We start from the raw sequence: 115,343 nt of genomic DNA, 5'->3' as shown, positions 1-115,343 counted from the left end.
GTCAGTGGCTGGCCGATCACGCGCCGCTCAAGGCCGAGCACGTGATGAGCCTGATCAACCAGGCGCGTGGCGGCCGCGACAACGATCCGCAATTCTTCACCCGTCATCGCGGCGTGGGACCGTACGCGCAGTTGATCGCGCAGCGTTATCAGGTCGCCTGCAAGCGCCTGGGTTTCGAGATCACCAACTCCATGCGCATGCAGCTAGACACCACCCAGTTCCGCGTGCCGCTGCGCCCGCTGTACGACGACGGCCCGCAGGCGAGCCTGTTCTGAGGCGCGCCGTCTTCAGGGCGGAGTGCAGTTGCCTCCCAGCGGCAGGCAAGTACCCTGGCTGGCCAGGAAGTTGGCAATCTGGCGCTGCATCTCCTGCGTCACCGCCGGGAAGTTGGTCGGGTCCAGCACCGAGCCGTGTTCGCCGATGGCGAAGCGCACCGCCAGTTTCAATGCGGTGCCGATTAGCGGCGCGTCGGGCATGGCCAGCGGCGGCGTGATCGGGTCGAGCACCTGCAGCCCGAGCTGCCCGATCAGCGGCGTGCTGCCCGACAGCGGGCCGGCGGTCACCGCACGATCCTGCGTCTCATTGCCCGCGGAACGGACCACCGTATTGGGCACCACCAGATCACCAATGACTTCGATGAAGTGCAACGGCCGGTTCGCCGACGCCGCGGCGGCGTAGTTGATCGGATCGGCATCGTCGATCAGGTGCTGGGAAAAACGCAGGAAGGACTCGTAGTCGTCGGTGCCCTCCTCGATGCCGGCCAGTGTGGAGAGCTGTTCGGCGATGACCGGACCGAAGCTGCGCGAACCGTCCAGCAGCCGCGCGATGCCGCCGCCCGAGGCGACGATGGAAGAGGCGCCGAACTGTTCGGTCACGCCCAGCGCGGTGGTGCCGACGATGCCGCCCAGCGAATGGCCGACGAAATGGATGCGATCTGCATCGATGTCCGCGGCGCTGTCGCCGTCGAGATCCAGGCGCGTCACCAGGCGCGACAGATGCAGCACATCGGCCACGCCCTGGCGCAGGTTGTCGCGCGCGGTCGCCAGGCTGGTGAGCTCGGTGAAGTAGGCGCCGGAATCCTCGGCCAGACCGTCGCCATCCAGATCGATGTCGAAGGTGCGCTCGGTGGCACCGCTCAGGGCATTGGCACCGCGGATCGCCTGTTGGCCCAGGCACAGCGCATCGGTCGGCTCGCAAGCCTGTGCCACGATGCCGTGCAGGGGCAGATCGATGGCGACCACCACAAACCCGGCCGCCGCCAGCGTCGGCGCCACCGGCAGCGCATCGGTGCGATTGCGGGTGATGCCGTGCTGGAAGATCACCACCGGCCAGCCCGAGGCTGGTCGCGTCTGCCCGCTGGCCGCGTTGGGCACGGTCACCAGCAGCGGCACGCGTTGCACCGAACGCTCCACCGGCACCGGGAAACAGGCGGTGGTCGACGTACTGGGCTGCGCGGTCTGGCCGTCTGGCAAGGTGCTGCCCAATGCGAACGCCGCGCAGGGCACCTGCCCGAGGAATTGCACCAGGGGCTGGCCTTCGGTGTCGGTGCGGGTATCGGGCTGGGTGGCATCGGCGGCGAAGAAGGTCTGCCTGATGATCGCGTCGCCCGCATCGCTCGGCGCCTGCAGGTAGTACGGCAATTCCACCGCGCCGGCGAAGATGTCGGCCACGGGCGGCGCGCCGATGGCCGAGGTGTCCTGGCCGGACGGCGCGGCCAGGATCGTCAGCGGCTGCGGGTGATCGATGGCGGCGCGCACATCGGCGCCGGCATCGATGCGCCCCAGCGTGGCGGCAATGTTCTGCGTGGTGAAGGTCCACGCCAGCACGATCTGCGCCTCGCTCAGGCTGGGCACGGCGCCGAGTACGGCCTCTACCGCCGGGCGCACCTGCTGGCTGCGCACCTGTTCCAGCGTCGCCTGCTGCGCCGGCTCCAGCGCCATGGCCGTCGCATCGTCCTGCTCGCTCACCGGCGTTGCACTGCGCACGACGCGGAACTGCTCGGAAGGCTCGGCCGCGCGGCCCTCCAGATCGCGCAGTTGATCGGTGATCACGACCAGATAGCGCGTCGAAGGCTTGAGCGGTTTCAACGGCTTGATCTGCACGCGCATGCGGCCATCGCCCGATGCCGCCAGCGACGGCGGATAGTCGGCGTAGGCAATGTCCTGGCCCGCCACCAGCGGCGCGCCGGTGCTGCTGTCGATCACCAGAATGCCCTGCGCGGCGGTCTCAAGGTCCACGGTACCGCCGAGGTCGGTGAACAGTGGCGCGGTGGTCGAAAAGCCGTCGGTGAGATTGGCCGCCGCCACCAGCGGATTGGCGTCGCCCGGGTTGGGAATGTTGAGAGTCGGGTCGTCGAAACCGGCGAACAGCAGATCGTTCGGATACGGCAGGGTGGGCGTGCCTTCGACCGGGGCCGGCTCGAACAGGGCGACCACGGGCGGGCTGTCGTTGCGCGAACCGCTGCCGCCGCAGGCGCCCAGAAACAGGCTCAGAAAGGTGCTCAGCAGCAGGACCCACATCGGCGGGGTACGCATCGGCCTTCTCCTCGTTGTTATCGTGCCGGGCGGATCGGGTCCGTCCCTGGGTGTCGCGGTCAGGCATCAGGATGTCGTTGCCGGACCACCCTCCAAGGTCCACACGCCTGACCGTCTGCCTGGGTTCCGCGCCTGAGTCCGGATATTACGCTTCGATGACACCGTCACTAGCCGTCATGGCAAGCGCTCATGGGCGTGGGCTGGCTGCCGTCTCGAACCGGATCGGCAACGCGCTCATGGAACGGAACTGGAAATTGGGCCGCCGCGGCGTCGGGCCGGTGACCTCGAACGACTGCCAGCGCCGCGCGACGCGTTCGAACGTCACCTCGCCTTCCAGCCGCGCTAGGTTGTTGCCCAGGCAGAAGTGACGCGCGCCGCCAAAGGCCAGATGACGGTTGTCCGGCCGCTCGATGTCGATGCGGTCGGGATCGCTAAAACGGCGCTCGTCGTGATTGGCCGACAACAGCGACATCCACACCGGCTCGCCGGCCGGAATGCGCACGCCGTGGAGCTCCACATCGTGGGTGAAGTGGCGAAAGGTCACCCCCACCGGCGATTCCCAGCGGATGAACTCCTGCACCGCCGCCGGCGCCAGACCGGCCGGATCACTGCGCAGGCGCGCGAACTGTTCGGGTTGCTCGGCCAAGGTGTAGAGGCCCGCGGACAGCATGCCCATGGTGGTGTCGAAGCCGCCGGTGAGCAGCGACAACACGGTCGCCACCAGCTCGTCCGGGCTCAGGCGCTGGCCGACTTCCTCGGCCTGGATCAGCGCGGTGAACAGATCGTCCGCCGGCCGTGCGCGACGATAGGCAATCAGCTCTCCGATGTAGTCGATGTAGTGCTGGCAGGCGCGATGACACGCCGCGATGCCTTCGGCATCGTTGGCGGCCGGGATGAAGATGCGGAAGAAGTCCGGCGTCCACTCCAGCAGGCGCATGCGATCGGCCGGCGGGATGCCGAGAAAGCCGCAGATCACCCGCAGCGGCACGACAAACGCCAGTTCGGTCACCGCCTCGAGTTCGCCGCGCGACTCCACCGCGTCCAGCGCCTCGTCCACCACGGTGGTAATGCGCTCGCGCAGCCCGCTGACGCCCTTCTTCGTCAACGCCACTTCCGCCAGGCGACGGATGCGCGTATGCACCGGTGGATCATTGAGCACCATCAGGCCGCGATAGATACGCTCGGCCGGGCCACCGGCCAGCGGCGCACCGGGGTCCAGACCCGGCGGTTTCATCTGCGCCTCGGCGTCGCGCAACAGCCGCTTGATGTCGTCGAATCGCGTCAGCAGCCAGGTGCCGCCGGCGATGGGCGTGTGTTGCACCGGTGCGTGATCGCGCAGCCGGCGCCAGGTCCCGAGCAGGTCGTCGAGCTGCACGGGATCGTTGGGATCGAACACCGGCACCTTCATGTCGGCACTCACAACGCGGTGCGCAGAAAGGCCTGCACCTGGTCCACCGTGTTCAGCGGCCGCGGGTTGGTGCGCGTCCACAGATCGTGCATCACCGCTTCGGCCAGGCGCGGCAGGTCGGATTCCTGCACGCCCACGTCGCGCAGGCTGCGGGGCATGCCCAGATCGCGGATGAAGGTATCCGCCAGTTCGCTGGCGGGCGTTGCCGCCGCACCGAGCGCGGCGCTGATGCGCTGCTGGCGCTCGGCGTTGACCGCGGCGTTGAAGGCCAGCGCGTACGGCGCCATCACGCAGGAGGTGTGGCCATGCGGCACATCGAAGCTGCCGCCCAGGGCGTGGCCGGTGGCATGACTGATGCCCATCGGCACGCCGGCGATCACCGGAATCATCGACTGCCAGGCGCCGATCTGGCACTGCAGGCGCGCGTCCAGATCCTGCGGACTGGCCTTGACCCTGCGCAGGCCGTCGGACAGCAGGCGCAGTGCACTCTCGGCCAGGCCATCGCAGAAGGCATTGGACAGGTGCGAGCCCAGGGTCTCGCAGGCGTGGTCGAAGGCGCGCACGCCGGTGGACAGCCACAGCCATTCCGGCGTGTGCACGCTCAGCGCCGGGTCCAGGATCACGCTCACCGGCGCCATCGCGCGATGCCGATAGCCCTGCTTGATCCGTACGCGCTCGTCGGTGGCGCCGGACAGCGGATTGAACTCGCCGCCGGACAGGGTCGTCGGCACGCATACCACGCGCAGCTCGGGGCCTTCGAAGTCCGGCCAGTTCAAACCGCCCTGCGCGTCGACGTAGAAGTGAAACGGCTCGAAATCCTCGTGCGTCTGCCAGCCGTGACGAAGGGCCAGCGCCACCACCTTGGCGGCGTCGGTGACCGAACCGCCGCCGATGGAAACGATCAGGTCGGCTTGTGCGGCGCGAGCCTGTGCAGCCGCCGCCAGCACGCTGGCGCGCGGCACGTGCGGCTGCACGCCGGAAAACACGTCGGCGCAGCGCGCGCCCAGCGTCTGGCGAATCCGCTCGATCTCGTCGGTATTGCGCAGCAGGCTGTCGCTGACGATCAGGAACGCGCGCTGTGCACCGAGCCGCTCGACCTCGGCATGCAGCGCCTCGGCCGCGGGCTGGCCCATCAGCACCCGCTCGGTGGCGGTCTGCTCGAAGCTGGCCGGGGTCATGTCAGAGGCCCTCGGCGACAAAGCCGTCGGCGCGACGCACCACCCGGGCCATGTGGGTGCCGGCGAAATGCGCCGGAATCATGATCGCCTGCTCGTGGGCCACGCGTTCCAGCACCGCGAGGCGGGTGGCGCGCGCCTGCTCGGGGTCTTCACAGAAAATGCTGTTCCAGTGCGGGCAGTACACCTGCAGCGGGTGATGCACCACGTCGCCGACGAACACCGCGCGCTCACCGCGACTCTCGACCGTGATGGTCTGGCAACCCGGCGTGTGTCCGGGTGCCGGCGTCAGGCTCAGCCCATCGAACAAGGAGGTGGGGCCGCTCACCAGCCGCGCCAGGCCGCGATCCAGGATGGGCTTGACGCTGTCCTCGAAGAAACCGGTGTTGACCTGCTCGCCGATCTTGTCGGGAAAACGATGGCGATTGTCCGGATTCCAGTATTGCGCGTCGGGATCGGTAAACACGTATTGCGCATTGGGGAAGGTCGGCACCCACGCATCGCCCGCGAGTTGCGTGTTCCAGCCGACGTGATCCACATGCAGATGCGTGCAGATCACCAGGTCGATGGTCTCCGGCGGGAAGCCGGCCTGCGCCATGCGCTGCAGGAACGGCGTGCTCAGGTGCGCGAACAGCGGGATGCCGGGACGGTCCTTGTCGTTGCCGGCGCCAGTATCGATCAGGATGCGCTTGCCGCCATGCTCAATGACGAAGCTCTGCAGACAGGCACGCAGGGTGTCGGTGTTGAGGTCCAGATAAGCATCGGGAACCTGCTTGCGGGCCGCGGCGTACGAGGCTTCGTCGAAGCCCGCGAACAGGCTCTGCGGCGTCATGAAGTCGCCCGACCATTCCTCGATGCGGTGAATGCGGGCGTCGCCCAGCAGCAGCGGTACGCTCATGGCTCTCCTCCTTGGTTCGGCATTTCGACGATACGCCGGTCGCGGCGTGCTAGCGCGACGTGTGACCCTGCGGCACGCACGCCGACCACTCGTTCTGACTCGATTCTACTCACCAGTAGGATGAAGTACCATCCAGTTGCATCGCAAGCCGCACGCGCCGGAGACGCAGATGACCCACGCCATCGAACTGGCCGCCTATCCCGAGGCCGCGCAGGCCCGCGACCCGCGCATTCCGCCGCGCGACCAGGTGGTGACGCGCGACCTGATCGAACGCTGGCACCGCGAGCAGCCCGACAAGGTGTTCGCCGTGTTCGGTGACGACGGCGAAACCTGGACCTACGCCCAGTTGCGCGAATTCACCCTGCAGACCGCGCTGGGCCTGCGGCAACTCGGCGTGCGCCAGGGCGACCATGTGCTGGTGTGGCTGCCCAACAGCCGCGAAGCACTGCGCGTGTTCTTCGCGGTGAACTACCTGGGCGCCGTGTTCGCCTGCATCAACACCGCCTACAAGGGCGCACTGCTGGCGCACGTGATCGACAACGCCGATGCGCGCGTGGCGGTGATCCATGGCGATCTGCTGGCGCGCCTGCACGAGGTACCCACCGGGAGACTCGACACCGTGGTGGTGGTGGGGCCCAAGACTTCGGCGCCGGCGCCGCTGAAGACCCTGCGTTACGAAGAGGCGCTGCTGCCGAACGACGGAACGCTCGCCGCGCCGCCGCGACCGACGCAGCCCTGGGATCCGTTCGCGCTGATCTACACCTCCGGCACCACCGGTCCGTCGAAGGGCGTGTACTGCTCCTACCTGCACCTGTATTCCAATGCCGGTCCGGAAACCTGGCCGTTCGTGACCCGCGACGACCGTTATTTGATCAACATGCCGATGTTCCACATCGGCGGCATGGGTGGTACGTACGTGATGTTCGCGCGCGGCGCCTCGATCAGCTTTGTCGAGCGCTTCGACACCGCCGGCTTCTGGAAACTCGTGCGTGACACGCAAACCACGGTGGCCTTCCTGCTCGGGGTGATGGCAACGTTCCCCCCCGCGTCAGAATAGTTGCCGCCTTGATAGGACCATCCCTGGGGGCGTCAATGAAGGTAGAACGTGGCTCGATACGGACAAGGATTCAAGGACCGCGCGGTAGCGCGGCTGTTGCCGCCTGAAAGCGCGGCGGTGGAAGACGTGGCGTTAGCAGTGGGAGTGGGTGCCCAGACCTTGCAGCGTTGGCGAGAGCAGACGCAGTCCGGGCCGGTGAAGGCTCGGACGTGGACCGCGGGATCGCGTCTGGAGGCGGTGATTGCAACAGCACCGATGGCCGAAGCGGATCGGAGTGTGTGGTGCCGGGAACAGGGTGTATTTCCGACGGAGTTGGAGAAGTGGCGGGCCAGCGCAACGGCCGCACTGGCGGAACCCGAAGAAGCCCGTGCCAGTCCGCAGGCGACGCGACAGGACCGCAAGCGCATCAAGGAGCTGGAGCGCGACCTGCTGCGCAAGGACCGGGCGCTGGCGGAGACGGCGGCTCTGCTGGTCCTTTCAAAAAAACTCGCGGCGATCTTCAACAAGGCAGAGGACGAATGATCGACCTCGAAGATCGCCAACGCCTGGCCCACAACATTCAAATCGCCCAGGGTGCCGGTGCCCGGCTGCACGCCGCGTGCGACACCGCGGGCATCGACACCCGCACCCTGCAGCGCTGGAGAGCGTGCGGGGGGCTCGTGGACGGCGATGGAAGGCCCCAGGCCGTCCGACCCACACCGGCGCATGCCCTGAGCCTGGCCGAGCGTGCCGAGCTCTTGCGCGTGGCTAATGAGCCGCGCTTTGAGGCCGTGCCGCCAGCGCGCATCGTGCCGATGCTGGCCGACGAAGGCGTGTACCTAGCCAGCGAGTCCAGCTTCGCGCGTGTGCTGCGAGCACATGGCCAAGCCACTCACCGTGGACGCGCCCGCGAGCCGCACACGGTACGCCCACCGACCACCCACATCGCCACTGCACCGCGCCAGGTGTGGTGCTGGGACATGACCTATCTGCCGGCCACGGTGCTGGGACGCTGGTATCACCTCTACCTGATTCTCGACCTCTACAGCCGCAAGATCGTCGGCTGGGAGGTCCATGACCGCGACCATGCCGATCACGCAGCGCATCTGGTGCGGCGCACCGCCCTGGCAGAGGGCATTGCGGCCCTGGTGAACAAGCCCGTGCTGCACGGCGACAACGGCGCCACGCTCAAGGCCACCACGGTGCTGGCGATGCTGCACTGGCTCGGAGTGAAGCCCTCCTACTCGCGGCCGCGGGTGAGCGACGACAACGCCTACGCGGAATCGCTCTTCCGCACCGCCAAGTACCGGCCCGAGTTTCCGGCCAGAGGATTCGAAGACCTGGCGGCAGCGCGCGCCTGGGCAGCCGGCTTCGTGCGCTGGTACAACATCGATCATCGCCACAGCGGCATCCGCTACGTCAGCCCGGCACAGCGCCACGACGGCAGCGATGGTCCGATCCTGGCGGCGCGCCACGCGCTCTACGCCCAAGCCCGCGAACGAAACCCTGCACGATGGTCAGGCGCAACGCGAAACTGGTCGCCGGTACTCGCCGTCACCCTCAACCCCGAACGCGACTGCGTCATCAACACCCACGTCGCCGAAACCTTTAAGCAACTCGCTGCATGAATGAGGCGGCAACTACCTTGACGCGCGCCGGTTCCTGGACAAGCAACCGCCGCGCGAAGAGGACGCCGACAACCCCCTGCGTCGGGTGCTGATGGTGCCGCTGGCCGGTGACGTAAAGGCGTTTTCGCAGCGCTTCGGCGTGGACGTCTACACCATCTTCAACATGACGGAAGTCTCCTCGCCGATCGTCTCCGGACCCAATCCGGCCGTGCGTGGCACCTGCGGCAAGGTTCGGCCCGGCGTGGAGGTGCGCCTGGTCGATGCGCACGACTGCGAGGTCGGCCTCGGCGAGGTTGGCGAGATGCTGGTGCGCACCGACCGCCCCTGGGCGATGAACAGCGGCTACTACAAGAATCCGCGGGCCACCGCGCAGGCCTGGCGCAACGGCTGGTTCCACACCGGCGACGCCTTCCGCCAGGACGCCGACGGCTACTTCTATTTCGTTGACCGCATGAAGGACGCCATCCGCCGTCGCGGCGAGAACATCTCCTCGTTCGAGGTCGAGGCCGACGTGGTCCAGCATCCCGCAGTGCGCGAGGTGGCCGCCATCGGCGTGCCCAGCGACCTCGGCGAAGAAGACGTGATGGTGGTGGTGGCGCCGGTGGACGGTGCGCAGATCGACCCGGCCGAACTGATCGAATTCCTGCGACCGCGTATGGCGCACTTCATGGTGCCGCGCTACCTGCGAGTGGTGAACGAGTTGCCCAAGACCCCGACCGCCAAGGTGCAGAAGCATCGGCTGCGCGAGCAGGGCATCACCGCCGATACCTGGGATCGCGAGCAGGCCGGCATCCGCGTGCGCAGTGATCGCTTTGGCGGGGATCCATCATGAGTTGGGGAACGACGATTCAACGCAAAGGCGCAAAAGGAAAAGTGAGGACGCAGAGTAAGTCTGAATTACGCGACACCGACGGACGAGCCAGCCTGCGGACTCTCGATTCTTTGCGTTCTCCTGGCGTTTGTTCTTTGCGCCTTTGCGTTGAAATCGGCGAGCCAAGATGAGCGACCTCCATCCAATCGAGTCTCGGGCCGCGCTGGCGCAGGCCTCCGTTCCGACCCTGCTCGCCTGCCTGGCGCAGATCACCGGCGAGCGCCGCTGGATTGAGCCGCCGTTCTGTCCGCAGCGCGACGTGGCGCTGTTCGCCGATCCCGGTGGCGGCTTGCCGGTGGAAGTTCAGCAGCAGGTTCGCGAGGCGATGGCGCAGGTGCTGGACCAGCTCGGTGCCGGCACGCGCGAGCCGGTCCCGGCGCCGGACCATTCCACCTTGCTGGCGATCATGAGCGCCATGCTCGGCGAGCGCGTGCCGCCCGAATACGCGCCGATCATTGCCGAAGAGATGAACCTCGCCGATCGCAACGTGTGCTGGAGCACGCCGACGCCACCGCCCGCGACCCGCACGCGCCGCGTGCTGGTGATCGGTGCCGGCCTGTCCGGGCTGTGCGCCGCGGTGCACCTGGATCGGCTCGGCATCGGCTTCGACATCGTCGAGAAGAACCCCGAGGTCGGCGGGACCTGGTGGGACAACGACTACCCCGACGCCGGCGTCGACACGCCCAATCATTTCTACTCGTTCTCGTTCGAGCCCAATCCCGGCTGGAGCGGCAACTACTCCAAGCGCGGCGAGGTGCTGGACTATCTGCGACGCATGGCCGAGCGCAGGGACCTGCGCCGGCACATCCGTTTTCGCACCGAAGCGCTGAGCCTGCGCTGGTACCCGGACCGACAGCAGTGGTGCGCGGTCCTGCGCAGTGGCGACGGCGCGCAGACCGAGCACTGGGCGGACTGGGTGATTACCGCCGTCGGCCAACTCAACCGTCCCAAGCTGGCGCCGTTTCCCGGGATGGAGACCTTCGGCAAACCGTGGTGGCACTCCGCGCAATGGCCCGCGGGCACCGATCTGTCCGGACAACACGTGGCGGTGATCGGCACCGGTGCCAGCGCCATGCAGTTCCTGCCACCGCTGGCCGAACAGGCGGCCAGGGTCACCGTGTTTCAGCGCTCGCCGCAGTGGGCACGCTTCGACCCGGACTACCACGCGCGCGTGACGCCGGAAGCGCAGTGGCTGCTGCGCGAGGTGCCCTACTACTACGCCTGGTATCGCTGCGGGCTGCTGTGGCGTTTCGGCGACGGCCTGCTGCCCACCTTGCGGCGCGACCCCGACTGGCCGCATCCGGAGCGCGCCATGAACCGGCGCAACGACAAGCATCGGCAGTTGCTCACCGATCACCTGCTGCGCGAACTCGAAGGCCGCGACGATCTGATCGCCAAGTGCCTGCCGGACTATCCGCCCTACGGCAAGCGCATCCTGATCGACAACCACTGGTACCGCAGCCTGCGCCGCGACAACGTGGAACTGCTCACCGAGGCGGTCGATCACGTCGAGCCCGGCACCGTGGTCACCGCGAGTGGTCAGCGCGTGGAAGCCGACACCATCGTGCTTGCCACCGGCTTCGAGGCCGGCAGGATGCTGGCGCCGATGGACATCCGTGGCCGCTCCGGCGTGCCCATCCGCGAGCGCTGGGGCGACGACGATCCGCGCGCCTTCCTCGGCACCACGGTGGCGGACTACCCCAACCTGTTCCTGCTCTCCGGCCCCAACACCGGCCTGGCCCATGGCGGCAGCTTGATGTTCATGAGCGAATGCCAGATGCGCTACATCAGCCTTTGCCTGACGCACATGATCGAGCAGCAGATCGGCGCCATCGAAGTGCGCAGCGAGGTGCAGGACCGCTATTGCGCCCGCGTGGACGCCGAACATGCCGAGCTGGTGTGGACCCACCCCGGCATGCGCAACTGGTATCGCAACGACCAGGGTCGCGTGTTCTCGCCGATCCCGTTCCGGCTGGTGGATTTCTGGTCGATGACGCACGAGCCGGATTTCGACGACTACGTGTGCACGCCGTCGCGCACGGCCGCGCCGTCGGCGGCCTGAGGTTCGCGGCGGGCATGGGCCCGTGATGAATGGCGCCACTCCTTGGGGCGGCCCGCGGCCGCCGAGTCCGGTGCGCGAATCACCGTCCGATGGCGGGCACGGCCCGCCCTACGCCAACTGCGCCAGCAGGGACTCTAGGGCGCGGATCAACGCCGGCAGGACATCCTCGATGATGCTCCAGATCGTGTCGTCGTCGATGCCGAGGTAGGCGTGCGTCAGACGATTGCGCGTCGCGATCATCTGGCGCCACGGAATGTCAGGGTGCGCCGTGCGCACAGTCTCCGGCACCCGGCGCGCAGCCTCGCCAATCAATTCGAGATTGCGCAGCGTCGCGTCGTAGCTGCGCCGGTCTGCGAGCAAGGCGGGAAGATCGAAACCGTCGGTGTATTCGCGCGCAGTTCGGGCGAAGCGCAGCATGTCTTCCACATAGAAGCGCCATTCGCGCTCCCGACGTTCAGACATGCAGCGCCTCGCGCTCGACGCAAGGCCGCAGTTCCGCCCGCAGCGCCTTGTCCGTGACCAGATCCACCGGGCGACCGAACAGATCCTCCAGGTAGAACTGCACACCGAAATACCGCTGCGATGTGGCCGGACCGTCGAAGCGCACCAGCACGTCCATGTCGCTATCGCTGGAGGCGGTATCGCGCGCCAGAGATCCGAACAGCGCCAAGCCCGTCACGCCGAACCGCGCGGCGAGGATAGGTTTGTGCTGCCTGAGTTCGTCGATGATCTTCGTTCGCGTCATGGGAGATGCCCGACTTCGTGCCTACGTGCCGATTCTAGCGATGTCGGCGGGCATGCCCCGTCCCTCCTTCACGTACACGGGCGGCCCGTGGCCGCTGCAACCGTCAAGCCCAATCCACGGCTGGCTCCGCGTGGTAACCATCGGGTGGATGCAGGCCCGCGCCGGGTAGCGGTAAATCGTGGAATACCCGCGATCAGCCAGCGGCCGCCCCGCGCCAGGCAAAGGATGAGGGCCGGGTAGCCCGGTTTGCCGCAGGCAAGGGGGGCGCGCAGGCTCGTCATGCCCGTACCGGCTCCGGATCGGCCTGCCGCGTGCCGCATTCCCGTTGCACGTTCTGCCGCAGCAGCTCGACCAGCCGCAAGGTGCCCGGCCCGGCGGCATCGCGATCGGCATAGATCAGGTGCAGGCCGGCGATGCGCTGTTCACCACCCTGCAGCGGCAGCGCCTTGAGCACACCGCTGGCGAGCTCCGCGCGAATCTTGTCTTCCGGCAGCCAGGCAAAACCGTAGCCTTCGCGCACGGCGGTGATGGAGGTGGCCATGTGGCTCACGGTCCAGCGCTGACGGGCCTCCAGGCTCAGCGGCGTGCGCTGGCGCTGGCTGCCGGAATCCCGCACCACGATGTGGCGATGGGTGCGCAGGTCGGTCTGCGTCAGCTCGCGCTGCAGGTCATGCAGCGGATGTCCCGGCACCGCCACCAGTTGCATGCGCATCTGCACCAGCGGCTCGCCGAGAAAACCCGGCGGCACCTGCGGCGCCACCGCGATATCGGCCTCGCCCTTGAGCAGGGTCTCGGCGGTGCCGCCCAGCACTGACTCGATCAGCTCGATGCGCGTGTGCGGACTTTCCTGACCGAACTGCGCCAGGGTGGACAGCAGCACGTCGGTGGGAAAGATGACCTCCACGGCCAGCCGGATCTCCGCCTCCCAGCCGGCGGACAGCCGCGCCGCGGCGCGCTCCAGGCTTTCGGCCTCTTCCAGCAGCGCCCGCGCGCGGCGGTACAGGAACGCGCCGGTGGGGGTGAGCTGCGCCTTGCGCCCCTGCACCTCGAAGGCCTTCACGCCCAGCAGCGCCTCGATCTTCTGCACCGCGTAGGTGACCGCGGACTGGCTCTTGTGCAAGGCCTGCGCGGCCTGCGCGTAGCCGCCAGCGTCCACCACCGCCATCAGCGCGCGCCACTGTTCGATGCCGATGCGGGGCTGGCTCATCCATTCATTTATTCGATATGTACAGACGGATTATTGTTCTTTTTTATCTCTTCATCCAATCATCTAATACGCACACCTTCACACCGCCCGGAGATGTGCCATGACCACTCTGCTGCAGATCAACACCAGCCTGTTCACCGACCACGGCCAGTCCAGCCAGCTTGCCGAGCGCTTCGTGCGCACCTGGCGCGAACGCCACCCCGACACCGCGCTGATCCACCGCGACGTCGCCGGCGAGCCGGTACCGCATCTGGACGCCGCGCGCTTCTCCGCCTTCACCACCCCGGTCGAACAACGCAGCCCGGAACAGCAGGCGGTGATCGACTACTCCGACACGCTGATCGACGAGCTTCAACGCGCCGAGGTCATCGTGCTGGGTCTGCCGATGTACAACTTCGGCATTCCGTCTCAGTTAAAAGCCTATTTCGATCACATCGCCCGCGCTGGGATCACTTTCCGCTACACCGCCCAAGGTTCCGAGGGCCTGCTGAAAAACAAGAAGGCCTACGTGTTCGCTGCCCGCGGCGGTCACTACCTGGGCACGCCGCTGGACACGCAGACGAGCTACGTGCGCGACTTCCTGCGCTTCATCGGCATCCAGGACGTGGAATTCGTGTACGCCGAGGGCCTGGCCATCAGCCCCGACAGCAAGACCCGGGCGCTCGAACAGGCCAACGACACCATCGCGCGGCTCGCCGCGTGAGCAACCATCGCAACCCACCAGGAATGCATCCATGAACACGCTCCAGACCCTCGCCGCCCCCGCCGGCCGCGTGCTGCTCGCCACCCTGTTCCTGCTCGCCGGTCTGCAGAAGATCGGCGGCTACGACGGCACGCTTGCCTACATGGCGTCCCAGGGCGTCCCCGGCTTCACCCTGCCGCTGGTGATCGCGCTGGAAGTGCTGGGCGCGCTGGCCATCATCGTCGGCTGGCAGACGCGGCTGGTCGCCCTGCTGCTGGCCGGCTTCAGCATCGCCTCCGGCCTGCTGTTCCACTTCAAGCCGGACGACGCGATGCAGATGACCATGCTGCTCAAGAACCTCGCGATCGCCGGCGGGTTCCTGCTGCTGGTCGCCCACGGCGCCGGTGCCTGGAGCGTCGATGGCCGGCGTCGCGGCTAGAAATTGCTCCTCGCAACCCCATCTCTGAGCCCTTCAAAGGAGACTCCCATGAACACCCGTCCTCGCACCCTCGCCCGCCTGATCCGCTCGGTGGAAACCTCCGACGGCGCCGGCGTCAAGCTGCGCCGCAGCATCGGCAGCCAGCGCGGTCAGTACCTGGACCCGTTCCTGATGCTCGACGAGTTCGGCACCGAGAATCCGGACGACTACATCGCCGGCTTTCCGCCGCACCCGCACCGCGGGTTCGAGACCGTCACCTACATGCTCGACGGCCGCATGCAGCACAAAGATCACCTCGGCAACGTCGGTGATCTCGGTCCCGGCGGCGTGCAGTGGATGACCGCCGGCCGCGGTGTCGTCCATTCCGAAATGCCGCTGCAGGAATCCGGTCGCATGCGCGGCTTCCAGCTGTGGCTGAACCTGCCGGCAAAGGAAAAGATGAAGCCGGCCTGGTATCGCGACATCGGTGCCGCCGAGATCCCCAGCGTCGAGCTGCCGGCCAACAGCGGCGGCGGAACGGTGAAGGTGATCGCCGGCACCGTGACGCTGGGCGAGCAGTGCGTCAGCGGCCCGATCAACACGGCCGACCGACCGCTGTCCACCGACCCGCTGTACCTGGACCTGCACCTGCCTGCAGGCGCGCGCTTCGAACACGCCCTTCCCGCCGGCCACACCGCGTTCGCCTATGCCTACGAAGGCGAAGCGAAAATCGGTGAAGGCGATGCCGCCCGTGCGCTACCGCATCAGGCCGCCGGCGTGCTCAGCGACGATGGCGACCACGTGGTGTTCGCCGCCGGCAACGAAGGCGCGCGCCTGATCCTGGTTGCCGGCAAGCCGCTGCGCGAACCCATCGTGCAGTACGGCCCCTTCGTGATGAACACCCGCGAGGAGATCGAACAGGCGATCCAGGATTATCAGAGCGGGGAGTTGGTGAAGGCCGCGTAAATTTGTCCTCCAACGAGCGTAGTGCCGACCTGCTGATCGGCGTGGCGCTCGGCTCATCTGTCCGAGCCCTGCGACCCGCAAGCGCCGGATACCGCCGTGCGCAGGCCGCCGATTTGGCGACCAATGCGAGCCCCCCGCGACCGGGCGATTCCCCTCCGCCCCTGCCAGACTGATGGGCCCTCTACGCGCGGACCCAGATCACGTACCACCCGGTGATCAACCATTGCACACAGTCCCTGAAGAATCTTGAGGCCTGCCTCGACAAGGCCGAGCAACACGCCGCCGCCCGGAAATTCGACATCGGCGTGCTGTTGATCGCCCGACTGGCACCAGACATGCAGCCGTTGATCTACCAGGTGCAGAGCACCTGCGATTACGTCAAGGGCGCCGCCGCCTGTCTGTCCGGCCAGACCCCGCCCGTGCACGAGGACAACGAACAGACCCTGGACAATCTGAACGTGCGCATCCGCAAGAACGTTGCGTTCGCCGACAGCGTGCCGCAAGCCCGGCACGCCGGTGCCAGCGAGCGCCGAGTGCCTTTCTCGTGGGCACCAGGAAAAGTCATCGTCGGCGTCGACAACCTGTTGCAGATGACGGTGCCCAACACCTACTTCCACCTCTCCATTGCCTACGCGATTCTCCGCCAAAACGGCGTCGACGTCGGCAGGATGGATTTTCGGGGGCGGGTGAATTTTGTTGCGGCGTGAGTGGAGCGGGAACGGAGCCGTGGTCTCGCCGACCATGAGGCTACAGCCCAGAACGGATAGTGAGCAGCAACATCAAGGATGCAACGAGAGCTTCTAAAACATTGAGATTGATCGTTCGGCGTGAGCTACCCGCGCACCTAAGATGATCGTGTCCGAGATCAGCTCGAGTCGCGCCAAGATGCGAGGTTGGCGTCAAGGACCGAATTCAAAGGGACGTAGGATGCGACCATCAGGTGAATTTGAGGCCGGGGATGCATAAGTTCGATTTCGATGCCGAATTGAGGGGTGCCGATGGGGCGGCGCTGCCCGTATATTGCGATGTGCAGCTGCCATACGTGGGAGGACAAAAGGCGCAGATCCGCTTGGCAGTGCCCGCCCGGCACATAAGTAAGAAGCCACCAAGCAACCCATGTACGTTATCGGGAAAAAGTGGCGCCTTCACCATCAACATGCAAGGAGTAAATTGGCGCCGATTTCCATGTTCGGCGAAAAGCAAGTTCGGCTTGGAGGCCATAGAGCTGCTTCATATCGAAAGGCTTACGGTTCTGTGTCCCCCGATAAATGCAAGAAGGGATATCCGCTTCCATCTGGCACCCATTTCCTACCTGCGATCTGAAGCAAGCTTCGTTCACTTTGGCGACAGGGCGGGTTCAAATGAGCTGTTCGTTTTAGATCTACCGGGTCTGGGCTCGACAAGCTTCGTGGCGGAATGGGTTACAAATTACCACCGCGACGCAGAGATTCCGGGCGCCACAGTGATTGCTGGTTTTAGCGCGGTAGCAAACTTGCCGCCGGGTAGCCCAGTCGACTCCGCCCAGGTGGTTGCGCAGTTCAAGACTTCGGCGCGCGTCAAGGTAGTTGCCGCCTCATTCATGCAGCGAGTTGCTTAAAGGTTTCGGCGACGTGGGTGTTGATGACGCAGTCGCGTTCGGGGTTGAGGGTGACGGCGAGTACCGGCGACCAGTTTCGCGTTGCGCCTGACCATCGTGCAGGGTTTCGTTCGCGGGCTTGGGCGTAGAGCGCGTGGCGCGCCGCCAGGATCGGACCATCGCTGCCGTCGTGGCGCTGTGCCGGGCTGACGTAGCGGATGCCGCTGTGGCGATGATCGATGTTGTACCAGCGCACGAAGCCGGCTGCCCAGGCGCGCGCTGCCGCCAGGTCTTCGAATCCTCTGGCCGGAAACTCGGGCCGGTACTTGGCGGTGCGGAAGAGCGATTCCGCGTAGGCGTTGTCGTCGCTCACCCGCGGCCGCGAGTAGGAGGGCTTCACTCCGAGCCAGTGCAGCATCGCCAGCACCGTGGTGGCCTTGAGCGTGGCGCCGTTGTCGCCGTGCAGCACGGGCTTGTTCACCAGGGCCGCAATGCCCTCTGCCAGGGCGGTGCGCCGCACCAGATGCGCTGCGTGATCGGCATGGTCGCGGTCATGGACCTCCCAGCCGACGATCTTGCGGCTGTAGAGGTCGAGAATCAGGTAGAGGTGATACCAGCGTCCCAGCACCGTGGCCGGCAGATAGGTCATGTCCCAGCACCACACCTGGCGCGGTGCAGTGGCGATGTGGGTGGTCGGTGGGCGTACCGTGTGCGGCTCGCGGGCGCGTCCACGGTGAGTGGCTTGGCCATGTGCTCGCAGCACACGCGCGAAGCTGGACTCGCTGGCTAGGTACACGCCTTCGTCGGCCAGCATCGGCACGATGCGCGCTGGCGGCACGGCCTCAAAGCGCGGCTCATTAGCCACGCGCAAGAGCTCGGCACGCTCGGCCAGGCTCAGGGCATGCGCCGGTGTGGGTCGGACGGCCTGGGGCCTTCCATCGCCGTCCACGAGCCCCCCGCACGCTCTCCAGCGCTGCAGGGTGCGGGTGTCGATGCCCGCGGTGTCGCACGCGGCGTGCAGCCGGGCACCGGCACCCTGGGCGATTTGAATGTTGTGGGCCAGGCGTTGGCGATCTTCGAGGTCGATCATTCGTCCTCTGCCTTGTTGAAGATCGCCGCGAGTTTTTTTGAAAGGACCAGCAGAGCCGCCGTCTCCGCCAGCGCCCGGTCCTTGCGCAGCAGGTCGCGCTCCAGCTCCTTGATGCGCTTGCGGTCCTGTCGCGTCGCCTGCGGACTGGCACGGGCTTCTTCGGGTTCCGCCAGTGCGGCCGTTGCGCTGGCCCGCCACTTCTCCAACTCCGTCGGAAATACACCCTGTTCCCGGCACCACACACTCCGATCCGCTTCGGCCATCGGTGCTGTTGCAATCACCGCCTCCAGACGCGATCCCGCGGTCCACGTCCGAGCCTTCACCGGCCCGGACTGCGTCTGCTCTCGCCAACGCTGCAAGGTCTGGGCACCCACTCCCACTGCTAACGCCACGTCTTCCACCGCCGCGCTTTCAGGCGGCAACAGCCGCGCTACCGCGCGGTCCTTGAATCCTTGTCCGTATCGAGCCACGTTCTACCTTCATTGACGCCCCCAGGGATGGTCCTATCAAGGCGGCAACTATTCTGACGCGGGGGGACTTCGCTCGAGGCCTTGTCGGTTCTGTTTCGGCAAGCCGTGTCATTGCACGGCTGGACGCTCACTGATGGTGAAACTGTGTCTACGTGGATCGCTCCCCTTGAGCCGAAGGTGACGCCGTGTGCGCGCGATGACCGCGGTGACTTTGTCGCGCGGCCTCACGAATTCGTCGAATGCGCCACGAGCCTGGTGGATGCATATAGAAAAGCCGACAGTAAGACCCGATCTTTGGTGCGCCATCTTTCGGTGGCAGTCAATCCTCATAGCAAGTCGAGGGCTGCGGATCGCTTCCTGTTCATGTACTCCGCACTGGAAAGAGCGGTTGAGGTCGCATGGAAGCAGAACCAGACGCCACAGAACCCACATTTCACGACTAAAGCGCTGACTGGACATCTTGAACAGTTACGGAAAGCCGTTGCCGACCAAGGAGGCGAGAACGCTTTGGAGATCTCGGCGCGGCTAAAGGGCCTCATCGACGTCGCGAATCGACCCGGCATTCGAGACAAGCTCCAAGCCTTCGTTCGCGCGTACCCGATGATGGCTAGCTACTGCAGGGATCTATGGCCGATTCTCGGATCGGATAGGAGGCGCGGGCTGAGAGAAATCCGCAATGCGCTTGCTCATGGGAGCCGCACTTCCGTCTCGTCGGATGTTCTGGCAGTAGCCGAGTGGCACCTCGCGATACTGCTGGAGCGGGTGATCTTCATGCTTCTTGGTCTGACATTGCCGGATGGCATATCTCCAGGGTCGATTCTATTGCGAACGGCCGCAATGGGATGGTACGAGCCAGACCAGTGGGGCCCCTTGCAGTCCAAATTGGGACCGTCGATCTGATTCCGATTGATGACTGACTATGAACGGTGCGTCGCGAGTGCCCGCTTGCGGCAATTCCGAGCCATCCCCCATCACCTAGTGGTAGCTGGACGCATCGCCCCTTTGCGCTGCCACCCCCACCGCCTGCAAAACCAGCTCTCCCATCCCCTGCGCCAGTTCATCCACCGACAGCCGGCCTGATTGCCGATACCAGGTGTAGGCCCAGTTGAGCATGCCGCCGATGGCCAGCGAGCACAGGCGCACGTCGGTGATGTGGAATTCGCCGCTGGTCACGCCCTGTTCCAGCAGGCGGGCGAGCAGATCGTCGAATTCGCGGTGCATTTTTTCCAGCGGGGCTCGGATGCGCGCGTCGAAGTTCTTCTGCTCGCGGAAAAAGATAGCGGTGTAGCGCTGCGCCTGGATGATGGTGCGTACGATCTCGCAAACGGCTGTATGCAGGCGCGGGGCGACCGGGCCGGGTGCGGCCAGCGCGGCACGCAGCACGTCGTTGCCGCGGGTGATGCCGCGCCGGCTGATCTCGAACAGCAGTTCGGCCTTGTCCTGGAAGTGGTAGTAGATGAAGGGCTTGGTCACGCCCAGGCGCTGTGCCACGGCGTCGAGCGAGGTGCGCTGGTAGCCCTGCTCGTAGAACAACTCGGTGGCCACTTCCAGGATCTGTTCGCGCTTGAAGGCCTTGACCTGTTCGCGCATCGAATTGGGGGCGTCGGCAGCGGTCTTGGTGCTGCCGCGATTGCCGGGCGGCGGCGACAGCTTCTTGGGTGACGGCGTCGTAGAGGATGACCCGGGTTTCACCCGGGCTACGGGGGGTGGCGACTTCTTCGGCGACGATGCGGCAGACGATGACCCGGGTTGCACCCGGGCTACCGCGGCTGGCGCCTTCTTCGGCGGCGGCGCGGCGGATACAGCAGGGGAGCGGCGCCGGGAGGCGGCGCCGGAACGTGAAGCAGGCATGCGGATTCCGGATTCGGGTGCTGGACGCACCCCGGATCAAATTCTACCCGAGGGTAGGAATGCAGACTGTCGGATGTTGTGGGCCGGGGGCATCCCGGGTTGCACCCGGGCCACGACTGCTTACGAGAGTCTCAGGCGCTGCGGTTTGCGCCGACGATGCGCTCGCTGCCGCTGGCGTCCTGCAGCAGGATGTTGCGGTACTCGCACTTGCCCTCGCCGCGCTGGAACACGGTGTTGGCGATCAGCCACACGGCGACGACGCGCTTGGGCAGGTCGTCGCCGATGGCTTTGCGGTAGTCGTCCTGCAGGTTGCGGCGTTCGTCCAGCCATTGGCCGAGTTGCTCGGTGCCGCTGCGCACCACCCAGTGGGTCTCGCGCTCGTTCCACCACGCCAGCGGGCATTGGAAAATGGTGTCCACCGGTAGCGAGGCACTCCACATCCAGGTCAGGTCCAGGCCGTTGTCGAACTCCACCGCCAACGACAGGTAATCGTGGGTGGGCTCGATGTGTTCGGGCAGCGTCGAGGGCAGTTGTTCCACGCACCAGGACCAGGACACGAAGCTGTCGCGGGTGAGCGGACGGTCCACCGGAAACTGCAGGATGCCGACGTCCGAGCGCGTGTGGCAGCACAGCGCGGACGCATCATCGGCTTGCGGGGTGAAGATTTCGCCCTGCCCCAGGCGCCACAGGTAATGCCAGCCCGGCGGCGGTGCGACCGGCGTTTGCAGACGCTGCAGGGCCGGCTCGAACAGTTCGGGTTCCAGTTTCGCGGCGACCTGCAGCGCGGCCACGGCATCGCCACGCCACTGGATGACCGCGACCGTGAAGGCACCGCTCAGCGGCTTGCGCGGATACGCAGGCTCGAATGCGCCCAGACGATCCGCGAACTCGCCCGGCGGCTTGGCGGTGAGATGCAGCGCGCCACCCTTGCCCGAATAAAAGGTGCTGGCGTTGCCGACGATCTTGGCCAGTTCGGAATCGCCCACGCGATACCAGAGACCCATCTTGGCCTCGAAGCCGACGTCCAGCGGCCGCGAGGCGTAGACCATGCCGTCGGCGATCAGGCTCACGGCCTGACCGGCGGGCAGGCTCAGACCGGTATCCAGCCAGGGTTCGGCGCCGGGCTGCACGGTGATCCAGTCGCAACGCAGGACCGCTTCGTCGCCCAGGGCTTGCACCGCCAGTTCGACTCGTCCGCGAAAGTCGGGCACCGGCACGTGACCGCCTCCGCGCATGCGGTGGGCCAGGCGCGAGCCCATGAAACGCAAGGTGGTGGGAATCTGCGAAGGCGCATTACGGATGGGCATGGGGATGGTCTGGAGCAACGGTAGGCGGATTGATGGCGGGTGCAGCTGAGACGCGCAGGACCGCGCACGAACCTGGAGGTACAACGAACCGATGACCTGCGGCCCCGGCCGCATCACGCGGCTGCGCCGGCCAGTCGACTGCGCGGCATGGATCGCTGGCGGTACGCGCCGCGATCCCCAGCGTTCGTCCGGCGACGTGTCAGACCACGGTTCAGGCGACGGCGTTCGCCGGCGCGATCTCGAAGGCCTCCAGATCCGGCTTGCGCGTGCGTGCCTGGTAGGCGCCCATGTTGTGCGGCCACTGGGTGACGATGCGCCCCGAGGCGGCGCGATAGTAGCGGGTGGCGGGGGTGCGCCAGACTTCCACTGCGTCCAGATCGCGCTGGAGTTCTTCGTTGTAGCGGTCCATCGCCTCGCGGCGCACGTCGATCCACTCGATGTCGTGCTCGCGCATCCAGGCGATCTTGTTGGCGATGTAGGCGGCCTGCTGTTCGAGCATGTAGATGATCGAACCGTTGTTGGTGTTGGGGCCGTAGAGCATGAACAGATTGGGAAAGCCGCTGGTGGTCATGCCCAGGTAAGCCTGCGCGCCCTCGCGCCAGGCATCGGCCAGCCGCAAACCGTCGCGCCCGCAAACCTCGATCACCGACAGGAACTTGTTGGCGGCATAGCCGGTGGCCAGCACCAGCACGTCGATGGGCCGTTCCATGCCATCGTCAGTGCGGATGCCCGCGGCAGTGATCCGCTCGATGCCCGCAGTCACCAACTCCACGTTGGGGCGGTTGAAGGTCGGGTAGTAATCGTCCGAGAACAAGGGCCGCTGCGAACACACCGGCACGTTCGGCAGCATCTTTGCGCGCAGCACGGGGTCCACCACGTTGTCGAGATTGGCGCGCGCCTTGTCAGCCACCATCTGCATCAGATCGGCATTGTCGAACGGCAGAAACAGCTCGAAGAAGTCGTGCAGTTCCTGGCGCAGCTTGAGGCCGGCCTGAGGGTCCTGGCGGAAGCGTTCGAGTTCGCCGGTGGAGAACATGCGGTCCTCCTTGGGGAAGACCCAGTTCGCGGTGCGCTGATAGACCAGCAGACGCGCCGCCTGCTTGGCCAGTTCCGGAATCATCTGTACGGCGCTGGCCGCGGTGCCGATCACCGCCACGCGCTTGCCGCGCAGGTCCACGTGATCCGGCCAGCGCGCGCTGTGCAGGGTCTGGCCGCCGAAGTCATCCAGCCCTTCGATGTCGGGCCGCTGGATCTCGTTGAACATGCCGATGGCACTGACGAAGACCCCGGCGTGCAGGCGCTGGCCGTCGGCCAGATCCAGACACCACTGGCGAGCAGCGTCGTCCCATCGCGCGCCGACCACTTCGACGTCGTAGCGGATGTGCGGGCCGATGCCGTACTTGTCCACGCAGTGCGCAAGGTATTCGCGAATCTCCTCCTGGCCGGCGTGGGTGCGGGTCCAGTCCGACTTCTGCTCGAAGCTGAAGCAGTACAGGTGCGAGGGGATGTCGCAGGACAGGCCCGGATAGCGGTAGTTGTGCCAGGTGCCGCCGGGCCCGCTGGCGCGTTCCAGGATCACGAAGTCCTCGATGCCGAGTTCGCGCAGACGGATGGCGGTGGCGATGCCGCTGACGCCGGCACCGACGATGACGATGGGAGCCGATTCGGGGTGCTGTTTCATGGTGCGTCTCTTTCGGGAGCTTCGACACCAAGGGTGCCACGCTTGGCGCGCTCGCCATACACGGGTCAATCCGTATATGACGGTGCCCGGGTCTGCGGGCGATCACGCGGGAGGCCAACAACGGCTGCCACCGATCGCCCTGTTGAGGCTTACGCAAATGATTGATGCCTTGCTCACCTCTCCCTTCGGGGGAGGTCGGCGCGGAGCGCCGGGTGAGGGCGCGAGGCGAAGCCGAGCTTCGCTGCGCGCCAGGCGCCGCCAGCCGCGCTCCGCGCGGCCCCCCACCCCTGCCCCTCTCCCAGAGGGAGAGGGGGCGCCTCGCCATTTATTTATGGAATTCTCGACAGGTTGCTGCGAAATTCCGTCGATTCCGGACCGGTCCAAAGCAACCAAACCCTCGAGTCCTCGGCACTGCGTTCAGCCCCCGGTTCAAGCTCTAGCGACCGCCGACAGTGCGCAGCACGTCGGCATAGCCCGGTGGCGCCTCCACCAGTTCGCGCTGGCGCAGCAGGCGGTGCAACTGCGGCAGGTGCTGCCAGGGCACCGACGCCAGCAGGTGATGCTCGCGATGAAAGTTGACGTGAAACGGCGCCACCGTCATTCGTGCCAGCCAGCCCGCGCGAGTGCTGCGGGTGTTGCGCAGGGCGTCGGCGACCGGCTCGGTGCAGGCATGCTCGGCCATCGAGCGGATACGGATGTAGAGGCTGAAGGTGGTCAGCCAGGCCAGCGCCCAGGCGCTGTACATCCAGGCCTGGCCGAACGCGGCCAGCAGCGCGACCAGCGCGAGCTGGGCCAGCGCCATCGGCCCCAGATTGCGCAGACCGGTGCACCCGTAATCGTTCCAGCGGCGATCACCGCGCGGGATGCGCTCCACCTCGGCGGCCACGGTGTACTTGAACACGCCGGTGTCCATCAGCAGCTGCGCACCCATGCGGCGCAGGCCGGTCTGGCCGCTGAGGTCGCGCCAGAATTTCTTGATCAGAGATCGGCGCGTGGTGGGAAACGGCCGCACCAGGCTCAGATCCGGGTCGGCGGGCAGACCGGTGTGCGCGTGATGGCGCATGTGGTGTTCGCGATAGCGCGCCACATCGTTCCAGATGAATCGCGCCGCAAACCAGTCCGCCACGGTGTCGTTGAGGGCGCGCGTGGCGAACAGGGTGCGATGCGCGGCCTCGTGCGCCAGGATCGCCAGCGCCAGCTGACGCCCGCCCAGCAGGATCACCGCCAGCACGAAGGTCAGCGGATTCGGCCACAGCGCGAGCACGGCAAAGATCGCCGCGATGCCGATCCACACCGACAACAGCGCCCAGCCGCCGATCAGGTCTGAACGCTGCGTGCAGGACTGGATTTCTTCGCGCGTCAGCGTTCGGGTCAATCGCAGAGTTTCGGTCATGGCGGAGTTCTCAGGCGTTCAGCGTGTCAGCCATGCGCGCGGCCCCTGCCCAGGGCCCCGGCGCGCCGGTGGTGGTTTCGTACAAGCGTCGCCAGAGCTGGTGGCCGACGCGATCGAAGCGGCGCACGGTGTCGACGCAGGCGCGGCGTGCCTGCGCGTCGACCAGCGGGTCGGGCAACCAGGGGTCGTAGACGATCTGGCGGATCGCCTGTCCACCCACCAGAAAGACTTCGCGCGCCGCGGTTTGCGGATCGAGACGGTCGCACTGGCGCAGCCAGGTTTCGAGTTGTTTCTGCAGCCGCTGGTACTGGCGGTTCAACGCGCGGCCGTCCCACAACCGGCGTACGCGCGCGTCCCGCGCAGGTTCCAGGCCACTGACCAGAAACACGCTGGCCTCGCGTTCCAGGCCCAGCCGGTACAGGCGTTTGCGCACCGCATCGAGATCGCGCTCGATGTTGTCCGGGCGCAGGTAGAGACCGCGCTCGAATTCGCGAAAGCCGAGCATGCCCAGCGCCCGATCGCGATTGCGCATGGCCTTGCGATCGCTGCGACCCAGAGCGCCGCAGTGCACCGCGATCCAGCTGCCGCTCCAAGGACGCACGCGCTGCTCGGCGGTGCGCCAGGTGGCGACGTCGTCGGCCAGTTCGTGCGCGCGTGCGCTCAGCGCATAGCTGCCGCGCTCGGCGGCCTCGATCAGGCCGTCGGCGGACAGGCGGGCCAGCGCGACCCGCGCGTTGTTGGCGCTGATACCGAACAATGCGCAGGCGGTCACGGCATCGCGTGCGGACAGCGCTTCGCCATCCGCCGCCTGCAACAGGTCCAGGATCAGGTGGCGCGCCTTGGGCTTCACGTGCCCGTCGCCAGTTGCGCGTCGAGCTGTACATGAAAGCGGGCGAGCGCGAATTCGTAACGGCCGAAGCGCAGCTCGCGGTTGGCGCCGGATTCCAGGCCGGCGTGGATCGCTTCCATCTGCGCGTAGTCTTCGGCCAGGGTGTCGCGGTAGAGCTGCACATTGCGATCCCAGTGGCTGCGCGCGCGATCGTTGCCCGGCGCGGCGGGGATCAGCGCAATGTCGAACACCTGCGTGCGGCCGAGCGCGGTGGGCTCGATACGCGTGACCTGGGCGTGGTCGGGCTGCACCAGCACCATCGTCGAGGGAAACAGGTAGTACAGGATGTTGCCGACCGCGCGCGGTTCAGGCTGCGCAGGCGCCGGCTGTTCGCGCAGCGCTTCCTTGACGATGAACATGCGCCGGTGCAGTCCGTCCTCGTCGACGATCTGCAGGTTGTCGACGAACAGCGGCGCGATGGTTTCGCGGTGCGCGATCTTGAAGTGATAGGCCTCGGACGAGCCTTCCACGATCAGTTTCCAGTCGCAGCGCAGCTCGATGTCGCGCTGGCCGTAGGCGACGTGATCGTGCAGACCAAAGCTCTCCAACTCTTCTGCGTAGGCGCCGAGCATCGCGCGCACGTCCGCGTCGGCAACGGCCGGGTCCGGAATCACCCAGACCAGACCGGCACGCTCTGCGACGGCAAGACGGCGCAGGCCGGATTGATCGGGGTCCAGGTCCGGAAAGCCTTCGGCCCGGGGCAGCGCACGCAGACGGCCGTCCGCCGCATAGGTCCAGGCGTGATACGGACAGGCGAAACGTTCGCGCCCGCACCCCTGCCCCGCCGCCACCACGCGCGCGCCACGATGCCGACACACATTGAGGAACGCGTGCAGCACGCCGTCGCCATCGCGCGCGACCAGCAACGGCGCACCGAGCACATCGCCCGACCACCAGCTGCCGGCGTCGCGCAACACGCTGGCCGCGACCACCGCCTGCGGATGACGACGCATCAGGGCACGCTCGCGCTGCAGGCGTGCGTCATCGAGGTAGCGCGTGACGGGCGAGGTCGCCATCGCCTCGCCCATCTCCGGCTGGCCGCTGGCGAGCACCGCGCGGGCTCGCGCCAGCAGCGCAGCGGTGGTCGCGGAGTTCACGCAGCCAGGCTCGCGAATCGATTCAGGTGAAAGTCGCGATCGCCGTAACGCGTGCCGAACGCGGTGAGCTGGCGGAAGTAGTGACCGATGTCGAGCTCCTCGGTGACACCGATGCCGCCGTGCAGCTGCACCGCCTGCTGGCCGACGAACTTCGACGCCTTGCCGACGTAGGCCTTGGCGGCGGACACGCAGCGCGCGCGCTCGGCTGCGTCCGCGCTGTCGGCCTTGGCCGCCGCCAGCAGCACCATGGAGCGCGACTGTTCGACCTCGATGAACATGTCGACCAGGCGGTGCTGCAGCACCTGGAAGGTGCCGATGGGCACGCCAAACTGCTTGCGCGTCTTCAGATAGGCGCTGGTGCGTTCGAGCAGGGCCTTCATGCCGCCGAGGGCCTGGGCGCAGGCTGCCGCGGCGGCCTTGTCGAGGCCGGCTTCCAGCGCGGCCAGCGTGCCGATGCGGGCGTCTGCACCGACCTGCACCACGTCCAGGCTCAGGTCTGCCGCCGAACCGCCACCGAGCACGTCATAGCCTTGCAGCGACAACCCCTTGGCCTCGCGCGGCACCAGGAACAGCTCGATGCCCTGCGCGCTGCGGGCGGAGACGATCAGCTGCGTCGCGTTCGGTGCGTTGAACGCACAGTGCTTGGCGCCGCTGAGCGTGTAGCCGGTCGCCGATTTCGTCGCCGTGGTGTCGCAGTGCGCCGGATTGAAGCGGCCGCCACGCTCGGCATAGGCGACGGCAAGCTGCGCATCGCCGGTGGCCAGCGCGTTCAGCGTCGCCTCCTGCTTCGCGGCATCGCCGGCGGCGAGGATCGCGGCGGGCAGGATCGCGCCGCTGATATAGGGCTCGATCACCAGCCCGGCGCCGAGCGCCTCGGCCACCAGCGCAACGTCGACGGTCGATCCGCCCAGGCCGCCGGCGGCCTCAGGCACCGCCAGCGCGATCCAGCCGAACTCGGCGATCTGCTTCCAGATCGCCGGATCACACTGGCCGGGCGCCGCGAGTGATTTCCTGTACTGGTCGAAGCCATAGCCCTTGGCCGCGAACTTGACCGCGCTGTCCTGCAGAAGCTCCTGCTCGGAGCTGAATGAAAGATCCATGGTGTTCGTTCCTCAGAGTCCGATCAGAACCTTGGCCAGCACGTTCTTCTGGATTTCATTGCTGCCGCCGTAGATGGTGCAGGCGCGCAGGAAGTTGTAGCGTGTGTTGGCTGCGCGATAGACCGGGTCGCCGTCGATCTCGCTCTGCCAGGGCATGGCGTCGTGTCCACCAAGTTCCAGCTGCACCTCGGTGATCGCTTGCTGCAACTCGGTGCCCTTGATCTTCAGGCCGGAGGACTCCGGCCCCGGCGCGTGGCCGCGCGACATGCTGTCCAGGGTGCGCAGGTTGGTGTACTCCAGCGCCATCAGATCCACTTCGAGCTCGGTGATGCGGCGTCGCGCGTGCGGATCGTCCTTGAGCGCCACGTCGCGCGCGACCGATTCCTTGAGCCAGGACAGCTGGCGCTTGCTGTCGCCCACCGCGGCGATGCCGGTGCGCTCGTGGCCGAGCAGGTACTTGGCGATGGTCCAGCCCTGTCCCTCGGCGCCGACGAGATTTTCGACCGGCACCTCGACGTCGGTGAAGAAGACTTCATTCAGATGGTGGTGGCCGTCGATGGTCAGGATCGGCCGCACTTCGATGCCCGGCGTCTTCATGTCGATCAGCAGAAAGGAGATGCCCTGCTGCTTGGCGCCGTCGGTGCTGGTGCGCACCAGGCAGAAGATCCATTCGGCCCAATGGCCCTGTGTGGTCCAGATTTTCTGGCCGTTGACCACGTACTTGTCGCCCTGGCGCAGGGCCTGGGTCTTGAGGCTGGCAAGGTCAGATCCCGAACCCGGTTCGGAATAGCCCTGGCACCACACTTGCTCGGCCTGCGCGATCTTCGGCAGATAGCGCTGCTGCTGCTCCTTTGTTCCGAACTGCATCAGCACCGGACCGAGCATCATCACGCCGAAGGGCATGATCGAGGGCGCACCGGCCAGCGCGCGCTCGGTGTCGAAGATCTCGCGCTGCGTTGCGCTCCAGCCGGTGCCGCCGAATTCCTTCGGCCAGCTCCAGGCCAGCCAGCCCTTCGAGGCCAGCTTCTTTTCCCAGGCAAACTGGGTTTCCTTGCCAATGCGCATGCCGGTGGCCTTGCCACTGGCGTCGCGCGGCGCATTGGCCTGCATCCAGGCGCGCACCTCGGCGCGGAAAGCCTGGTCCTCGGGTGAGTAATCGAAGTTCACGGGTCACTCCCGGATCGGGTTGGGGGGAGAAATATATGCGGCTCCGGACATTACGCGGAACAGCGTTCAATGTCATGGGGTGTAATATCGTTGAACCAGACTCGGACGGGTGAACCGCATGACCCAGATTGATGAACCTCGCGTGCGGATCGAGCGCAAGGCACCGCTGCTGATCGTGAGCATCAATCGTCCGGCCGTGCGCAATTGCGTGGATCGGCCGACCGCGCAGGCGCTTGCCGACGCCTTCCGTGCGTTCGATGAAGACGCCGAATTGCGCGTTGCGATTCTCACCGGCGAGGGCGGGCACTTCTGCGCGGGTGCCGATCTCAAGGCCGTTTCAAGCGGTGACGCCGCGCGCGTCAATCGCATGGATCCCGAGGGCGACGGACCGATGGGGCCCACCCGCCTGCAACTCTCCAAGCCGGTGATCGCAGCGGTGCACGGCTACTGCGTGGCCGGCGGCATCGAGCTGGCCGCGTGGTGCGATCTGCGCGTGGCTGATGAAACCGCCGTGTTCGGCGTGTTCTGCCGCCGCTTCGGTGTGCCGCTGATCGACGGCGGCACCGTGCGCCTGCCGCGCCTGATCGGCATGAGCCGCGCGCTGGACTTGATTCTCACCGGCCGACCGGTCGACGCGCGCGAGGCCTACGGCATGGGTCTGGCCAATCGCCTCGCGCCGCGCGGCCAGGCGTTGGCGGTGGCAGAAAAGCTGGCGCTGGAGATCGCGGCCTTCCCGCAGACCTGCATGCGCGGTGATCGGCGCAGCGCCTACGAGCAGTGGGGCTTTGATGAACCCGCGGCGATCGCAAACGAGTTCGAGCACGGCATGAAGACCCTGCAATCCGGCGAAACCGTGGCGGGTGCGACGCGGTTCAAGGACGGCGCGGGCCGTCACGGCACGTTCTGAAGGAGAGCCGAATGGATACGCTCAAGACGCTGACCTTCGAGATCACCGGCCGCATCGCGCGCATTACGCTGAATCGTCCGACCCGCGGCAACGGCATCACCATGGACCTGCCGCGCGAACTGGCCGCCTGCGTCGAACGCGCCAACCTCGATCCGGGCGTGCACGTGATCGCGCTGGCCGGCAATGGCAGCGGTTTCTGCGGCGGCTATGACCTGGTGGACAGCGCGCAGGACATGCAGGCGCAGGGTTTCGGCGACGCCGGCAGCGCCGGCACGCCGCTGGACCCGGCGGTGATTGCGGCCAACCACGACCCGTCCTCGGTGTGGGACCCGGTGACCGACTACGCGATGATGAGTCGCAACGTGAAGGGCTTCATGAGCCTGTTTCACAGCGAAAAGCCCGTGGTGTGCAAGGTGCACGGCTTCTGCGTCGCCGGCGGTACCGACATGGCGCTGTGCTCGGACCTGCTGGTGATCGCGGACGACGCCAAGATCGGCTATCCGCCCGCGCGGGTCTGGGGCTCGCCGACGACCTCGATCTGGTTTCACCGCATCGGGTTGGAAAAATCCAAGCGCCTGCTGTTCACCGGCGATTGCCTGTCGGGCAAGGAAGCCAGGGAGTGGGGCCTGGCCATCGAGTCGGCGCCGCCGGATCAGCTCGACGCTCGTTTCGAAAACCTGCTGGACCGCATCGCCCGCATGCCCATCAACCAGCTGGTGATGATGAAGCTGCTGCTCAACCAGAGCGTGATGAACCAGGGCCTGCAATCGACGCAGCTGATCGGTACCGTGTTCGACGGCATCACCCGCCACACCCGGGAGGGCTACGCCTTCCAGCAGCGCGCGGCGGAGGCCGGCTTCAAGCAGGCGGTGCGCGAGCGCGACGAACCGTTCGGCGATTTCGGGATGTCCACGTTCAAGGGATAGAGCATTCTCGTTGTAGGCGCGGACATTGCGCCTTCATCGACACCCCGCCCAAGCCGCGAGCTGCGGTCCGCCACACACGAGCGCCGACGGGTGGCCTATGGCGCCGGAATCAGGCGAAAGATCAGCGCGCTGTCGGTGTTCGACGCAGCGATGAGCAGCTGGAGGGTGTCGCGCCCGCCGACCACCCGCTCCAGTCGCGTCATCAGCCCGACAAAGGTTTCTGGCGGTTGCTGCTGTTCGCCCGGCTCGGGCGGACAGGCGCGGGTGAACTGCACGCGGTAGATGTTGAATTCGGAGTCGATCAGGCTCGCGCGACCGCTGGTGTAGAGACACTCATTGCGGTCGAAGCCGGTGAACATCCCGGTCTCGTCGAAGCTGAACAGGGTGAGGTTGTCGCCGAAGGCATCCGGTTCGGCCCAGTCGCCATCCAGCCGCTCCAGCCGCGAGCCCAGGCGCGTCTGCGAACTCCAGGTCAGGTTTACTGCCCCCGCCTCACCGTCCTCGCGCAGATAGATCGAGGTCAGATCGGACAGCGGCGCGAAGGTGCCGACCAGATCGGCGATCCGCGTGGTGTCGGGCTCTTCCTCGGGGTCCAGCGGCGGCGGCACACCGCTGAGCAGATGAAAGCGGATCGGCGCGGTAATGCCGCGACCGGCGGTCTCATAGAGCCCGGCGGCGAGATAGCGGTTGTCGTCGGCGATCAAAAATATGCGACCGGTGCTGTCGAGCAGCGCCGTGGTGGGGACTTCGTCCGGCGTGGTCTGGAAGGTGGTGCGGCCGGTGTAGACACCGACCGGGCTCAGCTCGGGTTCTTCCAGGTCCGGCACGCCGATGTCATCGATGTTGGAGTTGCAGCCGGCGACCCACACCGGCAGCAGCAGGCAACAGGCCACGCGGGCAAGGTAGCGCGCAGGTTGGGGGGGCGTAGGCAGGAGCATGGCGGTTCTCAGGGCCGCGGCCAGATTGGCGGCGGTTCCGGCGGGAAAGGACGGGTGGTGTCGTCGGCTTCGGCGGCGGCAGGGACGTCGCCGGCTTCCAGGCGCCGCGACAGCCACTGGTTCAGCTGCTGCTGGTTGTCGCCGATGATGTGATGTTCCGGCGCCAGCTTGGCCGCGCGCGACAGCAACTCCGCGGCAGCCAGCGGATCGCCTTCGGCCATGCGGATCACCGCCAGGTTGTTGAGCGACACCGGATCGAATGGATTGGCGCCCAGGCGCTGTTCCAGTGAGCGCAACAGCAACTGCGGATGCGCGGGCTCAGCCTGGTTTGCCGCCGGCTGCGCCGGCAACGTCGTCGGTAGCGCCAGCACCGCCAGACAGCATGCAGTGCACCAGACCAAGCTCCGTGATCGTTTCATGCTCGGCAGGCCTCAATACTGGTAGAAGGGCTTGACCGGGTCGGGCTCGAAGGCCCGGCGCGGCTGATCGGTGAAGTAGTAGCGCAGGTAAGCCAGCGCCTGGACTTCGCGAAAATCACGCGCGTTGTCCACTGACATCAGGCCGCCCACGGTGATGCGCGGCGCCACCCGGTATTCGGTGAGGGCGTTGAAGCTGTAGGCCACACCGGTGTTGCGCTGCGACGCATAGCCGGTAACCAGCTGCACTTCCGGTTCGCCCGGCTCCGGATCGGCCAGCGATTCGGCCAGCAACTCGAGTTGTTCCTGCAAGCCGTCGAAACCGGGGTAGAAGGCAGCGCCGTCCTCGCGGAAGGTCTGAATGCCGAACGCCGCGCCCACGTTCCAGCTCAGGCGGTTGCTCACCCCTTCCCAGCGGATCGGCACCGTGATGGCGGTGAAGGTCTGCGGACTGAAATAACCGCCGTGACCGAAGGTGAAATAGCGCCGGTTGTCCTCGAAGCCGAACACCGTCAGGTTCACGCCGTAATTGATCAGCTGGTTGGCCGAGACCTGATAGCGCCGGAACAAGCCGGTACCGGCCAGGCCCTGGTAGTTGGATTCCACGTTGCGACCGTCGTAGCTGTAATAGCCGCCGTAACCGTAGACGCCAAAAGTGCCGGCGTCGTAGGCCACATCCACGCGACCGCCGCTGCGCGAGATGCCGCCCCAGGTGCGGCCCAGCAGCGGGTCCTCGGCACCGGCGTACGACAACAGGCTTTCGGTGACCGCGCGGCTGGACAGGCTCACCCCCAGCCGCAGGTTGCCGGGACTGACACCCCAGGACAGACCGCCGACCAGACGATCCTCCTCGAAGCCCAGCGGGGTGACACCGATGTCGGCCTCGAACCGGCCCAGCCGATAGCCGACCCCGACCGCGACGCCGCCGGCATCGTCGGTCAGCGCATCTTCGCCGCCGCCGATCAGCGCATTGCTGCCCACGCGCAGGCGACGGTCTCCACTGGCGACGCCGGCGTCCAGGTAGACCGAGGTCAGCGTCACCGACAACTGGCCGTAGTCGGTGTCGCGCGACGACCAGGTGACCGGTGTTTCGATATTGAACAGGCGCGACAGGCCGGACTCGCCGTCACGCGAACGCATGGCGATCTGGCCGCCGACCCAGCCGCTGGTCACCGACTCCAGCCGTTCGATGCGGCTGCGCGGATCGGTTGGCGCCTGCGCAACCCGCGCGCCGCCGTCCGCGGCCGGCGCCGGCGCCGACAGACCAGGGTCGGGTTGCAGCCACACCGGCTCGGAAAGCGGCGGCGCACGCCAGACACTGGCATTGCGCTCGGCGCCCAAAGCCGGGCTCAGCCGCATGCCGCCGACCGCCGCCCCGGTGGCTGGGGTGGACGCGGTTTGCGGTGGCGGCAGCAGGCTCACGCCGGCCGCGCGCGGGGTCAGCGGTCCGAGCGCATCGGGCGAAGTCATGGCCAGGGCTTCGGCCACCGGTGCCGGCAGGCTGCGGTCGGGCTGGCGCTCGTCGATCCATGCCAGTTGCGGGGGTTCGTCTGTGACCGTTTCGGTCTGCTCGATGCCCTCGGCGCGGCGGTAGGCCTGCAGCGCCGCGCCGCGCCGGCCTTCCTGCTCGGCCAGACGACCGGCGACGCGCCACCAGCGCGCCTCCTCGGGATCGGATTGCACACCGGCATCGACTTCCTGGCGCGCTTCGGCCAGGCGGTTGCCGGCGAGCAAGGCGTCGATCAGCCCGAAACGCGCGTCCTGGTTCTGCGCATCCCGATCCAGAACGCCGCGATAAATGCTCACTGCCGCGTCGGTGTCGCCGGAGTCGGTGAGCAGGCGCGCCAGGCCCATCTGCACCCGCGGGTCTTCCGGATAGCGCGCCAGGGCGTCGCGCAACTGCACGTAGGCGGCGCCGGTATCGCCCTTGACGCGCTCGCGATCCGCCAGCTTGACGCGGTAACCCACCACCAGTTGATCCAGTGCAGCCTGATCGTTGGCGTCGAGCACGCCGCGCTCGGCCAGATCGCGGGCGACCACTTCGAACTCGGCATCCTGCCCGGCGGCCAGCAGCAGCGCGGCGTACTGGATGCGCGCGGCCGGCTGCTCCTGGGTACCTTCTGCCGCCATCGCACGGCGCATCGACGACACCGCCCGCGCCGGGTCCTGCAGGTCGGCCCAACCACCGGCCATCGCGGCCAGCAGTTCGGGGTCGCCGGTGGCGGCGGCCTGGGTGTCGGTGACGATGCGGTAGGCCTCGCCGGGCTGATCGCGACGCATGGCCAAGCGTGCACGCGCGAGCTGGTACTGCACCCAGGCGCGCCGCTGCAAGGCGATGGCGTCGGGGCTGCGCTCCGCTTCGGTGAATGACTGCAGGCGATTGAGCACTGCCGCCCAGTCCTTGCGCTCGGCGTCCAGATAGGCCTGCGCCAAGCGCACTTCCGCCCGGTCGCCGTGGGTCGCGGCGAGCCCGTCGAGCAGGGTTGCGGCTTCCTCCGACTTGCCCTGCGCGCGGTAGACCTCGGCCAGATCCAGCCGCACCCAGGGATTCTCCGGGTGTTGCAGCAAGGCCTCGTCGAGGATGCGCTCGGCGTCGCCGAGCCGGCCGTCGTTGCGCGCAACCACCGCTTGGCGTCGCAACTGTTCGGCGCGGATGCGATTGATCTGCGGCTGCAGTTCCGGTGGCAGGTGCGGGGCGATGGAGATCGCGTCGTCGTAGCGTTCGGCGCGTTCGAGGATGGTCAGCAGGGCCGCCAGCGCATTGGGATTCTGGCGATCGTTCTGCAGCACGCGCCGCACGATGGGTTCGGCCTGTGCGTCCTGGCCCTGCCGCAGCAGCACGTCGACATAGGCCATGCGTACGTCATCCGGCACCTCGGGCGGCGGCGCGGCGAAGGCGGCGGCATATTCGGACTGGGCAGCGGCGTAGTCGCCAGCCTGCCGCGCCGTTTCCGCCACTTCGGCCCGCGACCAGAAGGTTGCGGCGGTGCGCGCCTCGCGCCAGCGGCCGGCGGTCCCCGGCGACTGCTTGGCGGCCTGTTCCAGCAGTTGCCGCGCTTCGTTGTAGCGCTGCTGGCGCAGGCGCACCACGCCCAGGCCGCCAAGCGCGTCGGCGTTGCGCGGGTTGCTCTTGAGCAGCGCGGCGAACCCGCTTTCGGCACCCGCGAGATCACCGGCGTCGACGCGCCCGAACAACTCGCGGATGCGCGCGCCATAGGCTTCGTCGGCCTGGGCGTCGCGACTGGAACGCAGCACTTCGAGCTTCTCGATCACCGCGCCGTCGCGGCCGACGGTTTCGATGTAGCGCTGGTAGCTCGGCGCATCGGACGGACGTGCTTCCAGCCAGATCAGCGCCTGGCGCCAAGCCTGGCGCGCCGAGGTACCGACCACCGGATCGCTCTGCAAGGCGGCCAGCCGCTCGATGCCCTCGCGGCGCGTGGTGGCGCGATAGGTCAGGTGCTTGGCCAAGGCCAGGCCGACCTCGGCATCGTCGGGTCGCGCCCGGTGCAGCCGGCGCATGCCGGCCAGCGCTGCGGTCCAGCCCTGCTCGGTGGCGCCCAGGGTCTGCAGGTATTCCAGCGCGTAAGGCCCCTCGGCCGGTTCGCCGCCCAGGGCCTGGCGATAGGCCTCCACCGCGGTGTCGTAGTCCTCGCGGGCGGTCGCCTCGCGGGCACGCTTGAGCGCGGCCGGATCGGGTGCGGTGGCGGATGCGGCGGCGCGGTCGCCGGCCATGTAGGCCTCGGCACCGGCCAGCGCACGCGAACCGGGCGCGGCCTTGCGCAGGCGTTCCAGATAGGCACGTGCGCCCCGGTGTCCTCGGTGCGCGCCGACAGTTCCACCAGTCGCGCCAGCGCTTCGGCGTTACCGGGGTCGGCGACCAGCACGCGCTCCCAGGCGGCCTTGGCGCGCTCGTCCTGGTTGCGCCCATCCCAGAATCGGCCCTGTTCGACAAGCGCCTTGAGCGCCTCGGGATCGGCCTGGGTCAGCGCGTGGGCCGGGCCGGCCGCAGCCAGCAGCAAAGAAACGGTGAGCAGCAGGTCGCGCCGCGGGCTCATGGCAACTCCAGGCGGCCATCCGGGCCGAAACGAAAGCGGCGCTGGTCGTAACCTTCGCCGAACAGAGACAGCACCTGATCGTAGTAACGCGCAGGAACCCCCAGCAGATCGCCGACCCGGGCCTGCGCCAGGCGCTGTCGCGCGGCTTGCGCGAGGTCGGGTGCGTCGATCGCCGCAAAAAACGGAACCAGCGCCGCATCGAAGCCGGGCGGCGCGATGCCCACCGGTGCGCGACCATCCGGATACCAGCGTTCTGGCGGCCGGCCGATGGCACGCACCAGTTCGGCATACGGCGCCAGCGCCCGGCGCAGTTGCTGCGCTTCCGGCAGTTCGTCCGGTCCGAAGCCGGCCCACAGGTAGACGCGAATGGCGTCGTAACTGCCGGCCCCGCCCGATTCGGTGTCCAGCCGCGGGCCGACCTCGGTGAGCAGGAACCAGTCCGGCACGCGGCCGCCCGGACTCAGGTCCGGCAGCAGGCGCAGGTAGCTGTCCAGCAACGCCTGCCAGGGACCGTCGGGTTGGACACTGGCCAGATACTTGAGCTGAAACGGCGGCCAGTAGCTGGGATTCAAGCGCAGCCCGGCGGCCGACACGAAGCCCTGTGGTCCCGGCAGCAGCACGGTCTCGGGTCCGGCGCGCTGCACTTCCTGTTCGGCGATCCGGTCGAGCAGCGCCACCGCGGTGTCGTGCAGGTCGCTGCGGCGCCACAGCCGGGCGGCTTCGAGCAGCGTGTAGGCCAGCCACAGGTTGGCATCCGCGGCCGGATTCGGATCGAGCACGCCCCAGCGCGCGTGCTCGTCCAGCCCCCACAGCCAGGCCGGCAGATGCTGGGACAGATCACCCTGCGCCAGGTTGTTCTCGGTCCAGGTCAGGATGCGTTCGAAGCGGTCCCGGTCCTGCGCCACCAACGCAAAAAACAGGGCATAGGCCTGGCCCTCCGAGATGCTGCGCGCCTCCGTGGTCCAGTCGACCACGCGACCGTCGTTCTGCACGTATGCAGAAGCGAACTGCTCCCAGGCCGGCCAGTTGGAGGCCCAGGCCGTGCTCGGTAGGGTCATCGCCAGGCCGATCAACGACAGCCAGCGCCACAGGCGGGGCCGACGCCGACCCGGTCGCGGCGCCCGCACGCGAGTCGCCGCGGCCCGGCCCGAGACGGCAAGGTGGCGGGCCGGCACCGGGATCACGACGGGCGCGCGGGCTTCAGCCGGGCCGCGGCGCGACGGCGCAGCAGGTAGTACAGGAGCAGCACCGCCAGGATCGCGAACAGGATCGCAACCGGCGCCATCAGGTAGGGCCGCTGGCCCAGCCATTCGCGCAAGGCGATGTAGAGGCTCAGGCGACCGATACCCCACTGGTCGCCCAGCAGATATCCGCTGACCCCGTCGGCGCGGATCAGCGATACGTCGCCTTCGACGAACTGCCGACGCTCCGGATCGATCAGCACCCGCGCGACCTCGGCCAAGGCGATGTCGCTGCCGGCGGTCAGCCACACCGCAGAGCGGTCGCTCCAGGGCGACCGCGCGCCCAGGATCAGGCCCAGTTCGCTGCCACCGCCGGCCAGGTCGCGCTGCGCGACCCAGGCACGGAAGCCGGCGCCGGTGGACATCGGCCGCAGTTGCGCGCCGTCGGTGGACACGATCAGCGGCAGGTCCTCGGCCCAGATCACCGGCAGGTCCAGCTCGCTTTCGCGGCCGACCAGGATCAGATCGCGATCCGCGTAGGTCTCGGCGGCGCCGATGCCGTCTACCGCGACCCGCAGGCCGGGCGCGCCGGTGGTCTGGCCCAGGTGCCCCGCCAGGGTCAGCGCCGCGCTCAAGGCATCTTCGTCGGGCTGTTCCGGCAGCAGCAGCGCGGTCTGGCCAAGATCGGAGGTCAGCGAGAACGGCAGGCCGCCATCGCGGAAGCGTCCCAGATCGGGCCAGCGTGCATAGCGCCCGTGGCGGGTGAAGCTGATGGTGGAATCGGGGTCGATGGAACCGCCGATGGACTGCGGCAGAAAATGTTCGCAGGGCTCGTTGCTGCGGCGCAGAAACTGGTACTGCAGGGTCAGACGGTTGCGCGAGGCCAGCCGATGCGCCGGCACTTCGATGTAGGTCTGATCGGAAACCTGCTCGTCCTCGGCACCCAGCGCCTGACCGGCGCGCGGCAACAGCACCGAACCGATGAACGCCTCGTTGGTCAGCGTGGTCATCGACGAGTCCGGCGCCACGCCGGGGCTGTAGCGATAGCGCACGTCCACCTTGGCGCCGTCTTCCTCGAAGAAATAAACGTCCGGCGGCAGACGGAAGTCGAAATTCATCGGCCCCGGATTCATGCCGCGCACGCTGGTCTCGCCAATGCTCAGCTCGCCCAGGCGCGCCTTGAGGTCGGGATTGACCCAGCGCGGCGCCGTGCCGCGCGCCGGCGGCGGCGGCAGTTCCACACTGCGGACCTCGGCGACCGCGCCGTCGAGGTTGAACGCACCCAGTGCCAGCGCCTGCGCCGCCTGCAACAGACCGGCCGCGTCGGGCGCTTCCAGCAGCAGCAGTCGCGAGCCGGGATCGGCTGGATGCACCACCACCCGAATGCGCGGACGATCCGGCATCGGACCCAGGTTGTCATCGGCGAAGTCGCGGCCGCTGCGCAGCACCAGGCCGTGGCCGATCGGCAGGCTGCCGATGCGCACCGGGAACTCGGCGCCGCGGTAGTCGGCCTGCGCGCCGAACCAACTCGCCGCCACCGCGGCTGCGCTCATGGTGTCGCGATCCGGCTGTCCGGCGAAGCTCACCGGCAAGGTCAGGCGCCGCGGATCGTTGGGGTCGAAGAACGGCCGCGGCAGCATCGCCAGATCCGCCGGCAGCGGCAGCGCGGCGAGCGTCAGCTCCAGTTGGGACTGGTCGCTGATGATGCTCCACAGGCTGGTGTGGGTGGGGTCTTCGCACTCCAGCGTGTAGTGCATGGGCACGTCGAAGCGGATGCGGTTGAACTCCTGAAACAGGCTGGGATTGATGTCGATGATGCGTTCTGCGCCGGGCGCGTCGTCGCGGCGCAGCTCGAAGGTCGACACCACCTCGTCGTTGATCAGGGTGGTGACATGGCTGAGCGTCTCGATCAGCGAGGGCGAGTGCGCGTAACGCAGGCGCAGTTGCGCCTTGGTCACCACCTGGTCGCGACGCAGACCCAGGCCGACGCTGGACTGGCCCAGGATGGTGCTCATGCGCATGGGGTACTGCACGCCCAGCTCTTCAAAACTCAGCACGCGGCGGGTTTCGCCGGCGACGCGGTCGGTGGTCAGCACCGGCGGCAGCGCGCGCACCGGTAGTTGCAGTTGCGGTGCGTCGATGACAGCGGCGCTTGCAGGGTTTGCGTCCTGCGCCGCTGCCGGCTGCGGCGCCAACACGCTGCTCGCCGCAAACGCGCCGGCCGCCAGCGCCAGCGCAAAACTGGCGGTGCGCTCACGCGCGCCGCTACCCCGCTTGAGTAACAGTTGCTTCACGACCCACTCCCAGAATTTTCTCGAACCGGATAGCGAGATCCGGAAGATATTGGCCAGCGAATTCAGCGGCCGATCCCGCACGTTCTGATCGCGCCAGTCCACCCAGGCATCGGCACGCCCGAACAACGACTGCGTGAGGCTGGATTCCTCGTCCAATGTCAGCGCAGCGAATTCCATGGCCACCAGGTCTGCAGTGGTGCGGCGGATGCTGGCCGGCAGCCACATGGGACGGCCGGGAGACTCCAGCGCCACTTCCACCGCCTGGCCGGGCTCGAACCATTCGCCGGGGATGGCGCGGATGGCGATGCCTGCGGTGGACAGGTCGATCGTCATCGTCGGCATCACCTTGGCATCCCCGGCGCGGCGGAGCTGGACCTTGAGTTCATCCTGCACGCGCACCGCGGAACGCACCTGGCGCTTTTCGCCGGCCACGCTGAGCGCCGCACCCAGGATGATCAGGTTGTAGGTGGCCCAGCCGAGATTGAGCAGCACGGTGCCGACCTTGGGGTCGTCGGCAAAGATCAGCCGCAACACACCGGCGATCACGCCGGCCATGTTGAGCAGGTACAACAGGTAATAGGGCTTGGCGATGTCGCCGTCGAAATAGTCGCGGTCGACCATGCCGCCCTTGGCCGTAACGTTGAACTTGCCCAGCTTGGGATTGATCAGCGCCAAGGTGGTGGGAAGGATGATGAAGGTGGCCAGCACCGTTTCGTACACCTCCGCCCACCAGGAGTGCCGGAATGCACCCTGCAGGCGCGAGTTGGCCATCACCGCCAGCACCAGATGCGGGAAGGCATAGGCCAGGATCATCAGCGCTTCGGCACGGATGATCTCGGCGCCGAACAACAGGAAGGCCAGCGGGCTGGTCAGAAAGATCAGACGCGGAATTCCGTAGAAGAAATGCATCATCGCGTTGCTGTAGCACAGCCGCTGCCCGAGCTTGAGCCCGTGCGCAATCAACGGATTGTCCAGCCTGAAGATCTGCGCCATGCCACGCGCCCAGCGGATGCGCTGGCCGATGTGCGCGGATAGCGATTCGGTGGCCAGGCCCGCCGCCTGCGGGATGCCGATGTAGGCCGACTGCCAGCCGCGCTGATGCAGCCGCAGCGCGGTGTGGGCGTCCTCGGTCACCGTTTCCACCGCGATACCGCCCACCTCTTCGAGCGCCGTGCGCCGGATCACCGCGCAGGAACCGCAGAAGAACGAGGCGTCCCACAGGTCGTTGCCGGCCTGCACCAGGCCGTAGAACAGCTCGCCTTCGTTGGGCACCTTGCGAAAAGTGTTGAGGTTGCGCTCGAACGGATCGGGCGAGAAGAAATGATGCGGTGTCTGCACCAGCGCAATGCGCGGGTTGGCGACGAGCGTGCCCATCGTCATCTGCAGGAAGGAGCGCGTGGGGATGTGGTCGCAATCGAAGATGGCGATGTATTCGCCATCGGTCTGCTGCATCGCGTGATTGATGTTGCCGGCCTTGGCGTGCCGGTTGTCTGGCCGCGTCATGTAAAACGCGCCGGCCTCCCTGGCGAACGCCTCGAACTCCGGGCGTCGGCCGTCGTCGAGCAAGTACACGCGCAACTTGTCCTGCGGCCAGTCGATCTCCATCGCCGCCAGCACGGTGGGGCGCACCACGCCGAGCGCCTCGTTGTAGGTCGGAATGAACAGGTCCACCGTCGGCCAGTCTGCGGCATCGTCAGGCAGCCGCACCGGGCGCCGGCTCAGCGGCCACAGCACCTGGAAATAGCCCAGCAGCAGAATGACGAAGGCGTAGGTTTCCGCCACCAGCAGACCGCTGGCGAGCACCAGATCGAACAGGTTGTGACCCTCGCCGATGGGCAGGGTCTCGGTGAAGCGCCAGTACAGATAGCGGGTCGAGAACGCCAGTGAAAGCGCCATCAGGAACAGCGAGATGCGCCGCGACTTGTGGCGGAGCACCAGCAGCGCCACCAGCATTGCAAACGTGCCGGCGACGAACTGCCACATCAGGTTCATCGGCGTCACCGCGAAGCCGAACAGGGCCACGCCGAGCAGGCTGAACGGCAGGATCAACGCTGCCGCAGCCAGCTTGTCCCAGGCGCCGTCGCGCCCGGAGTCGGATGCTGGAGTCATCGATCAGTCCCGGCTGCGGATCAGGCTGACACGAGGTCCCGGCGCGCGGCTGAGCCGCTCGAATACGTCCCGCAGGGTGCTGGGATCGGGCTTGCGCGGCGCACTGCCCGGCTTGGGTCGGGTCGGCAGCGCCAGTTTCAGCGAGGTCTTGCGATCGGCGCGGCTGGGCGCTTGCCGCAACAGGCGCCCGAACACCTCGCCAACGTGCGGGTCGACCTTGCCCGCTGGCGCGGCCGGCGGCAGACGGGTGACCGGCGTCGCCGTCATCGTCTTGGTCGGCACGATCACGGGTACTGCCGCTGCCGGCGGCACCGGCGTGGGGACTTCGGGCGCCGACGGTGTGGTGGCGACGGAGTCGAAGTCCGGCACACCGGTGTCGTGCTGCGGTCCGCGGTCGAAACTGCGGAACTCGAACGCGTCGACCTTGAGCTGCTGTAGCAGCCGGGAAACGTCGTTGTGTGACTTCTTCTGTCTCGAATCGCTCATGGTCGCTTTTCCCGTAGCGCGAAACCCCGGAACAGGCCGCCCCGGCGCGCTGCCGTGTCTCAGAAATGATTCTCGTGCATCAGCCGGAAGCGCAGCTCGCGACTCCGACTGTCGGTGTTTCCGACCTGCCTCAACTGCAAACGCTCTTCGGCACCGAGCTGGCGCACCCAGGTGCTGTACAGACCCTCGAACAGCGCCGGCGCCCAGGCGGCGCTGTCTTCGCCGAACCAGCTTTCCAGCGGCGCGTCGCCGTGCACGAAATCCACCGAATCCTCGTGCTGGTCGATACGCAACCAGCCCCAGTCGTGACGCGCCAGCAAGCTCCTGGCCGCGCGCTCCAGATCGCCGATGCGGTCCACGCCCTGCAGCGGGTTCTCCTCTGCAATGCGACTGCCGGCCAAGTAGAACAACGACCGCAATTGTTCGGCGCCGACGTGTTTGACCAGTTCCGCCGTCACTGCTGCGAACATCGGCAGCGCGCCGGCCTGGCGCGGGCGATGTCGGGCCAGAAAAGCTTCGGCTTCGAGGGGTGCATCCATGCAGACGGTTCTCAAACAGGGCGAGCGGATTCGGGCGTGCCCGGACCGCCGGTGGATAGAGGTCGCCACAGGCAACCCCCAGGGGTACCGGGACGTTGCTGCCGAAGCCTAACCGATTGGTCAGGTACGACCGGCTGGTCCGGCGGCAGCGATTTTCGTGCCAAACTTCTGCATCGCTGCGATGCGCTTCGATATGGACCACGCCCCGCCCTCGTTCCGATCAACCGAACGGTAACGCGCAGGGCCCCGCAAGTCCGCACCGATTCCTCACCAAACCCTCACGAAATTCTGACGGGACGCCCGACGAGGCCAAGCGTTGGTGAATTCGGCGACCGTAGCAAGGCTTGATCGCCGCACCCATGCTCGCAGTGACTTGGTACTTGTCGAACGTGCACGCCAGCACCCATCAAGCCTGCACGAGGAAGCCGGATCTTGCTCGGTTGCCCCCATTCCTCATTCGGCCAAAGGAACCACCCGCACCGGCTCCCTGTCCGGCGGCGGAAGCACCGGCACGTGAGGCCGCAGCGCACGCGGGAAGCGCCATTCCACGATGCCGCTGACCACGGTGTAGGCGTTGTCGCTGGAGGCCTGGTAGTAGTCGGCCCCGACGCCCAGCGACCAGTCCGGGGTCAGGGCGTAATGGATGCCGCCGCCCAGCGCCCAGGTGAAGGAGTCCTCGTCCAGCTTGGCCCGCTGGTCGCGGCTGTCCAGGGTATCGCGTGTCTGGGTGATGCCGGCGCCGACGTGCGGGCTGACAAACCAGCGATCGTTGAGGGCGTGGTGATAGCGCAGGCGAACCAGGTAGGTGTCGCCGTATCCCGTCAGAAAGGGCTCGGCCACATCCAGCGCCGCCTGCAGATCGTCGCCGCCCACCGAGCCGCTGAACTCGACCTGTTCGTCGGCGCCGGTGGTGTAGGACAGCTCCAGACCCAGATAGCTGTTGAGCGCATACCCGACCCAGAAGCCGTAGCCCACCGACTCGCTGTCGTCGCCGATGGGTTCCAGGTTGAAGCCGGCGTCCTGCAGGGCCCGGTTCAGCCCCCCCTCGTCGAAGTCGGTGAACAGACCGCCGACCATGGCCCCGCCATAGAGGCCCCCCGCGTCAGAATAGTTGCCGCCTTGATAGGACCATCCCTGGGGGCGTCAATGAAGGTAGAACGTGGCTCGATACGGACAAGGATTCAAGGACCGCGCGGTAGCGCGGCTGTTGCCGCCTGAAAGCGCGGCGGTGGAAGACGTGGCGTTAGCAGTGGGAGTGGGTGCCCAGACCTTGCAGCGTTGGCGAGAGCAGACGCAGTCCGGGCCGGTGAAGGCTCGGACGTGGACCGCGGGATCGCGTCTGGAGGCGGTGATTGCAACAGCACCGATGGCCGAAGCGGATCGGAGTGTGTGGTGCCGGGAACAGGGTGTATTTCCGACGGAGTTGGAGAAGTGGCGGGCCAGCGCAACGGCCGCACTGGCGGAACCCGAAGAAGCCCGTGCCAGTCCGCAGGCGACGCGACAGGACCGCAAGCGCATCAAGGAGCTGGAGCGCGACCTGCTGCGCAAGGACCGGGCGCTGGCGGAGACGGCGGCTCTGCTGGTCCTTTCAAAAAAACTCGCGGCGATCTTCAACAAGGCAGAGGACGAATGATCGACCTCGAAGATCGCCAACGCCTGGCCCACAACATTCAAATCGCCCAGGGTGCCGGTGCCCGGCTGCACGCCGCGTGCGACACCGCGGGCATCGACACCCGCACCCTGCAGCGCTGGAGAGCGTGCGGGGGGCTCGTGGACGGCGATGGAAGGCCCCAGGCCGTCCGACCCACACCGGCGCATGCCCTGAGCCTGGCCGAGCGTGCCGAGCTCTTGCGCGTGGCTAATGAGCCGCGCTTTGAGGCCGTGCCGCCAGCGCGCATCGTGCCGATGCTGGCCGACGAAGGCGTGTACCTAGCCAGCGAGTCCAGCTTCGCGCGTGTGCTGCGAGCACATGGCCAAGCCACTCACCGTGGACGCGCCCGCGAGCCGCACACGGTACGCCCACCGACCACCCACATCGCCACTGCACCGCGCCAGGTGTGGTGCTGGGACATGACCTATCTGCCGGCCACGGTGCTGGGACGCTGGTATCACCTCTACCTGATTCTCGACCTCTACAGCCGCAAGATCGTCGGCTGGGAGGTCCATGACCGCGACCATGCCGATCACGCAGCGCATCTGGTGCGGCGCACCGCCCTGGCAGAGGGCATTGCGGCCCTGGTGAACAAGCCCGTGCTGCACGGCGACAACGGCGCCACGCTCAAGGCCACCACGGTGCTGGCGATGCTGCACTGGCTCGGAGTGAAGCCCTCCTACTCGCGGCCGCGGGTGAGCGACGACAACGCCTACGCGGAATCGCTCTTCCGCACCGCCAAGTACCGGCCCGAGTTTCCGGCCAGAGGATTCGAAGACCTGGCGGCAGCGCGCGCCTGGGCAGCCGGCTTCGTGCGCTGGTACAACATCGATCATCGCCACAGCGGCATCCGCTACGTCAGCCCGGCACAGCGCCACGACGGCAGCGATGGTCCGATCCTGGCGGCGCGCCACGCGCTCTACGCCCAAGCCCGCGAACGAAACCCTGCACGATGGTCAGGCGCAACGCGAAACTGGTCGCCGGTACTCGCCGTCACCCTCAACCCCGAACGCGACTGCGTCATCAACACCCACGTCGCCGAAACCTTTAAGCAACTCGCTGCATGAATGAGGCGGCAACTACCTTGACGCGCGCCGGAGGCGCGAGGTCCAGTCCTGGCTCCCGGCGGCCTGCGCGCCGAACGCGCCGAACAGTGCGATCAACCCGGCCAGCGGCGCCAGCACGCGACGCCGCCGCAGCAGGGCAATGCCGCCGAGCAGCACCAGCATCCAGGGGCCGGCCGCACCGCCGCCGGTGCCGCGCAGGACGGTCGTGCCCGGCGGTTCGAGATAGTCTTCGACGCCGTTTTCGTCGTCGTCCGGGCAGGCGATGCCCAGCGGGCATTCCATCGCATCGGTCAGGCCGTCGCCATCGGAGTCGGTGTCGACATAGTTGGCCACGCCATCACCGTCGGTATCGCGGCAGGGCTGATCCGGGCACTCGTTGGCATCGGAGATGCCGTCGCCGTCGGAATCCAGATCGCGATGGTTCTCGCGTGGGCCGCCGTCGGTGTTCACGCAGGGTGAACCGGTCGGACATTCGACGAGCGTCGGGATGCCGTCGTTGTCGTCATCCGGATCCTGGAAGTCAGGCATGCCGTCGAGGTCGCTGTCACGACAGGTGATCGGGATGCCCAGCAGGTTGATCTCGCATTCGGCGCCGTTGGGCAGGCCGTCCATGTCGTCGTCGGCGGCCGTATCCACACCCATCACCACCGAAGTCGAGGCCGAATACTGCGACGAGCGTCCTTCGGCGTCGGTGATCTGCGCACGCACCGCGCCGGCCGTGGCGTCGGAGGTGAACTCGAACACGGTCTCGGTGGAATGCGTGCCGGGGATGCGGCCGAGATAGGTCTCTGCCTGGTTGGTGGCGGTGTAGTAGACGTCGATGGACACCGGCAGGGTGGGTTCGGTATTGCCCGGCCGCAGTTCTGTCACCGGGGCGACCGCCACGCGGACGGTGGTGCCGGTGAAGACGGCGCCGGTCGCACGCCAGGTCTGAATTCTGTCGTTGGTGCCGGCATTGCGGTTGACGACAAAAAACGAATCGTCGTTCTCTGGCGCAAGATTATCGACGTCCGCGCCGCGCGTGCCCTCGCCGAAGGTGTTGCCGCTGGTCAGCGTATTGCCGTCGAATTCGAGAAAGATCGGGCCGAACAGGCTGCCGATGATGTTGACCACGGCGTTGTCCTGGATCGACCAGCCGGTCGGCAGATCCACGCCCGGGTTGGCGCGCATCCAGATCGCGAACTTGTTGGTCGGCTCCTCCTGCGAGAACGTATTGCCGCGAATAACGTTGTTGCTGCCAGAGGCAATGGGCTCCACCCGTACGCCGGCGACGTTGCCCGCGCCACGGCTGTTGAGGAACTGGTTGTTCTCGATCAGCGCATCCTGGTGCGGCGAGTTGAGGATCACGATGTCGTCCGAAACCGAGGTGAAGGTGTTGCCGCTCACCGTCATGCCGGTCTGCAAGGTGCGGCCATCGTCGCGGATGAACTGGCGGGTGCCGTCGATCGTCGAGCCACTTACCGACAGCCCGTTGGTCACCGCCGTGGGAAAGATGCCGATACCAAACGTGTCGGCCGCGATGAAGCGGGATTCGGTGATCACCAGATCGCTGACCACCGAGTTTTCGCGGATGCCGATCGTGTAGTCGAGGCCCTGGTTGGCCTGACTCCTGAACTCGGAATTGGTGATGGTCAGCCCGTTGACGATGGTTTTTTCGTCGTCGGTGCCGAACTCCACCCAGACATCACCGAAACCCTGCCCGCCCTGGGTCTCGAATCCCGTCAGGGCGATGTTGGAGTAGGTGCCACGTTCGTCGAAGTAGATGCCGAAAAGCACTGAGCTGCGGCAGTAGAAGTCCTCGACCGTGACGTCGCTGGCACCGTCGACCAACGCGATGCAGCTTTCCATGATGATGGTGCCGGGGTCGGACGACAGGCCATTGCGAAGCGTCACCCGCGAACCGCCGATGACGATGGCGGTGCCGGCCGCCATGATGCCGCCGGCACTGGCAACGCCGGCGCCGGCGATATCCCGTTTCTCTGCGTCGTCGAAGTTCTCGACGACCACGTCGTCGGATTCGATGAACAGCATCGCGTACTCGGAATCGTTGTTCTGCAGCAGTTCGATGCGCTCGTCGAAGTCCAGGGCCAACGGCCGGCTGGCATTGACGTGCAGGAACGCACCAAAGCCGATGTAGTTGTTGATCGCGGTGTTGCCCAGGGTTTCATCGAACATCCGCGGCGTGCCGCCGCTGTGGACGATGTCGCCGCTCAGCCCTTCGGCGAACTCGATGCGGATGTCGTCACCTTCCGATGCAGGCAAGGCATTGGCCTCCTCCAGCGCCGCACGCAGGGAGCATTCCCCGGCCGCCGTCAGGCAAACGCCGTCGCCGACATTGGCGTCGGCGGTGCCCTCAGCCAGGGTATCGACGATGTACGTCGTCGTGGCCGCATGCGCCGATCCCAGGCCAGCCGCGAGCAGCAGCGCACCGCCCAGTGTTCGTCGAAGCGCGGCAAATGTCGTATCCAGATGGTTCCACACAGCTTGGCTTCCTTTGCGAGATGAGTCAGGGATCATGGTTTTCGGTACAGCAAGTGTTGAGTCGGGTCAGCCGTCGGCGCGACCTGGCGGTAACGCCGACGGCTGCGATGCGGCTTCAGATCACCGGAACCTGGACGGATTGTTCGATCAACAAGTCACCCATCCGGTCGGTGGCCGAGTTGTCCCAGACGTCGTAGGTCACCCCTCCGATGACCTGCGTGGTTTCGGTGTCGGTCCAGCCGGAATCGACGAGACCCACTGCCGATGTCCCGCTGCCGCGGACTGCCAGCAAGCCATCGGACCCCAGCGAATCCGGCTGGCTGAGCACATCGCCCAGACGCAGGTTCAGCGTGCCGCTGCTACCCAGATCGAATTGCTCGAAGCCCTGCACGCGCAGACCCATCTCGATCAGGTCGATCGTCAGGCCAGGCGCATCCAGCTGCAGGATGTCGTAGCCCAGGCCGCCGTCAACGCGGGTGAATTTGGTGCCGATGAGACCAATGATGTCGTCGCCGGCCCCGCCCATCGCGACATCGTGCTGCACGCCGGGCCCGGTGCTGCCGGTATCGTCGACACCGATCTCGAAGATCTCGTCGTCACCCCACCCGCCGGTGATCAGATCGACTCCGCTGGTGCCGTCAATCTCGTCGGCGTCTGCGGTGAATGCTTCGGTGAGGCCATCCGAAGAGCCTTCGTAGATGTGGAACGTTCCGGCACTGGTACGGCCGGTGCCGGTCGCAGGCGTTGCCCCGCTCACGTCGTTGTAGTTGGCCGAGGCAGGCCCAATGGGGACGGGTTCGCTGCCCAGCGTTGATTCATTGGCCTGCCAACGTCCGAAGGCGAAGTCAGAAATGCCGTCGCCGTTCCAGTCACCCGTCTCAACACCGGTGCCCGTGTAGTCCTCATTGTTGAGGCCGTTGAAGCGCATCGCGGTGCCGTTGGCAATCATGAGATCGATATTGATCCCGTTGTTGTTCACGACCTGAGTCTGGGTTTGCCCGGCTGCCGCGAAGAAATCACCGCCGGGCCGACCAAACACGACGAACACGGAGCCACGATCAGTGCCGCCAGCGGGATCGAGTGCCGGCCCGCCGATCAGGAAGTCGTCAACACCATCACCATTGATGTCACCGCCCGAGCTGATACTGAAGCCGAACTGCCCGTTGGAGTTGGTATCGTTGATGTAGCTGCGAATGATGAAGCCGCCCGTGCCGTTGGCTAGCGAGCCCAGATTGAGGTCCGTCCAGTCGTTGCCCTCCTCGCGGCCGAACAGCACGTAGACCCGGCCCGGCGCGTTGAGCACGTATTGCCCCGGCCGGCCCCAGTACGGCGACCCAACCGCAAAGTCGGCGATGCCGTCGCCGTTGATGTCGCCGATGCCGCGGATGGAGGAGTGGTGAGCGAAGATGCTGTCGCCCTGCTGGCCATTCAGGCTGCCTTCGCGGCTGGTGCCACCGAGGACTTCACGGTTTTCGGTACCGGTCAGAACCACGCCCTGTTCCGGTGTCAGCGTGCGGACATCGAAGTTTTCCGGCAATACGGATTCGCTGCCGAACATGAGATAGACGGCGCCCTGCTGGAAGATGCCGCCGGTCTCGGCCTGGTCCAGACCCGCATTGACGATGTAGTCGTTGTAGCCATCGCCGTTGACATCGCCCACCACCGCGGAGGTGTGGCCCATGTCGACCTCGTTACGGCTGTTGGTGACCTGGACGTGGTCCGGCACCGGGTCGCCATTGGTCGTGCCCAGCGCATTGCCGCCGTAGACCAGCCCACCCTGGCTCGGCCGCAGCGCCCGCATGTTGTCCCACACGGTGGAATCGCCCGCGCCCTCGCGGCCATAGAGCACGTAATACGTACCGTCAGCGCCGTTGCCGCCGTCGATGTCGCCGACGATCAGGTCGGAGTAGCCGTCGTTGTTGAGATCGCCACCGGATACCGAAGAGGCAAAGTAGGCCGAGTTGCCGCTGCGGATGACGAAGCCCAGATCGCCACGGGTTTCGTTGCTGTCCAGCGTAAACAGGTCCAGTGCGCCAACGTCGTTACCCTCGCGACCGAAGATGACGTAGACCCGATCGTTCCAGTGCGAACCCATGGCGAAGTCGTCGAGTCCGTCGCCATTGAGGTCGCCGATGCCGCGCAAGGTCTGGCCGGTGATGATGGCGTCGCCACTGGTGCCCTGGTTGTTGCTGAGGGTGAAGTGGATGCCCTCTTCGGCGCCCATGTTGTAGATGGTCTCGGGCCCCGGAACCCCAGTTGCGTCGCCGTACAGCAGATATACGTCAGACTGCCTGGCGGACTGGCGCCCAGCCTGGACCGCCGTTCCGGACACCAGAAAATCCTCGATACCATCGCCATTGAAATCACCGGCCGAGGTCACTTCCCAGCCGACACCGTTGTAGTTCTCGATGGTGTTGATGCGCAGGGCGGCCATCGGGTCGGTGGTTTCCCGGCCATCGAGCGTGCCGACCCCGGACTGCTCGCCCTCGGCATTGATCAGCACCCCGCGCAGGTTGTAGCTGCCGTTGGGCAGCAGCGGCAGTTCCACGTTGATGCCGTCGAAACGCGCGTTGCCGGCGCCGACGCTGGTGATCTGCAGAAGCAGGTCTTCTGCGAACACCGTCTCACCCATGTCGAGCACGCCGTCGTTGTTGATGTCATCGAACAGCGTGGCGGTGACCTCGCCTGCCTGCGCAGCCATCACATCGGTGTCCGACAGACCGGAGATTTCGCCCCGGATGCGCGGCGAGGTGTCGTTGGTGATGTTGTCGGAGCTGCTGCCGCTGGCGCTGCTGTCGTCGATCAGGTCGAGCTCGAAGGTGTCGAAGGTCGGCGCCAGGGGCGCCAGGGTGTATTCCTGCGTATCGGTCACGGTGCCGGCGTTGCCGGCCGCGTCCGTTGCTGTCAGCGAGGCGTCGACGATCAGGTCTGCGTCGGCTACCAGATCGCTGCCCGCCACACTCACTGACCAGCCGCCATTGGCATCCACCATCGCGGTGTAGGTGTCGTTGTCGTTGACGGTGACCGTGACTTCGTCGCCTTCGCTGAACTCGCCGCTGGCCGTGCCGGTGATGACGACATCGCCTGCCGCTTCGTCGGCCGACAGCTGGTTGTCTGCCGTGACGGCGTTGATGATCAGGGTGGTGTTGTCGGCGTTCGGGGCTGCGACGTCGATCTCGTAGGTGCGGGTACGGGTGGTGTTGACGGCGTTGTCGTTGACGTCCAGTGCGGTGAGCGTGGCGTCGAACGTGCCATTGGCCGCCAGCAGGTCGGCGCCGGCCACATCGGCCACCGACCAGCTGCCGTCGGCCTCGTTGACGTCGGCGGTATAGGTGTTGCCGTTGATCGTGAAGCTGACTTCAGCTCCTGCCTGCAGGGCTTCATCGAAGATCACGTTGCCGCTGATGGGCACGTCCATGCCGGCTTCGGCGGCATTGAGGATGTTATCCATCGTGACGGGGTCGATGACCAGGCGGGCCACGCCTTCGGTATCGACGGTGTAGGCCTGGTCGTCGGTGACAATGCCGGTGTTGCCAGCATCGTCAGTGGCGGTGAGTGTGGCTTCGATGAGCGCCTGCGATTCTCCGCCCAGCATCGCCGGCGGCGGGGCGTGATCGGCCAGGTCGGCGCCACTGACGTCCACCGTCCAGGCGCCGGCGGCATCCACCAGGGCCTCGTAGGTCGTGCCGTTGAGGGCAAAGCTCACCACGTCGCCTTCGCTGAACTCGCCGGTGACCGAGCCACTGACCGCGACCATGCCGGCGTAGTCGTCTTCGTTGACGGTGCCGCCCGTGCCCTGGCCGGGGACCGGGGCCACCGTCAGGGTGGTGGAACCAGCGTCCGGGCCCTGAGTGTCGACCGTCAGGTCCTGCGTGACGCTGATGATGCCGCTGTTGCCGGCGTCGTCCGAGGCGGCCACGGAGAAAGTGATCGGCAGGACGCCCTCACCGGCCGCGGCCAGGTCGGCACCCAGCACGTCGACCGACCAGTTGCCGTCGGCGTCGACTTCCGCCGTGTAGGTCTCGCCGTTGACCATGAAGCTGACGACGTCACCCGGGTTGAACTCGCCGTCGACGCTGCCGCTGACCACAGCCGTACCCGCCGCCTCGACGGCATTGAGCACGTCGTCTTCCGCGATTGGGTCCACCATCAACGTGGTGGTGGTGCCGTCCGGCGCCTCGACATCGACGAGATAGGTGCGGCTTTCGGTGATGACGCCCACATTGCCCGGCCCGTTGCTGGCCAGCAGGGTGGCATCGAGGGCGAGATCGTCTTCGGCGGCCAGATCGGCGCCGGCCACATTGACCGACCAGCTGCCGTTGGCCGCAACCGTGGTGCGGTACTCGATGTCGTTGAGGGTGAAGCTGACCTCGTCGCCGGCCGTGAACAGGCCGGTCACGCTGCCACTGATCGGAATCGCACCGTTGCCGGCTTCGTTGGCATTGATGACATCGTCAGCCGTGATGCTGTCGATGATCAGGTCGGTGGTGTTGGCGTTGGGCGTCGGCGGCGGAGGCGGCGGCGGCGGCGGAGGCGGGGGCGGAGGCGGGGGCGGCGGGGGTGGCGGCGCGACTTCGACGGTGTAGTTGCGGCTGGCGTCGATGGTGCCGACGTTGCCGGCATCGTCACTGGCGGCGACGGTCGCGGTGAGCGACTGCGCACCATCGCCAGCCGCGGCCAGATCGTCGCCGGAGACGTTGACCGACCACGCGCCATTGCCATTGACGTTGGTGGTGTAGGTGTTGCCGTTGACGGTGACCGTCACCGTGTCGCCCAGCGAGAATTCGCCGTTGACGGTGCCGCTGACCGCGACGTTGCCCGCCGCCTCGTCACCATCGACCGTATTGTCGGCGGTGACCGGATTGATGCTCAGCGTGGTGGTGGCGTCGTCCGGCGAGCTGACATCCACGCCATAGCCGCGACTGGCGCTGATGGCGCCGACATTGCCGGGACCGTTGCTGGCCATCAGCGTGGCGTCGATGGAGCGATCCGCCTCGCCGACAAGATCGGCGCCGGCCACGTTGATCGACCACGCGCCGTTGGCGCCAACCGTGGTGCTGTACTCGGTGCCGTTGAGCGTGAAGCTCACCTCGTCACCGGGCGTGAACAGGCCGTTGACGATGCCGTTGACCGGCACCGTGCCGCCGGCTTCGGCGGCGTTGATCACGCCGTCGCCGGAGAGGATGCCGACGATCAGCGAGGTGGTGGACGCATTGGGCGTTTGCGGCTGCAGCTGGTCCGGGTCGGTATCGACGAGGTAGTCCTGGCTGGCCTGGATGGAGCCGGTGTTGCCAGCGTCGTCGGTGGCCGTGATCGATGCGGTGATCGTGCGCGGGCCGTCGCCGGCGGCCGCCAGATCATCACCGTCGATGTCCATCGACCAGGTGCCGTCGGCACCGACCTGTGCGGTGTAGGTCTGGCCACCGACGCTGACGGTGACCACGTCGCCGGGCGTGAACTCGCCTTCGACCTGGCCGCTGACCACGACCGTGCCCGCCGCCTCGTCCGCGTCGAGGGTGCCGTCGGCGGCGATGGGGTTGACGGTCAGCGTGGTCCTGTCGGCGTCGGGGCCGTCAAGGTCCACGGCGTAGCTGCGGCTGGCACTGATGCTGCCGGTTGCGCCGGAGGCGTTGCTGGCCAGCAGGGTGGCATCGATGGCGCGGTCGGCCTCGCCGACCAGGTCGGCGCCGGCGACGTTGACCGACCAGGTGCCATCGGCTGCCACCGTCGTGTCGTAGTCGGTGCCGCCGACAGTGAAGCTGATCACGTCACCGGCGGTGAACAGGCCGCTGACACTGCCGCTGACTGGAACGCTGGCGCCGGCTTCGGCAGCGTTGAGGATGTCGTCGGCGGTGATGGCGCCGAGGGTCAGTGTGGTGGTCGCCGCGGACGGCACCACTTCGTAATCGGGAAAATCGACCACGATGCTGCCGACGTTCTGGGCGCCGTCGCTGGCCAGCAGGTTGACCTCGATCGGGTCGCCGGCGGCCGCGGCGAGGTCGGCGCCGTCGACGTCGACCGACCAGCTGCCATCGGCGTCGACGGTCGCGTTGTAGGTCTGCCCGTTGAGGGTGAAGCTCACCTGATCGCCCGCGGTGAACTCGCCGCTGACGGTGCCGCTGATGGTTTCGACGCCGTCCACGTCGATCGGACCCTCGATCGGATTGACGACCAGTTGCGTGGAGTCGGCGTCCGGCGCATCGACATCGATGTCGTAGGGCAGGCTGGCATCAAAGCTTTCCGGCGTGCCGCTGCCGTCGTCCTGCGTGAGTTGTGCATCGACCGTCTGGTCGGGGTCGGCGAGCAGGTCGGCGCCGGAAATGTCCACCTCCCAGGTGCCGTCGGCCTGCAGCTCCGTGGTGTACTGATTGCCGTTGGCGGTGACCGTCACCGGTGCGCCGGCCACGAAATCGCCAGTCGCCGAGCCCGCCACGCGTACCGTGCCGGCACCCTCGGCGCCATTGACGGTGTTGTCGCCGCCGATGCTGTCAATTCGCAGCGCAGCCCTGGGCGCTGCCGGTCCGCCGCCACCGCTGCTGTCATCGTCCGCCAGCGCGACGACGCCGACCGCCGCGGCGACACCCGCGGCGCCGAGCAACCAGCCACCGAGGCCGGACTCGCCATAGATCAGCAGCGGATCGATGGTCTCGATCTGGGTGAACACATTGGTGAACCCGGGCGCTTCGGCCTTCCACAAACCTTCGGGACCACCGTCGAGCACCAGTTCACTGACCACGTCGTTATCGGTGACATAAAAGCCTTCGATGACGATGGTTTCGCCGGAGACGGTCTGGATCACCAGCGTCTCGCCCTGCTGCTGCATCGACGCGATCTGAGAGCGCGTCAACTGCAGTTCCACCACCGACGGCTCGGACAGCTTGATGTTGCTGGCGGCCTGGGTGGTCTTCTGGTGAGACACCTTGTCGGTAATAACAGCGTTGGTGGTCATCTCTAATTCCTTGTTTCAGAGGGTCGGTGCGACTCGACTCAGGGGGACTTTGGTTTCACGCATACAACGTGTCGCTACACACGGGACACACAGTCGGTCAGCGTTCACGCAGGGCTTCGCCTGCCTTGTTGAACGGCTTCATCAGGTAACTCAGAACGGTTTTCTCGCCGGTGCGAATGTCGACGGTCGCGATCATTCCGGGAACGATGGGATGCTTCTGTCCGGTCTTCGAAACCAGCTGATCGCTTTCGGTCAACAGGTAGACGCGGTAGTAGAAGATGTCGCGATCAACGTCGTCCTGGATCGTGTCCGGCGAGATCACCGTGACCTCGCCGCGCAGGCCGCCGTAGATCGAATAGTCGTAGGCGGTGATCTTGACCACCGCCTCCTGGCCGGGATGGATGAAGGCGATGTCGCGCGGCGAGATGCGCGCCTCGATCAGCAGCCGGTCGTCGAGCGGGATCAGTTCCATCAGCTCGCCGCCAGGCGCCACCACGCCGCCGACGGTGTTGACCGCGATGGACTTGACGATGCCGCGCATCGGCGCGGTGAAGGTCAGGCGCGTGAGCACGTCGGTGCGTCCGCGCTGGACCGAACGCTCGGCATCGACCGCGGCGTCGGCCTTGGCCAGCTCTTCACGCGCCGTCACCAGATAATCGTTCTGGACCTCGTTCTGCTTGCCGAGCAGATCGTTGAGCTGCCGCTTGAGCCGAAGTGCCTCGACGGCGCTCGCCGCACCCTGCGCGACCAGTGGCTCGGTCAAGGCCAGTTCTTCGCGGACCAGAGCTTCTGCCTGGCGCAGGTCGGTCAGTGCGGTGGCAATGCCGTTGCGGCGCGACTGGTACAAGGCCGTGGTGGACCTCACCAGTGCCGGATCGGCCTTGACCTCGTCAGGAAACACCAGGGGCGTGCCGTTGACTTCGGCGGTCAGGCGCGCCACCGAGGCCAGCGCCGCACGGATCTTGGCCGCGCTCTCACCCACCGCCGATTCGGTGCGGGTGGGATCGAGCTGCGCCAGCACCTGGCCGGCTTCGACGATGTCGCCCTCGCGCACGTGCATCCTTACCAGGATGCCGCCTTCCAGCGACTGGATCTCCTGGTCCTGCGAACTGGGGATCACCTTGCCGTCGCCGACCGACACCTCGTCGAGACGCGCCACACTGGCCCAGATCGCCAGCGCGACCATCAGCGCCGCCATTAGCCAGACGGTGCGCGAACTTGCCGGCAGCGGCTCACGCGAAAGCGCCAGCGACGGCAGGCGCCGCAACGTCGTGCGATCGTCTGCCGCGCCCGCACTCGTGGCCGGTGCGTTCATCCGCGCAGCGCTCCGAGCACCTTGGCCTTGTCGCCGTCCATGGCCACGCGCCCTCCGTCCAGAACGACAATGCGATCCACCAGCGCCAGCAGCGCGGGACGATGCGTGGCGACGATCAGCGTGCGGCCGCGCATCCACGGCTGCAGCGCAGTGATGGCGTTGCGCTCGCTGAGTTCGTCGTAGCTGGCGGTGGGCTCGTCCAGCAGCACCACGGGCGTGTCGCGAAGCAGGGTGCGCGCCAGCAGCAGGGCCTGGCGCTGGCCGCCGGACAGTCCACGCCCGCCTTCCAGGATCGTGGTGTCCAGCCCGCGGGGGCTCGAAGCAAGGAAGGATTCGGCGCCAGCCATGCGCAGCGCGGCGATGGCCGCGTCGTCGGCAACCTGCGGCGCGCCGAGCAGAAGATTTTCGCGAACGCTGCCATGGAACAGTTGCGCGGTCTGGGTCAGCACGCCGAGGTCGCGACGGATGTTGGCAGGGTCGATCTGTGCTAGCGGAACACCGCCGAGCGCGACGCTGCCCTCCTGCGGGCTGAGCAGGCCGCAGAGCACATGAATCAGCGTGGACTTGCCGGAACCCATCTTGCCCAGTACCGCCACGCGCTCCCCGGCCTGGATGTGGAGGCGGTCGATCGCCAGCGTCGGGGCTGGCTGATCAGGTGCAAATTTGAAACGCATCCCGCGCAGCTCGAACTCGCCACGCCATACCGGCCGGTGCGTCAACTGCTGCTCGGGCGGCAGGTCCAGCGGGCGCGACATCAGATTATCCAGGCTCTCCCGTGCTACCTTGGCCTGCTGCCAGCGGGCGAAGATGCCGGACAACTGCGCCAGCGGCGCCATCATCCGCGAGGCCAGGATCGAGGCGCCGACCAGCACGCCGGTGGTGATGTCGCCGCGCATGACCTGCACGCTGCCGATCAGCAGCACCGCGGCGTAAACCAGCCCTTGCATCTCCTGCGTCCAGGCAGTGAGCACGTGGGTCAGGAAGCGCTGTTTGATGCTGATCGTGGCGGCGACGTCGTTGACGTTGTTCCACTGCCCCTGGAAGCGCGGCTCGGCGCGCATCAGCTTGATGTCGTCGATGCCCTGCACCGCCTCCACCAGCACCGCGTTGCGCAAGGCCGACTCGCGCAGACCCTGGCGCGACAACCTGGCCAGCGGCTTCTGCATCAACAGACCGGGCAGCATGATGATCGGGATTGCAGCCAGCGCGATGTTGCCGGCGATGCTCCACAGCACGAACAGGAACAGGACGAAGAACGGCAGATCGGCCAAGGCGATGATGGTGGTAGAGGCCAGCAGTTCGCGGATCTGCTCCATTTCGCGCAGCTGCGCGATGAAGGCGCCGGTCGAAGCCGGGCGCGCCTCCGAGCGGATCCGCAGCGCGCGGCCGAAGATCTCGTCCGACAGCGTCAGGTCCGCCTTCTTGCCGACGCGATCGGAGATGTGCAGACGCAACACCCGGAACCCGAACTCGAATGCGAGTGCGATCAGCACGCCGATAAACAGCACCCATAGCGTCGGTATCGACTGCGCCGGGATCACGCGGTCGTAGACCTGCATGGAAAACACCACCGCAGCCAGCGCCAGCACATTGGCCATCAGCGAGGCCAGCATCACGTCGCCGTAGCGCCGCCAGTCCTGCAGCACGATGCTCCAGAACCAGTTGGCGCGGTAGGGTTTGATGTAATCGTCGACCCGCGTGTCGGCGGCGTCGGTGATTGGCCGCAGCAAGGCGATACGCCGCGCCTGTGCTGCCAGCTCGTGTCCCTCCAGTGTGGACTCGATGCCGAGCTCGTCGCAGTCGATCACCCGGTATCGCCCTTCGGCCAACAGCGCTACGACCACGATCACGCTCTGGTCATCGAGCTGCACGACCACCGGCAACTTGCGCGGCTGCAGCAGATGCGGCTGGTAGGCGCTGAATCGCAACAGCAGCCCGGCACTGCGCGCCATCTGGTGCAGCATGGCTTCGGAGTCCTGGCTATCAGCCATCCACTGCTGCGCGCCGCGCACCGATTCGGCGGAGATTTGCAGCCGGTAATGGCTGGCCACCGCCATTATCGCTTCGGCCCAACGGGCGCTCTGCAACAGGGGCGCCCTCATTGAACGCTCCGGGGTTCAGCCGGGTCAGCGCCAAACTTGTAAAAGGTCTGTGTCTGCGCGGTAGCGGCGACCAGGCCGATCAGCCGAGTCCAGTATTCGTGGCGGGCCACCTCCCACTCGGAGCGAGCTTGATACAGCTCCTGCTCGGCGCTGAGCAAATCCAGAATGGACAAGGTTCCCAGCTTGTACTGCTCTCGGTACAGGCCACGCACCTGCTCGATGCTCTGCTGGCGCTGTTCGAGTATCGCCAGTCGCTCTACGTCACCGGTGATCAGCGCTCTGAGGCCTCTCACCGCGTCGTTGCTGGTCAGTGCGGCGGCGTCGACCCGCGAGGTCGCTGCCTGCTGGGCCAGCGTGGCCGCGCGCACACGCTGGTTGACCACGTTGCCCTGCGCGGTCCACGACAGGTTGACCATCCACCGTGGCTCGTCGTCGGCTTCCAGGAAATCGGCGCTCTGGCGTCCGCTGATGTCCTTGTCCAGCGAGGCGTCCATCGATACCGTGGGCCAGCGCTGAGCCCGCGCTTGCCGCAATTCGGCGGCTGCGATCGACAGCTCGGCGCGCGCGATCCTGATCTCGGCGGCATCCTCGCCGTCGGCGGTCGTCTCGATCGCGCGGGCGGCGACGTCCGGATCGGGCAGCCCTGCGATCCTGCGAGGTGAGGCGTCGCCCAGCAGGCTCTGCAAGGTCAGCCGCGCCTCGTTCAACTGTGCCTTGATCTGCCAGCGGTTGGCGCGTGCGGCATCGACCCGGGATCGGGCCTGCATCGCGTCGACCTCCCGACTCAGTCCGGCCTGCGCGCGCTTGTCCGCCAGGTCAAGAACCTGCTCGACGGCGTCGACCTGTTCGGCCGAGAGGCGCTCGAGTTCCTGGTACTGGTGGGTGCGCACGACCGCTTCGGCCGCCTGCAATGCAATTTCGTCCGTGATCCGCTGCAGTTCGGCCTCCTGCAGTTGCACTTCGGCGTCCGCCACCTCTGCCGTCGTGGAGGTCTTGCCGAAGTCGTAGAGCACCTGCGAAACCCCCAGTGTTCCGGTTTCTCCGGATCGTCGCCCCGAGTCGGCGCCATGGCCGACTCCGGCGTTCAGCCTCGGGTAATAGGCCGAGCGCGCGATGTCGGTGGACACCCTGGCGCTCTGGACACTTTCGCGAGCCGCCAGGATCGACGGGTGACGATGGACGGCTAGACGTACGGCCTCGATCATGTCGAGTCCTTCGACGGATCGAGCCGCTATCGCCGGCACAACTGACAGCACTTCGCCATCCGAACGGTCGGCAACCGGATCTACAACCGGGCCTGCCTCGAAACCCGCCCGTGCCGACAGGGTTCCGACCAAACAGGATGCGATGCCAACGAACGTGATCGACACGACTACGGCCCGGCACATGGATTCAATAGCGTATCGATGAATGGATGCCGCGCCGGTCGGGGCGCAGCGCCTGATGAATCCTCATGCCGCGCTACATCGCGGGGTTTGCGGCAGAAGGCGAGCACTTCACGCTTTGGGGCAGTTCGAACGCCATCTTCTGGCGTGCCGACCCCTGCTTGATTCGACTGGAACGATGCGCATATCGCTTTAACAAAAGCTTATGGAATAAACCTGCGACACCAAATGTTCGTTGTGACGCGATCCATGTTTAATCTGACAACGGGCCCTGTTCCGTTTGCGGACCGGGAGGAGCTGCCCGGCGCGATATCCGGCCGGCTCACACCAGGATGCGGCAGCCCGTCTGAAGAAAAACACCGTCGGGCATTTGTCCGCCTACGTTTGTGGACAAGCGAAGGCGGCGGTGGCTAGCCATCAGCTCGCGACGAGGCGGCGGGATGCGACTCCAGTTCCCTTCTGAATGTGGAAGGACTCCTGCCCGTCCACCGGTTGAAAGCGTGCGTGAATGCCGAGAGGTCGGAATACCCCAGCCGGTGTGCGATCTCCGACAGCGATATCGTCGGGTCCTTGAACAGGGCGGTGGCGTACTCGACACGGCACGACCGCACGATCGCCTGATAGCTGGTGCTCTGCCTGGCCAGGACCAAGCGCAACTGCCTGGGCGTCAGGCGCATCAGCGCAGCCACGTCATCGAACGCCGGCGGCGCACCAATGGTGGACATGACCCACTCGCGCACACGCAACTCGGCGCGCATGCCGTTGCTTCGCAATTCCTCGCGCGCGGCGTACACCGACAGAATGTTGTCGTAGGTGTGAGGGTCGGCGTGCGGGTTCTCGAAGTCTAGGACGGCCCGCTCGAGCACGATGACGTTGCTCTGATGGTCGGTTTCCGGGGTGATGAAGAAATGCTTGCGATACCCCGATTCGTAGGCCTTCGAGGCGGGTGTCAGTTCCAGCCGCTTGATGTTGTGGCTACGGCCGGTGATGCGCTGAATCTTGACGTAGGCCATGCACACGCAGAACGCAGTCAGCAGGGCTTCGCCCTGGCTACTGATCGGGCGACGAAAGCCCACGGTCAGCCTTCCCTCGCTGGCGGTTTCCATAAACGAGAAATCGATCAACGGAACCTCGTGCCGATAGAACCGGCCCACCGCACGCAGCGCATCCGCAACCGTCGGCGCCACCTGGATACCCAGCGACATCTCGCCAAATGCGGTCGGACGGATCCTCCAGCGCCCGAGCTGGAAAGCGAGGTCCACCGCATGGGGCAACCTGCCAAGAAACCCGAACAGTTCGCTGGCCACCTCGTGCTGCTCGCTGAGCGACGAGCCGATGGCAAGGTCCATGATCTGCCCGGCACGGTTCATCACGCCGTCGTTGCCGCAGATCGCTTCCGACATCGTGCTCTTGAGCTGTTGCCAGAAGGTCGGCTGAATTCTCATGGCCGGCTCGATCGATTGATCGATGTTTCCCAACGGCTTGGGATGTACTCGAACCGTACTCGGCCGGGGTCCCAGCCGCGTTCACCAGCGACGATCTGGGATCGCGTGAAACTGGGGCGCGATGCCCATTTCAGGCCGTGACTCGATAGACCTGCGGAAGGCTCCGTCAACGTCTCGCGCTCCCAAATTGGCAAGACCGCCCAGCCCGGCACGGTCCTCTCGGGAGCAGCCTTACCCACCGCCCGCCAGGCACTTGTCCCGGTGGTCCGTTTGACGCTCCAGATCGATACGCAATCACCTGCACTTACCGCACTGGCTACCAGTTCCCGGAAAACAAGTGGATAGCAGGAGCATTGCGCTCAGCCAGCTGGATGACGATCCCATTACTTATTGGTTGAACTTGCTGGATTTCTCCCGAGATGGTGAACCACTGCAGGGCATCCCTGGAATGTTGGCTCTGAGCGATTGCTTGTTGGTTCTGACCGTTTCCACGCAATCCGAGCAAACGGCTGACGATCCGAACACGCCGCGCGTGTCGGTCGCTTTTTTGGACAACTAGCCGTCAACTCTGAGCATTCCAGCAGGGCAACCGGCGCCCTAGCCTACCAATGAATCTGCCGCGTAATTCGTAGTATCGGCATCCATCGGGCAACGCCAAAAAACAAACAAATTCGGGCCTGACAGTCGTCCGGCGATTCCGGCACGCAGCGGTCCCTGGAACCTATCGTCCGCACTACAGGCGCAGATCACCATGCGACATTTCGGGTTGTGTGTACTCGTCCTCGCCCTATCGCCGCTCGGCGCTTTCGCGCAGGCACCCTCGGGGGAGGCGCCGACGCGTTCCGCTGCGCCCGATCCGGTTGAGCAGCGCGTCCAGCAAAGCATGGACGAGTTTCGCAAGGCGCCGCCGGGGCATCTGCGCGAGGAACCCTGGTCGATGTCCGTCGCCGAGCTGGAGTTGGAGCTGCAACCCCTGCGGACAGATGCGCTCAAGGCGCGCGTCGACGCATGGCTCGAATTGATCAACGTGCAGATTGCGGAGCGCAATCACGCACAGGTCGGTATCGAGCGGGCGCTGAAGGCCGGCGCCACTGCAGACGCCGGGGTCGATCAAGCCCTGGTGGCCGCGTTCACCGCGCGCCGGGAACTGGCCAAGGAGCGTATTCAACTGCTGGTCGAGCGCCTGAATGTGGGGCTCGATCTGGTTGAGCGCCGCGGCGATAGTGTCGTAGCGGAGCGTGCCTACCTGAGTGCCATTCGCAGTCCGCGGGCCTCGGAGCAGAAAGCCGCGGAAGAAGACGCAAAGCGCCAGGCCGAGGCGGCGCTCACCGAGGAAGAGCGCCTTCACGCCGCAAAAGCGGAGGCCATCGCCAAGGCGGTCGAGGGCGTTCAGCGCGATCTGCCCGTCCACGAGCGCCCGGATCCGTGGACGGTCCCGGTACGCGAGTTGGAGCTGGAACTGCAGCCGTTGCAGACCGCAGAGATCAAGGAGCGAGCCGACATCTGGGCCGGACTGCTTGAGCAGAAGGTGCGGGAGCGCAACCGTCTGCTGCTGGCGGCCGACAGGCCCGACAATGCGGAGATTTCTGCAGACCTCACCGCGAAGGCCACCGATGCCGAGGCCGTCATTCAGGCGATCGTGGAGCGGATGGAGGTGTTGCTGCGCATGATGGAAAAGCGCGGGGATGATCCCAGCGGCTACCGTCAATACATCACCGACGTGACCGGCATCAAGCTCAACCTGACCGACTTCGATGTCCTCGGCAAGCAGGCCTGGGCGTGGACCATCAGCGAGGCCGGCGGCATCCGCTGGGCGACGCGCATTCTCGGATTCCTGGCGACGTTGCTGGTCTTCTGGTACGCCAGCAAACTGATCGGCAGGGGCGTGGGCGCGGCGATGACTCGCCTCAACAAGGACGTGTCCCCCATGCTCAGGGATGTATTCGCCGGCGTGGTGCGAAACATCGTCATGATCGTTGGTGTGGTGGTGTCGCTCGGCGTGCTCGGCGTCAACATCACACCACTGGTCGCGGCCTTGGGCGCCGCCGGTCTGGTCATCGGCCTGGCGCTGCAAGGCACCTTGAGCAATTTCGCCTCCGGCCTGTTGATCCTGATGAACAAGCCCTTCGATGTGGGCGATGTCGTCAGTGCCGGCGGCGTCACCGGCAAGGTGGACGGGCTCAGCCTGGTCAGCACGCGCATCATGACCTTCGACAACCAGGCCATGTACGTGCCGAACAATCAGGTGTGGAACGGCGTGATCACCAACCTCACGGGGCAGACGACCCGCCGCGTCGATCTTGTTTTTGGCATCGCCTACAAGGACGACATCGGGACTGCAGAAGCGATCATCTCCGACATTGTCAGCAAGCATCCCAAGGCGCTCAAAGATCCAGCTCCGGTGATCAAGGTGCACGAACTGGGCGAAAGCAGCGTCAATTTCATTGTCCGCCCCTGGGCGGCTACGGGCGACTACTGGGATGTGTACTGGGATATCACGCGACAGGTGAAGGAGCGCTTCGACGCGGAAGGTGTCGGCATCCCGTTCCCGCAGCGGGACCTGCATGTCCCCGGACAAATCGAGGTAGTGCTGGCCGAGCGTCGAGCCGCAGAAACGCCAATACCCAAAGCCGCGGTCCGCACTGCGCCGGTGACCACCGGCAGCGCCCGCGGTGAGCCGGGTCCGGCCGACCAGAACGATGACGAAGCGGAGCCCGCATAGCCCCGCGAATCAAAATTCGACGTGCAGGCAATACCGATTTTCTCGAACTGTAGGAGAAATCGGCGCTGCGGCGGACCTGCGGGAGGTTTGATCCCTGAATGATGTGCTGAAATGCGAAGTGAGCGGCAGCTCCCCAAGGAGTGTTGCCGGGTAGCGATGACCGCATGCGAGGCGCCCTGCTTTCGCACTTGCTGAACCTTGGTCTGGCGGCCAGGCTCGAGCGTTTTCGTTCTGATGCAGCCATCTTTGCGCGTTTTTTGTCTCCTCACAGATCGCGAACGCGCTGGCAATCCGCAGTCCCTGCACACCCGCAGCCTGAGTGCTGCGAAGAGACCTCTCCAACTTCGGTCCGACCCGCGCTTTCTCCCGGCGCAAGACACTGCCCCGTGCATCGATCCGGAATCTCTCGCCGATCCGGCGCGAGGGATGCACTTCAGTGACCCCCCAAAGGAGGTCATCTATCGGCGCAATCGCATCCGAACGGGGAACATAAATCTTGCGTTGATTTGTGTAGTTTTTCGGTCGTCTTGACACGCTGCAGGTATCGACGGATTGGCATTCTCGGGCGAAAGGGAGTTTCCGGCAGCAAGCCCCGGGAGGCGCCGATTTCACATGACCGTCGACCTGCAGATGTCCTCACTGGGATTGATCGACTCCGAAGTTACAGCAGGCCGGCAGGTATGCAGATTCAACCATCGTTCTGGATCAAGCTGAGACGGCTATGGGCTCCGCATCTTGGAAGTGCGGATCCGTTGCGATTTCATATCGACAGCATGATCAACCGGATCATGGAGTCCGGACGCGACGAACAGCATCGGAAAATTGCAAACCTGTTCACGACGCTCGGGCGCTTGCCAAATGCCGTGGAACTGGGCTTTCAGATCGGTGCACGCGTGCCGGTGACGGCCTATGGCGTGCTGTCTCTGGGTGCGCTGACCGCACCGACGGTCGGTGCCGCCCTGCGCTTCATTGCAGACGTTCATCATCTGGCGGTGCCGCTGGTCGATTGCGCCTACGCGGAGAGCGCTTCGGAAGGACGTCTGACCATCGGTTTTCGCTGCCCCATCGACTGCGCGGGTGAAGCGCTGATCGTCGCCGTATGCACCGCCGCCATCGACGCAGAGATCGCTCGCCGCAGCGGTCGCTCCGGCAACATTGCCCGTCTGGAGCTGACGCCCAGTTCGAAGGGGGCCGAAACCAGCTACCGCAAATGCCTGTCTCTGACGCCGAACACGGACGGCAAGTCCAATACGCTGGTGTTCGCGCGGGCCGTACTCGACCTGCCGAACATGCATGCCGACATCGATACCTTCAACAGCATCGTGCGCGCCTGCGCGGCGCGGGCGGATTTCCAGGTTTGCGGATCAATGCTGAAAGACCGGGTGCGGGAAGCCATCATGTCGGGCATAGCAGCACCTCCGTCACAGGAGCGCTTGGCCAAAGCCCTGAACCTGACGCCAAGGCAGTTGCGGATTCGCCTGGAAAGAGAGCGCACGAGCTATCAGGAGATCATCAGGAGTTGCCGCATCGAGTACGCAAGCGCCCTGCTCCAGAACCCCTCGCTGTCGCTGTCCCAGCTCGCCGATCGCCTTGGCTACTCGGATCTGTCCGCCTTCTCTCATGCCTTCTATCGATGGACCGGCAAGAGTCCGTCCGCGTTCAGGAGCGAAAGATTTGCCCGGCGTGCGCCATCCTGGGACGGGAAATCATCTACCGCCTCGGTGCAGCAACCCGGCCTGTGATCATGATCGGCACCGCGTTGGGCCGAGGCGAACGCGCTGCACCTGACCGCACTTGCGCCGACTGAGCGCCATGGCAGTCAGGTCTCGAGTAAGCCGTCCTGCCGGGCGACCTCGTTGAGTTCGAGTTTGGTCGATGCGGGACGGCCGGCGGCGGCATACTTCACCTTGACCCGGTTCAGGTATTTCTTCGCAGTGTCGGCCTTGATGCCCAGCGCCTCGGCGACTCCCCCCAGGGTCAGGCCGGAGGCGTACAACACCAGCACCCTCTCCTCCTGCTCGCTGAGCGCCGGACGGTGCTCGTCACCGACGATGACGCTCGCCAGCTCCGGCGTCATCCAGCTGCCCTGTCCCAATGCAGTCCAGACGGCCGCCACGATATCGGCCTCGGAGTCGCGCTTGCCGACCACACCGACCACGCCGGCGCGAATCACCCGACGGATCAGTGTCGGCGACGCCAGTGCGGAGATGACCAGGACGCGGATGCCTGCAGCGATCACCGTCTCGATCTGCTCCGGGGTGGCACTGGGGCCACGTTCGACCATGAGATCGAGCAGCAAGAGATGCGGGCGATCCCCCGGTGGCGCGCCGTCGACCCAGGCCAGGAACTCGGGCAGGGTCTCGCCGGACCAGACCGCGCGCAGGCCCGGCTGGGCCGCCACCAATTCTTCGGTGCGCTTGCGCTGAAGCAGATGGTCCTCGACCACCGCAACATTCCACCGGTGGGTCTGCGGGGCCTCGCCCAGCGTTGTTATCGCATCGCTCATGTGATTCCTCCGGTCACGACGAGTTCGACCAGATCCTGATTGCCGAGGGTCTGCAGCCTGAACTGACCCGCATGGCGTCCGTCTCCGCTCAGCGCCGAGGCCAGATGCGGCGTCGGCGCAACCAGTGTCATCGTCAGACCTCTGACCGTGGCGAACAATGCCGTCGTTAGCCGCGTCCCCGGCGCGACCGACTCGACCACCGCCAGTAGCGTGCCGCCCAGGTCGCGTGCGTGATCGGCCGTTGCATCCACCGCGCCCGCGCGCACGGTCAGGCCCACGCCGCGAAGACGCGAGGTGTTGAGTGCGCGTGCGAACCAGGTGCCCATCTGAATCAGCTCCGGGTTGAGCAGCGACAGCTGGCGCAGGAAGGCCTCTTCCTCTGCACAGCGCTGGCGGATCGCCGGGTCGTGCGGCTCGGCGCGCCCGTCGCCGATGGCGCGCAGCAACCGCACCGATTGTTCCAGTCCCGCTTCGCGCCAGCGGCGCCGGGTCTCGGTGGCGGCCTCCACGGCCGCCATCTCGAGACCCAACCGGAAGGCCTGTTGCTGCTCCGCGTGCGCCCGGGCGGCGACTGCGGCCAGACTGCGGACGAAGCTGAGAACGCCCACGATCAGGCCGACGCCGACCAGCCCGGCCACGAGGATGACAGCGGCCGCCTCCCGCGAGGCTGGCGCCACGCCGACGGCGGTCAGCACCACGGCCAGCAGATAGGCAGCAAACCCCAGGATCGTCACCGGCCGCGGCAGCGACACGATCGTCAGCACCAGCAGCGGCCCGGTGGGGGCAATGGCCTGCCACAGCGTGGGATCGACCCGGCCGAAGCCGACCGACCAGGCCGACAGCACGAACGCCACCGGCCCGGCCGCCAGCAAGGCCGCCACGGTCGCCATCGACAGGCGTGCTCGTTCCCGCTCGCGCCAGGCCAGCCCGCAGGCCAGCGCCACCACCGCCACCATCAGCCAATCCGGCGTGACCGCACCGGGGTGGTTCACGGCCGACAGCACCACCCCGACCCCCACCAGACCCGCCGACAGCGCGTAGACCGCTCGCCACCGCAGCTGGCGGACCAGGTCCTCGACCGTCTCCGCACCCGGGCCGACCGGCTCGTCTGCGCGCGGCGGCTCGGCGCCATCGTTCGGGACATTACCCGGAGCAGCGTCCGCCGCATCGCCAAGCGCGTAGCCGAGCGTCACCGTCGTGCCCCGGCCCGGCGCGCTGTCGATGGCCGCGCGGATACCGGCCTGCCGTGCGCGTGCCAGGATCGAGCGCTCCACCCCGCCATCGCGACGCAGGCCGTCGCGGATGCCGACCCCCTGATCGCTGACCGTGACGCGCACACCGTCGCTCGTGCGGGTGATGCACACCACCACCTCCGGCGCACCCGAGTGCTTGGCCGCGTTCTGCACCGCCTCGGCCGTCGCACGGCTGAAGGCCTGGATCACCGACGGCGGCAGCAGCGCCTCGATGCGGGCGATCTCCGCTTCCGGCAGCCCGGTGTGGCACACCCGGATGCCGACGGCGCGGATGTCGTCGCGCAGACCGGTGCGAGCCGTCGGGCGGTCACCGGCGGCGGATCGCAGGGCGTCGATGGTGGCCACATCCGCCAGGCAGCGCTGGCGCACCGCGTCGATGTCATCGATGGCGGCGCCTCCACTGGCGATGGCGCCCAGGGTATTGATGGCGGTGTCGTGGAGAACGCGGGCATCCTCGGCGGCCTGATGTGTGGCCGCCTTGCGGGTGGTCAGGGCCGCCGTCCGGTCCTGCAGCGCGCGGGCCTCGGCATCGACGCCGGCGGTGTAGTCGATCACGTAGGACAGACCGATACGGGTCGCCAGCGTGATTGCCACCAGGGTGACGGGAACGCTGTGCACCAGCGGTAGGGCCGCCCACTCCGGACGTGCCAGGACCATCAGGACCGGGATCGTCACCGTGGCCGCCAGCGGCGCCCACCACGACGCCTTGCCGCGGAGCCGGACGGCCGGCGTGGCGCTGGTCAGGTTGCACATCCAGCACGCCGTGAACAGCAGCGTGCTTTCCGGCGTCGGCGAGACGGCCCAGGCCACCACGAAGAGTGCCCATGAACCGAGGATCAAAGGCAATTGCCCGCGACCGTAGCGGAGCACCGCCAGCGCGGCGCCGATGCCCACGAGGTGGCAGGCCGCCACCGCCAGCCCGGCCGGTGCCAGGCCGAGCGACCAGATCGCCGCCAGCGCCATCAGGCCCTGGAAGGTCGCGATGGCGATGAGAATCACCCGCTGGATCGACCCGTCCAGGCTGCGTCCGGCCCAGCCCGCGTCCGGCCGTCCGACACGCGGATCGCGAAGCCGCCTCAACATTTCGTGTCGCATGTTCATGGGATGCGATTTGCGGACGCGCCTGGCAGCGTCACGCCAATGTGTCAGCAAAGATGACGGCAAAGAATCTGCCGTGCATGACTTCTGGGTCTACCCCTGAGGACATCCGCGCGCTTCCCTCACCGGAATGTCTTGCGAGTACGTTTGAACCGCCCTGAAAGACGATCAAGCTTCGAGCCTGCAAAAAGCATCACGCGACTGGGTCACCCACCGCGACTGCCGCTTCGGATGTGCAAGTGCCTTGTTCAACACCCTTGCGCAAACATTCTCTCTGATTGTCCTTCGGCTCGGCTACCCGGATCGCCCCGCGTTCATCCATGCCCTCACCCGCTGCGCGGCCAAAGGCCCGCCGGTTTTTCGGATCGAGCCGCGCGCAGGGCCGCCCTGCCTGGGAGTTTTCCGTTCGTACCGAAAGGCCTGTACGTCGTTGCGGTAACCCACGTCGCCAACCACACTGACGCCCCTGCTGCGAGGAACGACCATGACGAACTCCGTCTCGTCCTTCACGACCCACGAGGTCGCCAATCAGACGCCGCCCATCGGCCACTACAACGCCTGGTTGAGTGACACCGCGCTGCGCAACGCGGTGGCACGCGAAGGCGGCGCCTGGGCCGAGCCGCAACTGCTCGAGTTCGGCGCGGTCGCCGGCGGCGAACTGATGGACCTGGGTTACACCGCCAACGAGAACCCGCCCAAGCTGCGCGCGTTCGATCGCTATGGCCATCGCATCGACGAGGTCGAGTTCCATCCCGCCTGGCACCGCGTGATGGAACTGGGCATGCGCCATGGCGTACACGCCTTTGCCTGGCGTCATCAGGACACCCCAGGCGCGCACGTGGCGCGGGCGGCGCTGAGTTACCTGCACGCGCAGGCCGAGGCCGGCAGCGGCTGCCCGCTGACCATGACGCATGCGGCGGCGCCGACCTTGCGCCATGCGCCGCAACTGGCACGCGACTGGCTGCCGAAGATTCATGCACTGGAGTACGACCCGCGGGTACTGCCGATGCAGTCCAAGCGCGGCTGCACCGTGGGCATGGGCATGACCGAGAAGCAGGGCGGCTCCGACGTGCGCGCCAACACCACGCGGGCGCTGCTGCAGGCCGACGGCAGCTATGCGCTGGTCGGCCACAAATGGTTCTTCTCGGCGCCGATGTGCGACGCCTGGCTGGTGCTGGCCTATGTCGATCAGTCGCTGAGCTGCTTTCTGACGCCCAAGCTGCGTCCCGACGGTTCGCGCAACGCCATCCATATCCAGCGGCTGAAGGACAAGCTGGGAGATCGCAGCAACGCCTCTTCGGAAGTCGAGTTCCACGGTGCCTATGCGCAGATCGTCGGCGAGGTCGGTCGTGGCGTGGCCAATATCCTGGAGATGGTGGCGCTGACACGCCTGGACTGCATGATCGGCAGCGCCGCGCTGATGCGGCAGGGCTGCGTGCAGGCGCTGCATCACGCGCAGCATCGCAAAGTGTTTGGAAAGCTGCTGAGCGAGCAGCCGCTAATGCAGAACGTACTGGCGGACATGGCACTGGAATCCGAGGCGGCGATCGCACTGACGATGCGTGTTGCGCGCGCGGTCGACGCCGGTCCGCGTCAGCCCGGCGAAGCGGCGCTGGCGCGCATCGCCACCGCCATCGGCAAGTACTGGGTGTGCAAGCGCTGCCCGCCGCTGGTCAACGAGGCGCAGGAATGTCTGGGCGGCGCCGGCTATGTCGAAGAAAGCAATCTGCCGCGGCTGTACCGGCAGGCGCCGCTGAATTCGATCTGGGAAGGCAGCGGCAACATCCAGTGCCTGGACGTGCTGCGCGCACTGGGCAAGGAACCCGAAGCGCGCGAGGCGCTGTTCGCCGAACTGCTGGCCGCGCGAGGGCTCGACGCCAGCCTGGATGCCGAAGTGCACTGGCTGGGCGAAGCGCTCACTGATCGCACCACCCTGGAGGTGCGCAGCCGCATGCTGGTAGAGCGCACCGCGCTGGCCTTGCAGGCCAGCATCCTGTTGCGTGCGGGCAACATGGAGGTGGCCAGCGTCTTCTGTCGGTCGCGTCTGGGCGGAGAACATGGGCTGGCGTTTGGCACCTTGCCTGCCGACGCACCGTTTGGATATCTGATCGAGCGCAGCTTCCCCGGCGTCTGAGCAGCGAGGTTCAGGCCTGCGCCAAAGCTTGGTCGAGGTCCGCGATCAGGTCGTCGACATGCTCGATGCCGACGGACAAGCGCACCGTGTCCTCGCTCACGCCGGCCTTGGCCAGTTCCTCCGGCGAAAGCTGGCGGTGGGTGGTGGTCGCCGGGTGTGTGGCCAGGGAGCGCACGTCGCCGATGTTGACCAGGCGCGTGAACAGGTTCAGTGCGTCCTGGAAGGCAGCACCCGCGACCCGACCGCCGCGCAGACCGAAGGTGATGATGCCCGACGCCCGACCGCGCAGATATCGCTGCGCCAGCACATGGTCGACGTTGTCTTCGAGGCCGGCATAGCCCACCCACTGCACCTTGGGGTGCGTCTTCAGGTGTCCGGCGATGCGCAGGCTGTTGTCCACGATACGGTCCATGCGCAGGGCCAGGGTTTCGATCCCCTGCAGGATCTGGAACGCGTTGAACGGCGACAGCGCGGCGCCCATGTTGCGCAGCGGCACCACGCGCGCACGCCCGATGTAAGCGGCAGGGCCCAAAGCCTCGGTGTAGACCACGCCGTGGTAGCTGGGGTCCGGTTCGTTGAGGCGCGGAAAACGCTGCTTGTGTTCGGCCCAGGGAAACCGCCCGGAGTCGACGATGGCGCCGCCCAGGGTGGTGCCGTGACCGCCGAGATACTTGGTCAGCGAATGCACCACGATGTCGGCGCCGTGCTCGAACGGTCGCAGCAGGTAGGGCGTGGCCACGGTGTTGTCGATGATCAGCGGCACGCCGGCCTCGTGCGCGATCTGGGCCAGCGCGGCGATGTCGGTGATGTTGCCCAGTGGGTTGCCGATGGATTCGGCGAACACCGCCTTGGTACGCGCATCGATCAGCGGCGCGAAGCTCCCCGGCTTGCGCGGGTCCGCAAAGCGCACCTCGATGCCGAACTGCGGCAGTGTGTGGGCGAACAGATTGTAGGTGCCGCCGTACAGGGTGCTGGACGACACGATGTTGTCGCCGGCGGTGGCAATGGTCTGGATCGCGTAGGTCACCGCGGCCTGTCCCGACGCCAGCGCCAGCGATGCAATGCCGCCCTCCAGCGCCGCCAGCCGCTGCTCCAGCACGTCATTGGTGGGATTCATGATGCGCGAGTAGATGTTGCCCGGCACCTTGAGGTCGAACAGGTCGGCGCCGTGCTGGGTGTTGTCGAACGCGTAGGCGACGGTCTGGTAGATCGGCACCGCCACCGCCCGCGTGGTGGGATCGGGCCGGTAACCGGCGTGGATTGCCAGGGTTTCGAATTTCAGCTTGGGCGTTTCGGACATCGCAAGGCTCCGTTCGTCAGCGCACGGTGGAGGGTTGGGCGGTCCAGCGGCTGCGGATCGGCACGCCGCTGCGGGTGAACAGTTGATACACCGGGCAACGCCGCTCGGTCTCGGCCTGCAGTCTTGCGACCGCCTCGGCGCCCGCGTCGGTTTGCACCGTGACCTGCACGTCCACGCCCTGGAAGTCGGGACGTCCCTGCGGCGTCGCACCGAGCAGCAGCGCCAGATCGATCTCGGACTCCAGCTCGAAGTCGATGCGATCGATGTGGATGCCGAGTTGCTGCGCAGTCGCCTGCGCGGTGATCTGCGAGCAGGAGGTCAGCGCCGCCAGTGCATAGGCCAGCGGTCCGGGTGCGCCATCGTGCCCGCCGAAGGCCGGTACCGCGTCGACCTCGATGACGTGACGGGTACCGCGCACGCGCGCCGTTTGCGCCATGCCGCGGCCCTCGGTCGACAAGGCGTAGGCCACCTTCGTCCCTTGCGCAGCCATAGCGACTCCCGATTCCTGAGTGTAGTAGCGAGACTATCCGTAGCCGGCAGCCATAAGGAAAGCGATGAGGGTTTGCCCTGAACGGGCGTCCCCGTCGCTACGCCGGGCCCCGCGCCAACGCGCCGGAAAGTTCGCGAAGCAGCTTGGCGCCGTCGCCGCGCCAGGCGCTGCCGTGCATGCAGGCCAGCGTGAGCGGAGCGGTCGCGGCCAGCTTCTCGATCAGGGCGCGCGTGTCGGTGCCGTGCGCGTAGTAGTCGAAGGCCTGGCGGAAGCCCTCGCTGGGCCCCAGCACGTCGGACTCGGTGAGTGCCGGCATATCGGAACCGGGCTGGGTGAACACATCGCCGCACAGCAGAGTGCGCGTGCGTTCTTCGAACAGGTAACCGCAGTCCCAGCCATGCGGCAGGTGCGGGGCGTCCAGCCAACGCAGGCTGCGCGTGCCGAGCTTGATGGTGTCGCCGTCGCCGAGCGGGCGTGGTGCGCGATCCGCGATGTCCTCGACCGACGTCATCGCCGCGACTCTGCTGCACACGGCGACCGACTGCGGCGCCGCAGCAAGCCACTCGTTGAGCGCTCCGCATTCGTCGGCCTCGAAATGCGAGAACCCGACATAGCGCAGTCGCTCCACTGGCATCACGCTGGCCACCGCCTCTCGTACGAGCGGGAACATCCTGCGCGGTCCGGTGTGGAACAGCAGCGGCTCGTCGTCGACGATCAGGTACTGGTTCATGGTGAACCCGCCCCCGCCCGGGAACGTGATCGGCGTGTTGATGCGGTAGATGCCGTCGGCGACCTCGTGGACGTTGGTGCCGGACTGCGCGTTGGTGACGGTCATGACGGTCGCTCCCGGTAACGACCACGGCAGCTTACGCCGCCTCGGTCCGCTGCGCTCAGCCGGGCAGCAGTTCCAGCATCGCGCCCAGGTAATGGTCCACCAGCAGCACCGTGAACAAGGCCATCAGGTAGACGATGGAATAGCCGAAGGTCTTCATCGGCAGGCCGGGCACCGGCCTCCACTTGAGGCGCACCGCGTACTCGACGAACTTGCCACCCAGCAGCAGGGCCCCGACCAGATACAGCAGCCCGCTCATGCCGGTGGCGTAGGGCAGGATGGTGACCGCCACCAGCAAGACCGTGTAGAGCAGCACCTGGGTCTTGGTGAACTCGATGCCGTGGGTGACCGGCAGCATCGGGATGTCGGCCTTGGCGTACTCCTCGCAACGCTCGATCGCCAGCGCCCAGAAATGCGGCGGCGTCCAGATGAAGATGATCAGGAACAGGATCAGCGCGTGAGCGTGCACCTCGCCGGTCACCGCCACCCAGCCCAGCACCGGCGGCGCGGCACCGGCGGCGCCGCCGATGACGATGTTCTGCGGCGTGGCGCGCTTGAGATACAGCGTGTAGATACCGGCGTAGCCGATCAGGGTGAACTGCGTCAGCCAGGCGGTCAGCGGATTGACCCAGAACCACAGCACCGCAAAACCCGCCAGGCCGAGCACGGTGGCAAACGCGATCGACTCGGTCATGCCCAGCGCGCCAGTCACTAAGGGCCGGCCGCAGGTGCGCGCCATGCGGCGGTCGATGTTGAGGTCGATGATCTGGTTGACCGCCGCGGCGCTGGCCGCCTGCAGCCCGATGCCGACGGTGCCCCACAGCAGCGCATCGAGCGGCGGCAGGCCGGGCACGGCCAGGAACATGCCGACCACCGCGGTGAACACGATCAGCATCACCACGCGCGGCTTGCACAGCTCGTAGTACTCGTTGACGCGGCTGCGCATCGACGACGCGGCCAGGGATTGCGGGGTGGCGCTCACGGTTGCAGCGGCTTCCAGGCGTAGTAGTTCAGGCTCACCAGGCTCAGCAGGAGCAGGGCGGCACCGCCATTATGGGCGGCCGCCAGCAGCAGCGGCAGTTGCAGCTTGACGGTCATGATGCCGATGGCGACCTGCACCGCCAGCAGCCCCAGCACCAGTGCCCCGAGACCGCGGTACAGCGGCGCCTGTACGCGCAGCAGCAACAGGCCGAGCAGGCCGATCACCGCGGTGACCACCACCGCGCCCACGCGGTGCACCCAGTGGATGGTCATGCGGGCGTCGTTGTCGAGAATGCCGAACTCGTAGTTGATACCCAGCCCGTGCCAGAGCGTGAACGCAGTCGGGAAATCGGTCTCCGGCAGCCAGCGGCCGTGGCAGGTCGGAAAGTCCGGGCAGGCCAGCGCCGCGTAGTTGGTGCTGGTCCAGCCGCCGAGGAAGATCTGCAGCGCCACCACCACCAGGCCGATCGCCGCCCAGCGCTGCAGCCCGGACGGCGCGGTCACGGGCGGCGCGACGACGCCGGCAACCGGCGTGTCCGGCACGGATCGGGGGCGAAACACGCGCAAGCCCAGCAGCACCAGCAGCGACAGCGTGGTCATGCCGCCGATCAGGTGCGCGGTGACCACCAGCGGCTTGAGCTGCCAGGTCACCGTCCACATGCCGAGGATGCCCTGGAAGATCACCAGCCCGACCAGGAACCATGGCAACCGCCGCGGCAGCTGCGCCTGTCTGAACAGCAGCGACATCACCGCCAGCGCCACGATCAGCAGGCCCAGGGTCGAAGCCAGATAGCGGTGGATCATCTCCTTCCAGGCCTTGGGCGCCTCCACCGGCCGCTCGGGATAGCGAGCTTCGGCGTGAGCGATCTCCACCTCGGTCCTGGGCACGTCCAGATGCCCGTAGCAGCCCGGCCAGTCCGGGCAACCCAGCCCGGCGTCGGCCAAGCGCACGTAGGCGCCGAACACCACCACGCAGAAGCACAGCAGGATCGAGATCAGGGTGACGAGGCGAAAAGCGGGCATGGAGTTTGGGCGTTAGGCGTTAGGGCCAGGATGGCGCGAGCTTACGGAAGTGCCGGGATTTGCCACTTCCATGCGCCAGCCTGGCGGGCGGCAGCCCCGGTGAGGCGTGAGGGCCGGGGCGGCGCGCGCTTACGCGAGTGCCTTGATTTGGCATTCGCGTGCGCCGGCCCGGCGGGCGGTAGCCCCGGCGAGGCGTGAGGCGAAAATGCCAAGGCTGGCTGTCTCATCCGATACGGGACAGGCGCAACAGCTTCTTGATGTCTTCCTGCAGGCCCTTGAAGTCCGTTTGCGTATCGGTCAGGGCCGGATACACCAGCATCCAGTTGCCCAGCGGATCGCTCAGATAGATCGCCGCGCCGGGCGGCTGCAGGAATTCGCGCAGCACCGGCGACGCGTCGGTTTCCGCCACCACGTGCAGGTCCGGGTGCTCCGGTGCCAGGCGGGCCGCCACCGGATTCACCGTCGACGGATCGCCCAGTACCAGCACGCGCTGGATGCGGCTGCGCTTCTCGTTCATTGCCAGGCGCACCTGTCGCGACATCACCAGCGCGCGCAGACAGCTGTCGTCGCAATCGCCTGCGGCCGTCACGATATAGCTCCAGCGACCGCGGAACAGGGTTTCGTCGGCCGGCGCCTCGACGCCCGCCTCGACCAGTCGCATCGGCGGCAACGCCTGCGGCGGATTGACCAGTTGGCCGTAATTGGTGGTGCCGCTGGGCTTGAGGCCGGGGAACCAGTAGTTCAGACCGAAAGACAGCAGCAACGGAAAGAAGAACAAGGTCGCCAGCAGCAGGAACTGGACCCGCCCACGTGGCGCATTGGGAGGTACGGCGGAAGTGCTATTCACGGGCTGAGCTTCGCGGCTGGTGCTTCACGGGCTACGTTTCAGGTTGAGTTTGACGAACAGGAACAACAGGGTCGCGGCAAACGCGTACCACTGCGCAGCGTACGCATAGTGGCGCGCCGGCGGAACCGGGTTGGGCAGGCTCCATTCGCGCACGAAACCGTCGGGCGCTTCCGGGTCCAGCTGCAGTACTCCCGCGAGGATGTCGACGCCGAGCACACACTCGACCTCTTCGGCGGTGGGAAAGCTCAACACCCGCGGAAACGGGCCGGCCGCGCAATCGTTGACCGCCAGTCGCAGGCCCGGCTCCGGCAACGGTCTCCAGTAGCCCGAGACCTCCCTGGGCGTTTCCGAAACCTCGATCTGCGGCAATCGCGCCCGATCCGGATCGGCCGGCACCCAGCCACGATCCACCATCACCCAGCCGCCGGCGTCCAAGGCCAACGGCGTCCACACACGATAACCCGGCACCCGCCGACGCGGTTGATTGTCGAGCAGAATCTGCCGCTCCGAATCGTGGCGGCCCACCGCCTTGGCCACCGTCACCCGCTCGTGCGACGCCGCGGCGGTTTGCGCGTCGAGTCGCAGCTGCGGCGCTTCGGCCGCATGGGCATAGGCCACTTCCAGCGCCCGCTTGTACTGGGCCCTCTGCAACTGCCAGGTCCCCAGGGACACCAGCAGGGCGCCCAGCGTCAGCAGACCCAGCCAGGACCACAGCGGCGGTCGGAATCGGATCGCCATGTGCTCCGGACCTAGACGATCTGCGTGCAGTCGCGGCAGCGGGCGCTACCATGCGGGCTTTGCGCTCCTTCACAGACCTTCATGCTCATCAAGTTCGTCATTCTGGCGCTGCTCGCGGCCATCATCGCCGCCCTGATCTTCGGCGGCGTGTATCTGGTCAAGGACCCCAGTACCAGCCGGCGCACGGCACGCGCACTGTCCTGGCGGGTGGGGCTACAAGTGCTGCTGATCCTGGTGCTGGTCCTGGCCTTCTTCATGGGCTGGCTGCAGCCACACGGCGTCGGCGGCTGATCCCGGTCTTGCCAGCAACTGGCCGCACAAGGAAAAGGCCCGTTTCCGGGCCCTTCCGCTGCGTCCGGTACGACCTGGGGGAATCGCCTTACAGGACGTAGACAAAGACGAACAACCCGATCCACACCACGTCCACGAAGTGCCAGTACCAGGCCACACCCTCGAAACCGAAGTGGCTGTCCGGTTTGAAGTGACCCGCCATCAGACGGCAGGTGATGATGATCAGCATGATCGTTCCGAGTGTCACGTGCATGCCGTGGAAGCCGGTCAGCATGTAGAAGGTCGAGCCGTAGATGCCGGAAGACAAAGTCAGGTTCAGACCCTCCCAGGCGTGCACGTACTCGTAGGCCTGGCAGCCGAGGAAAGCAGCTCCCAGTGCCACCGTTGCCCACATCCACAGGATGCAGCTCAGGCGGTGATTCTCCTTGAGCGCGTGGTGGGCCATGGTGATGGTCACACCCGAGGTCAGCAGCAGCAGAGTGTTGATGAACGGCAGGCCCCAGGCGCCCACGGTCTCGAAGCTGCCGTTGAGCTCCATCGGCCCGTTGTTGGGCCAGATGTTCTCGAACATCGGCCACAGGGTCAGGTGGGTGGCGACCTTGGTGCCCTCGCCCGACAGCCAGGGAATCGACAGTTCGCGGGCGTACCAGAGCGCCCCGAAGAAGGCGCCGAAGAACATCACCTCGGAAAAGATGAACCACGCCATCGCCATCCGATAGGTGCTGTCGACGGCCTGGTTGTACTTGCCGTGCTCGGACTCCAGCGACACCGCGCGCAGCCAGCGGAAGATGATGTAGATCGCAACCGCCGAGCCGATCCAGATGGGAATCGGGCCGATGTGCTTGTTCTCCAGGAATCCCGCCACGCCCACGACCACCGCCGCGAGCGCAGCGGTGAGCACGAACGGCCAGGCGCTCGGGGCGGGCACGAAATAGCGGTCTGACACTGCGGCGTGGTCGTGGTGAGCGGCTTGCGTAGCCATCGTTCCCAATCTCCCTTCGGTCTAGCTCTGATAACCCTGAACCTGTGGCAGAAGCACGGCCGGCTTGGCCGTTTCCGTCACATCAAAAAACGTGTACGACAAGGTCACCGTGTCGACATCCGCCGGCAGCGCCGGGTCGAGCACGAAACGCACTGGCATGTCCTTGCCTTCGCCCGCCTTGAATGGCTGGTTGTTGAAGCAGAAGCATTCGGTCTTGTGCATGTGCTTGGCCGCATTCCACGGCGCCACATTGGGCACCGCTTGCGCCACCACATCGCGGCCCTCGGTGTTGCGCATCCAGAACTTCACCGTGGTGAGCTGGCCCGGATGGACCTGGATCTCGCTCTGCTCGGCACGGAATTCCCAAGGCTTGCCGCCGTTGACGGTGGTGACGAACTGCACCGTGATCAGGCGCGACTCGTCAACCAGGGTAATGGCAGCCTCATCGGCAACCTCTCCGGAAAGCTTGCCGTTGATCCCGGTCACGCGACAGAGGGCGTCGTACAACGGCCCCAACGCGAACCCGAAACCGAACATCGCAACGACCACCAGCCCCAGCCGCCAGCCGTGCCGCACGCCAGCCTTGGAGGCGGCGCTCATGTGCGTGTCTGCACGTAGACGAAGCCCGCCAGAATCACGACCACCAGCAGCACGTGGGCCAGCGCCAGAACGATGTTCTGGCGCGACTTGCGCGGGTCGTGTCCGGGCCGGGGATCCGACATCGATCAGTGCGCCTTGCCGTGACTCGGAATGCCGAGAATCTCGTCGCTGACCTTCGGCGGATCTTCAAAGGTGTGATACGGCGCCGGCGAAGCCACCGTCCACTCCAGCCCGCGCGCGCCTTCCCACACCTGGGCCGTGGCTTTCTCGCCCTTGCGCGCCATGCAACGGATCATGTTGCCGATGAAGATGAACTGCGCGATGAAGAATACGAACGCGCCGATGGTCGAGACCTGGTTGAAGTCGACGAACTGCACCGCGTAGTCGGGCACGCGGCGCTGCATGCCGGCCAACCCAGAGAAGTGCTGCGGGAAGAAAGTCACGTTGACGGCGATGGCCGACAGCCAGAAATGCACCTTGCCCCAGAACTCGCTGTACATCACGCCGGTCCACTTCGGAATCCAGTAGTACACCGCGGCGATGATCGAGAACACCGCGCCGGGTACCAGCACGTAATGGAAGTGCGCGACCACGAAGTAGGTGTCGTGATACTGGAAGTCCACCGGCGCGATGGCCAGCATCAGGCCCGAAAAGCCGCCGATCGAGAACAGGAACACAAAGGCGATGGCGAACAGCATCGGCGTCTCGAAGGTCATCGAGCCGCGCCACATGGTGGCGATCCAGTTGAACACCTTCACGCCGGTGGGCACAGCGATCAGCATGGTGCTGAACATGAAGAACAGCTCACCGGCCAGCGGCATGCCGACGGTGAACATGTGGTGCGCCCACACGATGAAGCTCAGGAACGCGATCGAGGCGGTGGCATAGACCATCGAGTCATAGCCGAACAGCGGCTTGCGCGCGAACGCCGGAATGATGGTGGACACCACCCCGAACGCGGGGAGGATCAGGATGTAGACCTCGGGATGACCGAAGAACCAGAAGATGTGCTGGAACATCACCGGATCGCCGCCGCCCGAAGCGGTGAAGAAGCTGGTGCCGAAGTACTTGTCGGTGAGCAGCATGGTCACCGCACCGGCCAGCACCGGCATGGTCGCAATCAGAAGATAAGCGGTGATCAGCCAGGTCCAGCAGAACAGCGGCATCTTCAGCAACGTCATGCCCGGGGCGCGCAGGTTGAGCACGGTGACCACCACGTTGATGGCGCCGGTGATCGACGAGATGCCCATCAGATGGATGGCGAAGATCAGGAACGGGAAGCCCTCGCCGGTCTGCAGGACCAACGGCGGATACATGGTCCAGCCACCGGCAGGTGCACCGCCGTCCATGAACAACGTGGACAGCAGCAGGGTGAAGGCAAAGGGCAGGATCCAGAAGCCCCAGTTGTTGACTCTGGGCAGTGCCATGTCCGAGGCACCCACCATCATCGGCACCATCCAGTTGGCCAGGCCGGTGAAGGCCGGCATGACGCCGCCGAAGATCATCACCAGCGCATGCATGGTGGTCATCTGGTTGAAGAACTCGGGGTCGACGAACTGCAGGCCCGGTTCCCACAGCTCTGCGCGGATCACCAGCGACATCATGCCGCCGACGAAGAACATCGAGAACGCAAAGATCAGGTACAGCGTGCCCAGATCCTTGTGATTGGTGGTCTTGATCCAGCGCATGATCCCTTTTTCGGGGCCATGATGACCGTGTTCATCGTGCGCATGGCTGCCGCCATGCTTGTCGTCGTGATGTGCTTCGGTTTGCGCCATGACTTCAATCCTCAATGCTGCTGAGTTAAGACCTTGCTGCTTTTCCGTGAGACCCGATCAAACCGTCGCCAGCACCTCTAGCGCTGCGCTGCGACTTCAGCCGGGGCGACCGCGCTGGCACTGTTGCCCCAGGAATTGCGGACAAAGGTGGCGACGGCGGCGATCTCGTCGTCGGACAGATGCCCGAACGGCGGCATCAGGTTCTTGCCCTTGACGATCTGGTTGAGCATTTCCGCGGCCGGCCCGGTGGACACCGCCCCGCCGACCAGACTGGGGAAGTTGGGCGGGATGCCGGTACCGCCGGCCTGATGGCAGGCCGCGCACTGGCCGTTGTAGACCTTTTCGCCGGCAGCCATCTGCTCGTCCTTGGACGGTGCAGCGGCTGCATCTGCGGCGGGCGCTTCTTCGGCCGCCGCCGCAGCCAGTTCGGTGGTTTCGCCAGCAGCCGGTGCCGGTTCGGCGACGGCTTCGGCCGGCGCGTCGACGCCAGCGTCGCTGGCGGTGGTCGCCGCAGGTGCGGCAGCAGCGACTTCGCTGCCCTTCTGCTCGGCCAGCCAGGCGTTGTACTCGTCCTCGGGCAGGGCCTGCACCACGATCGGCATGAAGCCGTGATCGCGCCCGCACAGCTCCGCGCAGACGCCGCGATAGGTGCCGGGCTCGTCGATGCGCGCCCACACCTCGTTGATGTATCCGGGGATGGCGTCCTTCTTCACCGCCAGCGCCGGCACCCACCAGGCGTGAATGACGTCGTTGGCGGTGACCAGGAAGCGGATTTTCTGGCCCACCGGCAGCACCAGCGGCTTATCGACGTCGACCAGGTAATTGGGCACCGTATTGACATCGATGCCCGAACCGAGCTGGCGCGCGCGGTTGGATTCGGCCGACAGGGTGGAGAAGAAGGCCACGTCCTGTCCGATGTAGTCGTAATGCCACTTCCACTGGTAACCGGTGACCTTGATGGTCATGTCCGAGTTGCGCGTGTCCTCCATCTTGATCAGGGTGCCGGCCGCCGGAATGGCCATGGCGATCAGGATGATGAAGGGGATGGTGGTCCAGACGATCTCCACCGTGGTCGACTCGTGGAAGTCGGCCGGCTTGGGATGCACCGAGCGCCGGTGCGCGAACACCGAGTAGAACATCGCGCCGAACACCACCACCGCGATGGCCACGCAGACCCAGAAGATGAGCATGTGCAGCCCGTGCACTTCGCGGCTGATCTCGGTAACGCCCATCGGCAGGTTGTAGCGCTCGCCGGTGTAGGCCATCGCCAAGCCGATTCCCGCCATCCACATTGCCGCCGCAGCAGCAAATCGGCCGCCGATGCTGTTGATCGCCATCTATCCTTCTCCCGGTGTCGTATGCGCCGGCAACACCGGATCAGGGTGTGCTGGCGTTGTCCGCAATACTTGCTTCAATCGCGTGGACAACTGCTCGCGTTCTTCGTCGGTCAGGCAACGCCCGATCACGATTCTTTGACCTGAACTGCTCAATACCAGCCGTGTCGGGGCGTGCCGGTTGCCCCGCTTGCGTTCGACTTCGACTCTCGTCCAGGCCCGCGGCAATTCCGCCCGCGCCGAACAGCCCTGCCCCGCCACTCCGAATTCCACCCGCACTGTGCGTTCGCCAAGGTTGACGACCTCGCGATACCGGCTGCGCCGCATGGACACCGCCAACCCCCAACCCACCGCTGCCAGTTCCAGACCCGCGAACGGCAACACCGGCCAGAATCCGTGGGCGGTGAACCAGAGCGCGCCACCCAGAGTCACCGCGCTGATCGAGCCCATGAACCAGCAGGCTCCGCGCAGGCTGAGCGAGGCATTGGGTCCGATCACGAACGTCGTGTCGTGGGTCTGGCTCAATCTGGGCTCCGCGAGCGGCTCGATCAGGTTTTCAGCCCGCGGATTGTAGTGGAAGCCTCCAAGCCCGCGCAAAAGGGTTCAGCGCCGCTGGCGCTCGCAGAGTTCGGCAAAGATTTCACGCAAGGCTCCGTCCAGCCGTCGGCGACCGGGTTTGACCCGAGCCAGCAGCGGCGCCGGCAGTCGTTGTCGCAGCGCGGTCACGTTGGCGTCCAACTCGGCCTGCCTTGGCGGCAGCTCGTTGGCGATCCAGCCCAGCAAGCGGGTGCGGCGCATGATGGATTCCGCCGACAGCAGAGCGTGATTGATGCAGCCCAGGCGCATCCCTACCACCAGGATCACCGGCCAGCCCTGCTCGGTCACCCAGTCGGCGTAATTCCAGTCCGGGCCCAGCGGCACCTGCCAGCCACCGGCGCCCTCCACCAGGATCCAGTCGTGCCGGTCGGCCAGTCCCGCGTAGGTACGGTTCAGAACGCTCCGCTCGATGGCGACGCCCGCAGCAGCAGCGGCCAGATGCGGCGCAATCGCAGGGGCAAAGGCATAGGGATTGATGTCGGCGTAAGGCTCGGCGCTGGCGGCTGCCGCCTGCAGCGACAGCGCGTCGTCGTTGCGCAGACCGTGGGCGCTGCGCCGGCAGCCGCTGGCCACCGGCTTGTATCCGCAGACATCCAGCCGAGCCTGTCGCGCCGCGCGCAGCAACCCGGCCGTGACATGCGTCTTGCCCACGCCGGTATCGGTGCCGGTGACGAACACGGTCGGCCAGCGGCGCTTCGGCGGGCACTCCACCCGGCTCAGCTGCGACCCAGGCCACAGGCGCGCATGGCGTCCAATAGGCCGTCGATATGTGCAGGCTGATGCCCGGCCGACAGGGTAATGCGCAGCCGAGCGGTGCCGGCCGCCACGGTGGGCGGGCGGATGCCGGCCACCCAGTAACCGCGCTCGAACAGCGCGCGCGACGCCTTCATCGTCTGCGCCGAATCGCCGATGAGCAGCGGCTGGATCGGCGTCAGTCCAGCATGCTCCACCGCGGGTGGGCCCAGACGGATGCCGAGTTGCGCCGCCCCTTCGGTGAATCGGGCGATGTTGGCGTGCAACTGCGCGCGCAGCGCCGGCTCGTCGGAGATGATGCGTAGCGCTTCTCGCGCCGCCGCGGCGATGGCCGGCGGCGGCGCGGTGGAGAACACGAAGCTGCGCGCGCGCTGGATCAGGTACTCGATCAAGGCTTCGCTGCCGGCGACGAATGCGCCCGCTGCACCGAGCGACTTGCCCATGGTCGCCACGTAGATGTCGGGACGGGTTCCGAGCAGTTCGTTGGCACCGCGTCCCTGCGCCCCCAGCACACCGAAGCCGTGGGCATCGTCGGTCATCAGCGCGGCGCCGTGTTGCGTACACAGCGCAGAAAGTCCGGGCAAAGGCGCAAGGTCGCCATCCATGCTGAATACCGAGTCGGTGACGACCACGCGCAGACGGGAGTCGGCAACCGGGAATCGGGAATCGTCCAGCGCGGCAGCGAAGCCATCCACATCCGCGTGTGATACGCGGACATAGCGCGCGCCGCTCAAACGCCCGCCGTCGATCAGCGAGGCATGATTGAGTTCGTCGGCGATCAGCACGTCGTCGCGTCCCAGCAGGCCGCGCAGCACCCCGCAGTTGGCGGCCCAGCCGGAGGTGAACAGCAACACCCGCGGGTAGCCGGTAAATTCGGCCAGCGCCTCCTCCAGCAGGCGGTGCTCGCGGTTGTAGCCGCTGATCAGCGCCGAGGCACCACTGCCGGTGCCGCATTCCTGCAAGGCCCGCTGCGCCGCCCGCGACACCCGCGGATCGGATGCCAGGCCCAGATAGTCATTGCTGCAGAAGTTGAGGCATTCGTGGCCATCGACCTCCAGGCGCACCCCGTGGGTGCCACCGATGACGCGGCGCACGCGGTACAGGTCGGCATCGCGCAACTCGCTCAGCCGCCGCGACAGCCGCGCGTCCAGCGTTCGCGCGGACGATGCGTCCAACGGCGGGCGGGTGTCGTCGGCCATGCGTTGTGACTAACAGCAGCCGCTGGCGCTGCAGGACGGGCCGCCAGTGGTGATCAAGGCTTCCATCGCCTCTTCCTGCACGGCGGACTCCGCGCCCTGCACCGACATGCCGAGCCGTGCGAGCAGCGCGCGATCCTTCGCGTTCTGCGGGTTCTCGGTGGTCAGCAGCTTGTCGCCGTAGAAGATCGAGTTCGCGCCGGCGAAGAAACACAGCGCCTGGAGTTCGTCGCTCATCTCGGTGCGGCCAGCGGACAGGCGCACGGCCGACTTCGGCATCATGATTCGCGCGACCGCGATCTGGCGCACGAAGTCGAGCGGGTCGAGCGCCGCCGTGCCTTTCAAAGGCGTGCCGGCAACCTGCACGAGGTTGTTGATCGGCACGCTGTCCGGATGCGCCGGCAGGTTCGCGAGCTGGCGCAGCAGCTCCGCACGATCTTCCGGTTGCTCGCCCATGCCGACGATGCCGCCGCAGCAGGTCTTCATACCCGCGTTGCGCACGTGCTCGAGCGTGTCGAGGCGATCCTGGTAGGTGCGCGTCGTGATGACCTTGCCGTAGTACTCGGGCGAGGTGTCGAGGTTGTGGTTGTAGTAGTCCAGGCCCGCGTCGGCGAGGCGCTGCGCCTGGGTGTCCTTGAGCATGCCCAAGGTCATGCAGGTCTCCAGGCCCAGCGCCTTCACTTCGCGCACCATCGCCTCGACCTTGTCCAGATCGCGATCCTTCGGCGAGCGCCAAGCTGCGCCCATGCAGAAGCGCGTCGCACCGCCGGCCTTGGCCTCGCGCGCGGCCTCGACCACGGCCTGCACTTCCATCAGAGGCTCTTTCTTCAGGCCGGTCTCGAAGCGCACCGACTGCGGGCAGTAACCGCAATCCTCCGGGCAGGCGCCGGTCTTGATCGACAGCAGGGTCGAGAGCTGCACCGTGTTCGATTCATGGAACTGCCGATGCACGGTCTGCGCGCGGAACAGCAGGTCGTTGAAGGGCAGCGCGAACAAGGCCTGCACCTGCTCGCGGGTCCAGTCGTGGCGCAGTTCGGGCGGCGAGAATGTGTGCTGATTCATTAAATAAAATTTCCATTACCAAGAATATCGACGCAATGCTTGCGGATACGGTGAGCAGGGCTCACCGTCTGGCCCGGAGTTTCGGAGTCCGTCGAGGGGACTGTCAACTTGAAACGCCTGCGATGGGTTGACGAATGCCTGTCCTGGATCGCGCCGCCGCGGTGCGAAACCTGTGGTGCCGACGACGCTGAGCATGGCCTGTGTCGGCGATGTGTTGGCGACCTGCCGTGGAACCGCAACTGCTGCCCGCGCTGCGCCCAGCCGCTGACGGTCTCAACGCTATGCCGGCGTTGCCTGCGACGTGCGCCGGCCTTCGACAGCGCGTCGGCGGCGTTTCGTTACGAAGGCGTCGCGCAGCTGGGCGTGGTGCGCCTGAAGTACGCCGCGCGATTCGAGCAGTCGCGGCGTCTGGGCGGCCTGATGGCGCAGCAACTGGCGGCGCGCCCACAGCCCCTACCCGAACTCCTGATTCCGGTGCCGCTGCCGCGCTGGCGCCTGTACCGGCGCGGCTACAACCAGGCGCTGGAGATCGCCCGCGCAATGGCACGTGTGTTGGCGATCGAGGTCGCCGCCGACGCCGCGCAGTTGCGGCGCGTGCCGGCCGACCAGATCGGCCAGAGCGCCGCGCAGCGGCGGCGCAACCTGCGCGATGCCTTTACGGTGAGCCGCCCGCTCTGGGGTATGCACGTGGCGCTGGTGGACGACGTCATGACCACCGGCGCCACGCTGGACGCGCTGGCCCGGGCCACCCGCAAGGCCGGCGCCGCGCACATCGAGGCCTGGGCGCTGGCGCGCGCGCCGTGACGCAGCGCAACGCTTGGTCTGGGCTCTGCGATGCGGGGCGGCTCAGGCGCAGTAGCCCGGGCGAAGCCCGGGGCTTCGGTCGGACACGAGCGCGCAACCCCGGGTTGCACCCGGGCGATCAAATCGCGCGCCATCCGAGATCCGCGTCCGATGCCGTCGCCGACAGCCGGCTCAGAGCGCCGTCGCCGCAAACGTGTCGCAGCGCTCCGGATCGCCGGACTCGAAGCCCGCGCGGAACCAGCGCTGACGCTGTTCCGAGGTGCCGTGCGAAAACGAATCCGGCACGACCCGGCCCTGCGACTGCTGCTGCAGGCGGTCATCGCCGATGGCGCTGGCGGTGTTGAGGGCTTCAGCGATATCGCCCTCTTCCAGCCACTGGTGCTCGGCCTCGGCGAGGTTCGCCCACACCCCGGCGTAGCAATCGGCCTGCAGCTCCTGGCGCACCAGCAGGCCACCGTCGCCCTCCACGTTCTGGCCGAGCTGACGCGCGGCCTGCACCTTGGCTGAGATCCCGAGCAGGGTCTGCACGTGATGACCGACCTCGTGGGCAATGACATAGGCGTAGGCGAAGTCGCCGCCACCGCCCAGGCGCTGGTCCATGGCCTTGAAGAAACTGGTGTCGAGATAGATCTCGCGATCGCCGGGGCAATAGAACGGCCCGGAAGCCGAACTGGCGTTGCCGCAGGCGGTGCTCACGTAACCCTCGAACAGATTGAGTTTGGGCAGCTCGTAGCGCAGACCGGACGCCTGAAAGATCGGCGTCCACACGTCCTCGGTCTCGCCCAGGATGGTGGCGATGAACTCGGCAGTTTCGTCGTCCACCGGCGGTGCGCCACCTTGCTCCGAGGTCGGCGCGGTGCCGCCCTGCATCTGCCCGAGCATGCCCAGGATCTCCATCGGGTCCTTGCCCAGGGCGAGAGCGATCAGCACGACTGCCGCGATACCGACCAGCCCCATCCCGCCGCCACCCGGCCGCAGGCCGCCGCCGCGCGTGCCGCCGCGGCGCAGGTCCACCAGGTTGTCGCTGCGTCTTCCCTTTCTCCAGCGCATAGCGTTCTCCGATGACTCGCTGAGGTTAAGCGGCCTTGCGTGACGCCCCTTCCGGGCCAGCCAGAAATTGTTCCGCAAACGCGGCGTAGCGGCCTTCCTCGATCGCCGCGCGTATCCGCCGCATCACACCCTGGTAGTAATGCAGATTGTGAATGGTGTTGAGCCGCGGCCCCAGCATTTCATTGCAGCGGTCCAGATGATGCAGATAGGCACGCGAGTAGCGGCTGCAGGTGTGGCAGTCGCAGTCCGGGTCCAGCGGGCCTGGATCCTCGCGGTGCTGCGCGTTGCGCAGCTTGACCACGCCCTGCGAGGTGAACAGGTGGCCGTTGCGCGCGTTCCTCGTCGGCATCACGCAATCGAACATGTCGATTCCGCGACCGACCGCCTGCACCAGGTCGCGCGGCGTGCCGACGCCCATCAGATAATGGGGTTTGTCGACCGGCAGATGCGGGCCGATGGCATCCAGCACGTGCAGGCGCTCCGCCTCGGTCTCGCCCACCGACAGGCCGCCGAGCGCATAGCCGTCGAAGCCGATCTCGGTCAGGCGTTGCAGGGACTCGCGGCGCAGGTCCTCCAGCATGCCGCCCTGCACGATGCCGAAGAGTGAGGCGGGGGTTTCAGGGAGCGCCGGTGGCGCTCCCTGCCCGCCGAACGCCCGGGGTCGGGGCCCCGGGCCGCTCGCCTTCAGCGCTTCATGCGCTGTCTTGCACCTCGCACCCCAGCGCGCACTCATCTCCATCGACTTGCGCACCTGCTCGGGGGTGGCGGGATGCGGCGTGCATTCGTCGAACTGCATGACGATGTCCGAACCTAGTGCGTGCTGCACCTCGATCGCGCGCTCGGGCGTCAGGAACACGCGATCACCGTTGATCGGCGAAGCGAACTTCACGCCCTCTTCGGTGATCTTGCGCAGGCCGCTCAGGCTCCACACCTGGAAGCCGCCGCTGTCGGTGAGGATGGGGCCGTCCCAGTCCATGAAGCGATGCAGGCCACCCAGCTTGACCATGGCCTCGGGTCCCGGTCGCAGCATCAGGTGAAAGGTATTGCCGAGCAGAATCTGGGCGCCGGTTCCGCGCACCTCGGCGGGGCTCAGGCCCTTGACCGTGCCGTAAGTGCCGACCGGCATGAACGCTGGCGTTTCAACCATGCCGCGTGCGAACACCAAACGTCCTCGGCGTGCGGGCCCATCGCTGGAGATCAACTGGAATTGCACGGCGGGCGAACGGCGATAGACAGGCAGGGGCGCGGATTGTCAGGCTCCGCGCCATCTCAATCCAGCCGGGCATGCCGCGCATGACTTCCTACGCCTCACGTTATGAGCACGTCGCGCCGGCCACGGTGCGTTTCTGGGCGATGATCGATTCCGGCGTGCTGGCCCTGGCCACGCCGTGGACCGCCACCCTGTTCCTGGGTGCGCTGTACTGGTTCAACGGCCTGCTGGGCTACGAGAGCACGGCGCCGGCGTTCGGAACGATGCAGATGTTTTTCGTCAATCTGTCCGGCGTGATGGTGGGTGTATGGGTGGTGGCGCGGCTGCTGCACCCGGTGGGCATGCTGGCGCTGGTCGACGGCGTCGGTCGCCTGCTGGTCGCGCTGCTGCTGATCGCCTATCTGCTGGCGGCCGATGCGCCGCCGGTGCTGTGGTTCTTCGTGTTCACCGAGGCCGTCGGCGCAATTCCGCAACTGCGCGCCTGCCTGGTCCCACGTCGCGAAGGATAGGCATCGTCGCGCGGGCTGCTACATTCGCGGCGGCCATGGAAGACCAGAGTTACCGCCCCGACCCCGTCGACGCGCTGGTGGCGCGCCTGTACCGCAACGCACTGGCGATCGCGCCGGACCGCTTTCGCGCCTGGGCATTGCAGCAGGTCGCCAGCGTGGTGCCCTGCGACGCCGCACTGTGGGGCAGCGGCGGCGGCGCCAACTCGGGGTTTCACACCTCTACCGTGATCGGCGTGCCGGCCGATTTTCCGCAGCGGCTGGAAGCGACCAGCCACATCAATCCGCTGCTGCCGCGCATCCTGTCCAACCTGGAGCAGCCGGTGGACATGCAGAGCGTGCTGCCGGACGCCGACTTCCACACGTCCGAAATCTATCGCCAGGTGTTCGGTCCGCTGGGCATCGAGCGCATTCTGAGTACCGCGCACCTGGACGCCCGCAGCCGCCTGTACTCGCTGGTCACCCTGTACCGGCACGACGCCACAAAACCCTTCACCGTGATCGAGCAGCGCCAGCAACAGCGCATCACCTATCACCTGTTCAACGCCGCCTCGCACGGCTATTTCCTGCACCTGCTACGCAATACCGAACGCGCGCTGGGCAGCGGTGCCGCCGTCGTGGACCGGCAGGGGTTGTTTCACGAAGTGCAGCCACGCTTTCACGAACTGCTGGACCGCCACTATCCGGGCGCCTCGCCGGATACTCCGTCGCTGCCCTTCTCCATACCGGCGCCAGGACAGACCGTCACCCACGGCAAGCTCTGCGTGCGCTGCAAGTCGCTGGGCGACGTGTTCATGCTGCTGGCATGGGAAGCGGGGCCGCTGGACCGCCTGACCGCGCGCGAACGCGACGTGGTGATGTCGGTGGCGCAGGGCCTGTCGTTCAAGCAGGCTGCGCGCAAGATCGGCGTGGCGCCCTCCACCGTCGCCAATCACCTGTACCGCGTCTACCGCAAGCTGGGCGTGAGCAGCCGCGCAGAACTCGCCACCCTCGTGCATCCGCAATCGTGAGGAACCGCGTGCGCCTTACGCGCGGTGATAGGGATGGTTGGCCAGCAGGCTCCAGGCCCGGTAGACCTGCTCGGCAATCAGCACGCGCACCAGCGCATGCGGCAGGGTCAGGCGCGACAGCGACCAGGTGTCGTCGGCGCTCTCCAGCACGACACGCGAATGACCATCCGGGCCGCCGACGATCAGCGCGACGTCGCGACCGTTCTGCATCCAGTTCTTGAGTCGCGCCGCGAGATCCGGGCTGGTCCATGACGTGCCGCGTTCGTCGAGCACCACACGATGGTGATCGCGCGAACGCTCCAGCAGTTTTTCGCCTTCGGCGGATTTGGCGCGTTCGATGTCAGGGTTCTTGCCGCGCGCGGCCAGCGGCAGTTCCACCAGTTCCAGCTTGAGCTCGCGCGGCAGTCGTTCAGCGTAATCGCCAAAACCGCTGTTCACCCAGGCCGGCATGCGCGTGCCGACCGCGAGCAGGCGCAGCTTCACTGCTGTGCGGCGGACTTGACTTCCTTCATGTCCCACAGTTTTTCGAGCTGATAGAACGCACGCGCCTGCGCTTGCATGACGTGCACCACCGCGTCGCCCAGGTCCACCAGCACCCATTCGGACTCGTCCAGCCCCTCGATGCCCATGGGCCGGAATCCGCCCTCTTTGCATTTCTCGACCACCGCCTGCGCCAGCGATTTCACGTGCCGGTTGGAGGTGCCGCTACAGATCACCATGGTGTCGGTCATGCTGGTGAGGCCGCGCACATCGAGCACGCTGACCTCCTTGGCCTTGAGATCTTCCAGCGCCGCCAGCGCCAGTTGCACCACGGGATCGTCAGTCGCTTGCAGGTAGGTCGTCATGGGTCAGGTTGCCGAGGTCCTCGGGGGTGAAGGAATCGATGACGGCCTGCGGCAGCAAGCCGCGGACCGAGCGCCCAGCCGCCAGCAGGCGGCGGATGCGCGTGGAAGAGATGGCCAGCGGCGGCAGTTGTGCAGCCATGAACAGCCCAGCCGGCTGACGGCCGAACGCGCTGGGATCGGTCGCGCGCCGCCGACGCAGCAGGGCCTGCAGCGGCGGCGCCGGCGCCGACGGCTCGGACGGCCGCTGCACGAATACCAGGTGCGCCAGGTCGGGAATTTCCTGCCAGCGATGCCAAGTGTGGAACTGGTTGGCGGCGTCGTCGCCCACCAGCAGCACGATCGACGCCTCCGGCCACTCGGTGCGCAGGCCGGCCAGGGTGTCGTAGGTGTAGCTGCGCCCGCCACGCCGCACCTCGCGATCGTCGGCGATCAGACCGGGCTCGTCGCCGCAAGCCAGCCGCACCCAGTCCAGCCGACGCTGTGCCGGCACCGTGGGCCGCTCGCGATGCGGCGGCTCGCCGGCCGGAATCAGATGCACGCGATCCAGCTGCAGGCGCTCGCGCAGTTCCAGCGCCAGTCGCAGGTGCCCGTTATGGATAGGTGCAAAGGTGCCGCCGAAGATGCCGATGGCGCGGCTTGCGCCGGGAATCGGGGATCGAGAATCGAGAATCGTTGAGGGACCGGCTTCTACCATTCCCGATTCCCGATTCCCGATTCCCGACGGTCAACGCACATTGCCATCGCCCAGCACGATCCACTTCTGCGAGGTCAGTCCTTCCAGGCCTACCGGTCCGCGCGCATGGAACTTGTCGGTGCTGATGCCGACCTCGGCGCCCAGTCCGTATTCGTAACCGTCGGCGAAACGGGTGGAGGCGTTGACCATCACCGAAGACGAATCCACCTCGCGCAGGAATCGACGCGCGCGCGAGTAATTCTCGGTGACGATCGCGTCGGTATGCGCCGAGCCATAACGGGCGATGTGATCCATCGCCTGGTCCAGACCGTCCACCACTTTGACGGCCAGGATCGGCGCGAGATATTCGGCCGCCCAATCCGTTTCGCTGGCCGGCTTGGCGAGAGCGATGGCGGCTCGGGTGCGCTCGCAGCCGCGCAGTTCCACGCCCGCCTCACTGAAGATGCGGCCCAGTTCGGGCAAGACCTGCTGCGCGATGGGCTCGTCCACCAGCAGGGTTTCCATGGTGTTGCAGGTGCCGTAGCGCTGGGTCTTGGCATTGACCGCGACCGAGACCGCCTTGTCCAGATCGGCATCGCGGTCGATGAAGACGTGGCAGACGCCATCCAGGTGTTTGATCACCGGCACCCGCGCGTTGTTGGAAACGGCTTCGACCAGCCCCTTGCCGCCGCGCGGAATCACCACGTCCACGTATTCCGGCATCGCCACCAGCTGGCCCACGGTGCGACGGTCGGTGATGTCCAGCACCTGCACGGCGTCTTCCGGCAGGCCGGCATCGCGCAGCGCGCGCGCAATGCAGCGGGCAATCGCCAGGTTGGAATGCATGGCCTCGGATCCGCCGCGCAATATGCAGGCATTGCCCGACTTGAGACACAGACTGGCCGCATCCGCCGTCACGTTGGGACGCGATTCGTAGACGATACCGACCACGCCCAGCGGCACACGCATGCGGCCAACCTGGATACCGGATGGGCGCAGGCGCATGTCGGTCAGTTCGCCCACCGGATCGGACAGGTTGGCAATCTCGCGGACCCCGTCGGCCATGGCCGCGATGCGATCCAGATTCAACTCCAGCCGATCCAGCAGCGCGGCATCCAGTTTGGCCGCCTTGCCGGCGCGCATGTCCCGGTCGTTGGCGCCGAGGATGGCGTCGGCCTCGTCGCGCAGGATGCGCGCGAGCGCGAACAGGCAGGCATTCTTGAGGCCGCTGTCGGCGCGCGCCATAGCGCGGCTGGCAGCACGGGCGCGCTCGCCTTTTTCCCGCATGTAGGCGGTAATCTGGTCTTGTCCGGCGCGCGGAGTGTTTGCCACTTGAGCGTTCATGCAGCCATGGGTCGGATCACGCGGCGCCCGGCGGCCGCGACGACCCATGTTAGCAACTCCTCCCAGGCCTGCTCCCGTCCGCCGGTGGACTTGGCGGCCTGATCCACCGCGGCGGCCTGGCGCAGCCAGCCGTAGATCTGGGTACTGCGCGCGCGGGTCAGGGCACGCGACATGGCGGGAATGCGCGCACGTGCGATGCGGGCCTCGGCGCAGGCGCGGGCGGCGTCGCCGCTGCGCTGATAGATGGCCTGCGCCTGCGCCCACTGGCGCAGCACCCAGGTCAGCGGCCCCAGCACCGCCAGGGCATCCAGCCCCTCGCCACGCAGACGGGCAAGGGCCCGTACGGCACCCGCGGTGTCGCCATTGAGCATGCGTTCGCCCAGGTCGAAAGCGTCGAATCGTGCGCTGTCCGCCACCACGGCGCGGACCTGCTCAGCGCCTATCGCAGCACCGGGGGAAAGCAGCGCGAGCTTGTCGATGTCCTGCCTGGCGGCCAGGGCATTGCCTTCGGTGCGCTCGGCCAGCTCTTCGACGGCCGCAGCGTCGGCTTGCAACCCGGCAGCGCGCAAACGCTGCGCCACCCAATCCGGCCATTGTTCCAGCGCGATGGGTGCCGCATAGATCGAGGCCCCGGCCTGCTCCAGCGCGACGTACCAGGCGGCCTGTTGCTGGCGATAGTCGAGCTTGCCGGCGGTGACCAGCAGCAGCACGTCCTGCGGCGGACGCTGTGCCAGCTCGACGAGCAGCTTGGCGCCATCTATTGACGACTTGGCGCCGGGAGCACTGTCGTCGTCGCCGTCGTCGTCGCCGGACTTGCTGCGCCCGGGATTAGGCCCCTTGGGCATGCGCAGTTCCACGATCTTGCGAGTCGCGAACAGCGACAGGCTGCCGCAGGCTTCGACCAGCCGGCTCCAGTCGAAGCCGCGGTCGACGTCGAACACCTCGCGCTCGCTGTAGCCCTGCGCGCGGGCAGTGCCGCGCAAGCCGTCCAGGGCTTCTTCCATCAGCAGCGGCTCTTCGCCGGCCACCACGTAGACCGGCAGCAGGGACTTGCCCAGGTGCGCCTTGAGCTGTTCGGGGCGCAGCTTCATGGACGCAGGGTTTCGGCGTCGGCGCGCGCCGCGCTGAGGTCGGACGCCAGCAGCGCCAGCGGCATGCGCCGGCGCAGGGCATCGTCAGTGGACAGCGCCATCTCATCCCGGAACGCCAGCTTGACCTCGGCGCGCACGAACGGCGCGTCGGCGTGTACGCGCTGCGCCAGGGTTGGATCTGTGGCGATCACCGCCAGGACCTCTTCGATGCGCGCGCCCTGGCGATGGGCGACATGGCTGGCCGCGACGCCGTCCAGGCCCGCTGCGGTCAGGCGCTTGACCGCCAGCGGCAGCCATAGCTCGAAGTCCTCGCGCGGCGCGCCGGGCAGACGCTTGAGACCGGTCAGCGAACGTGTCTTCTTGATGCGCAGCGAGCGCTGCACGCGGTCGACGATCTGCGCCGCATCGCAACGCGAGGTGGTGTACTTGCCGCCGATGGGCAGTACCAGGCGCGGCTCCGGCTCCACGATGTCGAACTCGCGCGACACCGCCGACAGGCTGGAAGCGTCCTCGGCCTGCAAGGTGCGCACGCCGGAATAGCGCGCGATGACATCGGACTCGGTCCAGCCCAGGCCCGGCAGGCCGCGACGCACGCCGTCGATCAGATAGGTGGTTTCCTCGTCGGTGGGCACCGCCTCGTCCGGGCTCTGCACTTCGGACTCCGTGGTGCCGACGATGGTGCGTCCGTACCAGGGAATCACGAAGAACACGCGACCGTCCTTGGCGGTGAGCAGGAAAGCCTCGGTGCAGCCCTGGATCGCTGGCAGCAGCAGGTGCGTGCCCTTGACCAGCTTGACCCGCGGCGCTTCCGGCCCCAGCAGCGAACGTGCCCAGGGCCCGGCGGAATTGACGATGCAACGCGCGCGCACCTCGAAGCGCTCGCCGCTTTCCATGTCGCGCAACTGCGCCCCGCAGATGCCGTCGTCGTTGCGCAGTAGTTTTTCGGCCTGCAGCTTGTTGGCGCACACCGCACCCGCCGACTGCGCGGCGGCCACCACGGTCATGGTCATGCGTGCATCGTCTTCCTGACAGTCGCCGTAGCGAAAGCCGCTGACGAGGTTGTCCGGATCCACGTACGGATACAGTTTGAGCAGGCTGCGCGGATTGAAGCGCTTGTGCGGCTTGACCGGCCCGCTGCCAAAGGCGAGCGCGTCGTAAAGAGTCAACCCGGCCGAAAGCATCAAGGGGCTCGCGCGCGGGCCCTTCCACACCGGCAGGATGAAATCCAGCGGGCGTACCAGGTGCGGCGCCAGCCGGGTCAGCAGCCGGCGTTCGCGCAGCGCATGGCGCACCAGCGCGAACTCGTAATGTTCGAGATAACGCAACCCGCCGTGGATCAGCTTGCTCGATGCCGACGAGGTGCCGCTGGCCCAGTCGTTCTTCTCGATCAGCGCCACTTTCAGCCCGCGCAGCGCGGCGTCGTAAGCGGTCCAGGCGCCGTAGATGCCGCCGCCGATGACCAGCAGGTCGAAGTCTGCGGACAACCTGGAGACGTCGCGAACCAGGGGAAACGCGGGGGTCGCGGGTTTGGTGACGGACTTTTCCATGGCGCTAGTGTTGCACCGCAGCGCTCACCGCGGATTCCGGATCACGCCACTACCTCCACCAGCCCGTTATGCCGCAGCAGCGGCTCGATGCTGGGCTCGCGACCGCGGAATTCGCGGAACAATTGCGCCGCTTCGCGCGACCCGCCGCGCGACAGGATGTGCTCCAGGAAGCGACGCCCGGTTTCGCGCAAGCCCTCGGGCGTGAGCCCGGATTCCTCGAAGGCCGCAAAGGCATCCGCCGACAACACCTCGGCCCACTTGTAGCTGTAGTAGCCGGCGGCGTAACCGCCCGCAAAGATGTGCGAAAAACTCCAGGGCATGCGGTTGAACGCGGGCGGCTTGAGCACCGAGACCTCGTTGCGCACCGCTTCGATGGTGTCCAGCACGCGCGCACCTGCGGCCGGGTCATAATCGCGATGCAAGCGCAGGTCGAACAGCGAGAACTCGATCTGCCGCACGGTGCCCATACCGGTCTGGAACCGGCGCGATTCGCGCAGCTTGTCGATCTGCGCATCCGGCAAGGGCTCACCGGTCTGCCAGTGGCGCGCGTAGCTCTTGAGCATCTGCGGCTCGTAGCACCAGTTCTCCATGAACTGGCTGGGCAGCTCCACCGCATCCCATTCGACGCCGTGGATGCCGGCCACGGCAGACTCCTCGACCTGGGTCATCAACAGGTGCAGACCGTGACCGAACTCGTGGTACAGCGTCACCACCTCGTCGTGGGTCAGCAGGCCGGGCAGTTCTGCGCCATCGTTGTTCAGGGGCGGACGGAAGTTGCACACCAGGTAAGCCACCGGCAGTTGCAAGCCATCGGCGCTGCGACGCCGGCTCAGGCACTCGTCCATCCAGGCACCGCCGCGCTTGTGTTCGCGCGCGTAGGGATCCAGATAGAAGCGACCAAAGATTTTTCCGCGCTCATCCTGCAGGGCATAGACCTGCACCTGCGGATGCCACACCGAGGGGCCATCCACCGCCACGACGTGCACGCCGTAAAGGCGACGGATCAAGCCGAACAAGCCATCCAGTACCGACGGCAGCGGGAAATAGGGCCGCAACGCCTCTTCGTTCAGCCCGAGTTTTTCTTCCTTGAACTTCTCGCTGTAGTAGGCGATGTCCCAGGGCTGCAGATCGTCCGGCCCGCCGAGCCCACGTGCATAAGCACGCAGCGCTTCGAGTTCGACCTGCGCGCGCGGCCTGGATCGCTGCGCCAGGTCCTGCAGAAATCGCTCCACCGCGTCGGGCGATTCCGCCATCTTGGTCGCCAGCGACAGTTCGGCGTAGTTGGCGTAGCCCAGCAGCAGTGCCTCCTCGTGGCGCAGCTTGAGGATCTCGTCCATCAGCGCGCTGTTGTCGAACTGCCCGGCCTGCGGGCCCTGATCGGACGCGCGGGTGGCGTAGGCGGTGTACAGCTCGCGACGAAGATCGCGGTCGTCGGCGTAGGAGATCACCGCGTCGAAGCTGGGGAAGTCCAGCGTCAGCAACCAGCCCTCCAGCTCCTTGGCCCTGGCTTTCTGTGCGGCCTGCTCCAGCGCCGTGTCCGACATGCCGCGCAGGCGCGCCGCGTCGGTGACCTGCAGCGAGAACGCCTGGATGGCGTCCATCAGGTTTTCTTCGAACTTGGTCTGAATTTCCGAAAGGCGCATGGAAATCTGCTTGTAACGTTCTTTCTGCGAAGGCGGCAGGCCGATGCCAGACAAGCGGAAATCACGCAGGGCGTCGCGGATCACTTTCTGCTTGATCTCGCCCAGCGCGGAGAACTCCGGCGACTCCGCAAGTCCCTTGTAGGCCTGATACAGCGGTTCGGACTGCGACAGCTCCAGGCCGTACTCGGTGACCTTGGGCAGGCAGGCATTGAACGCCGCGCGCCATTCGGCGCTGGAGGTGACACCGAACAGATGCGAAACCGGACCCCAGGTGCGCGACAGGCGTTCGCCCAGGCCCTCCAACGGCTCGATCAGGCTGGCCCAGGTGGGCTGTTTCAGGTCCTGCAGCAGCGCAGCCAGGGCCGCGCGATTCTGTTCCAGGACGGCGTCGATCGCCGGCAGCGCCTGTTCCGGTTGAAACTCGTGAAACGGCGGCAGCGCGTTGAGCGGTCGGTCCTGCAGGAGCGCGTTGTTCATCGGATCGAAAAGTGCCAGGCAAGAGAGATTCAGAGATATGGTGCAACCTGACGGCGGTTCAAGCGAGCGGTACCGAGGACTCGGGGCGTAACCGTCAAGGCACGCCACGTGCCAGCAGCGCAAACGTCGTTGCCGCACCGAGCAGAGCCGCCACGCACAAACTGGCCAGACCGGTCCAGCGCAGGCCGCGGGTCAACTGCCGCTCCGACTGCGTCGACAGGATGTACGGCCGGCGACGATCGTCGGGCCGGCCCAGTACGTGCAAGTCCGGCGCCGACACGGTGCCTTGCATCGGCAAGTGGGTGCGGGAGGCGCCGGTACGGCCCGCGTCCGCACCCACCTCGCTGCGCTCGGACACCGTGCCGCGGGCCGGCTGCACCGAACGCTCGACCTGCTCGGCGCGCACCTGCTTGACCGCCGCGGCGCGTGCCAGCTGCCACTCCTTGACGCTGATCTCGCCGTCGCCATCGGCGTCGAAGCGTCGCAGCAGGCCGGCGCGATCCCGTTTCCACTGCGCCAGCAGGTCCGATACGTCCTGGCTTTCCTGGTCGTGACGGACCGCCGTCTGGCTGCGGAACTCACCCAGCGCGTAGAGCCAGTCGCCATAACGCACCAGGCGTTCGCGATAGCGGAAGTCGCCGAACTCGAACCACGAGCGCTCGGCCGGATACGACTGCGGGCGCCGTACCGAACCGCGCCAACGCCGCGAGACGCTGGGAATCACGCGTGCGCCGACCGGATCGATCACGCATTCGCCGGTGCCGTCGGCCAACAGGAACAGTTCGTCGGAGGTACCGCGCTCGATCACCTTCCACTCGGTGCGCGCACTGCCGTTGCGGTACTCGCGCTGCTTTTGCTCGACGCGAAAGTCCCACCAGCAACAGCGCTCTCCGGACAGGGGCGCCCGAATCTCGGGGCCTGGCATGAGCCGCGAATGGCCCTGCAATTCGACATAGCCCTGCGCGGCGGAGCGGATGCGCGAGGTCGGCGTGTTCTCGATCAGGCGCGCGCGTTGCAACTGCACCCATCCGTAGACGAAGCCGCCGGCACCGAGCAGCGACATGACCACGATGGCAATCCAGAACGGCCGCGTTTCAGCCTGGGCGATCGCCAGCAGGATCGCCGTCACCCAGTCCATGCAAGCGCCTGCGGACGACTCACTTGCGCGGCTTGAATCTGAACAAGCCGCCTAGGCGCGCGCTCAGCACTTCCGCGCTCTGGTTGACCACGCCGGCGTAGCTCTCCACCAGCTCGCCGGTCTGGGTCTGCCGGATGGCGTCCTGAAAGCCCAGCTTCACCTGTTCGCGCAAAGCGGGCAGCAGTTCCTGCCCAGCCGCTAGGACACCCGCCTTCACGCGCTGTTCGAACTCGGCCTGGATCTCGGCCAGGCGCTGGTCGAACTGCGCTTGCAGACGGCTCCGATACAGCCATGCCGCCAGGATCCAGGTCAGGACCGCGGACAGCAGGCCGGTCATTACGACCGGGACGATCCAGGTGCCGATCATCATGATGCTCCTCTCCGGTGAGCCGGGCGCCGACGCCCACTCAGGTGGCGAACAGGTTCTTGACGTCCACGTCGCGAATTTCCTCAGCCTGGAATTCCAGCAGCTCGGCCGCCTTGAAGCCGCCCATGCGGGCCACGATGACGTCGGGAAACTGCTCGATGCGCACGTTGTTGACGTTGACGCTCTCGTTATAGAACTCGCGACGGTCGGCGATGGCATTTTCCAGCCCGGTGATGCGACCGAGCAGCGTCTGGATCGACTCGTTCGAACGCAGCTCGGGATAGGCCTCGACCGTGGCGGTGATGCCACCCAGGCCGGAGCGCATCAGGGTTTCGGCGGCGCCCACACCCTTGACGTCCCCCTTGTCCGCCGCGGCCTTGGCGCCGCTGCGCGCCTGCATCACCTTTTCCAGAGTGGCGGTTTCGAACTGCATGTGCTGCCTGCAGGTCTCCACCAGCTTGGGCAGTTCGTCGTGGCGCTGCTTGAGCAGCACGTCGATGTTGCTCCACGCCTTGGTCACGTTGTGCTTGAGCGCCACCAGCCCGTTGTAGATGACGACGGCATAGATCAGCGCGATCCCCACCACGGCCAGCACGATGTAAGTCCCCACTTCCATCTCCCGATCTGCGCAATCGGCGCCCGGTCAGTGTAGCCCGCGCGACACTCGGCGTTCAGCTTGTCGCGCTACCATTATTGTTGCACTGCGGTCAGACTTATCCCGCTACACAACCCGCTGTATCGCCAAGAGGAAATGTCCCGTGCGGCTTCTGTTGACCAGCCTGATGGCCCTGCTGATTCTGACCGGTTGCACCGGCCAGGCCTTTCTCAATTCTCTGACCCCCTCGCGCGGCTACGAGTTGGCGGCCAACCTGATCTACGATCAGGGCAAGAACCTGCGCCTGGATATCTACTCGCCGCCCAACGTACAGAACGCGCCGGTGGTGGTGTTCTTCTTTGGCGGTCGCTGGAGCGAGGGCGACAAGGACCAGTACACCTTCGTCGGCGAAGCGCTGGCATCGCGCGGCTTCGTGGCAGTGCTCCCCAACTACCGTCTGTACCCCACCGTGCGCTTCCCCGAGTTCGTCAACGATGGCGCCCGCGCCGTCGCTTGGCTGCGCGACAATGTCGCCACCTACGGCGGCAGCCCGGACAAGATCTTCGTCATGGGACATTCGGCGGGCGCCCACCTTGCCGCCATGCTGGCCGTACGCGAGGAGTTTCTGGCGCAGGCCGGCGGTTCGCGCAGCTGGCTGCGCGGCATGATCGGCCTGGCAGGTCCCTACGACTTCCTGCCCATCACCGACCCCACGCTGCGCGACGTGTTCGGCCCGCCCGAGAGTTTTCAGCAGTCGCAGCCGATCCTGTTCGCCAACGGCGACAACCCGCCGATGCTGCTGATGCACGGCGAGGACGACGAGATCGTGTTCGTCAAGAACACCCGCAACATGGCGGACGCCATCAAGCGGGCCGGCGGTCCGATCGAAACGGTGATCTACCCCAAGATGAGCCATCGCTACATCGTGGCGTCGCTGGCCAAGCCGCTGCGCGGACAGACCGACGTGATCCAGCACGTGTCGGAGTTCGTCAACCGCTGGGCTACGGCGCCGCGCTCGGCGATCCGCCCCCCGGACGCCGATCCCGGCATCCAGACCATGCCGCTGCCGATCAACTGAGCCGCCGCGGGATGATTCGGCCGTTCGGCGGCACCGTTCCGACACTCGCAGCCGGCGTCTACGTCGACGAACAGGCCTGCGTGATCGGCGACGTGCACCTTGGCGCGGACGCCTCGGTGTGGCCCTTCGCTACCGTGCGCGGCGACGTCAATCGCATCCGCATCGGCGCGCGCAGCAATGTGCAGGACAACGCCGTCCTGCACGTCACGCACGACGGCCCCTACACGCCCGGCGGCGCCGACCTGCTGATCGGCGAGGACGTGACCCTCGGTCACGGCGCGATCCTGCATGCCTGCCATCTCGGCAATCGCGTGCTGGTCGGCATGGGCAGCCTGCTGCTGGACAAGGTGGTGGTGGAGGACGAGGTCTTCATCGCCGCCGGCAGCCTGGTGTCGCCGGGCAAGCGCCTGCAGAGCGGCTGGCTCTACGCCGGCAGGCCAGCCAGACCGGTGCGCGAACTGAGGCCGGAAGAAATAGAAAACTTGCGCTATTCGGCGGCGCACTATGTCCGGGTCAAAAACCGCTACCTGCATCCGGAAATCTGAGTCGCCGTTAAAATCGGCGTCCCGCTCGCCTCCCCCGGAATCCGCAATGCCGACTCTCGTTCTCCTGCGCCACGGCCAGAGCCAGTGGAATCTCGACAACCGCTTCACCGGCTGGGTCGACGTGGACATCACCGAGGCCGGCCGCCAGGAGGCGCTGAAAGCCGGGGAGCTGATGAAGGCCGCCGGCCTGCGCTTCGACTGCGCGCACACCTCGGTGCTGCGTCGTGCGATCCGCACGATGTACACCGCGCTGGACGTGATGGATCAGCTATGGATTCCCGTCACCAAGAGCTGGCGGCTCAACGAGCGTCACTACGGTGCTCTTCAGGGACTGGACAAGGCCGAGACGACCGCCCGACACGGAGAGGCGCAGGTCAAGATCTGGCGCCGCAGCTACGACGTGCCGCCGCCGGCGATGGAGTTGACGGATCCCGGCCATCCGGCCAGCGACGCCCGCTACGCCAAGCTCGATGTGGCCTGCCTGCCGGGCACCGAATCGCTGGCCACCACCTTGGACCGCGTGCTGCCGTACTGGCATGACCGGATCGCGTCGCAATTGAAGACCGGCCAGACGGTGCTGGTGACCGCGCACGGCAATTCACTGCGCGCGCTGTACAAGTATCTGAACAAGGTGTCCGAGTCCGAGATCGTCGAACTCAACATCCCCACCGGCATCCCGCTGCGTTTCGAGCTGGACGATGCACTCAAGGTGAAATCGTTCGCCTATCTCGGCGATCCCGATGCGGCGAGGCGCGCCGCCGAGGCCGTGGCGAACCAGGCCAAGGCGGCGCGCTGACGCGTGCAGGCGCTGGGCCGGACTACTTGGCGGCCTTCTTGATGAAGCCGTAGATCACCAGCACCACGATGGCGCCGACCACCGCGCCGATGAAACCGGCCGCCTGTCCGTCCTGGTACAGGCCCAGTGTGCGACCCAGGAACGTCGCCGCAAACGCGCCTGCGATGCCGAGCAGCGAGGTCATGATGATGCCCATGCTGTCGTCGCCGGGCTTGAGAAAGCGCGCAATCAGTCCGGCGAAGAAGCCGATGACCAGGGTCCCGATGATTCCGGTGATGCTCATGTTGTTCTCCTTTTCGACTTGGGTGTTTCCGGGCCGCCAGTACGCATTTGCAGGCTGCAATCTGCCGATCCGGAGTCCGGCAGCCTGATCCGGTCCGGTGAACCGGTGATGAAGTCCCCGCAACCGGCGCGCACGCGGCGCGCCGTGAGCCGTCAGTTGAACTGGATGCGCACGCCGGCCAGCAGCGTCACCCCCGGCAAAGACGCATCGTCCTTGACGAAGGACGTGTGCCGCCGTGCCTCCTCGTCCAGCAGGTTGCGACCGCGCACATAGAACGTGGTGCGGGTGTCGCCGGCGGTCAGGGTGTAGGCAACATCCGCCGCCAGCAGCTCGTAGCCGGCGGTCTCGGTCTCCAGGGCGGCGATCCGATCCTGGCGTTCCACGCGGGTCAGACCGATCGATCCGGACAGCGCTCCGAATTTCGCATCGAATCCGCCGCCGAACCGCATCGGTGTGATCCGGGGCAGATGGCTGCCGTCGCGCAGTTCGCCACGCACCGAATCGGCAAACAGGCGTCCGTCGAGCCGGAACGGACCGCGCTCGATGAGTTGATAGCCGGATTCGAGCTCGAATCCGTAAAACTCGGCATCGGCCTGTGCGTAGTCGACCAGGAACAGGGCCTCGTCGAGGTCATCGTCCGGGCCGAGCAGCTCGCCTTCCTCGCTGACCAGGTCGGCGATGCCATCACCATCGTCGTCGGCATTGGCGAGAAATACGTAGTCCTCAATGCGATTGAAGAAGATATTGGCCGACCAGGTCCAGCGCGCATCGTGGCGATCGATGCCGATCTCCACGTTGTTGGCGGTCTCCTCGTCCAGACCGAGATCCCCGCGCTCAAAGGTCGCGGTGGCCAGATGCGGGCCGTCGGCGTACACCTCCTCGGCGGCGGGCGCACGCTGGGCGCGAGCGAGATTCAGGCGCAGATGATGCCGCGGTCCCAGTTCCACCAGCGTCCCCAGCGACACGCTCAGCGGGCTGAAGTCGATGTCCGGGACGGCGCCGGCCAGTTCGGGCTCGTGGTCGACCTGCTCCAGGCGCACCCCGGCTTCGACGCGTCCCCAGTCCGTCGGGCGCTCCTCGACCAGGAACACACCCGTGGTGTGCGTGTTGACCGGCGGGACGAACGCCTCCTCGCCCACCGCGGAGAAGTCGCGATCGATGGCCTGGACACCGAGCGCACCGCGCCAGCCGGACAGCGGTGCGTGCACCAGCTCCAGCCGTCCCTCGATCTCTTCGTTGTCGAAGCGGGTTCCGGCCTCACCGCCGGGTTCGATCTCGGTGTGCTCGTAGTCGTTGACCCCGATGCGGGTGGTCAGGCTCTCGACACCACCCAAGGGCGAAAACCACTTGCCACGCAGATCGAAGCGAGTCTGCTGCATGTCGATCCGCACCCCGCCTGCATCCTCGCCGTGTTCCGCCGCACCGGGTTCTTCTCCGCCATGCGCTTCCTCGTGTTCATGACCGTGTGCGTGGCCGGGCACCCCGTAGTTGCTGTCGTACACCGACACCGCGGCGTTGAGCACCTGCATCGGGCGGATCCAGGACAGATTGGCGCCGTAACTTTCGGTGCGCAGGTTGCTGTTGGGCAGTATGCCGCGAGGCGCATCTTCATCGTGCTCTTCTTCGTGCTCGCCTTCGTGTTCTTCCTCTGCGTGACCCACCTCGGCGAACCCGGGAATTTCGAACAGGCCTGCCTTTCGCCCGGCGTAATCGGCGCCGAACATCACCTCACCGACGCCGTAGCGTGCCCGCAGGTGACTCTGACGCTCGTCGGCATTGTCGGCGTAGGAATAGTCGCCCTCGAACTGCAGGCCGGCGACGAACACGTCCGGCAGCCGGTCATCGACCACATTGACCACGCCGGCACTGGCTCCACTGCCGAACATCAGCGTGGCCGGTCCCTTGATAATTTCGACCTGACGCGCGTGCGCCGGATCAATGGTCACCGCGTGATCGCTCGACAGGGTGGAGACATCCATCGCGCCGATGCCGTTGTCCAGCACCGCCACCCGCGCACCGCCCTGGCCTCGGATGATCGGCCGGCCGACGCCGGGACCGAAGTCGGTGGTGGCGACGCCGGGCTCGTTTTCCAGCACCTCTCCGATGCTGGCGCGGCGCTTGCGGTCGAGCTCCTCGCCGGCGATGACATCCACCGGCTGCACGATGTCGTCTGCGGCACGACGGAAAGGACTGGCCTCCACGGTGATGGTGGGCACGCCGTCAGACGTGGCTTCAGGCGTCTGGGCAACGACGACCGTGGGAAACAGGGTCGTGGCCAGGGGTGCGGAAATACCCAGGCACAGCAGTGCCCGGGCGTGACAATGAAATGTGAAAGACATGACTTCCTCGCGGTCAAGCGACGCATCGCTGCACGGCACGCGGGTTCGGTGCGTGCAGCCTCGGGGTCGAAGCAGTGGCGCGCGCGGACGCGCGCTCAGGCGAAGAAAGTCGGAGGTCCGCGTGCGTGCGGCGCGAGCCGGGCGTTGCGCGGCGATAGAACCGGCCGCCGGTCTGCGCGCCCGGCGCGATGCGTAGCCAGGACCAAGCCGGGGGTATAGGCCGACAACCCGTTGCCCAAGGTGTGGGCGACCACGCACACCGCGCAATGGTCGCCATGGCTGGCGCTGTCGTGATCCGGATCGTGCGCGGCCGTGGTCCACAGCCCGAACAACAGGCTCAGAACCAGCAGCAGCGAGGAAGAAATGCGACACGCCATTGTTATAGTATAACGATCACGCGACGTGCCGTCAGCGCAGCAGGTGGCGGGTCCGCAGCCAGGCGCGGGCATCGTCGCTGTCGTGGTCGAACCAGGCACGTGCGGAACCCAGGATGAAGTGGTAACCCCAGGCGTCCATGTCGGCAAAGCATCGTTGCCGCGAATAGCCGGGCAGGCGATCTGCCAGCACACACTGGAGGTAGCAGACGGCGTTTTCCTCGGTGTCGCTGCCGCCGGCGTCGGTATCCAGGCCCTTACGCCGCGCGGCGTCCATGCACAGGTAGTGACAAGCTTCATGCAACGCCGAATGCACCGGAGTGTCGGCGCGCGCATACAGCACCGAGCCGATCAGACCTGCTTCCGGATCACCCCAATAGGAGCCCGGGATTGGTGTCTGCGGTGCCACTTCCGACACCTCCAGGCCGCAGGGTGCAAACAGCCGGCGTAGAGCCTCGAAACCAAGGTCGGAGATCGGCAGGACGGCTATCGGCGGACTGCTCATCTGTCTTCAATCGGCAATTCAAGCGGTGCCGGCGGCGTCGCGCATGCCAAAGCACCAGGACCGACCGCCGTCGCGACAGGTCGCTCGCCCGCTGGCGGGTCGGCAGGCGACACTGTGCGAATGGGCATCTTCTCGCTGTTCAAGGATCCACGACTCGGCATCTTGAGTGCGGGCAATTTTGTCATCGGCACCAGCCTGTATATCGTCGGAGGACTGCTTGTCGAGCTGGCCGCCGAGTTCCAGGTGTCCATCGCCAAGGCCGGCTTCCTGATCGCGGCGTTTGCCATCACCAGCGTCATCGCAGCACCGTTGTTCGCCACGCTCAGCGCCGCCGTCGATCGACGCAAACTGCTCGCTGCGATGCTGCTGGTCTGCGCCGCCGCCAACGGCGCGGCCTGTCTGGCACAGACCTACGAGCAACTGCTGGTCACGCGCATTGTGGCCGCGGTGGCCAACGCTGTCTTCACCCCGCAGGCCTCGGCCGTGCTCGGCCTGCTGGTACTGCCGACTCAACGCACGCAGGCCACCTCCGCCATCATGCTGGGCTGGAGCCTGGCCACGGTGCTCGGCATTCCGCTGGGCGTTTGGGTCGGCCACCAGATCGGCTGGCGCGCCTCCTTTGGTCTGCTGGCGCTGTTGAGCCTGGGCGCGGCGCTACTGCTGTGGCGCTTGCTACCGCCCGGCTTGCACGTGCCGGCGGTGAATTTGCGCATCTGGCTGACCGTGCTGCGCACCCCGGCGTTGATGCTGCTGATCGCCACCAGCACCATCTTCGCTGCCGGCAACCACGCCTTCTTCAGCTACTTTGCGCCGACCATCTCCGATCTGCGCCCCAGCGAACCGGGCCTGCTGTCGGCGCTGCTGCTGACCTACGGACTGGCGGCGATCGCCAGCAACCTGCTGGCGATCCTGCTGATGGATCGGCTGGGCCTGGAAAAAATCATCAGGCTGTGGGGGCTGATCCCCATTGTGGTTTTCGCATTGTGGCCGCTGCTGTCACCCTGGCTGTACGCGCTGTTCGCGTTGCAGCTGCTGTGGGGCCTGGGCTCGGCTGGCTTCAACGGGCTGCAGCAGGCGCGACTGGCCGCGGTGGCGCCGGCGCTGGCCACCGCCTCGATCGCACTCAACTCCTCGGCGTTCTACCTGGGCCAATCCAGCGGCACCCTGCTCGGCGGCGCGGCTTGGGAGGTGGTGGGCGGCCGCTACCTGCCCTGGGTCGGACTGGGTTTGCTGATCGTGGCGATGCTGCTGTCGCGCAAGGGCCGTCACGCGGCACGCAAGCTGCGCATGAACGAAGTGGCGCGGTTGCCGCCGGAGTGAGCCGGCAAAAGAAAACCCGCCTTGCGGCGGGTTTGAGACTACGTTCCGGTCTGACTGAGACATCCTCGGAACCTATATTGGGAGACTAGGACTCGAACCTGCCACCTAATCCACTGCTTTTGCGCATCTTCATATCCTACATTCTGGCCTTACTACACATTTTGCTACACAAATACATCGGGCTGGGGCTCCCGATTCAGCCCGGCGGGTGGGTGACCATGTCATGCAGGATTTCCCCCTGCCGCATGTCCGACACGGTGCCGTAGGACACCAGAGTGGTCAGAACGCCGTCATGCCCCAGATTCTGGCTCCATGCCTTGAACTGCTCCGGGGTCTTGCAGCGGCGAGACCCGATCATCACCAGCGTGTTCCTGACACTGTGCGGGTTGAAGTAAGGCAGCCCGGCTGCCGCGCATGCGCGCTGGAAGATCTGGCGGATCGGCGTAGCGGTTGCCCAATGCTCGCGCACCAGGTCGTCGTGCTGGAACTGTTGCGACTTGCCGACCGTGCAGCGGGTCTTCGGAAAAAGTGGATCGTCGTGACCCCAGAGCCTCACGCGGCGCAGGTGATCCACCCAGGCAGCAAAGATGGCTCCAATGTCGTCCCCCACCGGGAAGAAGAACGTGGTGAAGGTCTTGCTGAACTTGGTCTTCACCTCCCGCGCGTCCTGATAGAAACAGCCGGCGTCCAGATCAATGTGCTTGAGCTTCGCCGAGGCCACTGCGCTATCACGCGCACCCGTCAGCATTATGAATGCGACCAAGGCGCGGTTGCGCTGCTCCAGTTCGGTGGCCGCTGGCATGTTCGCGATCAGATGCCGAACCTGTTCCAGCGTCGGCGCAGACTTGTGGCGCCGCGCGGTGGCGATCCGCGCATCCTTCTCCGACACGTTGAAGTATTCGGCCTCGGAGTAGGTGAAACGCGACTTGTAGCTCGGCTGCCCGGCGAGCCACTGGAAGAACCGCTTGAGGTGCGACAGCGTCGCGTGCAATGTCGCTTTGCTCAGCTTGCCACCGGTGACGGCGCTGTTCTGCTCAGCCAGCCTGCGCTTGAATGCTACCGCCTGCTGCTGGCAGAACGCCTTGAAGTCGCGATGCTGGGTGTACGCCTCAAACCGGGCGATAGCCCCCGCCGCCGCGTCCAGGCTTGCCTCGCTCTGCCGCTTGGCTTCCTTCAGGTAGATCAGATATTCACGCTTGATCCGCACATTGGCAGCGCAGTATTTCGGCATGGGTCACGCTCCTGCTTTGAAGTCACTGTTCACGGAAGGCTTGCTGCTCTCGTCTAGTTCCAGATCTCCTCCGAAGCGGCTTGGTTCCGCTTCATCTCCTTCGGATTGATGAGCACGCGACCGAACGGCGGCGTATCGCCGCCGCCCTGCATTAGCGCCTCCACCACCGCCTTGACGGTCTCTTCGTCAAAGTAGGGCAGCAGGCAGTCCACGGAATTTAGCCGGTCATTGCCGGGAATACGTCGCGCCAGCGGCGTGCGCACCATGCGCCCGAGCAACTGCGTGATGTGCGTTCGATCCACCGCTCGACGGAAAGACACCATCACCTCGGCGCGTGGGCAGTCCCAGCCGGTGCTGATCGCATCTTTGGCGATCAGCACCCGCACCCAGGTGGACTCCTGCACACGCTCCGGCGAGATATGCGGCACGGTGTATTGGCCGAAGGTTTGCGTACTGTGCTCGCCGAACACATGCGCCACGCAGTCTTCAGGCAGGTCGGGCCATTGCTGGAAGATCGTCTCCAGCGCGCGGCCGATGTCATTGGGGCTGGGCGTGTTCGGCACTTGCAGGACCATCAGCGGGATCACGGCGTCGCCGTTCTCCTGCCGTTTGGCATAGGCCGCCCATTCGGTGGTGGACTCCCGGAGCTTGTCCGTGGCGCGGCGCACCAGCACGGTGTCGAATTGGCCCGCCTCGTCCGGGATATCCAGGGCGATGGTGTCCTTCAGCAGCCCGGACTCCTGCACCCGGGTCGCATCCACCTCCACGTTCGGCAGAATGTTCCGCCCCTTCGCACCCTCCATCGCCCGATTGAATCGCTCGACCGTGGCCGATATGCCGAGCACCACGGGAATTCCGGGGACGCCCTTCTCGCCGTTGATGAGCCGCCTGACCAGCGTGGATTTCTCGTTCTGCGCCGCAGTCGTCGGGTTGCCCATTCCGCGATGCGCTTCGTCCAGCACCAGATACAAGGTCAGCGCCGGATCTTCGATGGTGTTGCGGATCGTGTCCCAGATCGTGTGCGAGCGCATGTCGGGCCGCGTCTCCGGGAACAGACCGCCATCGTCCTCGCCATCAAAGCCGCGAACCAGCAGGCTCTTCTTACCCAGCTTCTGGGTATTGAGGAAGTACACCTTGCCGGGCCGGAACGTGGCCTGACTGAAGCTGTTTTCCACCACCACCAGATCGGTATGCCGCAGCCGGTCGGCGCACTCCATCAGGCGAAACCGCGTCTGCTCGTTCAATGACGGGTCGTCGCTGAACCAGATCACTACTGCGCCGGGGTCGGCGTCGAACTCGTAATAGTCGTCGCCGTGGAACAGCGCCTCGAACACCGCCGCCGCCATCACTGTCTTTCCAGCGCCGGTCGGCGCGGTCAGCGAGAACGCCTGCTTGTCATTGTCCTCGCGCCATCGCTTGCGCGCCTTGCGCAGATTTGCCAGCGACTCGCGGACGGCGTCTTCCTGGTATCCCTTGAGAGTGAACTTCACGCATCCTCTCCATTGGCGAACGCGAAATTGGTCAGGTACGACTCGTACAGCCGCACCGCCTCCACGCCTTCCGGCAGCCGCTGCGCCAGCGCCTGGAAGCGCCGCTCGTCGTCGGTGACGATGTAGGCCACTCGCAGGCCCTCTGCCTTTCTCGCGGCCTTGAGAAAGGGCGTCACCTGATCAAGTTGAATCAGCAGCCCGTAGGCATCCACCACCTCCCAGCCGGCGGCAGGCAGCTTGTCGATACACCGTCCTCGGCTGCCCGCGCGCAGCCACAGCAGGGGCGCAATGCGGGCAAAGGCCATGTGGTGACTGACCGCGACTGGCGTTTCGTAGGTCAGCGTGAAGAACTCGGCGTTCTCCTCGAAGCCCTCCGCCATCGGGAATTCGTCTGTGAACTTGTACTCGCCCTTGATCGGTGTGCCGTCCGGCGTCTTGCCGGTGATGGCTGCGGCGATGCGCGGCTTGGTGATGTAGTCGCAGATGCCGAGCTTTTCCCATTCGGCATCGCCGGGCCGTAGCCCTTGCTCGCGCAGGGTCGTCTGCTCGTCCGCAGCGACTTCGTTGTTGGTCACAGAGATGCACTGGCGGCGGCCGCCGTCTTGCTTGTTCAAGCGCATCACCGCATGGGCCGTGGTCCCGGAGCCAGAGAAGAAATCGAGAATGAAAGCCTCGGGCTTGTTCTTCGCGAAATATCTAACCACATCCTCAACAGCGTAAAGGGACTTGGGAAAAGGAAACTTCCTCCCTGGTATGAGCTTGGATAGCAGCTTCGTACCGTGTGACTGCGCGTTATGGCTTTCACGCATCCACATTGTGGTTGGCAAGGCTTGTTGTCCCTGAACATAACAAGCTTGAATCGAGCCATCTGGGTTCGTTCCTACTACTTCAGCTTGCCCATGTTTCAACGCGCTAACTTTGCCGCTTGTGAGGTAATAGACGCTGAACCCCTGGCTGCCGCGTCGTTTGTTTCTGGTTACTTTCACGTAACCTTTACTGCGTAATCTCTCAAGACTTCCGGGATTTAGACCCCACGTCATTTCCGTGCCGTCAGGTTTCATCGGGAATAACGTCAGGCACCCTTTCAATGGCGGAACCGCTGCGCGGTCTGCATCCAAAGGAAGAGGCTTGCCCACTTCTCTTATCGCTTCGGTCTGCAAATCAATATAGATCGGATAAAACTGATCCGGGCCGGGCTTCGGTCCACCACGGCGTGATGGCATTTCTCTCCGTTGGAGAAGGTTCCACGGCACCGCACTCTTTGATTCACTAACTGCCTCGGGCGAGATGCGAGAGTCCCCGAACAGAGCAAAAAACAAGTACTCGTTCACCCTCGTAAATTCGTTGACCCGTATCGTTCCGGTAGCGTTGATCGCAGACGAAATCATCTGGAGGTTCGCTTCAGGGAATAACTGTTCCATGAGCAAGCCCAGCCGCAGATACTCCTTCTCGTCGATGGTGACGATCAGCACCGAATCCGCCGGATTCAGCAGCTCCCGCGCAATCAGCAGCCGCCGCTCCATGAAGGCCAGCCACTTGCTGTGCCGGTAGAGGTCATCGCCCTCAACATAGTCGTTGTTGTATTTCCAGTCCTTCGCGCCTGTGTTGTACGGCGGGTCGATGTAGATGGCGTCGATCTTGCCGCGGTGCGTGTAGGTCAGCGCCTTGAGGACGTGATAATTCTCGCCATTGATGACCGTGTGGGAGGGCTTGTCGCCGCCGCGCGAGACACTGCCGGTGCTGATGAGCCCCGGATAGATGGTGTCCTTGAACTCGGCGATGACGATCAGGTCGTCCACCGCGACGGTTTGGGCTAGCGGCTCCCCAGAATCCAGCAGCACAAGGTCCGCAGTCCGGTCCTTGCCCGCGCCGCCGATCTTCTTCACTTGCCAGAGCCGAGGGTCGCCCTTCTTGGTTGAGCCACGTTCCGGCAGCACGCGCACCTTGTCGCCCTTGCGGATGGGCCGCAGCGGCAGCTCCACCGCTTCCGGCCGGTGGCGCTCGAAATTCAGGCCGAAGGGCAGGCGCGACGACAGCGCCTTGAACTCTCGTTCTAGATCACCCCCCAGCTTTCCGTCCTTGGCCTTAGCCTGGGCAATCAGCTCAGTGAGTCGAGACATGTCGGCTCTCTGGGATGTGGGAGCTACGTACTGCGTCCCGAATGTTCACCGGGATCGCGTTGGGAATTGTCACGGGGGCAGCGTCTCGGCTGTTCTTGCTTGTTCCCGGCCGTTGCTACCGGGGCGAGCCGCAAGAGTATTCGGCTCATCGCCGCAATGGAACCGCGGCCCCGCCGCCACTTATGGAAGGCCGCTACCAGCGCGGCGGCTTGTGAATCGTGGTGCCCGGAATGACGCTGGGTAACTGGCTGTCCCGCAGCATCCAGGTGCGAATGGGTTTCACGAAATTGGCGTGCTGTCGCAACTGTTGCGAGGTGTGTCGCGCAGGCGCGCCGGGCGTAACAAGGCCCACCAGCTTGCGATGCTGCTGCTTCACCAGCCGCAGCGATTCGGCGAGGTCGGAGTCGTTGGAGACGACGACGGCGCAATCGTAGGCGTCGAGCCAAGCATCGTTGAGCACATGCAGGGCGAGGTTCACATCCGAGCCTTTCTCCTCGGTCCTGAACACTGGCACGGTGGCCGGCGGCGGAGTCGCGTTCTCCATGTTCATGCGGTGCCGGAGGAAGTGTCCGAACACCAGTTCTACTCGCGGGCAGTATGTCTGCAAGGCGCGCAGGTAGGTGTCCTGTCGCTGGTTCACCTGCGGATCGTGCGGCGTGGGCTGCACGCGCGCGGTGAAATACTTCACCTTCACCAGTTGGTTCTCTGGGCCAAGCACCTTTTCAAACAGCGCCGCGCAGTCCAGCCACTTGTAGGGCGTGCCGCGCACCGCGCCGTAGTAGAAGTTGAAGCCATCGACGTAAACGATGGTGCGATAGGGCGGTGTTGGCATTTTTGTACCCCGCAAAAAGCAAGGGCCGCCAGAGGCGGCCCCGCACCCCGAAGCCGAAGCCGCGAGGGTAGTAAACCCTAGTTTACCCCAGCTAGTCCCAGCGTTGGGACCACACAGGGGCCGCACATCGGCTCATCCTGCGCGCTTGAACGGCACCACATTCGCCCCGCGCGTCAACCCGTCCAGGTAGTCCGCCCAGTCCTGCATCATCTTGCGGCGCGGCTCCAGATAGGCAGCCTTGTTGTAGGTGCCGCGAATCTTGTCCGGGTCGCCGTGCGCCAGTTGCCGCTCGATCCAGTCGGGCTCGTAGCCCTTGTCATTCAGTGCCGTACTGATGAGGTGTCGAAAGCCGTGCATGGTCTGCTTGTTGCGGTAGCCGATACGCTTGATCATTCCCGCAATCGCCCCGTCGCTCAGCGGCTTGGTGGGATCATTTCGTCCGATGAACACGTACTCGAAGTGCCCGCTGATCGGTTGAATCTCGCGCAGCATGGCAATCGCCTGACGCGGTAGCGGCGTCAGGTGGTAGTAGCCCCTCTTCATGCCATCCCTGCCCTTGTCGATGGTCCAGATCCCCGCGTCCAGGTCCAGCTCGGACCACTTCAGGCTGCGGGTTACACCTGGACGGTTCGCGGTCCAGAGCGCCAGCATGGCGCAGGACTTCACCAGGGTAGACGCCTCGTAATTTTCAAGGGCGTGCAGGAACTCCGGAAGCTCCTCAAGTGGAAGATGAGCGTAGTTCGTTGCACCCGGTCCCGGCTGCGAAATCGATGCCAGATCACGGGCAGGGTCGGCAACGGTCCAGCCATTGGCGCGGGAATAACTGTAGATCGCCTTGATCCACTGCCGCGTCTTCTTGGCTACGTCGAAAGCGCCCCGCGCCTCGATGCCGGCCACCAGGGCTCCAAGCTCAGCCGGCGAAATACTGTCCAGCGGACGGCTTCGCAGCTTGGGCAGCACGTCCTTGTCCAGGTAGATGCTCGCCTGCTCGGCAGTTCTTGGATTCCATGCCTTGCTCCGGAAGGTGTGCCATGCCCCCGCGGCCTCACCGAAGGTGTTCGCCACCCTCTCCCGCTCCAGCAGCTTTTCCTTGCGTCGCTTTTCCGCCGGATCTGTGCCTTGCGCGATCAGGGCGCGGAACTCTGCCGCGACGGTCACGGCCTGCTTCAAGGAGGTGTAAGGATAGGGCTTGCCCACCGCCACCATCCGCGCCTTGCCCCCGATCCGGTACCGCAGCCGCCAATACTTGGCCCCATCCGGGTTCACCAGCAGCATCAGACCGTTGCCAACGGCCATCGAATACTTGGCTGCGCGCGGCTTGGCGTTCTTGACCTGCAATTCCGTGAGTTTGACGGCCATGTGTAGCACCAGGTTCGAAGTATGTCCTGATTGTGTAGTAAAGCACCCGCTCAAAACAAATTGCTACACAAATTGCTACACACACAGTCTCGGCTCTGATCGGAACACATCGGGCCGAGTAGGCAAAAAAAACCCCGCATTTCGCGGGGTTATTGGTTCGTTCCGGTCTGACTGAGACATCCTCGGAACTTAATTTGGCTGGGAGACTAGGACTCGAACCTAGATAAACAGAGTCAGAATCTGTTGTCCTACCATTAGACGATCTCCCAACAGCAACCGTCGTTCCGCGAAGCCTGCGAGCGGTAGAACGACTCGCAGGCCCCGAACCGGAATTAGCGCTTGGAGTACTGCGGGCGACGACGCGCCTTGTGCAGACCGATCTTCTTGCGCTCCACTTCGCGGGCGTCGCGCGTTACCAGACCGGCGGTGCGCAGCGCAGGACGAAGCATTTCATCGTAATCGATCAGCGCGCGGGTGATGCCGTGGCGGATCGCGCCGGCCTGGCCCGAGGGCCCGCCGCCGGCAACGGTGATCTTGATGTCGAATCGGGTCAGCAGGTCGCACAGCTCCAGCGGCTGGCGCACCAACATGCGCGACGTCTCGCGCCCGAAATACTCGTCGAGCGTCTTGCCGTTGATGGAGATGGCGCCCTGACCGGGCTTGAGGAACACGCGGGCGGCGGCGGTCTTGCGACGGCCGGTGCCGTAGTTCTGCGTAGGAGTAGTGGCCATGTTCGAGGGACCGTTCAGATGTTCAG

At 66.2% G+C, this 115,343-nt stretch carries 95 protein-coding genes, 1 tRNA gene and 3 pseudogenes (2 of these 99 cut by a window edge); 26 read left to right on the top strand and 73 right to left on the bottom strand.

Features of this window, described 5'->3' with window-relative positions; genetic code table 11:
- Positions 1-275: the end of a PA0069 family radical SAM protein gene (locus ACOOHP_RS18485; protein ID WP_420467952.1), read on the top strand. 826 nt of this gene lie to the left of the window's left edge; 275 of the gene's 1,101 nt are visible here — the last part of the coding sequence; its start codon lies off the left edge, out of view; its stop codon occupies positions 273-275.
- A gap of 12 nt (positions 276-287) precedes the next feature.
- Here the strand turns inward: ACOOHP_RS18485 and ACOOHP_RS18480 are convergent, their stop codons facing one another.
- The 4 genes from ACOOHP_RS18480 to ACOOHP_RS18465 all read right to left on the bottom strand — a co-directional run bounded on the left by ACOOHP_RS18480 (position 288) and on the right by ACOOHP_RS18465 (position 6,015).
- Positions 288-2,534, bottom strand: a complete 2,247-nt coding sequence (locus ACOOHP_RS18480) for an alpha/beta fold hydrolase (protein ID WP_420467951.1) — start codon at positions 2,532-2,534, stop codon at positions 288-290.
- A gap of 187 nt (positions 2,535-2,721) precedes the next feature.
- Positions 2,722-3,954, bottom strand: coding sequence for a cytochrome P450 (locus tag ACOOHP_RS18475; RefSeq protein ID WP_420467950.1), 1,233 nt, complete (start codon positions 3,952-3,954; stop codon positions 2,722-2,724).
- The gene (locus ACOOHP_RS18470; RefSeq protein WP_420467949.1) at positions 3,951-5,120 is read right to left on the bottom strand and encodes an iron-containing alcohol dehydrogenase; all 1,170 of its coding nucleotides are present in this window, start codon (positions 5,118-5,120) and stop codon (positions 3,951-3,953) included. The genes ACOOHP_RS18475 and ACOOHP_RS18470 overlap by 4 nt, the downstream gene beginning before the upstream one ends.
- Position 5,121: 1 nt before the next feature.
- Positions 5,122-6,015, bottom strand: a complete 894-nt coding sequence (locus ACOOHP_RS18465) for an MBL fold metallo-hydrolase (RefSeq protein WP_420467948.1) — start codon at positions 6,013-6,015, stop codon at positions 5,122-5,124.
- A 169-nt stretch (positions 6,016-6,184) separates the two neighbouring features.
- Between ACOOHP_RS18465 and ACOOHP_RS18460 the strand changes: the two genes are divergently transcribed.
- The 4 genes and pseudogenes from ACOOHP_RS18460 (at position 6,185) to ACOOHP_RS18445 (ending at position 11,612) form a co-directional block, all read left to right on the top strand.
- A complete protein-coding gene (locus ACOOHP_RS18460; RefSeq protein WP_420467947.1) occupies positions 6,185-7,072 on the top strand; it encodes an AMP-binding protein in 888 nt (295 codons plus the stop codon).
- Positions 7,073-7,120: 48 nt separating this feature from the next.
- A protein-coding gene (locus ACOOHP_RS18455) for an IS3 family transposase (protein WP_420465030.1) occupies positions 7,121-8,679 on the top strand; the annotation gives its coding sequence in 2 pieces (ribosomal slippage) (positions 7,121-7,559 and positions 7,559-8,679; 1,560 coding nt in all).
- Positions 8,680-8,710: 31 nt separating this feature from the next.
- Positions 8,711-9,511: pseudogene (locus ACOOHP_RS18450) on the top strand (AMP-binding enzyme); the annotation flags it as partial.
- 166 nt (positions 9,512-9,677) lie between these two features.
- A complete protein-coding gene (locus ACOOHP_RS18445; RefSeq protein WP_420467946.1) occupies positions 9,678-11,612 on the top strand; it encodes a flavin-containing monooxygenase in 1,935 nt (644 codons plus the stop codon).
- A gap of 108 nt (positions 11,613-11,720) precedes the next feature.
- On the opposite strand, the gene ACOOHP_RS18440 is transcribed toward ACOOHP_RS18445, so the two are convergent.
- The 3 genes from ACOOHP_RS18440 to ACOOHP_RS18430 form a co-directional block, all read right to left on the bottom strand.
- Positions 11,721-12,074, bottom strand: coding sequence for a DUF86 domain-containing protein (locus tag ACOOHP_RS18440; RefSeq protein ID WP_420467945.1), 354 nt, complete (start codon positions 12,072-12,074; stop codon positions 11,721-11,723).
- Complete coding sequence (locus ACOOHP_RS18435; RefSeq protein WP_420467944.1) at positions 12,067-12,357, bottom strand: nucleotidyltransferase family protein; 291 nt, start codon at positions 12,355-12,357, stop codon at positions 12,067-12,069. Before ACOOHP_RS18435 ends, ACOOHP_RS18440 begins: the two co-directional genes overlap by 8 nt.
- Positions 12,358-12,634: 277 nt before the next feature.
- A complete protein-coding gene (locus ACOOHP_RS18430) occupies positions 12,635-13,564 on the bottom strand; it encodes a LysR family transcriptional regulator (RefSeq protein WP_420467943.1) in 930 nt (309 codons plus the stop codon).
- 100 nt (positions 13,565-13,664) lie between these two features.
- Here ACOOHP_RS18430 and ACOOHP_RS18425 point away from each other — a divergent pair, with 100 nt between their 5' ends.
- From ACOOHP_RS18425 to ACOOHP_RS18405, 5 genes are all read left to right on the top strand, one after another.
- On the top strand, positions 13,665-14,267 hold the full coding sequence (locus ACOOHP_RS18425; protein ID WP_420467942.1) for an FMN-dependent NADH-azoreductase: 603 nt from the start codon (positions 13,665-13,667) through the stop codon (positions 14,265-14,267).
- A 31-nt stretch (positions 14,268-14,298) separates the two neighbouring features.
- Positions 14,299-14,685 carry a DoxX family protein gene (locus ACOOHP_RS18420; RefSeq protein WP_420467941.1) on the top strand — a complete coding sequence of 129 codons (387 nt, stop codon included), beginning with the start codon at positions 14,299-14,301 and terminating at the stop codon, positions 14,683-14,685.
- A gap of 48 nt (positions 14,686-14,733) precedes the next feature.
- Entirely contained in the window at positions 14,734-15,630 is an 897-nt protein-coding gene (locus tag ACOOHP_RS18415) for a pirin family protein (protein ID WP_420467940.1), read from the top strand.
- Positions 15,631-15,842: 212 nt separating this feature from the next.
- Complete coding sequence (locus tag ACOOHP_RS18410; RefSeq protein WP_420467939.1) at positions 15,843-16,337, top strand: DUF1993 domain-containing protein; 495 nt, start codon at positions 15,843-15,845, stop codon at positions 16,335-16,337.
- A gap of 251 nt (positions 16,338-16,588) precedes the next feature.
- The gene (locus ACOOHP_RS18405) at positions 16,589-17,227 is read left to right on the top strand and encodes a hypothetical protein (protein ID WP_420467938.1); all 639 of its coding nucleotides are present in this window, start codon (positions 16,589-16,591) and stop codon (positions 17,225-17,227) included.
- Here the strand turns inward: ACOOHP_RS18405 and ACOOHP_RS18400 are convergent.
- A protein-coding gene (locus ACOOHP_RS18400; RefSeq protein WP_420465030.1) for an IS3 family transposase occupies positions 17,208-18,766 on the bottom strand; the annotation gives its coding sequence in 2 pieces (ribosomal slippage) (positions 17,208-18,328 and positions 18,328-18,766; 1,560 coding nt in all). The two genes, ACOOHP_RS18405 and ACOOHP_RS18400, sit on opposite strands and share 20 nt — an antisense overlap.
- 144 nt (positions 18,767-18,910) lie before the next feature.
- On the opposite strand from ACOOHP_RS18400, the gene ACOOHP_RS18395 reads away from it, so the two are divergent.
- Positions 18,911-19,666 (top strand): hypothetical protein, encoded by a 756-nt coding sequence (locus ACOOHP_RS18395; protein WP_420467937.1) that lies wholly within the window; start codon positions 18,911-18,913, stop codon positions 19,664-19,666.
- 75 nt (positions 19,667-19,741) lie between these two features.
- Here ACOOHP_RS18395 and ACOOHP_RS18390 read toward each other — a convergent pair whose 3' ends face one another.
- The 8 genes from ACOOHP_RS18390 to ACOOHP_RS18355 form a co-directional block, all read right to left on the bottom strand.
- Positions 19,742-20,458, bottom strand: coding sequence for a TetR/AcrR family transcriptional regulator (locus ACOOHP_RS18390; RefSeq protein WP_420467936.1), 717 nt, complete (start codon positions 20,456-20,458; stop codon positions 19,742-19,744).
- Positions 20,459-20,748: 290 nt separating this feature from the next.
- Complete coding sequence (locus ACOOHP_RS18385; RefSeq protein WP_420467935.1) at positions 20,749-21,924, bottom strand: DUF3047 domain-containing protein; 1,176 nt, start codon at positions 21,922-21,924, stop codon at positions 20,749-20,751.
- Positions 21,925-22,135: 211 nt separating this feature from the next.
- Positions 22,136-23,605: a flavin-containing monooxygenase gene (locus tag ACOOHP_RS18380; protein WP_420467934.1), complete on the bottom strand. Its 1,470-nt coding sequence runs from the start codon at positions 23,603-23,605 to the stop codon at positions 22,136-22,138.
- Positions 23,606-24,041: 436 nt separating this feature from the next.
- Complete coding sequence (locus ACOOHP_RS18375) at positions 24,042-24,998, bottom strand: fatty acid desaturase family protein (RefSeq protein ID WP_420467933.1); 957 nt, start codon at positions 24,996-24,998, stop codon at positions 24,042-24,044.
- 10 nt (positions 24,999-25,008) lie between these two features.
- Positions 25,009-25,848 (bottom strand): PaaX family transcriptional regulator C-terminal domain-containing protein, encoded by an 840-nt coding sequence (locus ACOOHP_RS18370; protein WP_420467932.1) that lies wholly within the window; start codon positions 25,846-25,848, stop codon positions 25,009-25,011.
- A complete protein-coding gene (locus tag ACOOHP_RS18365; protein ID WP_420467931.1) occupies positions 25,845-26,984 on the bottom strand; it encodes an aromatic ring-hydroxylating oxygenase subunit alpha in 1,140 nt (379 codons plus the stop codon). The genes ACOOHP_RS18370 and ACOOHP_RS18365 overlap by 4 nt, the downstream gene beginning before the upstream one ends.
- Positions 26,981-28,084, bottom strand: coding sequence for an acyl-CoA dehydrogenase family protein (locus tag ACOOHP_RS18360; protein ID WP_420467930.1), 1,104 nt, complete (start codon positions 28,082-28,084; stop codon positions 26,981-26,983). The genes ACOOHP_RS18365 and ACOOHP_RS18360 overlap by 4 nt, the downstream gene beginning before the upstream one ends.
- A 12-nt stretch (positions 28,085-28,096) precedes the next feature.
- A complete protein-coding gene (locus ACOOHP_RS18355; protein ID WP_420467929.1) occupies positions 28,097-29,251 on the bottom strand; it encodes an acyl-CoA dehydrogenase family protein in 1,155 nt (384 codons plus the stop codon).
- Between the two features lie 118 nt (positions 29,252-29,369).
- On the opposite strand from ACOOHP_RS18355, the gene ACOOHP_RS18350 reads away from it, so the two are divergent.
- Both ACOOHP_RS18350 and ACOOHP_RS18345 read left to right on the top strand, forming a co-directional pair.
- Positions 29,370-30,158: a crotonase/enoyl-CoA hydratase family protein gene (locus ACOOHP_RS18350; protein WP_420467928.1), complete on the top strand. Its 789-nt coding sequence runs from the start codon at positions 29,370-29,372 to the stop codon at positions 30,156-30,158.
- Positions 30,159-30,169: 11 nt separating this feature from the next.
- On the top strand, positions 30,170-31,084 hold the full coding sequence (locus tag ACOOHP_RS18345; RefSeq protein WP_420467927.1) for a crotonase/enoyl-CoA hydratase family protein: 915 nt from the start codon (positions 30,170-30,172) through the stop codon (positions 31,082-31,084).
- A 95-nt stretch (positions 31,085-31,179) separates the two neighbouring features.
- Here the strand turns inward: ACOOHP_RS18345 and ACOOHP_RS18340 are convergent, their stop codons facing one another.
- From ACOOHP_RS18340 to ACOOHP_RS18305, 8 genes and pseudogenes are all read right to left on the bottom strand, one after another.
- On the bottom strand, positions 31,180-32,022 hold the full coding sequence (locus ACOOHP_RS18340) for a hypothetical protein (protein WP_420467926.1): 843 nt from the start codon (positions 32,020-32,022) through the stop codon (positions 31,180-31,182).
- 8 nt (positions 32,023-32,030) lie between these two features.
- On the bottom strand, positions 32,031-32,441 hold the full coding sequence (locus ACOOHP_RS18335; protein ID WP_420467925.1) for a hypothetical protein: 411 nt from the start codon (positions 32,439-32,441) through the stop codon (positions 32,031-32,033).
- 12 nt (positions 32,442-32,453) lie between these two features.
- Positions 32,454-36,170, bottom strand: coding sequence for a cellulose synthase subunit BcsC-related outer membrane protein (locus tag ACOOHP_RS18330; RefSeq protein ID WP_420467924.1), 3,717 nt, complete (start codon positions 36,168-36,170; stop codon positions 32,454-32,456).
- Between the two features lie 319 nt (positions 36,171-36,489).
- A complete protein-coding gene (gene bcsZ, locus ACOOHP_RS18325; RefSeq protein WP_420467923.1) occupies positions 36,490-37,620 on the bottom strand; it encodes a cellulose synthase complex periplasmic endoglucanase BcsZ in 1,131 nt (376 codons plus the stop codon).
- 53 nt (positions 37,621-37,673) lie between these two features.
- Entirely contained in the window at positions 37,674-42,077 is a 4,404-nt protein-coding gene (bcsA, locus tag ACOOHP_RS18320; protein ID WP_420467922.1) for a UDP-forming cellulose synthase catalytic subunit, read from the bottom strand.
- 3 nt (positions 42,078-42,080) lie between these two features.
- Positions 42,081-42,563, bottom strand: coding sequence for a hypothetical protein (locus ACOOHP_RS18315; RefSeq protein WP_420467921.1), 483 nt, complete (start codon positions 42,561-42,563; stop codon positions 42,081-42,083).
- Between the two features lie 59 nt (positions 42,564-42,622).
- Positions 42,623-43,102 carry a cellulose biosynthesis protein BcsD gene (gene bcsD, locus ACOOHP_RS18310; RefSeq protein WP_420467920.1) on the bottom strand — a complete coding sequence of 160 codons (480 nt, stop codon included), beginning with the start codon at positions 43,100-43,102 and terminating at the stop codon, positions 42,623-42,625.
- Positions 43,103-43,555: 453 nt separating this feature from the next.
- Positions 43,556-44,191 (bottom strand): annotated as a pseudogene (locus ACOOHP_RS18305) (outer membrane beta-barrel protein); the annotation flags it as partial.
- A 70-nt stretch (positions 44,192-44,261) separates the two neighbouring features.
- On the opposite strand from ACOOHP_RS18305, the gene ACOOHP_RS18300 reads away from it, so the two are divergent.
- A protein-coding gene (locus ACOOHP_RS18300) for an IS3 family transposase (protein ID WP_420465030.1) occupies positions 44,262-45,820 on the top strand; the annotation gives its coding sequence in 2 pieces (ribosomal slippage) (positions 44,262-44,700 and positions 44,700-45,820; 1,560 coding nt in all).
- A gap of 12 nt (positions 45,821-45,832) precedes the next feature.
- Here the strand turns inward: ACOOHP_RS18300 and ACOOHP_RS18295 are convergent.
- The 6 genes from ACOOHP_RS18295 to ACOOHP_RS18270 all read right to left on the bottom strand — a co-directional run bounded on the left by ACOOHP_RS18295 (position 45,833) and on the right by ACOOHP_RS18270 (position 61,497).
- Positions 45,833-48,301, bottom strand: coding sequence for a hypothetical protein (locus ACOOHP_RS18295; RefSeq protein ID WP_420467919.1), 2,469 nt, complete (start codon positions 48,299-48,301; stop codon positions 45,833-45,835).
- A 115-nt stretch (positions 48,302-48,416) separates the two neighbouring features.
- Positions 48,417-55,250 carry an Ig-like domain-containing protein gene (locus tag ACOOHP_RS18290; protein WP_420467918.1) on the bottom strand — a complete coding sequence of 2,278 codons (6,834 nt, stop codon included), beginning with the start codon at positions 55,248-55,250 and terminating at the stop codon, positions 48,417-48,419.
- Between the two features lie 97 nt (positions 55,251-55,347).
- Positions 55,348-56,565 (bottom strand): HlyD family efflux transporter periplasmic adaptor subunit, encoded by a 1,218-nt coding sequence (locus ACOOHP_RS18285; protein WP_420467917.1) that lies wholly within the window; start codon positions 56,563-56,565, stop codon positions 55,348-55,350.
- The gene (locus ACOOHP_RS18280; RefSeq protein WP_420467916.1) at positions 56,562-58,667 is read right to left on the bottom strand and encodes a type I secretion system permease/ATPase; all 2,106 of its coding nucleotides are present in this window, start codon (positions 58,665-58,667) and stop codon (positions 56,562-56,564) included. Before ACOOHP_RS18280 ends, ACOOHP_RS18285 begins: the two co-directional genes overlap by 4 nt.
- On the bottom strand, positions 58,664-59,872 hold the full coding sequence (locus ACOOHP_RS18275; protein ID WP_420467915.1) for a TolC family protein: 1,209 nt from the start codon (positions 59,870-59,872) through the stop codon (positions 58,664-58,666). The genes ACOOHP_RS18280 and ACOOHP_RS18275 overlap by 4 nt, the downstream gene beginning before the upstream one ends.
- 590 nt (positions 59,873-60,462) lie before the next feature.
- Complete coding sequence (locus tag ACOOHP_RS18270) at positions 60,463-61,497, bottom strand: helix-turn-helix domain-containing protein (protein ID WP_420467914.1); 1,035 nt, start codon at positions 61,495-61,497, stop codon at positions 60,463-60,465.
- A gap of 337 nt (positions 61,498-61,834) precedes the next feature.
- Here ACOOHP_RS18270 and ACOOHP_RS18265 point away from each other — a divergent pair, with 337 nt between their 5' ends.
- Positions 61,835-62,056, top strand: coding sequence for a hypothetical protein (locus tag ACOOHP_RS18265; protein WP_420467913.1), 222 nt, complete (start codon positions 61,835-61,837; stop codon positions 62,054-62,056).
- Between the two features lie 228 nt (positions 62,057-62,284).
- Here ACOOHP_RS18265 and ACOOHP_RS18260 read toward each other — a convergent pair whose 3' ends face one another.
- Positions 62,285-62,611, bottom strand: coding sequence for a hypothetical protein (locus ACOOHP_RS18260; protein WP_420467912.1), 327 nt, complete (start codon positions 62,609-62,611; stop codon positions 62,285-62,287).
- Between the two features lie 6 nt (positions 62,612-62,617).
- Between ACOOHP_RS18260 and ACOOHP_RS18255 the strand changes: the two genes are divergently transcribed.
- Together ACOOHP_RS18255 and ACOOHP_RS18250 are read left to right on the top strand one after the other, a co-directional pair.
- Positions 62,618-64,219: a mechanosensitive ion channel family protein gene (locus ACOOHP_RS18255; RefSeq protein WP_420467911.1), complete on the top strand. Its 1,602-nt coding sequence runs from the start codon at positions 62,618-62,620 to the stop codon at positions 64,217-64,219.
- Between the two features lie 773 nt (positions 64,220-64,992).
- A complete protein-coding gene (locus tag ACOOHP_RS18250; protein ID WP_420467910.1) occupies positions 64,993-65,961 on the top strand; it encodes a helix-turn-helix domain-containing protein in 969 nt (322 codons plus the stop codon).
- Positions 65,962-66,038: 77 nt separating this feature from the next.
- On the opposite strand, the gene ACOOHP_RS18245 is transcribed toward ACOOHP_RS18250, so the two are convergent.
- Together ACOOHP_RS18245 and ACOOHP_RS18240 are read right to left on the bottom strand one after the other, a co-directional pair.
- Positions 66,039-66,725, bottom strand: a complete 687-nt coding sequence (locus ACOOHP_RS18245) for a DNA-binding response regulator (protein ID WP_420467909.1) — start codon at positions 66,723-66,725, stop codon at positions 66,039-66,041.
- Entirely contained in the window at positions 66,722-68,977 is a 2,256-nt protein-coding gene (locus tag ACOOHP_RS18240) for an ATP-binding protein (RefSeq protein WP_420467908.1), read from the bottom strand. The genes ACOOHP_RS18245 and ACOOHP_RS18240 overlap by 4 nt, the downstream gene beginning before the upstream one ends.
- 583 nt (positions 68,978-69,560) lie before the next feature.
- On the opposite strand from ACOOHP_RS18240, the gene ACOOHP_RS18235 reads away from it, so the two are divergent.
- Positions 69,561-71,210, top strand: coding sequence for an isovaleryl-CoA dehydrogenase (locus tag ACOOHP_RS18235; protein WP_420467907.1), 1,650 nt, complete (start codon positions 69,561-69,563; stop codon positions 71,208-71,210).
- A 10-nt stretch (positions 71,211-71,220) separates the two neighbouring features.
- On the opposite strand, the gene ACOOHP_RS18230 is transcribed toward ACOOHP_RS18235, so the two are convergent.
- The 7 genes from ACOOHP_RS18230 to ACOOHP_RS18200 form a co-directional block, all read right to left on the bottom strand.
- Entirely contained in the window at positions 71,221-72,510 is a 1,290-nt protein-coding gene (locus ACOOHP_RS18230; RefSeq protein ID WP_420467906.1) for an O-acetylhomoserine aminocarboxypropyltransferase/cysteine synthase family protein, read from the bottom strand.
- Positions 72,511-72,526: 16 nt separating this feature from the next.
- Positions 72,527-73,000, bottom strand: coding sequence for an OsmC family protein (locus tag ACOOHP_RS18225; RefSeq protein ID WP_420467905.1), 474 nt, complete (start codon positions 72,998-73,000; stop codon positions 72,527-72,529).
- Between the two features lie 97 nt (positions 73,001-73,097).
- On the bottom strand, positions 73,098-73,835 hold the full coding sequence (locus ACOOHP_RS18220) for an MBL fold metallo-hydrolase (protein WP_420467904.1): 738 nt from the start codon (positions 73,833-73,835) through the stop codon (positions 73,098-73,100).
- Positions 73,836-73,890: 55 nt separating this feature from the next.
- The gene (gene cyoE, locus ACOOHP_RS18215) at positions 73,891-74,778 is read right to left on the bottom strand and encodes a heme o synthase (protein ID WP_420468741.1); all 888 of its coding nucleotides are present in this window, start codon (positions 74,776-74,778) and stop codon (positions 73,891-73,893) included.
- A gap of 32 nt (positions 74,779-74,810) precedes the next feature.
- On the bottom strand, positions 74,811-75,836 hold the full coding sequence (locus tag ACOOHP_RS18210; RefSeq protein WP_420467903.1) for a COX15/CtaA family protein: 1,026 nt from the start codon (positions 75,834-75,836) through the stop codon (positions 74,811-74,813).
- 223 nt (positions 75,837-76,059) lie between these two features.
- The gene (locus ACOOHP_RS18205; protein ID WP_420467902.1) at positions 76,060-76,683 is read right to left on the bottom strand and encodes a hypothetical protein; all 624 of its coding nucleotides are present in this window, start codon (positions 76,681-76,683) and stop codon (positions 76,060-76,062) included.
- Between the two features lie 24 nt (positions 76,684-76,707).
- Positions 76,708-77,421: an SURF1 family protein gene (locus ACOOHP_RS18200; RefSeq protein ID WP_420467901.1), complete on the bottom strand. Its 714-nt coding sequence runs from the start codon at positions 77,419-77,421 to the stop codon at positions 76,708-76,710.
- Between the two features lie 81 nt (positions 77,422-77,502).
- On the opposite strand from ACOOHP_RS18200, the gene ACOOHP_RS18195 reads away from it, so the two are divergent.
- Positions 77,503-77,712, top strand: coding sequence for a twin transmembrane helix small protein (locus tag ACOOHP_RS18195; protein ID WP_420467900.1), 210 nt, complete (start codon positions 77,503-77,505; stop codon positions 77,710-77,712).
- 88 nt (positions 77,713-77,800) lie between these two features.
- Here the strand turns inward: ACOOHP_RS18195 and ACOOHP_RS18190 are convergent, their stop codons facing one another.
- The 9 genes from ACOOHP_RS18190 to bioB form a co-directional block, all read right to left on the bottom strand.
- Complete coding sequence (locus ACOOHP_RS18190) at positions 77,801-78,694, bottom strand: cytochrome c oxidase subunit 3 (protein ID WP_420467899.1); 894 nt, start codon at positions 78,692-78,694, stop codon at positions 77,801-77,803.
- 21 nt (positions 78,695-78,715) lie between these two features.
- Positions 78,716-79,294: a cytochrome c oxidase assembly protein gene (locus ACOOHP_RS18185; protein WP_420467898.1), complete on the bottom strand. Its 579-nt coding sequence runs from the start codon at positions 79,292-79,294 to the stop codon at positions 78,716-78,718.
- A complete protein-coding gene (locus ACOOHP_RS18180; protein ID WP_420467897.1) occupies positions 79,291-79,416 on the bottom strand; it encodes a hypothetical protein in 126 nt (41 codons plus the stop codon). The genes ACOOHP_RS18185 and ACOOHP_RS18180 overlap by 4 nt, the downstream gene beginning before the upstream one ends.
- 3 nt (positions 79,417-79,419) lie before the next feature.
- Complete coding sequence (gene ctaD, locus ACOOHP_RS18175) at positions 79,420-81,072, bottom strand: cytochrome c oxidase subunit I (protein WP_420467896.1); 1,653 nt, start codon at positions 81,070-81,072, stop codon at positions 79,420-79,422.
- Positions 81,073-81,149: 77 nt separating this feature from the next.
- Positions 81,150-82,364 carry a cytochrome c oxidase subunit II gene (coxB, locus tag ACOOHP_RS18170; protein ID WP_420468740.1) on the bottom strand — a complete coding sequence of 405 codons (1,215 nt, stop codon included), beginning with the start codon at positions 82,362-82,364 and terminating at the stop codon, positions 81,150-81,152.
- Between the two features lie 45 nt (positions 82,365-82,409).
- Positions 82,410-82,931, bottom strand: a complete 522-nt coding sequence (locus ACOOHP_RS18165; protein ID WP_420467895.1) for a DUF2244 domain-containing protein — start codon at positions 82,929-82,931, stop codon at positions 82,410-82,412.
- Between the two features lie 78 nt (positions 82,932-83,009).
- Positions 83,010-83,714 (bottom strand): dethiobiotin synthase, encoded by a 705-nt coding sequence (gene bioD, locus ACOOHP_RS18160; protein WP_420467894.1) that lies wholly within the window; start codon positions 83,712-83,714, stop codon positions 83,010-83,012.
- 5 nt (positions 83,715-83,719) lie between these two features.
- The gene (locus ACOOHP_RS18155) at positions 83,720-84,955 is read right to left on the bottom strand and encodes an aminotransferase class I/II-fold pyridoxal phosphate-dependent enzyme (protein WP_420467893.1); all 1,236 of its coding nucleotides are present in this window, start codon (positions 84,953-84,955) and stop codon (positions 83,720-83,722) included.
- A 9-nt stretch (positions 84,956-84,964) separates the two neighbouring features.
- Positions 84,965-86,014 carry a biotin synthase BioB gene (bioB, locus tag ACOOHP_RS18150; protein ID WP_420467892.1) on the bottom strand — a complete coding sequence of 350 codons (1,050 nt, stop codon included), beginning with the start codon at positions 86,012-86,014 and terminating at the stop codon, positions 84,965-84,967.
- A 108-nt stretch (positions 86,015-86,122) separates the two neighbouring features.
- On the opposite strand from bioB, the gene ACOOHP_RS18145 reads away from it, so the two are divergent.
- Positions 86,123-86,818 (top strand): double zinc ribbon domain-containing protein, encoded by a 696-nt coding sequence (locus tag ACOOHP_RS18145; RefSeq protein WP_420467891.1) that lies wholly within the window; start codon positions 86,123-86,125, stop codon positions 86,816-86,818.
- 171 nt (positions 86,819-86,989) lie between these two features.
- Here ACOOHP_RS18145 and ACOOHP_RS18140 read toward each other — a convergent pair whose 3' ends face one another.
- Together ACOOHP_RS18140 and ACOOHP_RS18135 are read right to left on the bottom strand one after the other, a co-directional pair.
- Positions 86,990-87,868: a neutral zinc metallopeptidase gene (locus tag ACOOHP_RS18140; protein WP_420467890.1), complete on the bottom strand. Its 879-nt coding sequence runs from the start codon at positions 87,866-87,868 to the stop codon at positions 86,990-86,992.
- 25 nt (positions 87,869-87,893) lie between these two features.
- Positions 87,894-89,081 carry a tRNA guanosine(34) transglycosylase Tgt gene (locus ACOOHP_RS18135; RefSeq protein ID WP_420467889.1) on the bottom strand — a complete coding sequence of 396 codons (1,188 nt, stop codon included), beginning with the start codon at positions 89,079-89,081 and terminating at the stop codon, positions 87,894-87,896.
- An 80-nt stretch (positions 89,082-89,161) separates the two neighbouring features.
- Here ACOOHP_RS18135 and ACOOHP_RS18130 point away from each other — a divergent pair, with 80 nt between their 5' ends.
- Together ACOOHP_RS18130 and ACOOHP_RS18125 are read left to right on the top strand one after the other, a co-directional pair.
- The gene (locus ACOOHP_RS18130; RefSeq protein ID WP_420467888.1) at positions 89,162-89,587 is read left to right on the top strand and encodes a hypothetical protein; all 426 of its coding nucleotides are present in this window, start codon (positions 89,162-89,164) and stop codon (positions 89,585-89,587) included.
- 35 nt (positions 89,588-89,622) lie between these two features.
- Positions 89,623-90,594, top strand: coding sequence for a response regulator transcription factor (locus tag ACOOHP_RS18125; RefSeq protein WP_420467887.1), 972 nt, complete (start codon positions 89,623-89,625; stop codon positions 90,592-90,594).
- Positions 90,595-90,609: 15 nt separating this feature from the next.
- On the opposite strand, the gene rlmH is transcribed toward ACOOHP_RS18125, so the two are convergent.
- The 10 genes from rlmH to ACOOHP_RS18075 form a co-directional block, all read right to left on the bottom strand.
- The gene (gene rlmH / locus ACOOHP_RS18120) at positions 90,610-91,077 is read right to left on the bottom strand and encodes a 23S rRNA (pseudouridine(1915)-N(3))-methyltransferase RlmH (protein WP_420467886.1); all 468 of its coding nucleotides are present in this window, start codon (positions 91,075-91,077) and stop codon (positions 90,610-90,612) included.
- Positions 91,074-91,439 (bottom strand): ribosome silencing factor, encoded by a 366-nt coding sequence (rsfS, locus tag ACOOHP_RS18115; RefSeq protein ID WP_420467885.1) that lies wholly within the window; start codon positions 91,437-91,439, stop codon positions 91,074-91,076. Before rsfS ends, rlmH begins: the two co-directional genes overlap by 4 nt.
- On the bottom strand, positions 91,414-92,133 hold the full coding sequence (nadD, locus tag ACOOHP_RS18110) for a nicotinate-nucleotide adenylyltransferase (RefSeq protein WP_420467884.1): 720 nt from the start codon (positions 92,131-92,133) through the stop codon (positions 91,414-91,416). The genes rsfS and nadD overlap by 26 nt, the downstream gene beginning before the upstream one ends.
- 30 nt (positions 92,134-92,163) lie before the next feature.
- On the bottom strand, positions 92,164-93,456 hold the full coding sequence (locus tag ACOOHP_RS18105) for a glutamate-5-semialdehyde dehydrogenase (protein ID WP_420467883.1): 1,293 nt from the start codon (positions 93,454-93,456) through the stop codon (positions 92,164-92,166).
- Positions 93,453-94,547, bottom strand: a complete 1,095-nt coding sequence (holA, locus tag ACOOHP_RS18100) for a DNA polymerase III subunit delta (RefSeq protein WP_420467882.1) — start codon at positions 94,545-94,547, stop codon at positions 93,453-93,455. The genes ACOOHP_RS18105 and holA overlap by 4 nt, the downstream gene beginning before the upstream one ends.
- Entirely contained in the window at positions 94,544-96,094 is a 1,551-nt protein-coding gene (locus ACOOHP_RS18095) for an FAD-dependent oxidoreductase (protein ID WP_420467881.1), read from the bottom strand. The genes holA and ACOOHP_RS18095 overlap by 4 nt, the downstream gene beginning before the upstream one ends.
- Positions 96,095-96,135: 41 nt before the next feature.
- Positions 96,136-98,214, bottom strand: coding sequence for a M3 family metallopeptidase (locus tag ACOOHP_RS18090; RefSeq protein WP_420467880.1), 2,079 nt, complete (start codon positions 98,212-98,214; stop codon positions 96,136-96,138).
- A 94-nt stretch (positions 98,215-98,308) separates the two neighbouring features.
- Positions 98,309-99,352, bottom strand: a complete 1,044-nt coding sequence (locus tag ACOOHP_RS18085) for a GIDE domain-containing protein (RefSeq protein WP_420467879.1) — start codon at positions 99,350-99,352, stop codon at positions 98,309-98,311.
- Positions 99,353-99,371: 19 nt separating this feature from the next.
- Positions 99,372-99,722 carry a hypothetical protein gene (locus ACOOHP_RS18080; protein WP_420467878.1) on the bottom strand — a complete coding sequence of 117 codons (351 nt, stop codon included), beginning with the start codon at positions 99,720-99,722 and terminating at the stop codon, positions 99,372-99,374.
- A 37-nt stretch (positions 99,723-99,759) separates the two neighbouring features.
- Positions 99,760-100,335: a LemA family protein gene (locus ACOOHP_RS18075; protein ID WP_420467877.1), complete on the bottom strand. Its 576-nt coding sequence runs from the start codon at positions 100,333-100,335 to the stop codon at positions 99,760-99,762.
- Positions 100,336-100,477: 142 nt separating this feature from the next.
- On the opposite strand from ACOOHP_RS18075, the gene ACOOHP_RS18070 reads away from it, so the two are divergent.
- Genes ACOOHP_RS18070 through gpmA form a run of 3 tightly spaced genes read left to right on the top strand, consistent with a single transcriptional unit; the run spans position 100,478 to position 102,733 of the window.
- Positions 100,478-101,392 carry an alpha/beta hydrolase gene (locus tag ACOOHP_RS18070; RefSeq protein ID WP_420467876.1) on the top strand — a complete coding sequence of 305 codons (915 nt, stop codon included), beginning with the start codon at positions 100,478-100,480 and terminating at the stop codon, positions 101,390-101,392.
- Positions 101,393-101,403: 11 nt separating this feature from the next.
- A complete protein-coding gene (locus ACOOHP_RS18065; RefSeq protein ID WP_420467875.1) occupies positions 101,404-101,937 on the top strand; it encodes a gamma carbonic anhydrase family protein in 534 nt (177 codons plus the stop codon).
- Positions 101,938-101,983: 46 nt separating this feature from the next.
- Positions 101,984-102,733, top strand: a complete 750-nt coding sequence (gene gpmA / locus ACOOHP_RS18060; protein WP_420467874.1) for a 2,3-diphosphoglycerate-dependent phosphoglycerate mutase — start codon at positions 101,984-101,986, stop codon at positions 102,731-102,733.
- 22 nt (positions 102,734-102,755) lie between these two features.
- Here the strand turns inward: gpmA and ACOOHP_RS18055 are convergent, their stop codons facing one another.
- From ACOOHP_RS18055 to ACOOHP_RS18040, 4 genes are all read right to left on the bottom strand, one after another.
- On the bottom strand, positions 102,756-103,016 hold the full coding sequence (locus ACOOHP_RS18055; RefSeq protein WP_420467873.1) for a GlsB/YeaQ/YmgE family stress response membrane protein: 261 nt from the start codon (positions 103,014-103,016) through the stop codon (positions 102,756-102,758).
- A gap of 152 nt (positions 103,017-103,168) precedes the next feature.
- A complete protein-coding gene (locus tag ACOOHP_RS18050; RefSeq protein WP_420467872.1) occupies positions 103,169-105,355 on the bottom strand; it encodes a TonB-dependent receptor in 2,187 nt (728 codons plus the stop codon).
- A gap of 95 nt (positions 105,356-105,450) precedes the next feature.
- Complete coding sequence (locus tag ACOOHP_RS18045) at positions 105,451-105,732, bottom strand: hypothetical protein (protein ID WP_420467871.1); 282 nt, start codon at positions 105,730-105,732, stop codon at positions 105,451-105,453.
- Between the two features lie 31 nt (positions 105,733-105,763).
- On the bottom strand, positions 105,764-106,234 hold the full coding sequence (locus ACOOHP_RS18040) for a hypothetical protein (protein WP_420467870.1): 471 nt from the start codon (positions 106,232-106,234) through the stop codon (positions 105,764-105,766).
- A 120-nt stretch (positions 106,235-106,354) separates the two neighbouring features.
- On the opposite strand from ACOOHP_RS18040, the gene ACOOHP_RS18035 reads away from it, so the two are divergent.
- Entirely contained in the window at positions 106,355-107,554 is a 1,200-nt protein-coding gene (locus ACOOHP_RS18035; protein WP_420467869.1) for an MFS transporter, read from the top strand.
- Positions 107,555-107,750: 196 nt separating this feature from the next.
- On the opposite strand, the gene ACOOHP_RS18030 is transcribed toward ACOOHP_RS18035, so the two are convergent.
- The 8 genes and pseudogenes from ACOOHP_RS18030 to rplM all read right to left on the bottom strand — a co-directional run.
- Positions 107,751-108,785: a tyrosine-type recombinase/integrase gene (locus ACOOHP_RS18030; protein ID WP_420467868.1), complete on the bottom strand. Its 1,035-nt coding sequence runs from the start codon at positions 108,783-108,785 to the stop codon at positions 107,751-107,753.
- A gap of 59 nt (positions 108,786-108,844) precedes the next feature.
- A pseudogene (locus ACOOHP_RS18025) lies at positions 108,845-110,275 on the bottom strand (DEAD/DEAH box helicase); the annotation flags it as partial.
- On the bottom strand, positions 110,272-112,395 hold the full coding sequence (locus ACOOHP_RS18020) for a site-specific DNA-methyltransferase (RefSeq protein ID WP_420467867.1): 2,124 nt from the start codon (positions 112,393-112,395) through the stop codon (positions 110,272-110,274). The pseudogene ACOOHP_RS18025 and the gene ACOOHP_RS18020, both read right to left, overlap by 4 nt.
- Before the next feature lie 193 nt (positions 112,396-112,588).
- Positions 112,589-113,227 carry an NYN domain-containing protein gene (locus ACOOHP_RS18015; protein ID WP_420467866.1) on the bottom strand — a complete coding sequence of 213 codons (639 nt, stop codon included), beginning with the start codon at positions 113,225-113,227 and terminating at the stop codon, positions 112,589-112,591.
- A 132-nt stretch (positions 113,228-113,359) separates the two neighbouring features.
- The gene (locus tag ACOOHP_RS18010) at positions 113,360-114,586 is read right to left on the bottom strand and encodes a tyrosine-type recombinase/integrase (protein ID WP_420467865.1); all 1,227 of its coding nucleotides are present in this window, start codon (positions 114,584-114,586) and stop codon (positions 113,360-113,362) included.
- Between the two features lie 195 nt (positions 114,587-114,781).
- Positions 114,782-114,855 (bottom strand) — tRNA-Gln (locus tag ACOOHP_RS18005).
- A gap of 63 nt (positions 114,856-114,918) precedes the next feature.
- Complete coding sequence (gene rpsI, locus ACOOHP_RS18000; protein ID WP_420467864.1) at positions 114,919-115,317, bottom strand: 30S ribosomal protein S9; 399 nt, start codon at positions 115,315-115,317, stop codon at positions 114,919-114,921.
- Between the two features lie 14 nt (positions 115,318-115,331).
- On the bottom strand, positions 115,332-115,343 hold the final stretch of the coding sequence (rplM, locus tag ACOOHP_RS17995; RefSeq protein WP_420467863.1) for a 50S ribosomal protein L13. The gene runs 426 nt beyond the window's last position; only the last 12 of its 438 coding nucleotides appear in the window; the start codon falls outside the window, past its right edge; it ends in the stop codon at positions 115,332-115,334.

The sequence above is a fragment of the Panacagrimonas sp. genome (assembly GCF_965216805.1).
GTDB lineage: Bacteria > Pseudomonadota > Gammaproteobacteria > Nevskiales > Nevskiaceae > Panacagrimonas.
Note: the sequence above shows the minus strand (reverse complement) of the source record. Positions and strands in the feature narration are given on the sequence as shown.

Bases quoted from the DNA above. Each gene is read 5' to 3' on its own strand.
- ACOOHP_RS18195 (WP_420467900.1), top strand. From the start codon at position 77,503: ATGCTCATCAAGTTCGTCATTCTGGCGCTGCTCGCGGCCATCATCGCC.
- ACOOHP_RS18085 (WP_420467879.1), bottom strand. From the start codon at position 99,352: ATGGACTGGGTGACGGCGATCCTGCTGGCGATCGCCCAGGCTGAAACG.
- ctaD (WP_420467896.1), bottom strand. From the start codon at position 81,072: ATGGCGCAAACCGAAGCACATCACGACGACAAGCATGGCGGCAGCCAT.
- ACOOHP_RS18095 (WP_420467881.1), bottom strand. From the start codon at position 96,094: ATGGAAAAGTCCGTCACCAAACCCGCGACCCCCGCGTTTCCCCTGGTT.
- ACOOHP_RS18335 (WP_420467925.1), bottom strand. From the start codon at position 32,441: ATGAAACGATCACGGAGCTTGGTCTGGTGCACTGCATGCTGTCTGGCG.
- ACOOHP_RS18385 (WP_420467935.1), bottom strand. From the start codon at position 21,924: ATGCCCATCCGTAATGCGCCTTCGCAGATTCCCACCACCTTGCGTTTC.
- ACOOHP_RS18015 (WP_420467866.1), bottom strand. From the start codon at position 113,227: ATGCCAACACCGCCCTATCGCACCATCGTTTACGTCGATGGCTTCAAC.
- ACOOHP_RS18010 (WP_420467865.1), bottom strand. From the start codon at position 114,586: ATGGCCGTCAAACTCACGGAATTGCAGGTCAAGAACGCCAAGCCGCGC.
- ACOOHP_RS18415 (WP_420467940.1), top strand. From the start codon at position 14,734: ATGAACACCCGTCCTCGCACCCTCGCCCGCCTGATCCGCTCGGTGGAA.
- ACOOHP_RS18465 (WP_420467948.1), bottom strand. From the start codon at position 6,015: ATGAGCGTACCGCTGCTGCTGGGCGACGCCCGCATTCACCGCATCGAG.
- bioB (WP_420467892.1), bottom strand. From the start codon at position 86,014: ATGAATCAGCACACATTCTCGCCGCCCGAACTGCGCCACGACTGGACC.
- ACOOHP_RS18055 (WP_420467873.1), bottom strand. From the start codon at position 103,016: ATGAGCATCACCGGAATCATCGGGACCCTGGTCATCGGCTTCTTCGCC.
- ACOOHP_RS18130 (WP_420467888.1), top strand. From the start codon at position 89,162: ATGACTTCCTACGCCTCACGTTATGAGCACGTCGCGCCGGCCACGGTG.
- ACOOHP_RS18470 (WP_420467949.1), bottom strand. From the start codon at position 5,120: ATGACCCCGGCCAGCTTCGAGCAGACCGCCACCGAGCGGGTGCTGATG.
- ACOOHP_RS18230 (WP_420467906.1), bottom strand. From the start codon at position 72,510: ATGTCCGAAACGCCCAAGCTGAAATTCGAAACCCTGGCAATCCACGCC.
- ACOOHP_RS18345 (WP_420467927.1), top strand. From the start codon at position 30,170: ATGGATACGCTCAAGACGCTGACCTTCGAGATCACCGGCCGCATCGCG.
- ACOOHP_RS18460 (WP_420467947.1), top strand. From the start codon at position 6,185: ATGACCCACGCCATCGAACTGGCCGCCTATCCCGAGGCCGCGCAGGCC.
- ACOOHP_RS18210 (WP_420467903.1), bottom strand. From the start codon at position 75,836: ATGCCCGCTTTTCGCCTCGTCACCCTGATCTCGATCCTGCTGTGCTTC.
- ACOOHP_RS18360 (WP_420467930.1), bottom strand. From the start codon at position 28,084: ATGGATCTTTCATTCAGCTCCGAGCAGGAGCTTCTGCAGGACAGCGCG.
- ACOOHP_RS18105 (WP_420467883.1), bottom strand. From the start codon at position 93,456: ATGAACGCTCAAGTGGCAAACACTCCGCGCGCCGGACAAGACCAGATT.
- ACOOHP_RS18040 (WP_420467870.1), bottom strand. From the start codon at position 106,234: ATGAGCAGTCCGCCGATAGCCGTCCTGCCGATCTCCGACCTTGGTTTC.
- ACOOHP_RS18350 (WP_420467928.1), top strand. From the start codon at position 29,370: ATGACCCAGATTGATGAACCTCGCGTGCGGATCGAGCGCAAGGCACCG.
- ACOOHP_RS18020 (WP_420467867.1), bottom strand. From the start codon at position 112,395: ATGTCTCGACTCACTGAGCTGATTGCCCAGGCTAAGGCCAAGGACGGA.
- nadD (WP_420467884.1), bottom strand. From the start codon at position 92,133: ATGGTAGAAGCCGGTCCCTCAACGATTCTCGATTCTCGATCCCCGATT.
- ACOOHP_RS18035 (WP_420467869.1), top strand. From the start codon at position 106,355: ATGGGCATCTTCTCGCTGTTCAAGGATCCACGACTCGGCATCTTGAGT.
- coxB (WP_420468740.1), bottom strand. From the start codon at position 82,364: ATGTGGATGGCGGGAATCGGCTTGGCGATGGCCTACACCGGCGAGCGC.
- ACOOHP_RS18375 (WP_420467933.1), bottom strand. From the start codon at position 24,998: ATGACCGAAACTCTGCGATTGACCCGAACGCTGACGCGCGAAGAAATC.
- ACOOHP_RS18425 (WP_420467942.1), top strand. From the start codon at position 13,665: ATGACCACTCTGCTGCAGATCAACACCAGCCTGTTCACCGACCACGGC.
- ACOOHP_RS18065 (WP_420467875.1), top strand. From the start codon at position 101,404: ATGATTCGGCCGTTCGGCGGCACCGTTCCGACACTCGCAGCCGGCGTC.
- ACOOHP_RS18245 (WP_420467909.1), bottom strand. From the start codon at position 66,725: ATGAGCGATGCGATAACAACGCTGGGCGAGGCCCCGCAGACCCACCGG.
- cyoE (WP_420468741.1), bottom strand. From the start codon at position 74,778: ATGCGCAGCCGCGTCAACGAGTACTACGAGCTGTGCAAGCCGCGCGTG.
- ACOOHP_RS18440 (WP_420467945.1), bottom strand. From the start codon at position 12,074: ATGTCTGAACGTCGGGAGCGCGAATGGCGCTTCTATGTGGAAGACATG.
- bcsD (WP_420467920.1), bottom strand. From the start codon at position 43,102: ATGGATGCACCCCTCGAAGCCGAAGCTTTTCTGGCCCGACATCGCCCG.
- ACOOHP_RS18285 (WP_420467917.1), bottom strand. From the start codon at position 56,565: ATGAACGCACCGGCCACGAGTGCGGGCGCGGCAGACGATCGCACGACG.
- ACOOHP_RS18080 (WP_420467878.1), bottom strand. From the start codon at position 99,722: ATGATGATCGGCACCTGGATCGTCCCGGTCGTAATGACCGGCCTGCTG.
- ACOOHP_RS18445 (WP_420467946.1), top strand. From the start codon at position 9,678: ATGAGCGACCTCCATCCAATCGAGTCTCGGGCCGCGCTGGCGCAGGCC.
- ACOOHP_RS18280 (WP_420467916.1), bottom strand. From the start codon at position 58,667: ATGAGGGCGCCCCTGTTGCAGAGCGCCCGTTGGGCCGAAGCGATAATG.
- ACOOHP_RS18155 (WP_420467893.1), bottom strand. From the start codon at position 84,955: ATGGCCGACGACACCCGCCCGCCGTTGGACGCATCGTCCGCGCGAACG.
- ACOOHP_RS18380 (WP_420467934.1), bottom strand. From the start codon at position 23,605: ATGAAACAGCACCCCGAATCGGCTCCCATCGTCATCGTCGGTGCCGGC.
- ACOOHP_RS18290 (WP_420467918.1), bottom strand. From the start codon at position 55,250: ATGACCACCAACGCTGTTATTACCGACAAGGTGTCTCACCAGAAGACC.
- bcsA (WP_420467922.1), bottom strand. From the start codon at position 42,077: ATGACTCCAGCATCCGACTCCGGGCGCGACGGCGCCTGGGACAAGCTG.
- rpsI (WP_420467864.1), bottom strand. From the start codon at position 115,317: ATGGCCACTACTCCTACGCAGAACTACGGCACCGGCCGTCGCAAGACC.
- ACOOHP_RS18045 (WP_420467871.1), bottom strand. From the start codon at position 105,732: ATGGCGTGTCGCATTTCTTCCTCGCTGCTGCTGGTTCTGAGCCTGTTG.
- ACOOHP_RS18315 (WP_420467921.1), bottom strand. From the start codon at position 42,563: ATGAGCGATTCGAGACAGAAGAAGTCACACAACGACGTTTCCCGGCTG.
- ACOOHP_RS18420 (WP_420467941.1), top strand. From the start codon at position 14,299: ATGAACACGCTCCAGACCCTCGCCGCCCCCGCCGGCCGCGTGCTGCTC.
- ACOOHP_RS18140 (WP_420467890.1), bottom strand. From the start codon at position 87,868: ATGCGCTGGAGAAAGGGAAGACGCAGCGACAACCTGGTGGACCTGCGC.
- ACOOHP_RS18190 (WP_420467899.1), bottom strand. From the start codon at position 78,694: ATGGCTACGCAAGCCGCTCACCACGACCACGCCGCAGTGTCAGACCGC.
- ACOOHP_RS18430 (WP_420467943.1), bottom strand. From the start codon at position 13,564: ATGAGCCAGCCCCGCATCGGCATCGAACAGTGGCGCGCGCTGATGGCG.
- ACOOHP_RS18235 (WP_420467907.1), top strand. From the start codon at position 69,561: ATGACGAACTCCGTCTCGTCCTTCACGACCCACGAGGTCGCCAATCAG.
- ACOOHP_RS18200 (WP_420467901.1), bottom strand. From the start codon at position 77,421: ATGGCGATCCGATTCCGACCGCCGCTGTGGTCCTGGCTGGGTCTGCTG.
- ACOOHP_RS18075 (WP_420467877.1), bottom strand. From the start codon at position 100,335: ATGGAAGTGGGGACTTACATCGTGCTGGCCGTGGTGGGGATCGCGCTG.
- ACOOHP_RS18250 (WP_420467910.1), top strand. From the start codon at position 64,993: ATGATCAACCGGATCATGGAGTCCGGACGCGACGAACAGCATCGGAAA.
- gpmA (WP_420467874.1), top strand. From the start codon at position 101,984: ATGCCGACTCTCGTTCTCCTGCGCCACGGCCAGAGCCAGTGGAATCTC.
- rsfS (WP_420467885.1), bottom strand. From the start codon at position 91,439: ATGACGACCTACCTGCAAGCGACTGACGATCCCGTGGTGCAACTGGCG.
- ACOOHP_RS18435 (WP_420467944.1), bottom strand. From the start codon at position 12,357: ATGACGCGAACGAAGATCATCGACGAACTCAGGCAGCACAAACCTATC.
- ACOOHP_RS18185 (WP_420467898.1), bottom strand. From the start codon at position 79,294: ATGAGCGCCGCCTCCAAGGCTGGCGTGCGGCACGGCTGGCGGCTGGGG.
- ACOOHP_RS18180 (WP_420467897.1), bottom strand. From the start codon at position 79,416: ATGTCGGATCCCCGGCCCGGACACGACCCGCGCAAGTCGCGCCAGAAC.
- ACOOHP_RS18405 (WP_420467938.1), top strand. From the start codon at position 16,589: ATGCATAAGTTCGATTTCGATGCCGAATTGAGGGGTGCCGATGGGGCG.
- ACOOHP_RS18330 (WP_420467924.1), bottom strand. From the start codon at position 36,170: ATGGCCGGCGACCGCGCCGCCGCATCCGCCACCGCACCCGATCCGGCC.
- ACOOHP_RS18270 (WP_420467914.1), bottom strand. From the start codon at position 61,497: ATGAGAATTCAGCCGACCTTCTGGCAACAGCTCAAGAGCACGATGTCG.
- ACOOHP_RS18340 (WP_420467926.1), bottom strand. From the start codon at position 32,022: ATGCTCCTGCCTACGCCCCCCCAACCTGCGCGCTACCTTGCCCGCGTG.
- ACOOHP_RS18090 (WP_420467880.1), bottom strand. From the start codon at position 98,214: ATGAACAACGCGCTCCTGCAGGACCGACCGCTCAACGCGCTGCCGCCG.
- ACOOHP_RS18225 (WP_420467905.1), bottom strand. From the start codon at position 73,000: ATGGCTGCGCAAGGGACGAAGGTGGCCTACGCCTTGTCGACCGAGGGC.
- holA (WP_420467882.1), bottom strand. From the start codon at position 94,547: ATGAAGCTGCGCCCCGAACAGCTCAAGGCGCACCTGGGCAAGTCCCTG.
- ACOOHP_RS18050 (WP_420467872.1), bottom strand. From the start codon at position 105,355: ATGTCTTTCACATTTCATTGTCACGCCCGGGCACTGCTGTGCCTGGGT.
- ACOOHP_RS18125 (WP_420467887.1), top strand. From the start codon at position 89,623: ATGGAAGACCAGAGTTACCGCCCCGACCCCGTCGACGCGCTGGTGGCG.
- ACOOHP_RS18480 (WP_420467951.1), bottom strand. From the start codon at position 2,534: ATGCGTACCCCGCCGATGTGGGTCCTGCTGCTGAGCACCTTTCTGAGC.
- ACOOHP_RS18220 (WP_420467904.1), bottom strand. From the start codon at position 73,835: ATGACCGTCACCAACGCGCAGTCCGGCACCAACGTCCACGAGGTCGCC.
- ACOOHP_RS18030 (WP_420467868.1), bottom strand. From the start codon at position 108,785: ATGCCGAAATACTGCGCTGCCAATGTGCGGATCAAGCGTGAATATCTG.
- ACOOHP_RS18275 (WP_420467915.1), bottom strand. From the start codon at position 59,872: ATGATCGAGGCCGTACGTCTAGCCGTCCATCGTCACCCGTCGATCCTG.